Genomic DNA, 115,343 nt, shown 5'->3' on the forward strand with positions numbered 1-115,343 from the left:
CATCCTTTTTCTGAAAAGCCGGAAAATCAGAGCAAGCATCATAGTCGGCCTTGATCATCGCATAACGCTGGTCAATTGCCCCTGCAAATTCGGGATGGGAGAAAATATAGAGCCTATCCGCCTCTACACATTGTGCAGTCCATTCCGCCACATCGGCGGGATCGAGCCCGCTGTCGATAACGGCGGCCATGGTTTGGAATTGTGGATCACTTTCGTCTCTTCCGCCAGTTGGTTTGTCAAAGGCGCTGCGGTGAATATTGGTTTTGACCCATGCCGGACACAAGATGCTCACACCGATATTGCTGGGCGCGAGTTCTTGCTTCAATCCTTCCGAATAGCCGACAACGGCGAATTTCGTCGCGTTATAGGGTGCCATTCCGGGCGCTGCTCCATGACCGGCCATGGATGCCGTGTTGATAAAATAGCCGCCTTCCCCATGGCTTTGGATCAACGGCGTGAAGATTTCCACGCCAAGAGCAACGCCGATCAGGTTGATATCGACGATCCAGCGCCAATCCTTCATATCAATTTCGCCGGGCCTGCCGCCTATCGCGACACCGGCATTATTGACGACGATATGGACCTTGCCAAACCGGTCAATCGTTGCCTGAGCGGCCGCACGCATCTGTGCTTCATCCGCTACGTCGCAAAGGACAGTCCCAACCTCTGCGCCGGTTGCCGTCAGAGCGGCGGCGGCCTCGTCCAACTTGTCCTGATTGATATCCGCCAACATGATCTTGACGCCGCGTGCCGCCAGCGCACCCGCAATGGCAAATCCAATACCCGCCGCTCCGCCAGTAATAAAGCTGACCATGTCTTTGTTGATCTTCATAATTTTGTCCTTTTATAATCGGCGTTGGGGCTAGTGACCCTTGATAATGTCTCTGGCAAGCGTGCGTACCCGGTCTTCATCGGGAAATTGTTCGTTAATCCATGCGGCTTCGACGGCCTTCAAGCTCTCCGCGACAATCGGTCCAGGTTTGAGGCCCATAGCTATCAAATCACCGCCGGTCATTGGGAGTACCGGCTTTGACCAGTCTTTCAATATAGCAAGGCTGGCATCGAGATCATGATCTGCTGCAAACAGCAAGGCAATGTCCCGCGCAGCATCTGCACCATGATAGTAGGCGATAGCTGGGATATCCGAAACAGAGGGTTCCAATGCCGACAACCGGTCAGCCACCGCGCGGCGCAATTTCTTAGAGAATTTTAGGCTGGTGACGATCTGTGCCGTTATGTCCGTATCTTTCGGGAGCAGGCCGACCAGACGTCGTACCGGATCGGGCGGAATATCGTGGGCTTCCTCTCGCAAAATTAGCACGGCCAATTGGGAGCCTGCATCAGGATCAATCTCAGCGACAATATTTGCAAAAACATCTGCTTCGACCATTTCTTGAACGGCATAGACGGGGTCGGCCGCGCTGAGTAATTTCATCAACTCGTCCGCTACGCGTTCGCGTGATAATTTGGCTAGCTCCCGCGCAGCTTTCCGGCAGGCATCGAATGTCTCCTGATCGACATCATGTTGTCCGAACCGCGCGAGAAAGCGGAAATAGCGCATGATCCGTAAATGGTCTTCGGCGATCCTTTGTTCAGCAGACCCGATAAAGCGGATATGATGCTTTTCCAGATCGGCCAATCCGCCGAAATAGTCGTATATCTCCAGAGTGTCCGGATCAGCAAACAGCGCATTGATGGTAAAATCCCGGCGTGCCGCATCCTCTTTCCAGTCGTCACTAAATGCAACCGTTGCTCTTCGCCCGTCGGTCGAGACATCGCGGCGCAAGGTAGTGATTTCCACGGGGCCATCTTCGGTCACCGCCGTTACCGTGCCATGTTCAATACCGGTGGGAATGGCATTAATATTTGCGTCTTTGAGCCGTGTGATTACGGCATCAGGTTTTAATGTCGTTGCGAGATCAATATCCTTTGCGGGGATCGACAGTAATGTGTCCCTTACCGCACCGCCGACAAAGCGGGTCGCTCCTTGGTCACCATCAAGCACTGCAATCAAGTCTTTCAACGACTGCTGTTGATTCCAAGGGGCTTTCGGTAGCTTCATGATAACCAATCCAACCGCTTTGATAGATTGACCAAAATCCCTGCAGTAATTCCCCATATTCGACGATTTTGCCAGTTAATTTGGTAATATTGGCGGCGGTTGCCGCGCCATTCTCCGACATGGGTATTCTGATTTCGCGGGTTGAGGACAAAGTCTAGCGGGGCTTCGAACCAGTCGTCCACTTCTTCCGGACAGGGAACCAGCGGTAGGTCCGGTGGGATCACGCCGATAATGGGCTGGATATTATAGCCGCTGCCCGAATGATAGCGGTCAGTTGGTCCGATAATATCCACCGCCGTCGGATCTAGCTGCACTTCCTCTTCGGCTTCCCGCAGGGCTGCGTGGACGGCGTCTTTATCCTCTGGATCAATTTTGCCGCCGGGAAAGGCGACCTGCCCGGGGTGATTGCGCATATGATCGGGGCGCTGGACCAATATGACTCCCGGGTTGGGGCGATCGGTAATCGCGATCAATACGGCCGCACTCCGAAGGCTATTCAAGTCTTTGATAAAATCACGTTCATCGGACAGTGCATGGTCAAGGTCATTGGCATGGCCGCTGCGCAGCGCGTGCGAAAGCTTGGTTCTGAGGTTGAGAGGACTGGTCATGCTGGCCGATCAATTGGGAAAAAAGCACCATGGCTCCAAAGGCCAAAGGGATCGAGATCATCCTCCAGCACATATTCCGCCAGTTCATAATATACTGGCCGCGCCAATACCGCTTCCAGTCCGCCGCGCACCAACACATAAGGTTGAGGCGCTTTCGTGGTAGTTGGAAAGCGGATGGGATGTTCGGTATCGGCAACGACCAGATGGTCGGTGTTGAGCCGAAAGGCCATTTTGCGGTCTTTGCCCTGCCCTTCGCTTTCCATCTGAACGGCGATGAATGGCGCGTCTTCCACTGCGATGCTGAGTTTTTGATAGGGCGTGACTAGTGCAAAGCTGCCATCTGCTTCGCGCCGCAACAAAGTTGAAAAGGCGCGCACCATCGCCGGCCGGTTGATTGGGGAGCCCTGATGAAGCCAACTGCCATCGGCGTTGATCCGCATTTCGCTGTCGCCGGTTTCCTCTGGCCGCCACTCGTCCACTGGCGGTAATTTCTGGGCCTCAGCCAGTTCCGCAATTTCGGAAAGGGACAGCGAGGCCAGTTCAGGAGGTGGAGCATAGGGCATGGCTATGGCCTATTGCGGCAGGTCGCTTTTGTAAACGGGTTCAGTTAGTTGCAGGACGGATCCACGGCCCCAGTTTGCCTTTTTCAGGCAGCGCTGCTTCTTTAGGTGCGCGCACGAGCAGCCGCTCCGGATCCCATGGTCCGGGTAGACTCCATCCGCCCGTCCGCTCAGGCGAGAAGCCGAAGAAGCGGTCATAATAGGCCGGGTCACCGATCATGACGAGCGGCAGGCTTTCATCCTGTTGCAGTTCTTTGAGCAAACCGGTCATCAGCGCCTGACCAATGCCTTCTCCCTGACAATCGGGATAGACCGCCACCGGGCCGACCATGATCATCGGGTGCATTTTGCCCGCGTCATCGGTGAGCGCAACTGGCCAGCATTGTAGCGAACCAAGTAGCTCATTCTCCGCCATATTCACGGCCGCAACACTCAATCCTTCCAGCATGTCCATGCCATCGCGCACTTTGTAGGCCGTGCGCTGGCTACGCAGCTTGCCAAAAGCAGCATCGAGCAGATCCTCGACCAGTGCGGGATCGATTTCGGCAAGAGGAATGATGGTGGTCAATTTATTGTTCCCGATATTCGGTATATTCGTTGTTGCAGCGTGCGCATCTAACCGCATTATTCGGCAGTGTCGAGCAGCAGAATGCGGAGCGGAAAACAAGCCGGTGCCGGGATGATTGCAAGATCGTAAAGGGCGGTCTAAAAGACTGACTTTATACAGGAGTTTGCTGGGTGGATAATCAAGACAATGGGACCGATCCGGTTGCCGAGGGCAATGTAACAATCAAGGCCGGTCGGCTGGCTTCGCTGCGCAACGATCCGAAAGGCTGGACCGTCCTGGTTTTAGCCGCTGCTGCAGTCATTGTATTTTTTGGATCCGCCTTTGGTGCAGGCATAGGCCTTTGGGGCTGGCAGGCCGGCCTTTCGGCTTTGCCCTGGACCGGGCTGGTGGCTTTGATTGCTTTGATCATTGCCATAGTCGGGATCATATTGGACCGCCGTAAAGAGCGTAAGACACGTTGGCCGCTGCTCGGTATAGGAGCGATAGTTTCGCTTGGTTTTGTTGGCTATCTGGCAAGCTATGCGATGACCATTGCATCGCTTCCGGCCATTCATGATATCACCACCGATCTGGCTGATCCGCCGCAATTTTCGGCCCTATCCTTGCGGGCAGACAATTGGGACAATATCCCGGGTGCCGACGACAGTGCAATGCGCGGCATGAACCCGCGTCAACGGTGGGCCACCCTGCATCAGGATGCTTATTCGGATATTCGTTCCGTTCGTATCGACCAACCAGTTGCCGAAGTTATCGAGAAAGCGAAGCGATTGGCGGAAGATCGTGGATGGGAGGTCGCCAATGTCGACCCCGCATCCGGTCATTTGGAAGCCACAGCCACGATTTCCCTTTTCCGTTTTAAAGATGACGTGGTCATTCGTGCCCGCGCCGCAGAAAACGGCCAAGCTAGCATTATCGACATGCGGTCGGTGTCCCGGGTTGGTGTTCATGATCTTGGTGCCAACGCCAAGCGTGTGCGTCAGTTCCTGAGTGATTTGTCAGGAACAACAACAACCGCTTCTTGAACTGGTGCTATTTTGGCGGTGTGAGCTTCAGCAGCCTGCCGCCTTCGCCATCTTCCAGCACCCATAGGGCACCTTCTGGTCCCTGTTCGACTTCACGGATGCGCCGTTCCATAGCGTAGCGTTCCGCTTCTTGTGCGGTCTCGCCATCAAAGGACACGCGAATAATCGCTTCGCTAGCTAGACCGCCGATAAAGGCGCTGCCTTTCCATGCGGGGAAGAGGTCATCAGAGTAAATGATCATTCCAGATGGCGCGATGGTCGGGACCCAGGCCACTTTCGGGGCCGCGAATTCGGGGCGCGTATCGTGGTTCGGAATTTTCTTGCCATCATAATGATCGCCTTCGGAAACAATCGGATAGCCATAGTTGGCTTTCGGCTGAACGAGATTGAGCTCGTCTCCGTCTTTCGGACCCATTTCCTGGTTCCAAAGCCTGCTTTCGCTATCGAATGCCATACCAAGGATATTGCGGTGTCCGAGAGACCAGATTTCCGGCAGCACATTTTCCTGACCAACAAATGGGTTATCTTCCGGAACACTACCATCTGGATAGAGCCGAACGATCTTGCCAAGATTCCCGGTCATATCCTGTGACGGATCAAATTTCTGACGTTCGCCGGATCCGATGAACAGATATTTGCCATCGGGTGAGAATACGATGCGATGGGAATAGTGCCCACGGCCAGTCACTTTCGGGTTTTGGGTCCAGATCGTCGTAAGATTGGAAAGCGCTGGCGCTTCGGCTTCTACACCTGGTTCATTCGGGGCCAAAGACAGATCCGCATGTGCTACAACAGCGCCTCTTGTATCATCTTCCCCCGCTTCAACCCAACTCAGGTAGATGCGCCCGCTGGTCGCGAAATCGGGGGATAGTACGACATCACCAAATCCGCCTTGCCCGCCATAATCCACTTCCGGGATGTTAAATATCGGCGTTTTCTCGCCTCTTTGATCAACCAGGAACAATTTGCCCTTTTTCTCGGTAACCAGCATCCGGCCGTCGGGCAGGAAGGTCATGGCCCATGGTTCATCGAAACTGGTGACTTCAGTTTTTTCAAAAGGTTTGCGATCGACGGGTGAGATATCTGCAAGAGGCTGTGCCTCTTCTCCGCCAGCTTGTGTGGCCTGCGCGTCGTCGCCATTACTGCATGCGAGAAGGACGATTGATAATCCGGTAGCAAGAGTGAGATTTCTCATTTGTTTTCCTATGATCATTTTCCAGGGCGGTCCAATAAGTTACGGGGTGATAGAATAAGATGCTAATTGCCAATTTGTCCAAAAATATAACGGATTAATCAGATAATTCATAGAATATTCGGGCCTGAAAACTGATGTTCACGGGTTACTTACCATTTCTGGTTAAAGCGCAGCACTATGTTCGCGCGAAAATCAGATACCAGCGATCCGCGCCCGCCATCTGCGGTGTCCAGCGGTGTGGGTGTAGCGGGCCTGATGGGATTGCTGTCGTGGATCTTGATTGCGCGGCAATATGGGATGGACGGGCCTTATTCTGCTCTGGTTGCTTGCGCGGCTTGCGGCGTACCGATGGTGATTTGGTCGCTGCTCTATGACAAAGTGCATCTGCGCGCCTCTACGGGCATTGACTGGAAAAACCCTAAATCGCTCAAGCAGACATTTGATGTTAGCGTCGCCAAACTTGCCGGTCTTTGGGCAACATGGGCAATTATTGCTCTGATATATTGCGTTGGTCGTTGGTATTGGACCGGCCAGTATCAGTTTTCGATGGCAATGATGGAGACCGCCGCACCCTTCGTGCTGGGGCTATCCATCCCCTATGTAATGTGGATGGACCGCCGGTTTGTTGAGCCGCGTGACGGTGCTTGGCATTTCGGGCAATTTCTGATGGGCGCGCGCGGTGAATATGACCGTGAGCAAATTTATCATCATTTACGGGCATGGGCGGTGAAGGGGTTTTTCCTCGCCTTCATGATTTCAATCGTCCCAGGCGGTTTTGGTGACATTGTCCGCCTCGACATATCGCAAGTTATCAATAATCCTGTGGCCATCGCCCATTGGCTGATTATCGCGATGTTTGTCGTCGATGTACAGTTCGCTACCGTTGGTTATTTGCTGACCATGAAGCCGCTTGATGCCCATATCCGCACCGCTAATCCTTATTTGGCCGGCTGGGTCGCAGCGCTGATATGCTATCCACCTTTCATCCTGATGGATGGTCCGCTTAACTATCATGTCAATACGGCTGACTGGGCTTACTGGTTAGAGGGATATGATGTTATTTTGGCCATTTGGGGCGGAATATTGGTTATCCTGACGGCCATCTATGCCTGGGCTACGGTTGCCTTTGGTTTGCGATTCTCGAACCTTACGCATCGCGGAATATTGACCCATGGCCCCTATCGATTCACGAAACATCCCGCTTATGTTGCCAAGAACCTATATTGGTGGCTGGCAACCATGCCATTTCTGGTCACATCTGGCAGCTTCACCGACATGGTGCGCAATACAGTCATTATCGCAGCGGTTAGCAGTGTTTATTATTGGCGTGCGAAGACCGAGGAAAAGCACCTGCTGAACGATCCTGCTTATAAGGAATATGCAGAGTGGATGGACCGTAACGCCCCAATCCCGCGCGCGATCAATTGGGCCAAAGTGAAAGTCGGCTGGTGGCCGTCGCCGGATAAAGCAGAACCCGAAATTCAGCCTGCTGAATAGGGCACTCATTGGGGCTTCCAAAAGTCGCGAGGTGATCATAAACCGGTCCCATGACAGTAATAGGTACAGATGGAAAACGTCGCTGCTTCGGCGGACAAGCGGGCAAGGAATTTTACGGCGTCTATCATGATGAGGAATGGGGCATTCCAGAACATGATGATCAAAAACTGTTCGAAAACCTGATATTAGAAGGCGCACAGGCCGGACTGAGTTGGGAAACCGTGCTTCGGAAGCGGGACGGCTATCGCCGCGCCTTTCATGGTTTTGATATCGCGCGCGTAGCGGCCATGACCGACGACGAGCTGGAAGTTTTGCGGGAAGATGAAGGGATCATCCGCAACAAGCTGAAAATCTATTCCACGCGCAAAAACGCCCTGGTTTTTCTCGATATGCAGAAGGAATTTGGAACGTTTGATAGCTGGCTTTGGGCTCATGTAGACGGTACGCCCATTGTGAACCGGCCCAAGGATATGTCGGAAATGCTGGCGACGTCCCCCATCAGTGATGCGATCTCCAAAAACCTGAAAAAGCGGGGGATGAGTTTCGTTGGTAGCACGATCATCTATGCCTATATGCAAGCAATCGGCATGGTCGATGATCATGCGGCGGACTGCTGGCAAGCCTGAACGCTGTTATCGCACCGGAGCCGTCTGATCTGCACAGTTGGCAACGACTATCATTGCTGCGATAGGGCAGCAATGACACATCCCCAATCCACAAGAGCCGCCGCTTTATCCCGGCTGGCAGATTTTACCGCGAATATGGGCCACAATTACGCGCATAAGCGCAATTTTGATTATGGGCCGAACGCTGATACCGAACAGGATGGATGGCGCGACAATGTTTCACGGCTATCACCCTATATCCGGTCGAAGCTGCTCACCGAACAGGAATTGATCACTGCGGCGGTAAAAGCCCATGGTGCGCAAGGCGCAGATAAATTCATCGCGGAAGTGCTGTGGCGTGGATATTTTAAAGGCTGGCTGGAGCAACGCCCGGAAGTTTGGGCTGACTATGTCACAAACCGGGATGCCAAATTCAAAAAACTCAAAGCACAGGGCGGTTTGCGCAAAATCTATGAGCAAGCAACCGAGGGTCGGACTGGTATTGATGCCTTTGATCATTGGGCCAAGGAACTTGTCGAGACTGGCTATCTTCATAACCATGCCCGCATGTGGTTTGCCAGCATCTGGATGTTTACCCTCAAACTGCCTTGGGAATTGGGCGCAGACTTCTTCTTACAACACTTGATCGATGGTGATCCCGCATCCAACACGCTATCATGGCGCTGGGTTGGCGGATTGCATACCAAGGGTAAAACCTATCTCGCGACCAAAGAGAATATTACGCAATTCACGGATGGCCGGTTCACGCCGGTAGGTTTGGCCGCGGAAACGGTTCCGCTGGAAGAAGATAAGAATTACAAATTACGACCGCTCAAAATACCACCTGCACCGCCCGCAGCGGCGGCTTTCGCACTATTGGTTCATGAAGACGATTGTCATCCCGAGAGCCTTATATTGCCACAGAAGCCGTCCCTGATCATTGGTGTGAGCGGATCAGATGGAAAGAGCCCCAAAGGGGTCTCGGACAAGGTCCGCGCATTTTCAAACGGCGCAGTCACTGATGCTTTGGTCCGCGCTGCGGATCATTTTAGCTGTGATACAGTGACTTGGAACAAAGGCGAAAAACTAAGGGACGTCTTGGCCAAAGCCAAGCTGGAGCGGCTCTTGTCGCCGTGGCTACCGGTTGGTGCGTTGAAAGATGCAATTGGCAAAGAAATTAGCGGCAACAATGTCCGTTGGGTGATGCGCGAATATGATGCAGCGATCTGGCCACTGGCGACCAAGGGATTTTTCCCGGTCAAGAAAAAGGCGCCCGATGCGCTGCGTGCTATGGGGATGGAGCTGTAATGAAAGAACATTTTGAACGCCATAAACAGCCTTGGAACAGCGAAGAAATTCAGAAACTGCATGCTTTTGCCAAAAAGGGCATGACCCTGAAAGCAATATCCAAAGCGCTGACTCGCAGCGAGGAGTCGATTAAAAAACGGGCCAAGTCTGATAAACTCAAAATAGCGAAGAAGCGCTAGCGACTTTCCTGTAAAGCTATGTAAAATAGGGAAAATAGTAAAATATTTACGATTTCCCGCTACCCCGCGCAATGTGGGGACTAAATGACTATGAATAGTAAAGCTGAGGAGCTGGGGCGCTCCGATCAGGACTTGATATTGCGGGAGCAACTTGCCGAACATGGCAAGTCTGTTCGGGTGACGGTGTTCGCGAACCTCGTCAATGCGGCTATTTTGTCGATTTTGTTTTTTGATCAAGCGCCGCTTGCCATGCATGTCCTTTGGTATGCGATGTTTGCTTATCTTTCCATCAGCCGCCTGCATTTGGCCAAGCGCTCCAGAACTGCCGATTTACCTCGCTCCGAGATGCTGAAATTGAAAGCAGGGATCACATTTAACGCAGCTGGCTATGCTCAAATGTGGGGTGCGGGAGTGGCTTGCCTGCTTTCGGTTGCGACGTCGAACCAACTGATGCTTCTAGCAATTATTGGCGCTGGTAAAATGAGTACCGCAGTGGTCTCTTATCGTCATATCCCGGAAGCGTCGCGTGCATGGACCATTATCATGTATGTCGGTCTAACAACGGGATTGCTATATCTTGGCGGTATTGAGAGCTATGCCGCAATTGCGCTGCTGACGATGTTTGGATCGGTTCTATATATCAATGGAGCCAATATATTCGAGAATTTCGCCAATCAGCTAACCGCCGGGCAGGAAATTCAGCGATCAGCCGAAACGGTTAGATTGTTGCTGAACGATTTTGAAGAACAAGCATCGAACTGGCTGTTTTCAGTAGATGCCGATGGCTGTCTGATCGACGTATGCGAACGTTTTGCAGAGGCGGCCAATCGACCACGAGAAGCCATGAACGGGATGAACCTGATATCACTGATTGAAGATGAGGAACATCGTACGCAACTTGCTGATCATATTGCCAATGGCCGTTCGTTTCGGGATATGACCGTTTCCATTGATGTTGGAGGGGATCAGCAATGGTGGACAATCAGCGCCCGGGTTGCTGAAGAAGTATCTGGTGCTGGAAGCGTCGCATTCAGAGGCGTGATTGAGGATATTACTGCGCAGAAAAATGCGGAAGCTAAAGTAAGCTATATGGCTCATTTTGATGGCCTGACAGATCTGCCTAACCGGCGTCTGTTTACGGAAACGCTCAACCGTACGATCCACAGAGCGCAGCCAGATGATGACATTTCGTTGATCTTTTTCGACCTCGATCATTTCAAGGCAATTAACGACACATTGGGGCATCCCATTGGCGACAAGCTGCTGCAGATGATTTCACGCCGGCTCGAAAGTTTGGCGAAGCCAGGTGATTTACTGGCCCGTATTGGTGGCGATGAGTTCGCACTGCTATTGACAGGCGCGCGCGCCATATCTCAAGCCGATATTGCCGAAGCGATTGTGGATCAAATTGGCAAACCGTTTTTGGTCGATGATCATAACGTGGTTTCCAGTGTCAGCGTTGGCGTGGCCGCATGGACCTCCGATATGCAGGATGCAAATCAGCTCTTAAAATATGCTGATTTGGCGCTCTACTCAGCAAAAGGTGCAGGCCGGAACAGAGTTGCCTTTTTTGAAGAGGGTATGGATGTAGCGGCAGAGGCGCGGCGCAATTTGGAACTGGATTTGCGAGCATCGCTAGGCCGCGATGAAATGCGTTTGCACTATCAACCGCTTGTAGATCTTAAGACGCAACAGAAAATCGGTTATGAAGCACTACTGCGATGGGAACACCCGGAACGCGGCGTCGTCATGCCAGATGATTTTATCGCTGTGGCCGAAGAAACCGGCATGATTGTCCAACTGGGCGAATGGGTCATTCGCAAAGCACTTGATGATGCTGCGAGCTGGGATGAGAAATTGACTGTGGCAATCAACTTGTCACCAACCCAGATGCGTAGTGCAAGCCTGGTATCCACAATCGTCAGCGCCCTTGCTCATTCGGGTGTTGATCCAGGCCGTTTGGAGCTGGAGATCACCGAAAGCATATTGATGCAGGACAGTGAAGCGAATATCCGGACTCTGCATACGCTTCGCGATCTGGGAATCCGGATCTCGCTGGATGATTTTGGTACGGGCTACAGCTCGCTGAACTATCTGCGCAGTTTCCCGTTCGATAAGATCAAGATCGATCGTTGTTTTGTGAGTGAGATTGATACGCGTGAAGATTGCCGGGCGATTATTCGTTCAGTCATCAGTCTCGCACAAAATCTCGGCATGACGACGACTGCAGAAGGTGTCGAGCGCGAAGATCAGGTGGACGAATTGCGGATGGAAGGCTGCGACCAGGTACAGGGTTTTCTATATGGAAAAGCAGAAGCCTTGGAAGAATATACCGATTTGCGTTCCAATCAAGCGCAGATTCCCAAGGTTGAAACGATATACCTGCCCGCAGCGGAAGTTCCGATTGCAGCAGATCAGCAACGCAAAAAGGCCTAATGCTTTAGCCAAATATGTGATTGGCAAATCATAATCTTGACGCGGCGGCTGGTTCGCAGCATGGCCATATCATGCGATTTTTCTCCGACAATGCAGCCTCTGTCCATCCCAAGGTGATGGCCGCGTTGGCTGAGGCCAATCATCAAGACACTGCTTATGACGGCGATGTTCTGAGCGCACAATTGAGCGGCGCGTTTTCCGAACTGTTCGGAACGGATGTCGAGGCGATGTGGGTCGCAACCGGCACCGCCGCCAATTCCCTGGCCTTAGCGGCACTGTGCCAGCCGCATCAGGGTGTGATCTGTCATGAAGAAGCCCATATTGAGCAGGATGAAGCGGGGGCACCCGGCTTTTACACGGGCGGGGCGAAACTGATGCTTGCTGGCGGTGCGGGCGCAAAGCTTTCACCTGACACCATTGATACCATGTGCGCTGCGATCCGAGATGATGTGCATCAGGTGCAGGCCTCTGCTGTATCGATCACCAATGCGTCGGAATATGGGCTTGTCTATCGCCCGGAAGAGGTCGCTGCGGTCGCGGAAGTTTGCAAACGCCGCGGTCTTGGTTTGCACATGGATGGCGCACGCTTTGCCAATGCGGTGGCGACTTTGGACTGTCATCCGGCAGATGTGACATGGAAAGCAGGCGTCGATGTGTTGAGCTTCGGCTTTGTTAAAAATGGCGGCATGGGCGCAGAAGCGCTTGTTTTCTTCGACAAGGACCTCGCCCGCGAAACTCATTATCGCCGCAAGCGTGCCGGCCATTTGCAGTCCAAGGGCCGCTATCTCGCCGCGCAGATATTAGCGATGCTGGACGGTGACCTGTGGCTGGACAATGCCCATGCAGCTAATCAGGGCGCGCAGATTATCGCCGAGGCAGCCCGCGAACGGCTGATCTATCCGGTTGAGGCCAATGAGATTTTCATCAAATTGTCGGCCAGCGAAGCCGAAACCCTCCGCAATGCCGGTTTTGATTTTTATGATTGGGGCGAAGGGCAAGCGCGGCTCGTCACCAGCTGGAACCAGAGTGCGGAGGATATTCATCCGCTGGCAGAGGCTATCGGAGCCTTATGAACGCACAGCCAAGCGGTGAACCGAGCTTATTAACACCGCGCATATTACTCCCTTTTCTTTTGGTGTCGTTGATCTGGGGCTCGACCTGGCTGGTTATCAAGGACCAGATTTCCGACGTCCCGCCAAGCTGGTCGGTCAGCTATCGCTTCGTCATCGCATCAATGGCCATGTTCGTGCTGGTGGGCTTCAAACGATTGCCCTTCCGATTGGGCGCAAAAGGCCAGTTTTGGGCTGTCTTGATCGGCATTGCGCAATTCTCGTTTAACTTCAATTTTGTTTATAATGCAGAACTCTACATCACTTCCGGACTGGTCGCGGTGCTGTTTGCGTTGCTGATGGTGCCCAATGCCATATTAGGCCGGATCTTTCTGGGTCAGCGGATTAATGGCGCTTTCATAGCCGGATCCGCCATAGCAGCAGCCGGAATCGCGCTGCTCTTCTGGCATGAGTACAAGAGCTCACCAGCCACGCTTGCCGATGTTCTATTGGGAGTCGCCCTGACTGTCGGCGGTATTTTATCGGCGTCGGTAGCCAATGTGATGCAAGCGCTGCCCAAACTCAAAGACGATCCGATCCTGACCTTGTTGGCATGGGCAATGTTCTGGGGGGCGGCGATCAACATCTTGCTGTCATGGATCTCGGTCGGGCCACCGGTCATCGAAATGCGAGCGGCTTATATTGGTGGCATTGTCTATCTCGCGATTGTCGGTTCGGTGGTTACCTTCCCGCTCTATTTTTCGCTGTTGCGTGAAATTGGTGCAGGCAAGGCAGCCTATTCCAGCGTGCTGGTTCCCGTGGTTGCGATGATATTGTCGACCCTGTTTGAAGACTATGTCTGGACTGCGCTGCCAGCGGCTGGCGCGCTATTGGCAATGGCCGGGCTCTTGGTGGCATTGCGATCGCGCAAGCCAAAGACGGATTAATGCTATCAAAGTATGCGCTAAATCTCGAAAGCGGACGTTCAATTTCTCTCTGCAGCTCAAAAAAATGCCGCCTCGAAGAATTTACTTAGGCCTTGGGTCTATACCAGATCGGTGATGAGTAAGCGCGTTCCTGTTGTATCATGATCACGTCGTCGGGTAGCTCGATATTATGTATTAGTGCATCATAAACCGGCCATGTCGGTGTCGGGATTTCCAGAACGCGGGCGTAATAAAACGCGTTTTGCGCAGCATCGAAATCGGGGTCCTGCCACCAAGTGGTCAGTTCAGGTTCGCCGCTGCTATTGTCCCAAGTGCCATTGGTTAGATCGACATTATTCGACGCAGGTGTCACTTTTCCATCGCTGTCCATGGTTCGTGTTTCAGCGTTGCTCCAGCTGACATTATAAACTTTTTCGTGCGTCTCACCCTTTGTATCAATCCAGCCTTTGATTATCTGGATGCGATCAAGGCTTGCGTTGTCCGGATCCATCAACGCGCTAACAAGGAAGCTTGGTGCTTTGGTTTCTCCGCCGTTTTTATCAACCAGTTCGCCGCCCATCGGCACACCTTTTGCATAGCCGGTCTTCACGAGATCGCCAGTATCACCTTCAGCAAAATCAAAACCGCCGAAGAAACGCAATTGCATGCGTGGTCCTGTGGTTGCGTATACTTCGCGGCGCATCATAGCATCGAAAATGGCTTCGCGCGTGTTGCTGGTCGCCCAGACGGCAGCATAGCCGCTCGACAGGTAATGCCAGCCGATCCGGCCTTTGCGTCCACCTAGCAGCGATACGGTCGAGGCGCGCTTCGCGTTGTTGAATTCCAGTCCGCTATGTTTGCCGAAGAAATTATCTTCGTCGGCCGTGGCCAAGGATGTGTGGCTATCGGTTGACCCGATCATGCCCAGTTGAAAGGGATTGGTTCCAAATTTGACGGTCAGCTCGAGACCGCGTTTCAAGGCCTCGCGTATATAGGAGCCGCCATAGGTCTCCGGCGGCGTGTCCTTCGCGCAGATCAAGTTGCACCGATCCCAACCGGTATTGCCGAAGCTGGCAAATTCATCATTAGGGGACAAAAACGGATGCGCTTCGCTGTCGCCCTTGATCTGCGTGACTTCAACAATCGGCTCCCGCATTGCGCGCGTTTTGACATAGGTTTCATCGAGCGGGCTGCCGTCAAACTTGTTCATGGCGAACATGCGGCCATCGGAAATATTACTGTTATGCGGAATGGCCAGCACCTTGCCGCCGGTTTTCTGTTCATACGCATCCATATAGGCCCAGAGCATTTCGGGATCCCGTCTGCCAAATGCACTAAAAGGTAAAGTGTCGCCCATTTCTGCCGGAGCATCGCGGAACATCACCACGCGGTGCAAATTGTCGCCGCCCGGGCCCGGCGTAAATTCAAAACCCATGAATGCCGTAAATTTTCCCGGTTCATTATATTGCTCAACGATCTGGCCATGCTTGGCCCACAGACCAGTTGTTCGCCTTTTTGACGTTTCCGGGTCGAGCAGCCCGTCAGGCAAGGTTCCTTTGCCGGCACGATCGATAATTTCTGCGGTAGCACGAAGACCTGCATTTGAACCCGGATCCTCATCATTGAACATGTCATGCCATTTGAGGCGCAGTTCATCACCCAGCAATTCGGCACGTGGCGTATCGGCAATTTCCTTTGTTGCGCCCATTGCTCCGGCATGATCGGCGATCACCAGAAAATCGAGCGGTCGAGCCAGTTTTGCTTTTGCGCCTTTGGTCGCGACCACTTCTTCGCCGCGAGCAAATCGCAGCGCCGCTTCGGAGTTAAGTCGGTTCCCAAAACCAAAAGCATCACCGCTATTGTCGGTGTGGAGATGGGTGTCGCCCCAAAACACCTGTGTCGGATATTCTGAATCGGAGACGTTTTCACCAACGGTTCCGCTACTTTTTGCATCACTGCATCCAGTCACTGCCAATGCCATCGTGCAGGCAAAAGCCATCAGGTTCCTTTGCATTAACCGTCTCCTTGATTTCGTATCTGCACGCCTGATTTTGCATCAGCTTTGTTCTGCATTTGCCTTGCGCTTAGTTCGTCCAAGATGCGATCATGTTCCGCTCGTGTCAGATGGTATCTTGCATAAAACAGCAAAGAAAAAAGCGCGGCAAAGGCCATGATCGGTCCGGACATCACGCCCAATCGCCAGACAACATCACTGTCAACTTCACCCGGAACAGCCTCGAACGGCAAGATGATAAACAGGTCCAAACTAACCCCGGCAATGAAGTGGCCAGCGGAATTTGACGCCTTTGCAAAAAAGGCGCGCGCGGAAAAGATAAGGCCTTCCTGACGCAATCCGGTGAACAGCTCGTTCTGGTCCGAAATATCACCCAGCATTGACAGGATCGCGACCAGCCCGATTGCAAATCCAAGTGCAGCACACATCACACTCGCGACCAGCAATGGCATGAGCATTTCCGAACCATTGGCGGGCATTAGCCCCAACAATCTGAGATCAATTGGCAGTTGAACGAATAGAATGAGGGCAAATAGCCCGCCCATAACAACAAATCTTCGTTCAAATTTTTTCATCAATAGCGGTGACAAAATCGCACCCAATATAATTGCCGGAACCGATGCCAATCCAAACCATCTGATTTGCTCGGTCTGGAGCTCCCAAAAATATGTGTATACGAATACCTGCAAAGTCTCATTCATGCCGACTGAGATCATGAGGAGAAAATAGCCCACCATGATGTACGCATAGTTCGGGTTTTTCAGCGCTCCCAAGAGGTCTTTATAGAAACTTGTCAGAGAGAGGCGCTCTTGGCCGATTGGTGGTTTGCTAAGATGGGGAATGCGGTTTTTTGTTCCAATCGCGCTAAGAAAAATCGAGACGAGTATGATGCTGCACGCGGTCATCACAACGGGGCCATAAGACGAGGCGTCCAGATGTTTGGGGATCACTGTGCCATCAGCGAGCACAGATTCTCCAGCAAAGAAAAATCCCCAAGCGGTGAACGCGAATAATGCGCCGGAAGCATATCCGAATACCGAGTTAATACTGAACAATTTTGAACGGTCATTGGCGTCTTTGGTGAGCTCTCCACCGAGTGCAAAATGAGGTATGGTGTAGAGCGTTAGAAATAGCCTGGCCAATATGGTCCAGCTCATCAGCCAGACAAATAGCCACATTTGATCGGGATCACCGGCTAAACCCCCGGTAAACATTTCGGGGGGATTGAAAATGAAATATAATGAAATCGCCAGCGGTATCGGAGCGGCGAATAGGAACGGATGACGCCGTCCCCACCGTGAACGCCAACGATCCGAAATCATCCCGACCACAGGATCGGATATCGCATCACCCAATATCGCGAGCATGATCGCCGTGCCGATCAGGGAATTGGAAAGCCCGATAGCTTGATTATAGTAAATCGAGATAAACGTGTTGAACATGCCGAGGAAGACAATTTCCCCCATCGAGCCGACGCCAAAAGCGATTTTTGTCATTAAGGGCAGTTTTTGACGAATATCGTTCATTTTCAGCCCATTTTCTCCCAAAGTTATGTTATACAATATTTATAATAATGAAACCGCTAATATGATCGGGAACAAGCAATGAAATTATACCACCAGGACGGCGCACCGAACCCGCGCAGGGTTAAGATATTCGCCGCTGAAAAGGGCATTAGTCTCGAGCTTGTACCGATCATTATGTTGAAGCGTGAACATAAAACACCGGAATTTCTCGAGAAAAACCCAAGCGGGAAAATTCCTGTGCTCGAATTGGATGACGGACGCTGCATCCCGGAATCGGTCGCAATTTGTCGCTATCTGGAATCGGTCGAACCGGAGCCCAATCTGTTTGGCCGCGATGCCTATGAACTGGCCTATATTGAAGCACGCAATCGACAGATTGAATTTGAATATTGGCGGGAAATTGGAATCTCGTGGGTCAACGGTCCGATTGTGGCGCAACTGGGAATAGTGAAACAGGTTCCCGAAGCTAAAGAGTTAAGCGACAAGAATACCCACCATTACTACAAACGCCTCGATCAGGAATTTGCATCATCCGCTTATGTTGCTGGTGATCGCTTCACGGTGGCGGATATCACATTGCTGACGGGCTTGGATTTTGCGACAGCATTGGTGGGGTTGAAGCCTGATGAAAGCCTGAAAAACCTGTATCGCTGGCACAAGGAAGTTTCATCGCGCGCCAGTTGCCAAGCTTTCAGCGCTATGCCCAGCGCATCGTCTTAGTCGCCATCCATTCAGTCGGGTGAAACGAAACTCTTCATGCCGGAATGGATGAACTGAAGAGCGTCTGCAATCATCCTCTTGCGGTTGCCGCCGTGGAGCCGCCATTGTGCTGCGGCCGCTTGTGATACGCCGGAAGCAAATATTGTCATCTTCGCCGCCTGGCTGCGGCTGACCGGATAGAATTCCATCAAGCGGTCCACCAGCAATTCGCCAACACCTAACGTGTCTTTCATATTTGCAGGATGCAGCGAGGCTTCAATATCCGGCTGGCTGCGGAGTATTGAAACGATATTTCCGTTGGCGCCTTCATCAAAATTGGAGGTTACTGCGATCCTGACGACATCTTCATAGGTTTTGGCTTTTTCCAGTTTCAATTTGATATCGCCATAAAACCGTAGCAGTTCGCGTCCGAGCAATTCTTGCAACAGCGCCAGCCGCGTATCAAAATATTTGTAGATTAACGGATTACTGACATCTGCTTCCTTCGTCACTGCTTCCATGGTTAGCGACGAGAACCCGCGCGACAGGATGATGTCGCGCGCGCTATCGAGCAGTTGGTTGCGTCGCTCCTTGGGAGCAAGACGGAGGCGTTTTTCCTTAAGCATCATTCACGAATAAACGTCGCAGCGGGAGAAACAACCGGTAAGTGGGTTGGCTCCAAGCCTGCAATCTACAGCCCCATCAAATCCTCAAAATTTTTGCTGTAGAAATGATCCAGCTCGTCCTTGGTCGCATCAACCGCGTTGAGGCTGCGTTCAAAATCACCAAAGGGATCGCTGCCACCTTCGGGATGTGGATAATCGGTGTTAAACATCAATATCTCTTTACCCACACTGCGCATAACCCAACCGGCATCTTCAAAGTGGAGCGGCGTAACCCGCACCTGACGCGTCACATATTCAGAGGGCTTGATCGACAGATCGCGCAAGGCCACGTCGAATTTGCCGAGTTCCTTCACGCCGATATCAAGATTCTGCATCATCGCCGGCACCCAGTTTGATCCCAGCTCGATCAGCCCAATTTTCAGGTTGGGGAAACGCTCCAGCACCCCGTCATAGATCATACATGTCATCCACCGTTCGATGGAGTGGTGCAGTACATTAATATCTTTCGGTTTTGTGGTTTCCAGATTGAACGGATTGCCTTCGAGCACACGTTCGACTCCAGTGTTCATATATACTTCCGGCATTCGGACACCGCTGCCGATGTGCAATACGATAGGCACTCTGGCCTCCTCCATTACCGCCCAAATCGGGTCATAATCTCTGTGCGAAGGTGCCCGGCCGTCGACTGCATCAGAAAGAAGCCAGATAGCCCTGATGCCAAATTCAATCGCCTGCTTTGCGCTTGCAAGAGCTTTTTCCGGATTGTTGAGAGATATGAATCCAACCGGTAGCAAGCGATCATCACCGGAACAGAAATCCACCATGCCGCGGTTCAAAGCCTCGGACCCTTCATAGACCACACGTTCATCTTTCGAGCGGGCAAAACGTGAAAGCGCGGCAAGCGGAAAGACAATCTGCGACTGGATGCCCATGATGTCGAGCGCTTCGCTGCGCTCCTGTTTGTCAATCGCACCAAAGGCAGCCCACTGGTTCATCTTCGCCTTGTGACCGAAGATATTGGATTTCAATCCCTCGGTTAGTTCCGGATTGTTACCGGCAAGGCGTTGGTTCGCCATTTCGACAATAGGTTCAATCCCGGGAAGTGATTTGGAAATCAGTCCTTCGGCCAGATTTTCCTTCACATATTCGCTGGCATATTGATCGAGCCAATCAAAAGAATCGGTAATATGACTATCGGCATCATGAACGATACGGCCGGTACGGTGAGAAGCTTCTTGTTTTTCCTGAGTCATTGTCGTCGCCATTGCGCTATCCTCTCAAATAGTCTCTTTTGATATTGCTGATTACATTCCTTAATTATATATATTGTATAATAATAGTCAATCTTGCGAAGCACGGATGAAAACAGAAATTATGGCAACCACGGAAATTTCCCGATTTGATGACATTCACGGTTCAACCGAGTTGATGTCAGATGAAAGTGTAATTGCGCGCCTTTTCGATCATATCGACAATGGCACGACTGACAGGGGGCAATCGAGCTGGAAGGAGCCAACAGAAAACTATCGCTCAGAAAATCGGCTGGATACAGAATTGGCTCTGTTCCGCAGGCGTTGGATTGTCTTCTGCCCTTCCTCAGCATTGCCAAAAGCGGGTGATTATATCGCAAGAGATGCAGCTGGAATTCCGCTAATTATAGTCAGGGGAAATGATGGTGATGTGCGGGCTTTTCGCAACGCCTGCCGCCATCGCGGGGTTCAGGTTGCCAGTGGTCAGGGTTGCACCAGCATATTTGTCTGCCCTTATCATGGTTGGTCTTATGGCACTGACGGCGCGCTACGTAGCGCACCGCATAGCGATGGGTTTCCTGGACTCGAAAAAGAAACGCGGGGCCTGGTTTCGGTGGACTGTTTAGAAAAGGCGGGATTGATCTTCGTCAGACAAGGCACGGATCACGATGATAACAAAGACGCGCCTGATTTACCGGATGTGGTCCCAAAGAATTTTCGTGTGGTCAAAACGGAAACGTCGGAAATTCAGGCAAATTGGAAATTGCATCTCGAGAGCGCGCTGGAAGGTTATCATATTCGTTCTACCCATCAGACAACCTTCTTTCCGGTTCAATATGACAATTTGACCGTGGTTGAGGCGTTCGGTGAGAATAGTCGCATCGCCTTTCCTTATCAGGCAATTGAAGGATTGCGCGACAAACCAAAATCAAAATGGTCCGCGAACGGTCGAATAACTTTTGTTTATCACCTTTTCCCCAATATCATAATTTCAACCTTTCCTGATTGCATCCAAGTCGTCGTCATTGAACCTCTCGGGCTTGAATTGACACGTCAGCACATGTTTCTTTTGACAGATTGCGCAGAAGGCGGCGAAGCTTTGGATGCTGTTTTCAAGGGACAGGAGTTTGCTGCCAAAGGAGCTGTCGAAGATCGCGATATAGTAATGTCCGCACAACGCGGCTTGAAAAGCGGTGCAAACGAGTTTTTGGAATTCGGCTTGTTTGAAAGTGCGATTGGAAGGTTTCACAAAGCCCTGACGCGAGAATTAGAAATCATGGGCTCCTAGCGCCAGATAAAATTGTTGAAACTATTGGACCGCCATGGGCTGGTTGCAACGAATAGCAGCGGACTTCAAACGCAATAGACCTGACTTGAGTGTTTTTGCCAACATTCTTTCTGCTCCTATAGCGGACGCTAACGCCGACACATTATGTCTTATCTTTCGTGCCCGAGCCTAATCCAGATGTTCATTCACGATTGTGCGAACGTCTATTTGGGCTTTCAGGCGCGCCGCCAGCAAGGCTGTGCCGCTGATTTTTCGCTGAATGAAGAGCAGGTCGGTGGGCGGAATGTGCCAGGCTGCTTTGTCGGCCGCAACGTCCATGCCCTGTTCGCTTAAAGCATCGACAAAGCTGCGGTCGTTAAAGTCAAACAGGCCAGGGCGGTTGAGTTCACCGAGGATGATGTCGATCATGTTATCAATGCGCGGGCGGTGCTTGGTCACCGCTGTTTCGCTGACAAATCCAGCCGCCAGCGCCGCTTTGCGGACAGCAGTGCGATCGCCTTTAAATGCCGCCTTTAAGAGCCGTTTATAGGCCTTGGCTATATCGAGGCCTACAGGCCGGGTTGCGCCAAAGTCGAGTAATATCAGCTTCCCTGTATCTGGTTGATAGCGATAATTGGCAAAATTGGGATCGGATTGGATGATCCCGAATTCAAATATTTCGCGCAGCACCAGTTGAAACAGCAAATGCATGGCGGTGTTGCGAGTGTCTTGTGGGGCGTCAGCGAGCGTCTCAATGGCCTTGCCCTCGACAAAACTCATCGCCAACACGCGATCAGTTGTGAATTCTTCGTCGAGGACCGGGACGATATATTCTGGCGCATCGGCAAGCAGTTCCCCGAACCGCGTCAGATATTGGCCTTCGCGCACATAATCGGCTTCTTCGTGCAGTTGCTTCTTGGCTTCCTTTAGTAGCGGCCCGACATCAAGTTCGCGTGGCAAGAGATTGGATATTTTCAACAAGGCCGCGACATTGTCGACGTCAGCATCAATGCTTTCCTGTACGCCCGGATATTGCACTTTGATCGCAAGATCGCGGCCATCAGGGGACATGGCACGATGCACTTGCCCGATGGACGCTGCGGCAATCGGAGTGGCGCCAAAGCGGGCAAAGCGTTTCCGCCAATCCGGCCCCCATTGTTCTGCCAATACCTGCTGCAGCTGTTGCGGCGGCATACGGTGCGCATTCTGGCGCAGCCGTGCCATGATCTCGGCTAACTCGGGTGGCAGCATGTCACCGGCATCCATCGAGATCATCTGACCCAGCTTCATTGCCGCGCCGCGTAAGTGAGACAGCCGGTCTGCGACCCTTGAAACATTTCCGGGCGTCAGCATCATATCCCGCATGGCAGGCCGCTCGCCATTGGCCAACCGGCGTGCACCTTCGGCCATCATGCCTCCTGCAACGCCGCTAGCCAGTCGGCCAAATTGTCCGAACCGGGAGAGGCGTCCGCGCGGAACCGAGCGGCTTTTGGGATCGTCCTTATCCGTTGTCATTATTCACCATCCCCGGCTGCCCGCTATACCTTTGAAAGGGCCTGCTAGTTTGCTGGTGATCCAGCCGCCATAAAATTCGCCCGGTTGCGGGATAACGGTTTCTCCATCAACCGAGCAGCGATCAAATGGCGCAGCATAAAAAGCAACATGGTCGCGCAACATCGCAAAAGTTTCGCTGGGATTGGGATAGCTCCAGCCGACACGCGGCAATAAGACATCGCCGACAATCACATCCCAATAAACTGCCGCGCCTTTCCATTCACAAAAGGAACTGCCTTCGGCGCGGCGCAGCACGCCGGGCATAAGGTCATGTGGAGGCATATAATAGCTGGGCGGATGGCTGGTTTCGAGTGTGCGGATGCTGGACTGCGTGTTGGCGACGACAATTCCCCGATGTTCGATCATAATCCGGGAGGAGCTTGGCTCCGCAATGGCCGGGCGAGGATAGTCCCATACGCTTTCTTGGCCCTCTTGAACTGGGTCAGGCTTTGGTCTGATCATGACTTTATCCTTCCGCCGACAATTTTTTGCAAATGCGGCCGAACTTGCAGGAATAGCAAATATAGCCGTTCAAGCAGTTTCAATATCCATGATCGCCGCGCCGCCAGCCCTAGCGGGCGCAGTAGCGGAACCGCTCGCCACATCGCCGCGAATGCCGCAGCGCCGGAATGTAATGTCCCATTTTCCGAAGCGTGAAAGCGATCCATCATCAATTTTCGGTCCACCGGGCAGGGCGTTTCAAAGCGAGTCAGATCGACAAATTCAATCGCTTTCTTTCTATCCAGACGCTTCATGAGGGCCATTTCCCGTAGGCATAAAGGGCAACTGCCATCATACCAGACTGTAACATCAGTCATATTCACATACTCGTTCTTTGGGACATATTGCCCGATCAATTTTCCCGTTAGATGCCTGGTTTCGGGATTAACAAACCATCAGGCGCGGCATAGGCCGTCTTGTTTGGACAACGCCATACGGCCGAAAGACATAGTTATGAAAATTGCCATTATCGGCTCCGGACTATCCGGATTGGCTTGCGCCGACCAACTGCGGACCGCCGGGCATCAGCTATTCCTGTTTGACAAAGCGCGCGGCCCCGGCGGCCGGATGTCAACACGGCGCATCGAAAGCGCGGCAGGCGACATAAGCTTTGATCATGGTGCGCAATATTTCACCGCTCATGACCCGTCTTTCCAAATTGTTGTAGATGGATGGGGAAAACTGGGCGTGGCTAGCCGATGGCCTGTGCTGCAAAGCAGCCAGATGCCGCTATTCTGCCAGCCCAGCCATGCCCGCTTTATAGTCCGGATATAAAGGCTCCCAAGCCAAAAGCCGCTTTGCTTTGCTATTAGCCACGCGGCGATTTTCCTCGTAAAATCCCAAGGCAGATGCGGACAGATCAGCTTCTTCCAGCGATAGCAATGGTGGTGGCGTCACACCAATAAGCTGCGCCGCATGAGCGATAACCTCATGCTGCGGCGCGGGCAGGTCGTCGGCTATGTTGTAAACACCCGCCGGACCATCAAAAGAAGCAACAACACCGGCAATGATATCATCGACATGGATGCGGCTGAATACTTGGTCGGGTACATCAATGCGTTTCGCCTTGCCCTGCTGAACTCGGGTGATCGGGTTGCGGCCCGGCCCATAAATGCCAGGAAGACGCAGCACACGGACATCATCGCGCAATGCCTGCCAACCAAGGTCTGCATTGCTGCGGGCTTTGCGCCGCCCGGAACCAATGGGCGCGCTTTCGTCCACCCATGCGCCTTTGACATCACCATAGACCCCGGTGGACGAGAGATAACCGGTCCATTGCAAAGACGCGGTTTTGATCACGTCCCCATAGCGATCCAGCACCGGTTCGCTGCCATCGCGGGCTGGCGGGACGGACGACATAATATGGGTGGCTTCGTCAATGGCTGCCAACACGGCCGCCTCATCGTCAAATGCGATCGCTCCGTCTGCTGTTTCCCGGCGTGTACCGGTCACCTGCCAACCGTCAGCACGCAGTCGATCAGCCAAGCGTTTGGCTGTGTAACCCAAACCAAAGATCAGCATATGGGGCATAGGCTATTCTTTCTCCAAGTCATCGGGCTTCACGATGACCGGGTTCTCTGTATTTTTCGCCTTCCAGTCCATCGCCATTCGCACCCGTGTAGCGCCGGATGGGTGATCGAAAAACAACATTTCCTCAATCGGTCCCGGTTCAATCTTGCGATATTCGGAAAGCCGCATCGCAACTTTGGCAAAGCCGTCCGGTTCTTTAGCAGCGTTGAGGCCGAAGAGATCAGCATCGCTTTCATTCACCCGGATGAGCGTATTGAGCGCCGGTGTTGCCGCCAAGAAATAGACCGTCAACAATATGCCGAATAGCGGTAGAGCAGCCGGATCGGTCATATCTCTGATACCCCATTTTTCGCCATGGCGGTCGATTAATTTGGGCGCGATCCGTGCGATGAAAAACAAGCCAATGGCCATGATCAGAGCGATAATGAAAATCGAACGCCAAGTATGGCCCAGCACATAATGGCCGAGTTCATGCCCCATAACCGCAGCCACTTCTTCCGGATCGGTGCGTTCGAGAAGATTGTCATTCAGCGAAATGCGAATGGTGGGTCCAACGCCGGAAACATTGGCGGAGATCCGTTTATGCTGTTTGGATTGGTTGAAGACATAGATATGCTCAGTCGGAACATCATGCTCGGCAGCCATGGCCACAATACGGTCACGCAGCGGTCCGGGCTCCATCTCCGTATATTCGTTAAACAAGGGTGAAATGAACACAGGTCCGAGCAGCAGGCCGATGAACAGAAATATCGAGATTACGCCAGTTCCCCAAATCCACCATGTCTTTGGCGCGCGGCGGATGACGCCAAAAATGGCCATAATCAACAGAGGGAAAACCAACAAAGTGATGAATAGCCCCATGGCTTGCTCGCCAGTCCATTCGCCAAAGCTCTGGCTCATCAGATCATATTGTTTTTCGCGAAAAAAATCGGTGTAGATGACCCAGGGCAGGGTCAACAGGAAGCTGGCAAGCAGATAGGGTATCGAGGTCAGCCATGTGACTGCCCATGCGCGCTTTACTTTTCGTTCCGCCCATGCGCGAAAAGTGGATGACAAGCGGGACTTCAAGAGGAAGAAGTCCACCAGAAACGCGACAACAGCGCCCCAGAGGGTGAGCCAATAGCCGCCTTCAAAATAGCTATTGGATTTTTCCAGCTCTTCGCCTTGCAACGTGTTGATATAAGCGCGCGTGGCGGTTTCGACATCGAACGCTCCGGCAGCAGCTGTTGCCATTGCCGGAATAGCCAATGCGGCAATGAGTAGTAACAACTTGCCTATGGCGGGTTTGGAAAATGCCACGATCAGGCCTCCTTGAGAATTTTTTGCTCAACTGTATTATAAATCCAATACAGTCAAGTTTGATATTTTGATTGTCGTAAACTGCCGCCGGTCATAAAGCATAGCCATGCTAGATATCCAAAAAACCGATGCAGCCATGCCTGCGACCGAGCCCGCCATCATCCGCCGTGAAGATTATCGTCCGCCGGCCTGGTTCATACCGACCATTGCGCTCGATTTTCAGCTGGGTCTGGATCATACGGTGGTGTGTTCCACCCTTGATGTGCGTCGCTCGAAATCGGCGAAACATCAGGAGCCATTGTTGCTTGACGGGGACGGCTTGATTCCAACGTCGATCAAAGTGGATGGCGCGGCGTGGACGGATTGGCAGCTGATCGACGGCAACTTGCAATTGCCACTGACAGGCACGTCGCATGAAGTGGAAATTACGGTCGAGATTGATCCCTCTACCAATACGCAGTTGATGGGGCTTTATGCATCGCAAGGGATGTTATGCACCCAATGCGAAGCAGAGGGCTTCCGCCGGATTACCTTCTTCCCCGACCGGCCCGATATTTTGAGCCGCTATTCGGTGCGGATGGAGGGTGATAGAAAGACTTTCCCGATCCTGCTGTGCAACGGTGACAAGGTCCAGGAAGGCGAGGGTGAGAACGGCCGTCATTGGGCGCAATGGAATGACCCCTGGCCCAAGCCGAGCTATTTATTCGCGCTGGTCGCAGGTGATCTGGTCGCCAATTCGGATAGTTTTACCACGCGTTCGGGCAAACCAGTGGAACTGAATATCTGGGTCCGTGATGGTGATTTGCCGCGTACCGGCCATGCGATGCAGGCGCTGAAAGACTCGATGCGCTGGGATGAAGACGTCTATGGCCGCGAATATGATCTGGGGTTGTTCAACATTGTCGCCGTGAGTGATTTCAACATGGGAGCGATGGAGAACAAGGGGCTGAACATATTCAATTCCCGCTACATATTGGCGGATCCGGAAGTTGCGACCGATGCGGACTTTGACGGGATTGAAGGTGTGGTTGCCCATGAATATTTCCACAATTGGTCAGGCAACCGTGTCACCTGCCGTGACTGGTTCCAGCTTAGCCTGAAAGAAGGCTTCACTGTCTATCGCGATCAGAGTTTCTCCGCAGATATGGGCTCGACTGCGCTCAAACGAATTGAAGATGTCCGTATCTTGCGGGCCGCCCAATTTCCGGAAGATGGTGGACCGCTGGCCCATCCGATCCGCCCGGAAAGCTATCAAGAGATTTCCAACTTCTATACTGCCACCGTATATAACAAGGGCGCGGAAGTCATCCGGATGATGGCGACCTTGCTCGGTGCGGAGCAGTTTCGCAAAGGCACCGACCTCTATTTTGACCGCCATGATGGCGAAGCTGCGACCTGCGAGGATTTTGTCACCGCGATGGAAGATGGCGGAGATATCGACTTGAAGCAATTCCGCGGCTGGTACCGCACGCCCGGGACACCCCGTGTGTCCGCCGAACTGCACCATGATCCGCAAACTGGAGTGGCAACGCTCAACCTGAAACAGAGCCTGGCTGCGAGCGGCTTAGCGCCCAAGCCATCTGAGATGGTTGTCCCGCTGAAAATTGCGCTGCTGGATCCTGAAACTGGTCGGCATGAGGGTGAAAAGCTGATCACACTTGATCAAGCAGAGCAGAGTTTCACTTTCGAAGGCCAGAAAGAGTATCCGATCCTCTCGATCAATCGCGGATTTTCGGCGCCGATCCTTCTCGAAAGCAGCAGGACAGCCGAAGAATTGGCCTTTCTGTCATCCCATGATGATGATCCGTTTGCGCGGTTCGAGGCGATGCAGCAATTGATGACCAGTTATCTGGTTGCGCAGGTGGCCGGTACGCCAGCGGATCGCGATATCATCCTGCAAGCCATTGGCGCAGTCTTGGCGGATGAAAATATCGACCGGGCATTTCTGGCAGAACTCATACAGCTGCCTAGCGAAGCCTTTCTGGGCGATCAGATGGTCGAAGTTGATCCCCAGGCGATCCATGACGCGCGGGAGAAATTACGTGGCAAAATTGGTGTCCAGTTTGAGCGGAAATTCCGCAGGCTGTATAAGCAATGTGTGCCTGGTGAGTTTTCGCTTGATGCTGCGGCACGGGCAGACCGGAAGCTCCGCAATGTCACGCTGAGCTATATCGCGGCATCGCAGGTGGAGGATGCCGCGGAGCTGGCATTTGACCAATATCGGGACGCTGACAATATGACGGCTATGCAGGGTGCGCTTAGTGTCCTGTCTCATATGGATGCGGATGAGCGAAACTGGGCGTTTGAAGATTTCTTCAAGCGATTCAAAGACAATGCGCTGGTGCTGGATAAATGGTTTACGCTGCAAGCCCTGTCGCAGCGCAGCGATACTGTGAAGCGGATCGAGCGTCTTGCGAAGCATCCCGACTTCACCTTGTCCAACCCCAATCGCGTGCGGGCTCTATATGCCGGTTTCACCAGCAATCCGGTGCGGTTTCATGGCCCATCGGGCAAAGGCTATCAACTGATCGCCGATATGGTGATCGCGTTGGACGGGCAAAATCCGCAAACGGCGGCACGTTTCATTCCACCGTTAGGCCGCTGGCGCCGGTTCGAACGAGGCCGGTCCGAATTGATGCGGCTAGCACTCGAGAAAATTGCAGCCACGCCGGGCCTGTCGAAAGACGTGTCCGAGCAAGTGGGCAAGAGCCTTGCCTGATCAAAGCCCATCAGCGGTGGACATCACGACATCACCGCTTTTGGAGGGCGCGGCTCACGGCTTCCTTGGTCGGGCAGGCGGACTTTCGAAAGGCATTTACGCCGGATTGAATGTCGGCCTTGGTAGCGACGATGATCGCGGTGCCATAATCGAAAATCGCCAGCGGGCAAAAGCGGCAGTCTTGCCCGATAGCGAGTTGGTAACATTGCATCAGGTACATAGCGTCGATGTCGTGACAGTCACCGAACCCTTTGGACTGGATGTGCGCCCGCATGTCGATGCGATGGTAACGAACCGGCCCGGACTCCTGCTGGGTATATTGACGGCCGATTGTGTGCCGGTGCTATTCTATGATCCGGCGGCACAGATTATCGGCGCGGCCCATGCCGGGTGGAAAGGCGCTATTGGCGGGGTAACGGACAATAGCATATCGGCGATGGAAGAACTGGGTGCATCGCGGGATAACATATCCTGCGCTATCGGTCCTTGCATTGCGCAGGCGAGCTATGAAGTCGATTCTGGATTTCAGGAACGCTTCGTTGATGAAGACCCTGACAATTCGCAATATTTCACAACCGGCAAAGCTGATCATTTCCAGTTCGACATCGAAGCCTACGTTGCCGAGCGCTTAGCCAAGGCCGGTATTGCAAAAATCGACAAGCTTGGCCTCGACACCTATGCGCATGAGCATCGCTATTACAGCTACCGCCGTTCTTGCCATCGCGGCGAAGCGGGCTATGGTCGGCAGATATCGCTGATTGGACTGCGAGCTTAGCTTTATCCCTGCAGAGATAGGGGCTTGAGGGGAAACACATGAACGCGCAACGCGTCGGACTTTTTGCTGGCTTAGCGGTTTTTGTCACCATGCTGTTAGTGCCGGCCCCGGCGGCGATGAGCACCCCGGCATGGCATGTCGCAGCGCTCACGATTCTGATGGCGACATGGTGGATGACACAGGCAGTGCCGCTTACTGCGACCGCTTTGCTGCCGTTTCTAGCCCTGCCGGTAATGGACGTCATGGACGTGAAGGCAACGGCCAGCCAATATTATTCGCCGATCCTGTTCCTGATCCTCGGCGGAGCGTTTCTAGCGCTCGCGATTGAACGGGTCGGCCTGCACCGACGGCTGGCGCTGGCGATTGTCAGCATGGCGGGGAAAAGCGCATGGGGCATTTTAATCGCCTTCATGGTTGCCACGGCCTTGCTGAGCATGCTGATATCCAACACATCTTCGACCTTAATCATGATACCGATTGCGGTAGCGGTGCTGGTCGCGGGTGGGATAAAGGATGGCGAAACCGAAGGTTTTGCTGGCGCCCTGATCATGGGCGTGGCCTTTGCCGCTTCCATCGGCGGGCTGGGCACATTGGTGGGCAGCCCGACCAACGCTATTGCCGCTGGCCTGATCAACAAGACATTGGGTATGGATATCGATTTTCTGAGCTGGCTTATGTTCGGCTTACCCATTGTGATCATCGGCCTGCCAGTATGTGCCGCTATCCTGATCACGGTTCAGAAAGTGGGCAAGGATAGTTTTGACGGCGCCGGTGCCCGGGCCGCAATCGGATCAGCCGGTCCCTGGAGCCTGCCGGAAAAGCGGGTCGTGCCGGTGGTGGCTATCGTAGTTCTCGGCTGGCTGTTCCTACCGCAGATCAAGGCCGTGCTTCCAGCTGGTGCTGTGCATGACGGCAGCATCGCGATATTGGGCGGCTTGCTGTTATTCATTTTACCTGACGGTACCGGACGGAAATTGCTCAATTGGGATGAAGCGGATCGCGCGCCATGGGGCGTGATCATGATGTTCGGCGGTGGCTTGGCCTTAGCGGCTGGTATTATTGAGTCTGGTCTGGCCGACTGGTTGGGGCTGGCGCTTGCACCGCTTAAGAACGTGCCGGTGATTGTGATTGCCATAGCGTTGGTCGCACTGGTCATTCTGGTCACCGAATTTGCGTCCAATGTCGCGACGGCCAGCGGGATCATGCCTGTTGTCGCCAGCCTGATCCTCGCCACTGGCGTCGATCCGGTTTTGCTGGCAATGCCCGCAGCAATGGCGGCGAGCTGGGGCTTCATGCTGCCTTCCGGGACGGGGCCGAATGCGATTGCCTGGTCAACCAATCATATCGAATTGCCGAAAATGCTGAAATCAGGGCTGATGCTCGACTTGGCCGGGATACCGATCATCATCGGCTGTATCTGGATGGTTTCATTTGTAATCAGTTGAGTTTTGCGGCATGGCGCTTTCAAGATAATTTACGCTGGAGAGAGAATTTATGTCCGATCAAAATGACGATCCAATTGTTCCGGTAACGCCCCGCCGCATGCCAAAGGCACCGATTGAGAAAATTGGCGGACGCAAGCTGAAACCCGCCACTTTGATGATGGGCCATGGCTATGATCCTGTCCTATCCGAGGGCTCTCTCAAGCCGCCAATTTTTCTGACATCTACTTTTGCCTTTGAAAATGCCGCAGCTGGCAAGCGCCATTTTGAAGGCATTACCGGCAAGCGTCCCGGCGGTGCTGACGGTCTGGTCTATTCGCGCTTTAACGGCCCCAATCAGGAAATTCTCGAAGACCGTTTGAGCATCTGGGACGAAGCGGAAGATGCGCTGGTTTTTTCCAGCGGCATGTCGGCCATTGCGACGGTTTTGCTCGCCAATGTCAATCAGGGCGATGTCGTGGTGCATAGCGGGCCACTTTATGCTGCCACCGAAACGCTGATTAACAAGATTTTGGGTCGCTTTGGTGTGACGTTCCTTGATTTTCCGGCAGGTGCGAGTCCATCCGAGGTTGCTGCTTTGCTGGAGCAGGCCAAGACGCAGGCCGCAGAGAATGGCGGTAAGGTTGCTATTGTCTATCTTGAGAGCCCGGCCAACCCGACCAACGCGCTGGTGGACATTGAGGGTGTAGCCGATGCCCGCAATCAGGTTTTTGCTGATGAAGCTGTTCCGCCGATCGCGATCGACAACACGTTCCTTGGCCCGCTTTGGCAGCAACCGCTGAAACATGGCGCCGATATAGTGATTTACAGCCTGACCAAATATGTCGGCGGACATAGTGATCTGGTGGCTGGTGGAGTCCTGGGTTCCAAAGCCCATATGGACCCGATCCGCGCGATCCGGAACACAATCGGGACCATCTGTGATCCCAATACCGCCTGGATGCTGATGCGCAGTCTTGAAACGCTGGAGCTGCGCATGACCCGCGCCGGTGAAAATGCCGAGAAAGTCTGTGCTTTCCTGCGCGACCATCCGAAAGTGGAAGGGCTGGGCTATCTCGGCTTCATTTCCGATGCGTCCCAGCAGGATATCTATGACCGCCATTGCAGCGGCGCCGGCTCTACCTTCTCGGTATTTATCAAGGGCGGGGAGGCGGAGGCCTTCGCGTTTCTGGATGCACTGAAAATCGCAAAGCTAGCCGTCAGCCTCGGCGGAACCGAAACTCTGGCGAGCCTGCCAGCGGCCATGACCCATTTGTCCGTGCCCGATGATCGCCGCGCGGCGCTTGGCATTACGGATAATCTGGTACGGATTTCCATTGGCGTTGAAGATCCCGACGATCTGATTGCCGATTTTGAACAGGCATTGGAAACGGTTTAAGCGGATTGATGCGCGGAAATGGATAGGGTCACACAGGGTCACACCCCCCAAAGCGGCAACATATTCCTGCCGATCACCTGTCTGGTGAGCGATATTCAAAACTGAGACAGAGCCGCCATTTTGTGTACCATAGCGGCCCGATTGTAGGAAAGCGTTCTATCGCGAGAGGGGCGTTATGTTCCTCTCCCTAAAGGGGAGAGGAATCAATTCCAGTCGAGTATTTTCCAGCCACGCTGCTTGGCCAATGCACGCAGCTTTGGTGTGGGCGTTGTCGCAACCGCTTCATCGGCAAAGTCGAGCATGGGGGCATCGCTGATATGGTCGGAATAGGCCCGGATATGCACGCTTTCTCGCGCCAAACCCTGTTCGTCGAGAAAGCTTTTAATCCGGTCCAGCTTGGCCACATCATAGCAATTTTCGCCGATAATCTCCGGCAGTACTTGCCCCTGTTCGTCGATTTTCAAACGCGTAGCGATGATATCATCAAAACCCAGTCGCGTTGCTATCGCATTAACATAAAGCTCGTAGGATGCGGTCGCGAGCACGAGCTTGCGCCCCTCTGCCCGGTCGGCTTCGACCTGCACGATCGCTTTGGCATAGCTATTTGTCTGGATCACCTTGTCGGCATAGCGTTCGATATGCGGCTCCAGCTGCGCGACGCTTGGCTTGCTGCCGAGCAATAGCCGCTGATTATAGGTTTTCAGATCCTTGCGGCTGATCAGTTTCAGACCATAGCCGATAAACCCGAACGGCAGTAGCGGCAGGAAAACCAACCGCCATGGCGCGCGCGCGAAAACCATGTGGAACAGGAACGGCGTATAGGTTCCCCGCACCGTAATTGTCCGGTCCATGTCGTAAATTGCCAATTTTGTCATCGTGTTCCATTTCCAATATTGTTGCTCTGTTAGCAGCAGCTTCAAAAATGTACCAAATAAATGACTTATCATAATGGCTTGAGCTTTCAGTGATTTTCAGTCACCAATGGCGGTGATGACAGTGCCGAGCGATTTTGTCGAAGAGATGATGGAAGATGGAGTGATGGCACTTCGTTTTTCTGGCGATCTGTCTATCGCCACTGTCGACGACTTGCCGGAACGGTTGAGCAGCTATGAAGGCGATGCGCAGAAGATTGATTTATCCGGTGTTGGCTATGTCGATACGGTAGGCGCTTGGCTGATCTATCGGACAGCGCGCGACATTAGGGTCGAGATTGTAGGGGCTGAACCCGCTGTTGATCAGCTGATCCGGACCGTGGGCGGTGTCGACCCTCCTACGGATGTGCGTCCCGATCCGCCTAATCCGATATTGCGGATATTGAATGACGTCGGGGAATCGACCACGCTGGCTATCAAGACCTTTGCCGGATTGGTCGGGTTTTTTGGCGCAGTGGTCGCCGCAGCCCTTTCTTTGATGCGGCATCCCGGACGAATCCGATGGAATGCGGTGATTCAACGTTTTGACGTTGTTGGCGTTCGCGCGCTGGGTATTGTCGGTCTTATGAGCTTTCTGATCGGACTGGTGATCGCACAGCAAGGAGCCGTCCAGCTTCGACAATTTGGTGCGGAAGTGTTTACCGTCAATCTGGTTGGCCGACTAACTTTGCGGGAACTGGGCGTGCTGATGACCGCGATCATGGTCGCGGGCCGGTCGGGTTCTGCTTTTGCAGCGCAACTTGGTACAATGAAACTTACCGAGGAAATTGACGCGATGCGGACCATTGGTGTGTCGCCAATTGAAGCGCTGGTTCTGCCAAGAGTATTGGCCACTGTGATCATGCTGCCCTTGCTGGGATTCTACGCATCCATCGTTGCCATTATCGGCGGCGGTGTGTTGAGTTGGGTTGCACTTGATATCCCGCCTGCCACTTTTTTCACGCGGATTCGTGAGGTGGTGCCCATTACCGATGTCTATGTCGGGCTTGTCAAAGCACCGGTATTCGGTGCTATTATCGCCGTATCGGGCTGCTATCAGGGAATGCAGGTCAAAGGCAATGCCGAGCAAGTCGGTTTTCGCACTACCGCTGCTGTGGTCCAGGCCATCTTCATGGTCATCGTCCTTGATGCATTTTTCGCGGTCTTCTTCACCTGGATCGGATGGTCTTGATGGCAGAAGAGCAACCGATCATCTGTGTCCGGGGTCTGCACAATCAATTTGGCGATCAGGTGATTCACCACGAACTTGATCTTGATGTCCGTCGTGGCGAAATTCTGGGCGTTGTGGGCGGATCGGGTACCGGTAAATCCGTCCTGATGCGCTCAATCATCGGCCTTCAAACACCGCAGCACGGCGATATTGAGGTATTTGGCGATCATCTACTGGGTCGGCCAGAGGCGGAAACGGTTGATATCCGCAAACGCTGGGGCGTCCTGTTTCAGGGCGGTGCGCTGTTTTCGACCTTGACCGTGGCGGAGAATGTTATGGTGCCGATCCGTGAATTTTATCCCAAAATGGATCGCGATTTTCGCCGGGAAGTGGCGAAATATAAGGTTGGCTTATCCGGGTTGCCGCCGGAAGCGGGGCCGAAATATCCAGCCGAATTGTCCGGGGGCATGAAAAAACGCGCCGGTGTGGCACGCGCGTTGGCCTTAGATCCGGAACTTCTTTTCTTGGATGAACCAACAGCCGGCCTTGATCCGATCGGTGCAGCGGCTTTTGATAATCTGATCAAGGAGTTGCAGAAAACACTCGGCCTGACGGTCTTCTTGATCACCCACGATCTCGACACGTTGCATGCGATTTGTGATCGCGTTGCCGTTTTGGCGGACCAACAGGTTATCGCCGTCGGGACAATACCGGAGCTGCTGGCCCTCGATCACCCATGGATTCAGGAATATTTCAACGGTCCTCGCGGCCGTATGGCGGCTCCGAAAGAAACCGGTGGAGGCTGAAATGCAGAATGAATCTAGAGATTTGTTGCAGGCAAGGATGCTGCCGGTCATAAAGGTAAGATAATGGAAACACGGTCCAATCATATTCTTGTAGGTGTTATCACCTTGACCTTGCTGGCTTTAGTGGCTGCATTCCTAGTGTGGATTGTCCGCTTTGGCGATGGCGCGCAGAAGGAATATGATATCTTCTTTGCACAGTCTGTGGGTGGTCTTGCCAAGGGTACAGGGGTAACTTTTGCCGGTGTTCCGTCAGGGCAAGTTCTGGATGTAGAGCTGTGGGAAAAAGACCCTGATTTCGTTCGGGTGCGTATTGCAGTCAGCGAAGAAACCCCAATCCTGCAAGGCACAACGGCGACCATTCAAAGCATTAGTTTTACCGCGCCGCCCAATATTCAACTGGATGGTGCTGTCAAAGACGCCCCGCCGATTGAGGAGTTGGGGCCGGAAGGCGTGCCTGTGATTCCGACTAAGCCCGGCGCTTTGGGTGAATTGCTCAACAGCGCACCGCTGGTTGTCGAACGATTGGCGACATTGACCGACCGTTTGACCTTATTGCTGTCCGACAAGAACCAGGAATCGATCGAAGGTATTTTGAATAATACCGAACAGTTGACGGGTAGTCTCGCAAAGCAGGCCCCCAATCTGGAAGCGTTAATGACAGAATCTGCTGTTGCGATCCGCAATGCTGGGGAAACAGCCGAAAAACTCTCGGCCGTTGCGGATAATGCCAATCAGCTATTGAGCAATAATGGCGAGCCATTGGCGAAAAACCTTACCAAAACTTTGGCTGCCGCAGAGAAAAGCATGGCGGCGTTGAATGTCGTACTGGACGATGCGCGTCCCGGTGTTCAGCAATTTGGTAACAAGACACTGCCGGAAGTGGATCAATTGGTTCAGGATATGCAAGCGCTGACGAAGTCGCTGACGTCTGTGACAGAGCGATTGGATCAGGGCGGGGCCGGATCATTATTGTCGTCGCCGGCGCTGCCCGACTATGAACCAGGCAAATAGAGGGCACCAATGGGAAGACAGGGCTTTATGACCATATCGCATAAGATAAAATCCTTGGGGCTTTTGGCTGGCCTCGGCATTCTGAGTGGCTGTGTCAGTTTTGGCGGTGCAGAGCCTCCGCCATTTCTATTGTCACTGACCTCTGACTCGCAGGTCGATGCTGGCGCCGTGCGCGCCGGGCCGCAAGCGGGCGCTTTGGTGGTCCGTTTGCCTTCCACACCGCAAAAGCTCAACAACGTGCGCGTGCCGGTTCAGACAGGGGCGACAGGTATCGCCTATTTGAAAGAAGCAACATGGGTCGATAAGCCTGCCCGACTATTTCAGGGGCTGCTCACAGAAACGATCGCCGCCAAAAATAACCGTCTGGTGCTGACCCCGGTTCAAGCACAGGGCAGAGCCGATACGTATTTGTCTGGCGAATTGGTCAATTTTGGCCTCGATGGTCCCAGCTTGACCGTCACTGTCACCTATGATGCGGTAAAAATGCGCGAAGGCGAGCCGGTTGAGAAAAGACGCTTTGAGGCCAGCGAAACAGTGTTTGCAGCCGAAGCAGGACCTGTTGGTGAGGCGTTGAATAGCGCTGCGAATAAGGTCGTGGCAGAGGTTGCCGACTGGGTGGGTTGAGATAGCCGAGAATTGTGACGCCTAATTCTCGCCGTAAACAAATCCTTCAGGTTCCGGCCAGTCCATAGAAGTCGCTGCCATCACCCGAAATAGCCGTCCCATTTCATCGACATGTGTTAGCCGATGATGCGCGGCCCGAATTGACTCGGCCTGTTTAGGCACAGCTTCGGCCAGTTTTTTCGCCCGATGGTCAATCCCAAGCGCTTTCAACCATTGGCCCTGTTCTGCTGGACCATGGACCGACAAAAGGCGGGTCTTGGCGATATTGCTCAGGCTATGAAAATCAACATGGGCGGTGAGGTCTGAGGTTCCCGGGCTATCAAACGGGCTAATCGGCATATGGTCTTTGACAGCCTGAAGCGTGCTGCCGGTTCCCGGACGATCATAGCCATAGTCGATAATCAAAGCAGCACCACCTTGCTTGGCAATCCTGTGAGACAAGTCTCCCAAAATCTGAACGCTTGCTGGAGAGCTCTCCAATATTGTTCCGAGGGGTAAGCCAGCAGACGATTTGGAAACGGGGGTCTCAATTGCATGCATGCCCGGAACCGCAACAAATTTATTGCGATCCCGTGCAACCATATGGCGCCGCCATCCGTCTTCGGTCGAGACAAATTGCTCCACTGGCAAGGCATCAAAAAACTCATTGGCGACGACCATAAGCGGCGCGTCCGTTGGCAGGCTGTCAATGCTTTCATGCCATGCGGCACTATCGTGCAGTGCCGTCTGCTTGGCTTTTAATAATGGGCTGGTCTCGACAAAATGGATCTGCGGTTTGCAACCGAATTTCTCCATGGAGCGCAGCGCATCGGCTGCCAGCGTCCCGCGGCCGGGGCCGAGCTCGACATAATGAACATGGGCCGGACTGCCTTTACGGAGCCATAAGTCTGACAGCCATATGCCGACGAGCTCCCCGAACATCTGACTGACTTCCGGCGCGGTAACAAAATCGCCATCTTCACCAATCGGGTCTTTCGCCGCGTAATAGGCTGCGTTGGCGACACCCATATAATCGCTGAGACTGATCGGACCTTCACGGTCAATCTTTTCGGCGAGAATATGCGCGGCCGACTGGTTGTCAGGCAACGCTCTTGTCTCCAGCAGTCGGTTCAACACGGACGCGGCGGCCTTTCGATGTAAACACCAGATAGACACCAAGCAGCAGCATCGGAACAGTGAGCGTCTGTCCCATGGTCAGCCCCCAGCTAAGATTTTCGAGGCCTTTGTCCGGTTGACGGAAATACTCGACAGTGAACCGGCTGAGGCCGTAAACTAGCAAGCCAGTGCCGACCAGTTTGCCCGGATGATAGCGCGCATCGGTTTTCCAGAAGAGCAACGATGTTATGATGAAATAGAGTATCCCTTCCAGTCCGGCTTCATAAAGCTGGCTAGGATGCCGCGCGACTTCGCCGCCCATCGGGAAGATGATTGCCCAAGGCACATCGGTGGCCCGGCCCCAAAGCTCTCCATTGACGAAATTGGCAAGGCGGCCAAAGAGTAATCCGAACGGAATGACGCAGGCGATATAGTCACAGATGCGCAGGAAACTGAGTTTCTCTTTTCGTGAAATATACCAGATGGCCAGCACAACGCCCAAGACTCCGCCATGCAGCGACATGCCGCCGTTCCACACCTGCAATATCTCGATCGGGTTTTGCAGGATCTCCGGTTTATAGAAAAACACATAGCCAAGACGCCCGCCGAGAATGATTCCCAGCGTCGCGTAAAAGATCATGTCATCGGCATGACGACGGGCCAGTGGAGCGCCCGGTTCTTTGATTAGTTTCGTAAGATACCAATAGCCGATCAATATCCCGGCAAGATAGGCCAGTGAATACCATTTTAACTGGAAAAACCCAAGGTCAAGTGCGTTGGGAGACAGTCCCAATTCCTCAAATCGCGTAAATTGCGCCGCACTTGCAAGAATAATATCAATCAACTCTTTTCCCCGTTCGGTTTCATCGTCATATAGCAAGGGCATATAACGGGAAATTCTCCGATACCAAGAGGGAAACCCAAACTGACTTTGCGGGAGAAAATTAAAATGCCGTCGCCATTAGACACGATGATCAACGAAACGCTGGCTGCGATGACGCAACCGGGACAGCTTTTGGAGCTGGATAAGGTTCAGAAATATGGCGTGGACATGCCCATTTTCAAAAATGCCCCAAATAATGTTTCTGATTATTTTGCCTTTTTCTGCATGCAACATGCGGACAAGGAATTTCTCGTTGATGGCGATATCCGGCTGACTTTCAAGGATACTTATGCAGCTGCGCGCGTCTTGGCTGGCGGTCTCGTCGCTGGACATGGGGTTCAAAAAGGTGACCGGATCGGGATTGCGGCACGCAACTCGGCAAACTGGATCATCCTCGACATGGCGATCACGATGGCTGGTGGCGTGTCCACAAAACTCAATGGCTGGTGGCAAGGTGATGAGCTGGCTGATGGTATTGAGGATGTCAGTTGCTCGATTGTTTTTGCTGACAATCAGCGTGCTGCGCGTTTGACCGAATCGGGTCGCGACCATGGGGCCGAGATAGTGTTGTTTGAGCATGACGTGCCGCCGCTGGAAGGTTTGAAGGCCTGTTTGGCAAAAGGCGGAGATGCTGAAACCGCGCTGCCGCAAATGGGGCCAGAGGACAATGCGACGATATTGTTCACATCTGGTTCCACCGGGCGGTCAAAAGGTGCTTATGCGGAACATCGATCGGTTGTTCAGGGCGCGATGAGTTTTGTCGGTGCTTTTGCGGTTATGGCGCATCTCATGGAAAAGGCCGGAACATTGCCGGATATTCAGCCAACCGCATTGGTTGCTGTGCCGCTATTTCATGTTACCGCTTCCGTGCCCCTGATTCTCGTCAGCTTTGCAATTGGTCGTAAGCTGGTGATGATGAAAAAATGGGAAGCCGAAGAAGCGATGCGTCTCATCGAAAAAGAAAAAGTCACCTATTTTGTTGGCGTACCGCTGATGAGCATGGAAATTTATTCGCATCCCAAACTCGCCGATTATGATCTTAGCACCTGTGTTTCCATGGCCGCTGGCGGCGCGCCGCGTCCGGTCGATCATGTGAAGCGGATTAAGGAAGGCATGGGCAAAGGCTTTCCGCTCATCGGCTATGGTCTGACCGAAACCAACGGTGTCGGTTGTTCGAATACTAACGAAAATTATCTCGAGAAACCCGATAGCACCGGTCGCGCGACGCCACCGATTGTTGATGTCGGAATATTGGATGATGATGGCAATAAAGTAGCGCAAGGCGAACGCGGTGAAGTGTGTATCCGCAGCAGCGCCAATTTCACGGGCTATTGGAATAATGAACAGGCGACCAAGGAAGCCTTTACCAAGGATGGTTATTTCCGCAGTGGCGATATCGGATATCTCGATCCCGATGGTTATCTCTATATTGTCGATCGCAAGAAAGAGATTATCATTCGTGGCGGCGAGAATATCAGCTGTCAGGAAGTGGAAGCTGCGATATACAGTCACACTGCCATCGCAGAAGCCTGTATTTTCGGGGTGGATGATGAGCGGTTCGGTGAAGTTCCGGCACTGGTCTATCATGTTAAAGATGGAGAGAAACTAGCGCAGGATGAGCTTTTGGAATTTCTGAAAGACAAGCTCGCTCCGTTCAAAATGCCGGTACATATTTGGCAATATGAAGAGCCGCTGCCGAAGCTGGGTACGGCCAAAATTGCCAAAATCGTGCTGGCGAAAAAGCATCGGGAAATGCTGGCCGGCACCGGATGAATATAAGCGCCAATATACCCAAGCCGGCAGCTGATCCGGGAAAACGGATTGTCCGGCAGCGGGATATTGTTGATCGCCGCAAACTGGCCGAAGCGGTAGAGGCGCTGATTGCCGAACATGGGATAGGTCAAGCGCGGTCCAAGATATTGCCTTTGCTGCAAGAGGCGCTGGCGAATGGCCGGGCAGAGATTGGCCGGCGGCTGATTGAAAAGCCGTCTGCCGGGCATGAAGCGGCAGCGGCGCAGTCTTTTCTGATCGACCAGCTAGTGCGAGTTATCCACGATATTGCCGTGGGGCATCAATATCCAGTGAGCAACCCATCGTCTGGCGAGCGCATCGCCGTGATGGCAGTAGGTGGTTACGGGCGCGCAGAAATGGCTCCGCATAGCGATGTCGATATCGCCTTCCTGACGCCTTTCAAACAGACAAGCTGGACCGAACAAGCGATTGAAGCGATGCTTTATTGGCTGTGGGATCTGGGCTTGAAGGTGGGGCAAAGCAGTCGTTCTATCGACGAGATGGTCCGGATGGCCAATGAAGACCTCAGTATCCGCACCGCCTTGTTGGAAGGGCGTTATATTTGGGGTGACACCGGCGTTTACGAAGAATCCAAAGCGCGCTTTTATGCCGATGTTGTCTCCGGCACGGATCGCACTTTTGTCTCTGAAAAACTGGCAGAACGTGATGCGCGCCATGTCCGCATGGGTGATAGCCGCTATGTCGTCGAACCTAATGTCAAAGAAGGCAAGGGTGGTTTGCGCGATCTGCAGACGCTCTACTGGATCGGCAAATATATTCACCGGGTGGCATCCGCAGCCGAGTTGGTTGATGTTGGCCTGCTAACGACTGCTGAATTTAAGCGCTTTCGCAAGGCCGCGAATTTCCTGTGGGCTGTGCGTTGTCATATGCATGATATGACTGGTCGGGCGGAGGATCGTTTGACCTTTGACCTGCAACCGGAAGTTGCACGCCGGATGCGCTTTGCCGATCGGCCGGGCAAGTCAGCCGTAGAGCGCTTTATGCAATATTATTTCCTGAACGCCAAAGTTGTCGGTAACCTGACCGGCGTGTTCCTGGCGCATCTGGATGAAACGCATAACGCCGGCGTCCGGCGTTTCATTCCAAATATAACGCGGCGGCCCAAGAAGCTGAAAGGCTTTACACTGGACCGCGGCAGGCTCGCTTTGCCGGACGAAAGTTTCTTCGAAGAAGACCCGGTTCGGCTGATCGAGATTTTCCAGCTTGCGGACAAGCATGGATTGGAAATTCACCCGCTGGCGATGCGCGCCGCGCGGCGTGATGCTAAGCTTATCACCAACAAAATTCGCAAAGACCGCCGCGCGAACAAACTTTTTCTGGATGTGCTTTGCTCACCGCGTGATCCCGAACTAGTGCTGCGCTGGATGAATGAAGCCTCGATTTTTGGCCGTTTCATTCCCGATTTCGGCCGCGTCGTCGCGCAGATGCAATTTGACATGTATCATCATTATACGGTCGATGAGCATAGCATCCGCGCCATTGGATTGTTGGCACGGATCGGTAGCGGTGATCTGGTTGATGATCACCCCAATTCGACCGAAACGATCAAGAAGCTGAAAAACCGGCGGGTGCTATTTGTTGCGACGTTGTTGCACGACATTGCCAAGGGACGAGGCGGTGACCATAGTATCTTGGGCGCCGAAGTGGCGATGAAGCTATGCCCGCGGCTGGGGCTGGAACCCTATGAAACGGAATTGGTGGCCTGGCTGGTGCGGCAACATCTGTTGATGTCGGCCATGGCATTTAAGCGTGATCTATCGGATTTCAAAACCATCCAGGATTTTGTCAGCCAAGTGAAAAGCATAGAGCGTTTGCGCTTGCTCACCGTATTGACTGTCGTTGATATTCGCGCGGTAGGTCCCGGCGTCTGGAATAGCTGGAAGAGACAATTGCTGACCGATTTGTTTCAAGCGGCAGAGGAAATGCTGTTACTCGGTCACAAGCAGCGCGGCCGAAAAGAACGGATTACCGAGAAAAAGGCAACCCTGGCCGAGGCTTTGGATATTCCAAAACCGCAATTTACGAAACTCGCAAAACGCCTGACCGATCCTTATTGGATTGCAGAGCCGGATGATATTATCGCGCATAACGCCCGGCTGATGCTGCGGGCCGGTGAGGATAATTTGGCGATATCGGCAGATGCCTATCCGGAACGCGGTGCGACATTGGTCACCATTTACGCTGCGGATCATCCAGGACTCTTCTATCGGATTGCGGGCGGTATTCACGTCGCTGGCGGCAATATTATTGATGCTCGTATCCACACCACGCGAGATGGGATGGCGCTGGATAATTTTCTTGTTCAGGATCAGCATGGCCAGCCCTTTGCGGAAGATACGCAGCTTGAGCGTCTGAAGCAGGCGGTCGAAGATGCGCTCGCCAACCGCTCGAAACTGGCGACGAAGTTAGATGCCCGTCCGCTCGCCCATTCGCGGGCTGGCGCATTCAACATCGTGCCCAATGCGATGGTCGACAATGACGCGTCCAACCGCTTCACGGTTATCGAAGTGACTGCGCAAGACCGTCCGGCACTGCTCAATGAACTGGCCTATGCGCTATTCGAATCGAAAGTCACGGTGCACAGCGCCCATATTGCGACCTATGGCGAGCGTGCTGTGGATACCTTCTATATCACTGATTTGCTCGGCGGAAAGATTGAGAGCAAGGCGCGGTTAAATAGTTTGAAGAAGAAGCTGACCAAGGCTGCTACGCAAAAAGAACCGGAAAGCGAAAAAGCCTAAAGCTTGTCTTTCAGTGCTGCCAGAGCACCAAAAGGACCAGCCTCCTCTTCGCTTTTCAATCCGTTTTTTTCGGCAATGGCATCGGAGTCCGGTCCACGTGGATAGGGATCAAGCGCGAGATACAGGGTTTGCGCAACGGCCTCACCAAGATCGATCTGCGCTGCTTCATATTCTATCACGTCGCAATCTTCCGATGCGAGTTCCACTTCTTCCTCACTGGGAGGAATTTCGGTTTTCTCCACAAAGACAATGTTAAAATCTTCGGCAACAGCAACGGGAAAAGGCTGTCCGCTGATTGAACAGGCCTGATGCAAGTCGGATTGGATTGTGCCTTTGAAGGTGATCTCATGCTCCTTGGCCTCCAAGCGATAGTCTGCCACGATCGACGCGATCGTAGGCAGATCAAAGCGTTTGGCTAGCGCTTGCCTCTGAGCCTCAGTGGCAACAATCTTACCGGTCAAAGGCGCACCGCCAATATCGGATAGCTTAACGATCTGGGACATTTCCGGCGAGGGTAGTGGTTGTGATGCAGTCATGAGGATGCCTTTGCAATATTTCCGGCAATGACTTGATCGGTAGCTGTGCCAGTCAAATGATCATAAAAGCTCGTGAAATTTGTGGTTGTGAAATCTAGTGCTGCCGGTTCTGGGGCTTCTCCGCGATAGAGGTTGCGAGTCAGCGCGTCATCAATGCCTGCTTTGTTGGCGAAAGCATCGCGATAGGCACCGAGACGGCCGCCTAGCGCACCCATCATTTCGCCGACGCGTTTGCCGACGATCATATCACCAATCCCGATTTGCCGTAATTGCCCTTCCATATCTTTGACAAATAATTCGGTGAGCCAGGCGATTTCCTGTTTTGCATCTTCGGCTTGTTCCATTCGGATCAAGACCGCGCACAAAATGGCGGCAATCATGTCGAAACGGCCATCAAGCGTGTCCGGAACCGCGCCTTTCTCATACCAGTCGGGTCTGCGCCCCTCTGCAATCACGGCATTGTAAAGCGGCTGCATGACCAGATTGGGGTTTTTGCGCCCGAGTAGCTCATTCAAGAAAGACATTGTTGATTTGGACCCCGATTTCATTTTGGACGCCAACGGCTGACAGTCGCTTATGTTAAGACTACATACAGGGGATATTGATATTTGTACCGCGAGATGCAATGGGCCTTATGATAAGCAGGAAATAAACTGCTATAGTGATCGAAACTGCCTTGTTTTGCGCTGAAAGCCAAGAGGTAGTCGTTTTGGAGAATAGAGTTAATGCGTAGCCAATTGAAAATGCATGTGATGCTGACAGCGCTGGTCGCGGGCGGACTGGCCCTATCCGGTTGTTCGCAGGTTCGCGGCCATCAGGGCTATATTGTCGATCCGGTGCTCACCAATTCGATCCAAGCCGGTATTGATAACCGGCAGTCTGTCGAAGCGTCTTTGGGCCGTCCGACTTTCACCGGGCAGTTTGACGAAAACACATGGTATTATGTTTCGCGCGAAACCAAACAGCTTGCGTTTAACTCGCCGACTCCGAGAGACCAGATGGTCATGCGTGTTACTTTTGATCAAACCGGCAATGTAACGGCTGTTGATCGGACCGGTTTGGAGCTGGTTGCCAGCATCAGCCCCGAAGGCGACACCACCCCGACATTGGGCCGCGAACGCTCTTTCTTCCAAGAGCTATTCGGTAATATTGGCGCAGTCGGTGCACCGGGTGCGCAAGGTCGCAGTAACGACCCCACCCGACCTTAACGGCTACCCAAGCTGATTTGCTGCGAACGGCGTCGCTATTTTGCGATACCGCTTGCTGCCAATACCGCTAAAGTCACCAGCTCTGATGCTGTAGATGCCATCGTGGCTATCTGCACCGATTTATCGAGACCCACTAACATCGGTCCTATCACCGCATCGCCGCCCAGCTCGCGCAGCAGTTTGGCGGAGAGATTGGCCGATTGCAGGCCGGGCATCACCAGCACATTGGCAGAACCGGACAACCGGTTAAACGGGTAGTTCGCCATCAATTTCGGGTTTAGCGCAACATCAGGTGCCATTTCGCCTTCATATTCGAAACTTACGCGGCGGCTGTCCAGTACGGCGACAGCTTCCCGAATATTTTCAAGCCAACGGCCAGCCGGGTTACCAAATGTCGAATAGCTGAGGAAAGCGACGCGCGGCTCATGACCCATTTTCCGGGCTACGGCTGCGGTTTGTTCAGCAATGTCGGCCAGTTCTTCGGCAGAGGGCCGTTCATTGACCGTTGTGTCGGCCATGAAGACCGTATGGCTTTGTCCGACCATGACGTGAATGCCAAAGGCGGTCCGACCTTTCTCTACATCGATGACCTTGGCCACATCCTTGAACGTCTGCGAATAGGGCCGGGTGACGCCGGTTATCATGGCCTCACCCTGATCCATCGCCAGCAGGGCGGATCCAAAGATGTTCCGGTCCTGATTGACCATGCGTTTAATGTCGCGCTTCATATGGCCCTTACGGTGCAGCCGTTCGTAAAGCATGTTGACCATATCGGGAACGAGCGGACTGTTGCGCGAGTTATGGATTTCAAACCGGTCTGGATCACTAACACCCAATTCGCTGAGCTTGGCGCGTACACGATCATCGCGGCCAACCAATACAGGTGTTCCATAGCCGCCATCCTGAAACTGGATCGCCGCACGGAGGACAACATCTTCTTCGGCTTCCGCAAAAATGACGCGTTTGGGTGCCAAACGGGACGTTTCATACGCTTGCGTCAATACCGATGTTGTCGGGTTGAGCCGCGCTTTCAAACTCTGGCGATAGGCATCCAGATCCTCGATCGGTTTTTGCGCTACGCCGCTGTCCATCGCTGCCTTGGCAACAGCGGCAGACACAACATCCATCAAGCGCGGATCAAATGGGGCAGGAATAATATAGTCGACGCCGAAAGTTGGCGCTTGCCCGCCATAGGCCGCTGCGACTTCTTCGGGCACTTGTTCGCGGGCCAGTTCAGCAATGGCATTGGCTGCCGCGACTTTCATCTCGTCATTAATGCGGGTGGCGCGGACATCGAGTGCGCCACGGAAAATAAACGGGAAACCGAGGACATTATTGACCTGATTGGGATAATCGGAGCGTCCGGTTGCCACAATCGCGTCAGGGCGGGCGGCTTTCGCATCCGGCGGGGTGATTTCCGGATCTGGATTGGCCATCGCAAAGATAATCGGCTTGTCAGCCATATCTTTGACCATTTCCGGCTTCAAAGCGCCAGCAGCAGACAGACCCAGGAACACATCAGCGCCTTTCAGCGCTTCGGTGAGATCGCGCGCGTCCGTATCAATTGCATGCGCTGATTTCCATTGGTCGACATTGTCGCGGCCGCGATAGATGACGCCGCTGCGGTCACACATGGTGAGATTGTCATGAGGTACGCCCATCGCCTTGATCAGCGCTGCACAGGCAATGGCAGCCGCACCGGCTCCGTTGACCACGACCTTGATATCTTTGACTTCACGATTGGTGAGCAGGCAGGCGTTGATGATGCCGGCGGCGGCGATGATCGCGGTGCCATGCTGGTCATCATGGAATACCGGAATATTCATTCGGTCGCGCAAGGTTTGCTCAATGATGAAGCAGGCTGGTGCGCCAATATCTTCAAGGTTGATGCCGCCGAAGCTAGGTTCCATCAGTTCGACCGCGTTGATGAATGCGTCTGTATCTTCGGTATCCAGTTCCAGATCGATAGAATCCACATCGGCAAAGCGTTTGAATAGGACAGCCTTGCCCTCCATCACCGGTTTGGAGGCGAGCGCGCCAAGATTGCCAAGGCCCAAGATCGCCGTGCCGTTCGAGATCACCGCAACCAGATTGCCCTTGGCGGTGTAATCATAAGCTGTCGATGGGTCGTCCGCGATCGCACGGACCGGAACCGCGACGCCGGGAGAATAGGCCAGGCTCAAATCGCGCTGGGTGGCCATGGGCTTGGATGCCACAATCTCGATTTTGCCGGGGCGTCCGTGGGAGTGGAATAATAATGCTTCGCGCTCAGAAAATTCTACGTTGCTCTCGTTTTTGTCGGCCAAATTATCTCTCCGTGATTCAGATTTTGGCATCCCCTGCCAACGTGCTGCGCGTCCCAAAACGTGCCTACTCTGAATGATAGGCATTGGGCAAGGCCTGCTACAATGCTGATTTGGAATAATAGATTCCAAATATGGAATTGCGGCTCTTTTATGTGCCGCGATAGTCGGCTATCGCTGCCAGCATGGCCACCAAAGTTCAGTCCAAAAAAACGAAAAAGAAAGCGGATGCCCAGCCAAAGCTGACGCCGATGATGGAGCAATATTTTGCGCTGAAAGAAAAGGCGCAGGATTGTTTGCTTTTTTATCGAATGGGCGATTTTTTCGAGCTGTTCTTTGAGGATGCCAAGCTGGCATCGGCTGCGCTTGATATCGCTCTGACTTCGCGCGGGAAAAATGCCGGAGAGCAAATCCCTATGTGCGGGGTTCCGGCACATGCAGCGGAAAGCTATCTTGCGAAACTGATCCGTGCTGGGTTCAAAGTCGCGATTGCAGAGCAAACCGAAACACCTGCCGAAGCGAAGGCGCGCGGCGGATATAAGGCATTGGTGTCGCGGGATATCATCCGCTATGTCACCGCCGGGACCTTGACCGAAGATACGCTGCTCGATGCGCGATCGGACAATATGTTGGTCGCTGTTGCCGAGGTGCAGGGCCAGATTGGCATTGCGGCGAGCGATATCTCGACCGGAGATTTTGAATTGCTGCAAATTTCTGATGATGCGCTGACCGCCGAATTGTCGCGGATCGCGCCGTCGGAGATTATTTGCAGCCCGTCTCTGGCCGAGCGGCTGGACGAAGCCACTGAATGGCCGAAAGAGGATTTCGACAGCCAGAAGGCCGGGCGCAAGCTCAAGGCGCTTTTCGGGGTTTCGACGCTTGATGGCTTTGGTGATTTTTCCCGCAGCGAGCTGGCTGCGGCTGGCGGGCTGATCGCTTATATTGAGCACGCGGCTCAAGGGGACACGCCGTTTCTAAAACCGCCGGTGCAGCGCCATGCGGGCGAATATCTGCTGATCGACGGAGCGACGCGGGCCAGTCTTGAAATTGAACGGACGATGGCCGGTGAACGCACGGGTAGTCTGCTTGGCAATATTGATCGCACAGTGACACCCGGCGGCGCACGCTTGTTGGGCCGCGATCTTGCAGCACCGTTATTTGATGAAGCAAAGATCAACCTGCGTCTGGGCGTGGTCCAATGGTTCCATGATGCGCCGGCTATTCGTGACGCTGTTCGCGATGCTCTGAAAGCCATGCCGGATATCAGCCGTGCCTTGGGCAGGATTTCAGCAGGGCGCGGTAGTCCGCGTGATGTTGGCCAGATACGCGATGGCCTCAGCGGTGCCCGGCTTTTGCGGGAGCGATTGGCGCTCGACATGGCGCTGCCTGATATGATGAACGCCCTGCTTCCGGCATTGGATGGTCATGCTGCTATGGTCGATTTACTGGAACGGGCATTAGTAGAAACGCCGCCGACCGAGATGAGTAGCGGCGGTTATATCGCTGCGGGCTATGATCCAGCGCTAGATGAACTGCGCAGTGCTGGCTCTGATGGCCGCAAAGCGATTGCGACCTTGGAAGCGCGCTATCGCGAGGCGACCGGGATCAACACGCTCAAGATCAAACATAATGCTGTTCTGGGTTATTTTGTTGAAGTGCCAGCGCGCCATGGCGATAGTTTGATGGTGGAAGATTCCGGTTTTGCTCATCGTCAGACATTGGCGGGCGTGGTGCGATTCAACTCCACCGAACTGCATGAAGAGGCTGTCCGGGTCACCCAGGCCGGGGCTCATGCGCTGGCGGCTGAGGCGGCGCATTTTGAAGAGCTGGTCGACAAGATATTGGAGCGCAAGGATGCGATAGCGATTAGCGCCGATGCTCTGGCGCGGATTGATGTGGCGTCGGCGCTCGCGGAACGCGCGGTAGAAGGGCAGTGGTGCCGGCCGGAATTTTCCGACGGCAATGTGCTTGATATCAAAGGAGGCCGCCATCCTGTGGTCGAGGCGGCGCTGAGCGCGTCCGGCGATCCGTTTGTCGCCAATGATTGCGCTTTGTCGAATGATGAGCGACTCTGGCTGGTTTCTGGGCCGAATATGGGCGGTAAATCGACCTTCTTGCGGCAAAACGCACTAATTGTGATCTTGGCGCAAGCTGGCGGCTTTGTGCCTGCTGCTTCGGCCAAACTTAGCCTTGTGGACCGGCTGTTCAGCCGGGTGGGCGCGTCAGACAATCTCGCACAAGGCCGTTCTACCTTCATGGTCGAGATGGTCGAAACCGCGACGATCCTAAGCCAGGCGACTGATAAAAGTTTTGTCATTCTCGATGAAGTGGGCAGGGGCACATCTACTTATGATGGCCTTGCTCTGGCATGGGCGGTCGTCGAGGCTGTGCATGAAACCAATCAGTGCCGCTGTCTATTCGCCACCCATTATCATGAACTCACCCGGTTGGCGGATCGGCTAGATGCAATGTCGCTGCACCATGTCCGCGCGCGCGAATGGAAAGGCGATTTGGTATTGCTCCACGAGCTCGCCAAAGGTCCCGCTGATCGCAGCTATGGTCTGGCGGTGGCCAAGCTGGCCGGAATCCCCAAACCCGTGCTGAAGCGTGCTAAATCGGTGCTCGATAAGCTCGAAGCGGGAAAGGCCGAAACTGGCGGTCTCGCGGCCGGACTTGGCGATCTGCCTTTATTTGCTGCAAGTCTTGCCGAAGAGGATGAGAAAACCGATATGCTAAGAGAAGCATTGAAGGATTTGGATATTGATGCGTTGAGCCCGCGTGACGCGCTCGATAGGCTTTATGCGCTCAAGTCTGTGCTGGAACAGGAAGAATAGATGAACCGCTGGATTATCATTGTCATGACTGCGCTGCTGCTGGCTGGCGGTGCCTATGTTTATAGCTCTCGCAGTGCCAATGCCGAACCGCTGGAAGTGGGCGCGGCGGCCCCTGATTTTGAAACCACGGGTGCGTTGGCGGGTAAACCGTTCAAGGTCAGCTTGTCGGACAAGCTGAAAAACGGCCCGGTGGTGCTTTATTTCTTCCCCAAGGCCTTTACTGAAGGCTGTACTATCGAAGCCAATATGTTTGCTGAAGCAACAGCCGATTTCGAGGCTGCTGGAGCCACCGTCATCGGCATGTCCGGCGATAGCATGGAAGAGCTTACCAAATTCTCGGTCGAGGAATGCCGCGATAAATTTGCCGTGGCCCGCGCGGATGATGCGGTGATGGATGGCTATCAAGTGCGAATGGAGCCAACGCTCGCACTGACCAATCGGACTAGCTATGTTATTGACCAAGATAGCAAAATTGCTCTGGTGCACAGTGCGCAAGACCCAAGAGGGCATGTGAAAATGACACTGGAAAAGGTAAAGCAGCTGGAGCGTGCAAAAACCGCCGCTCCACCCGAAAATTGATAAACATGTTGCATTTGCCGTGAAGCTGGATTGAAAGACAGCATGACCGATCAACAAAATAATCACGCGCCTGATCCGGCGATGCTGGCCAAAGCCGAAACGCTTACCGAAGCCTTGCCCTATTTGCAGCGTTATGCGGGCAAGACATTTGTCATAAAATATGGCGGCCATGCGATGGGCGATCCAGCGCTGGCCCGCAATTTTGCCGAGGATGTGGTGTTGCTGAAAGCCGTCGGGATTAACCCCGTGGTGGTTCACGGTGGCGGTCCGCAAATTGGTGCGATGCTGGAGCGGGTTGGGGTTGAAAGCGAATTTGTCGATGGCCTAAGGGTTACGACCAAAGAGACCGCCGAGATTGCGGAAATGGTCCTGTCTGGTGCGATCAACAAGGAACTGGTGAGCTGGATTGAGCGGGCTGGTGGCAGCGCGATCGGTATTTCCGGCAAGGATGGCGGTTTTGTCAAAGCCTCTAAACTACGCCGTACAGCGCGCGATCCCGACAGCAATATCGAACGGATCATTGATCTGGGCTTTGTCGGCGAACCGAAACGGGTCGATCGCAGTGTGGTTGATACAATTTCTACCGCCGGCATGATCCCCGTCATTGCGCCAATCGGTGTTGGCTCCGATGGCCATACCTATAATATCAACGCAGACACGATGGCGGGGGCAGTGGCCGCTGCGCTGCGGGCGTCACGCTTGTTCTTGCTGACCGATGTCGCGGGCGTATTGGACAAGCAAGGCGAGTTGCTCACTGATCTCAATCCAACCGAAATCAAACGGCTCCAGGAAGACGGCACCATTTCGGGCGGGATGATTCCCAAGCTGGAAACCTGTGTCAGTGCGGTCCTGAAAGGCGTTGATGCGGCGGTTGTGCTGGATGGCCGTGTACCCCATGCGATGTTGCTGGAAATCTTCACCAGTAAGGGTGCCGGCACGCTGATCCGCGATGATTTTGAAACGGTTGATTAATTGCCGAACTGTATTATATTATTGATACACTAAATTTTGGCATAGATTGCTTGGCATTGCGCGCCACAATCGTTTAATGGCCATCACTATATAAAAAGGTTTCGGTCCATGTTTTTTGCTCTGTTTCAGATTATCAGCATTTTGTTGAATGTCGCGATTACCGTCATCATCGTTCAGGCGATCATGAGCTGGTTGCTTGCATTTAACGTCATCAATCTGCAAAATGACATTGCGCGGGCGATCTGGACGACACTGGATGCCTTGACGGCGCCGATTTACCGCCCAATACGGCGGATCATGCCGGACTTTGGTTCAATTGATCTGACGCCTATGGTGGTGATTATCGGTATCATCATTCTGCAAGATGCCATATTGCCACCACTCGGCGCGGCGCTCATACCTGTTTTATGACTAAGGATGTCGCGGCGATAATCGACGGCAAAGCCTTTGCCGCTGGTCTAAGGGAACGCATCAAGGCCGAGGTCCCGAAATTTCAGGAACAAACCGGCCGCGCGCCGGGTCTAGCCGTCGTGTTGGTCGGTGATGATCCAGCCAGCCAAGTCTATGTCGCATCCAAGCATAAGGCGACAATGGCAGCCGGCATGAAAAGCTTTGAACATCGCCTGCCAGCGGATACAAAGCAGGAAGATCTGATCGCGCTGGTTGAAAAACTGAACGCGGATGAGGCCGTTGATGGCATATTGGTGCAATTGCCCTTGCCCCCTCATTTTGATGAAAAAGCGGTCATTGAGGCGATTGACCCTGATAAAGATGTCGACGGCATTACCCCAGTCAATGCCGGCAGGCTAGCGCTCGGTACTGAGGCATTGGTTTCCTGCACACCGCTTGGTTGTCTCTTGATGCTTCGCGATGAGCTGGGCGACCTGACCGGGCTTGATGCCGTAGTTGTGGGCCGTTCGATCCTTTTCGGCAAACCGATGGCGCAGCTTCTTCTTCAGGAAAATTGCACCGTCACCATGGCGCATAGTCGGACGCGCGATTTGCCCGGCCTGTTGCGACGGGCTGATATCGTGATCGCGGCTGTAGGGGTTCCAATGCTCATTAAGGGTGATTGGTTAAAGCCTGGTGCCGTTGTGCTTGATGGCGGCATCAACCGGCTTGATATCGAGCCGGGCGAGGCTAAGGGACGTCTGGTCGGCGATGTTGCCTTTGAGGAAGCCTTGCCGCATGTTCGAGCGATCACGCCTGTACCAGGTGGGGTCGGTGCAACGACCATTGCTGTGCTATTGCGCAATACATTGGTCGCCGCATCCATGCGCGCAGGCCTTGCTAAGCCTGAAGGATTATAGTCTATGAAACGCTTGTTCGCGGCATTTGGAATAGCATTATTATTGGCAAGCTGTGCGAGCAATGGTCGCCCGAGTGATCGCCAACGGTTTGTCAAGGCCGCCGGTAAGCCGGTCGCGAACCCCAGCGATATTGTGAAAGCGGAATTGGCCTTCGCTCGGTTGGCGCGCGAAGAAGGGCAATGGACAGCCTTCCGCGAAACAGCAGCGCCCGATGCAATCATGTTCACGCCCGAAATTGTGAGTGCGCAAGTTTGGCTGAAAGGCAAAGCCGATCCGGCGCGGGCCACCGAATGGCAAGCTCATAAGATTTTCATGTCCTGCGATGGCAGCATGGGGGTCGCGACTGGCGCATGGCAAGGCGCAAGCGGCGGTACTGGTTATTTCACGACTATCTGGGAAAAGCAGGATGCCGAAAACCGCCGCCTGCGTGGCAGAGACGTGGAATGGAAATGGGTATTTGATCATGGCGTGCCATTGGACAAGCCCTTGGCCGAGCCGGATTTTGTAACCACGCGGGTCGCTACCTGCTCCAAGGACGCCTTGCCGGTGATACCCGTTGCTCCGAGTGGAGAGAAAAACAAGGACGGGTTTTCGACCGATCGTACAATGTATTGGAGCGCGGAAAGTTCCGCTGATCAATCCCGATCACTGGTTGTTCGCCTTTGGAATGGCGTCGAATGGGAAGATATTGTCTTTGATGATGTTGCTGCGCCTACCCAATGACTGAGCTGTTTGTTTCTGCCCTGATCACGTTTTTCGTGGCGATTGATCCGCCCGGTTGTGCCGCTATCTATGCCAGCATGACAACAGAGGCCAGCGCTGCACAGCGCCGGGCCATGGCGTTCCGCTCAATATTTGTTGCGACAATCATCTTGTTGATATTCGGCTTTTTTGGAGAAGCCTTGCTGCGCGCCATGGGAGTCAGTCTTGACAGTTTCCGGATAGCGGGCGGCATCATGCTGTTCATCATCGCGATTGAGATGGTATTTGAGAAACGTACCGAACGCCGGGAAGGCCGGGCTCAGGAAATCATAGATACCCCGGAAATCGAGGATGTATCGATTTTCCCAATGGCGATGCCGATGATCGCCGGGCCTGGTTCGATTGCGGCGCTGATGCTTTTCATTGGTCGCAGTGACGGCTGGAACGAGCAGTTGATTGTGCTTGCCGCCATGGGTGTGATCTTGCTGGTCATGCTGGTGTCGATGCTCGCTGCTGGCCCGCTGATGAAAATATTGGGTCAGAAAGTCGAAACGGTTATCACCCGTGTACTCGGCGTGATATTGGCGGCATTGGCGATCCAATTTGTGGTCGATGGCATAAAAGCCAGCTTCTTATAACTTACGCGCTTCCTCGATCAGCATGACGGGGACACCTTGTTTGATCGGATAAGCCACACCAGCCGCCTCGCTGATTAGCTCCTGCGCTGCTTCGTCATAGACCAATGGCGTTCGCGTCATTGGGCAGACTAATATGTCCAGTAACTCGGTATCGAACATGCCGACGGGCCGATCATTCATTGCCCGTCACTCACTGAAGCGTCACGCGGCCTTCATCGCCATCTTGCCGTCCGAAAAATTCCAGCAGCTGAATGATCAGTTCCGCGCGATTGGACAGTCCATCAACTTCAAGCAAGGCCTGTTTGGATGCCGCGTCAAAGGGAGCAATCTGCGCAATACCGTTGACGAAGGACATATCATCAAGCCGTCCAATGCTGTCCCAGTCCACCTGATAGCCTTGCAAATCAGCAAACTTACGTGACTCAATCTCCAAAGCCGCACGCTCCGCACTGGCGAGAACTTCGTCCAGTTCTGCATTTTCTTCAATTTCTGCCTGTACCTGACGAAAGGCGGTGGACGCATCCAGCTCTTCAACTATCCGGAATCGCGACACACCCTCCAGCACGATATTAAACCGGCCGTCATCCATTGCTTCTATATCGATAATCTTGCCGACACAGCCAATATCGAACAATTCGGGCACTTCGCCATCTGTCTTGGGTTGAATCATTCCGATCTGTCGGTCCCGCGCCATCGCGTCATTGATCAGCGCACGGTAACGCTCCTCGAAAATATGCAGCGGCAAATGCATACCCGGGAAGAGCAGCGCGCCAGCCAAGGGAAAGATCGAGATGCGTTTGGTTTCGGTCATATCTATCCGAACAATATCGCAGACAGTTTGCGCCGGGTAGCCGATACCCACTCGTCTTCAAGGCCAACGACTTCAAATAGCGAGAGCAGTTTTGCCCGTGCCGCGCCGTCATTCCATTCCTTATCCGCTTCGATAATCGATAGCAGATGTTCCGCCGCGCCATCATGATCACCCGAAGCAATCATCGCGCTGGCGAGATCAAAGCGTGCCTGATGATCTTTGGGATTGGCGGCAACAGCAGCACGCAAGGCCTCTGCTTCGCTATCATCCGGTTTGTCCTTCGCCAAAGCAAGCGCCGAACTGGCCCGCTCAATCGCCGGGTCACTAGCCATGGCTTCTGGCACACCAGCCAATGCGGCTTCGGCTTCAGGTAAGTGATCGGCAAGGACCAGTGCGCGGATCAAGCCGCCAACGGCTTCCGCATTGTCGGGTGCCATATCGGCGATCTGAGCAAATATGCCTGCGGCTCGTTCACCATCACCTTGACCCAGCACATCTTCACCCATGGCAAGCAGGGGTTCGATATCCTGCTTGGGTTCTTCACCACCTGCGCCAACAGGAAGCTTTTCCAGCAACTGGTCGAGAATCTGACCTAGCTGACTTTCGGTCCGTGCAGACGTCAGATCGGCCACCGGCTTGCCCTGAAATATGGCATAGACAGTCGGAATCGATTGCACCTGAAACTGTGATGCGATGAATTTATTCTCATCAACATTCACTTTGGCGAGCATCACGCCCTTGTCAGCATAACTGGCCGCCACCTTCTCAAGCACAGGGGTTAGCGCCTTGCAGGGCCCGCACCATTCTGCCCAAAAATCAAGAATCACCAGTTTGTTCATACTAGGGGCGACCACGGCCTGCTGAAACTCTTCAACTGCCTTTTGTTCGTCCACTGTCAGTCCTGCTGTCGCCAATTGTTGCTCCTGTACTCTATTCGCCTGATGCCATTCACCTTAGCCGTTTTTGGCGGGAATCGCTCAGTGTTTTCTTGTATATCCGGGCTTTATGTGGGGATGGACCCGGCAAAGCCAAGCATATTTTTACTTTTCCCGGCCATGGATTGAAAAATGGGGCTTGCCGGACCCCATAACCCATGCTAACCGCGCGCCTCAACTGCTGATGACGACGACGTATTACCCAAGGTCACAGCAGCGCCGAGCGGGCGTAGCTCAGGGGTAGAGCACAACCTTGCCAAGGTTGGGGTCGAGAGTTCGAATCTCTTCGCCCGCTCCAGTTTTTCATCGATAAATAGCGATTGAGGCTAGTTTGTCGCAGATGCAGTCTGCGCAAGCATTGCTTGTATCCTGTGCTTTAATGACACCGTTATAAATACGGAGAATCGAATTTTCTGACGATGGCATTGCAGGATAGCCGAAGACTAAACGTTCGGCATCCAGCGCATCAGTTCAGATGCTTCCAAAAACTGTTGATGATTCGCCGATGCCGATCGGAAAAATGATAGTCAAAGGCCGATTTTCGAGATCGCAACCCGTATTTTATATCCGAAATGGACATATTTTAGGCGCCTTGTCTGATCCTGTATATTGCAAAAAACTGGGAATATTTAACATCTATTACCAATAAGAAAATCGGTTCTGCTTGATAGTTTCGGCCATTGTCGTTTTATTCAATTTTACAGCTATTGACACGACAAATTATTGATGACAGCTTTGTAGATCGATAGGGGGCTCTGTGATATTTGAGGTACCAAGAGATTTTATTGATCGTTTATTGAAACAATTATTAAGCAGATTGGTTTTTCTGTCTAATCGCACTTCCTCACCTCGAATTTTGTTTCTGTCTATTCAGACATTTCCTGTTTCAAACACCGCTGGAGTGATCGCACCACGTAAAGCGACGATCTCATGATGAGATTAGTTGGGATTCTTGTCGCAACCTGTCTCACTTTGATCACCAAGCCCGCCCTGGCATGGGATGGTGCTGTTACGGCAAAAATCAAACAAATTGATCTTGTGCCTTTGAACGGAAATTATCCTTTCAGAGTGTACCTAGAGAATGTGTCCACAGTCTGTTCGGGTGGGCCTGATTGGGCCTATCTCAATCCAACAGATCCCAATTATCAGGCTGTCGTGTCTGCACTCATGCTCGCCTATTCGTCGCGGCAGACCGTTATAGTTTACAGCAACCTGGACCCTGCGTCCTCCGACGTGATGTTTTGATATCAGCATAACGCGCAAAATCACCAAACAGGATTTTATCATGCAGCATTTCAAGATCATGACATTGGCAATATCTCTCGGCGCAGTGATCTCGTTCGGTGCAAGCTCTGCATTGGCGCAAGGTACTACCACCTATGAATATGACGCACTGGGCCGGTTGATCGGAACCACCACGACTGGCGGTGCGAATGATGGTCTTGGAACCGTTTATGAATATGACGCAGCCGGAAACCGAAAGCGGGTTGAGGTCACCGGCAGTGACGGAACACCGGGCGGGCCAAGCCGTATCATCGTGCTGCCGATCAACGGCTTTCTCGTGATCCCGATCAAGAGGTCTTCATACTAGTCAATTTTGTTGAACGCAGGGGATATTGAAAGTGAAAAAATCTATTCTAGCCGCCGCCGTTATGGCACTTATGTTTCCCTCTCCAGCTTCGGCTGCGGCGCTTTGTGCTGGCTCGGTCGCACATGTTTATATCTATGCGAGTGGCAGCGTTCATATCATTGGAAGTTGGCGCAATACTCTGACGCAGATTTGCAATGTTAAAGAAGAATGGAAGGGCATTGACACTCAAACGTGTTTTGCTTGGTTCTCCGCCGTGAGTAGCGCCAACGTTGAGAACCAACAGATAGCCATATATTATGGTGGGCTCAATCAAGCTGACTGTGCGACGATACCGCATTATGGCAATGCGCCTGCACCGGTTTATATAAGATTGGCAGAGTAACGTGACGAGGAGATTGATCTTTCTCGCTTCCCAACCGTGTCCCCCTGTTTCTTCGGGAGCTATGAATATTGACGCTCGTTTGCCGACGTCTAGCGACATGTTGATATTCAAATGAGCGCGGCGAAGAAAGCCATGTCGACCGTCTTGGCAATGGCAGCTTTATCGGCATCTTCCAGCATTAGCGCGGCCGCTTGGTGCCAAGGCTATGTCAATCAAGTCCTTACCTATGATAATGGAGATATGGGCATCTGGACAACGTGGCGCTCTGGATGGACCACAATCTGCAATCTTAAGACAGAGCGGGACGGCATACCGCCAGAAATATGTTTCGCCTGGTTTTCGACCGCGACCACTTCGATTACGGAAAACAAGCAGCTCATTATCTATTATCGGACAATAGATCAGGCAGAATGCGCAACAATGCCGCTATCCGCCGCCGCACCCGCTCCTGCATATTTGAGGTTGATCAAATGAAGAAATGTATTCCATCGATATTAGCTGCTGCATCTTTGGCCATTCCTTCCGTCGCAAATGCTGCCGCTTTTTGCGACGGTGCGATTACGCAAACTATAACTTACGCAAACGGATCTGTCTTGATCCGCGGCGCGTGGCGCAACAGCTACACGCAAATCTGCAATGTGAAGACAGAATGGAAGGGGGTTACGCCTGACGTTTGCTATGTCTGGGTTTCTCATGCCAGCAACGCGGTGACAGAGAACAAACCAGTCATTGTTCACTACACCGGATTGGATCAGGCAGAGTGCGCGACAATGCCAAATTATGGCGGCTCTCCCGCGCCAGCCTATGTGATGCTCAAACAATGAAGAAAATTATCCAATTAGTAGTTGCAAGCAGCGCTTTGTTGATGTCCCCAAATGCCGGGGCAACGGCTTACTGCCAAGGTTACATTGCTAACACATTGACCGAGTCGGACGGCGATGTTTTGATAAGAAGTAGTTGGCGAGATGATTGGGCAGCAATCTGTAATCTGGACCAAACACGACAAGGAATTTCTCCGTCAACCTGCTTTGGCTGGTTCTCAAGTGTCAGCAGTTCAATCACCGAAAACAAGCAAGTCGTGATTAGATATTCAGGCTTAGATCAATCGGCATGCGCGAACATGCCGACTTATTCCAACGCCCCCGTGCCAGCCTATGTGATGTTGGTCAAATGAGTGTTTTCGGAAGAGCATTGATCGCCACAGCACTGCTGTCCCTATCCATTCCCGCAAATGCGGCTGGCGGTTGGACCAATGATGTTGTGCCAACGAACGTTGAAATTGTGCGTAACGAGGGTTTCATGATCTTTGGGGCATTCGGCAATCCCGGTCCCACGCCTTGCAGCTCTGCGGACGGGGTTTGGGTCGCCAAAACACACAGCGAATATACCGAAATATTATCTAGCGCGCTGGCCGCAGTTGCGGGCCAGCTGGAGCTCAGAATCTATGCACATAACTGCGCGACAGTGTCCTGGCATGGAACGGACTACAACCAGCTCACCAGCAGCGGAGCGATGTATATTTCAAGATGACGGACTGAGACAAACAATGAGGGGAATAGAAAATGAAAACATTTTGGAAGCTTTTCCTTGGAGCGTTGGCGCTCGGCACTTTGCCACAAGCCGCCTCGGCACAGACCGTTGGTTGTGCCGCCACCTATTGTCAATATCAGGGCAAAATCACGCGCGCTTACATTAATGAAGACAATTTGATGCTAATCTTTTTTGAACAGCCCTTTGATGTCGCGATCACCGCTACGGCGGGCATTACCGGGGTATCCAACGGACATGCCGGGTCTTACATCATCACCGATAATCAAAACTATTCTGAATTTCTATATTCAACCGCTCTGACAGCGCTAGCGGCGGAAAAGACGGTGATCATGCAGTTTTATGAAGCGCGTTCTGGTTACCTGAAAATCGATAAGATCTGGATTTATCAATAAGCGATGTCTTTCGACATCGTTGAATGCTGCCCGCAGCGATTAGGTCAAATGAATTAGGGGATAAGAGTGATGAACAGTGTTTTGAAACTTCTGATGGGAATGTTGGTGTTTGCCGCATGGCCTAGCATCGTGAAAGCACAGACCTCCTCCTGTGCGGTCTCGTATAACATTCCCTATTGCCAATATATCGGAAAACTCAAACACGTTTACATAAATGAAGGCCGTGTGATGCTCTTTTATCTTGAGCAACCCATGGATATCGCTCTTCCCGCTTCCGTTGGCTACACGGGCGTCAGCAACGGATCAGCTGTAACTTATAACGCGAACGTTGATCCGGTCTTTGCTGAATATTTTTATTCTACCGCGCTGACGGCATTAGCCGGCGACAAAACCATCTCCATACAAATGCGCCAGACCGTCGGTGGATATATGAAAGTCGATAGAATTTGGCTTCATAAATAGAGCGCCGGAACGATTGGAATATTCAGCCAAATAGGTGGGAAGACAGATGGATAACGCGAATCTTTGTCGGAACCTTGATTTTAGAGAATTAATAATTCGGGAAAATATCAGATGAATAAAATGCACCTGTTACTGACTTCGGCACTCGCCACTGCCTCGACGGTTTTTGTGGTCAGTCCTGCATTGGCTGAGGTTCCGCACGTGAAAGTTGCATCCGGTCCGCTGATTAGCCCAAGCGCCGCCCTTTCTCACTTTGGAAACCCGTCCAGCCCGGCAGCCGTTGATAACCGTAACCCAATGGTCAAAGAACTGGCGCGATCTTTGAATTATGACTTAGACAATATCTTTAAATTTGTTCGCGATCAGGTCGATATAACTCCCATCTTCGGCCTTCAAAAGGGTGCGCGCGGTGTCGCACTGGACAAATCGGGAACCCCATTTGACCAGGCTCATTTTTTGGTCGAACTTTTGCGCGAAGCCGATCTTGTATCTGCTAAAGGCTATGCTCCCCGTTATCATGTCGGCACAATTACTTTAAATGGCGCGCAGATTAGCAGCTGGCTGGGCATCAACAATGCTGACGCAGCCAGAAAAATATTCGCAGATGGCGGTATCCCCGCCACGGTTAGCGGATCCGGTTCATCTATAAACAGCGTTACTTTATTGCATATCTGGGTAGACGCAAATGTTGGCGGCACTCGCTATGTCTTTGATCCTAGTTTCAAAACCCATATCCAAAACCCGACATTGAACTTTAGTACCCTTATGGGAATGAATTCTGCGAGCCTGCTTAGTGCAGGAATTTCCGGATCTTCCTCAAACTCATCGTATGTTTCAGGCTTCCAAAGTACCGCTTTTGCCAACCATCTAAAGGGTCTTCGGACGAACCTAGAAAACTCGATGAAGGCCTCTCACGCCGGTGTGGAGGCAAAATATCTGACTGGTGGACGAGAAATTCAGCCGCATCCCATATCTGAAAATCGCCGCAGTTCACTGCCCTATGCATCTGCGCCCTCGCGAACATGGTCGGGCGAAATTCCTAACATGTTTCGAACGTCTTATACCGTTTCTCTAAACGGCGGTGCATATGGAACTTATTACGCCGATGAGACTTATGGTATAATACAAAAGTTCAACTATAGCTATGTTACCGGATCGAACAGCTTCGTGGCCTCAGGGGCATTTACTGGCAGTGGCCTGATCAGTGGAAAACCAGCACCCTGCGACGCATTACTGTCCAGTTCTGCCGCCAATGCGGCTACCCTATCGATAGCAATCAACCATCCTTATGCTGGGAGCTCTGGCTCCTACATGGATCGCGTTTTTAGCAAAAACCTGACTAACCAAAAATGCGGCTCTGGAAGTGCTTATGTCACCATGGATTGGGGCAGGGTCACGGGCGCGATTAATGGTAAATTTTCCCAGCTGATCGCTAATCGTAAATTTGACGAGCAGAAGTCAAAAGAGCTGATTATTTTCAATTCACTGAAAAATGTTGCCGCGAATTTCACCGGCTATCTGGATCTATCGGATCGCGTAATTGGTACGGAGACACAGGTACATAATATCGTTGGCGTGCATCATATCGATAGAGTTGCTTCGGCTCTGAAGGGCCAGACAGGCGGAGGATCTCAGCAGACCTATTTTAATCTGATGCAGATGCTTACCATGGATTTTGAAGCGGGCATAAGCATCAATCCCAATGACCGGATTTCCGCGACCGATAGAAACGCCGCTATTGTTAATGCTGCCACTGGTTTGTCGATGGTAGAAAGCTCGGTGCCACGTCAGGAAGTGGATGCGGTCCGGGAGGTTACGCCACTCACGCTTTTTACGAACCAAGACAGCATCGCATCGCAGCCAGGTACACACCCTTATTACATTGCAAATTCAGGTAACTGGGGAGCCATCCAAAACAGCATTCAGAATTATACAACGCAAGCCAAGGGGATCATGAGCCAATATGTTGGTCAAGGCTTTTCTCTGATCGTTCCGAAGCAAGGTAAGCTTGGCCAGGCGAAATTTTCGAAATTTCTTGGAGGACCAAATAGTGTTACCCGCAGTGTAGAACTGGTGGATCGCGAAACAGCTGGCTTTGCAGGGGTGGCAACTGGGTTTCCTGATTACTATCGTAGCGCTGTCATGGCCATAAAGCCCGGTCAGGGCGGCGGTTTGGTCATATTGGACCCCATTAGGAACCGCGCAATGAAGGGCGGCGCCAGTGTCGCTGTCGAGGACAGTCAAAACAAAGCCTTGAAGCAACCGGAGATACCGGAAGCAGGCGAAGGCGGTCGTATTTTCTCTACCCTTCAGATTGATGGCCAAACCGGAAAATTATCCTACACACCGCCAGCCGATTTGGTTGACGGCCCGGCTGACTCTCCGCAATCACTCGCTTTGCAATGGACCTATGATTCAAACGAGACATCTGAATATGGCATTGGCATAGGGTGGAAGCATAATTGGAATGACGGGGTCAGTCTGTCCGGCGACTCGGCTGCGCTGCTTGGTGAAGCGGATCTATTATCGGCTGCGCCGGCAATTGTGGCCATTCAATCGGTTTTCGAACTTTCAAAACTGGGTGCCTTGCCAGCGCATTATCTTGCTATCGCAAACACACAAAAATGGCTTGCCGACCAAAGCGTAAATAATGTTGTTACCATCGATTCCGGTGCTGCTGGCCAGTCCAAATTTGTGCGCTTGGCCAACGGTACTTATTTCCCCGCCTCAGCAAATGGCTCGACGTTGGTCCAAAACGGCGCTCCTCTCGACAGCATCGCAAATCGGCGGCTCTATCCAGAGGTTGATTTCCTCTATACCGCAGCTGACGGAACGAAACGCTATTATGAATATTCATCCCGAGATTCATTTACGGATGAGCATATGTTTAACGTCGCTACATCTATCGGCTGGTCCCGCAAAACCCTTGAGCTGAAGGATTTGACATATACAAATGGAATAACAGTAGAAGCGAGATATCTTTACAATCAGTTTGGTGATCATTTTGAACTGTTTGATGTATCCAACAATCTGGGCCGAAAAATCCGATCAACAGTCAGGATTAATGGCATAGGCTCAGGAGGTTCTCCCTATTGCTCTAGTCCCAATGGTCCAGTCGCTTATTATTCACCTACAGATGGTAAACTAGTCTACGCAACGTCCGACGATCGTACGGCAGAATATAATTTCTCGGCGCGGACCTGGACGCGTTTTCGATCAAACGATCCGGAGCCTGGATTTGAGCGATGCAATAATGGCTCCATACCGGGCAGCCTTGAACCGATATTCCTGCCGGCACGTTTGTCCCGTGTAAAATTGCCAGATGCCAACTCTTGGACATATGGCTCGGCAAGCTTTCAAGATTATACCGGCTCAGCAACACTATTGTCGAAAATCAAATCTCCAAAAGGCGATGAAGTCACAATCACCTACGGTAATGATCGTAATGTGAAGGCGATCACCAATGGCCTCAATGCGACCCATAACTATTACACCTCGGCCGCTTTGTCAGAAACGGTGGACCCTCTGGGCGCTGCCACGCGTTCGATATTCAATCCGATGGGGCAAACAGTTCAGGCTGTTGATCAACTAGGTCGTACCAAAAAGAGCTTTTATGATACGCGAGGCCGCCTGATCCGCGCAGAGATGCCGGAAGGGGATGCAATCGAATATGCCTATGATAATCGTTCCAATCAAATCAGCGAATGCCGCATATCCAAGGTCCGCGCTGGTCAAGCCTGCAACGTGGCCGCTGGCGATCTGAAAACGGCAACCAGCTACGTGGAAGGGCCAACCGCCAGCGTTTGTAGCAACTTAAAAACCTGCAACAAACCGGCTTTTGAAGTCGATGCTAATGGTAATCGCACCAACTACACTTGGGACAGTGTAACCGGCCTGCTGACACGCATAAGAGCAGGCTATAATGCTGGCGGAGGCTGTGTTCTCACTGGTGGATGTACTGATATAAGTTATGAATATGGCAGCTTCACCGGCACCGACGGCGTGACATTCCGGCTGCTCACCAAAAAGACCGAAAAAATCGATGCCTCAACAACGGTTACGACCGAATATGCCTATGATGCGGCCAATAAATATGTTTTGAAAACCGCAATTATCGATAGCGGATCAGGTGGCCTGAACCTGCGGACATGTGTCGCTTATGATGCGGCAGGCAATGTCGCTAGCCAAACCGATGCCAGAGCGAGTAATTGCGCGCCGACTACGCCCACACCGACCCCAACGCCTACACCTACTCCGACCCCGACCCCGACCCCAACCCCGACGCCCACACCCACTCCGACTCCTCCTCCCTGCGGCACGCCAACAACTGGGGATTGTCAGTAATGAAACAGCTATTCATCAAAACACGCTTGGCCGTTATAACGGCTGTTCTCTTCACCACGGGCACGGTCACGGCTTCTCCGGCACGAGCAGAGGCGGGCGCGGACTATACCACCTATTATAAATATGATGCGATGCGGCGTCTGGTGGGCTCGGTTGCGCCTGACCCCGATGGATCGGGTCCGCTCCCCAATCCTGCCACACGCTATGTCTATGACGTAGATGGTCAGTTGATCCGCACCGAAAACGGCACTGCAACAGGTGTTTCAGATACCGATCTGAACGCGATGACGGTGCTGCAGAAAACCGAAATCACCTACGATGCGGTCGGCAATAAAACCAAGCTGACGGTTTCCGGACGCGACAGCGGATCAGCCGCCTGGACGATCAGCGGCGTGACCCAATTTAGCTATGATGCCAATAACCGGCTCATTTGTTCGGCGGTTCGGATGAACCCAGCCATCTTCAGCACCATCTCGACCAATGCCTGTTCCATGGGCACACGGGGGACGGGTGCGAATGATCACGGCCCGGATCGTATCACCAAAACCATCTATGATGCAGCCGGTCAGGTGCTGCAGACGCGCAAGGCCGTCGGTACAACCAGCCCCAATCTGGAGCAGGCCTACACAACGTTCAGCTATACCGACAATGGCAAGCAGGAATTTGTTGTCGATGCCAACGGCAATAAAGCGCAATTAATCTATGACGGCTTTGACCGGTTACAGCGCTGGTCTTTTCCATCGAAAACCGCTCCGACAGGCTTCAATCCAGCCACACCTGCAACGGCCTTGGCTAGCGCTGGTGCGGTCAGCGGATCGGACTATGAAGCCTATGAATATGACGGTAATGGCAACCGCACCAAATTGCGCAAACGCGATGGCCGGGAAATTGCATATAGTTTTGATGCCCTGAACCGGGTCACGCTGAAAAATATTCCCAGCACAACATCGACCGATGTTTTTTATGGATATGATATGCGGGGTCTGCAGACCCATAGCCGTTTTGCTAGCGCGTCGGGCGCAGGTCTTACCACAGCCTATGACAAAGCAGGTCGCGTGCTCACTGCCACCAACAATATGGGCGGCACATCGCGCGCGCTTTCCTATCAATATGACAAAAACTCCAATCGAACCCGGATAACCCATCCGGATGGCAAATATTTCACGAGCGAATTTGATACACTCAATCGCCTGAAAACGGTCAAGGAGCAAGGCGCCACAGCGCTGAAAACCTATAGCTATGATGCCTTGGGCCGCCGTGCGGGCGAGGTGGACGGCACCGGCACCGTTGCGACCAGCAGCTATGATTATGATCCCGCCGGGCGTTTAACCCAGATCGCGCGCAATCTTTCAGGCAGCAGCAACGACATCACCTTCGACTTTGTTTATAATCCGGCCAGTCAGATCAAAAGCCGTTCGCACAATAATGATCTTTATATTTCAACGGCCCATTATAATATTGATCGCGGTTATGCCATAAATGGCCTCAATCAATATACCAGCACTAATACCGGGGCCAGCTTTGGCTATGATGCCAATGGCAATCTGACCAACGATGGTAATACCACTTTCACCTATGATGTTGAGAACCGCTTGGTTGGTGCATCCGGCTGGAAGACGGCGACGCTGACCTATGATCCCAATGGCCGACTATTTGAAACGGTTGGCAAAAATGCAAGCACCAACACCCGATTCCTTTATGACGGCGATGCTCTGGTGGCGGAATATACCGCTTCGGGAATAATGCTACATCGCTATGTCCACGGCGTGGGTGTGGATGAGCCGATTATCTGGTATAACGGCGCGGCGGTGAGCAGTGCGACCCGCCGCCATCTGCAAGCCAATTGGCAAGGCAGTATAATCGCGATCCAGAGCAGTTCCGGGGCGATGGTGCAGGCCAATGGCTATGACGCCTATGGCATTCCCAATGAAACCAATTTGGGGCGTTTCCAATATACCGGTCAAATTGAGATTCCGGAGATCGGGATTTATCATTATAAAGCGCGGGCCTATTCCCCGACGCTTGGGCGGTTTCTGCAGACGGACCCGATTGGGTATGAGGATCAGTATAATTTATATGCTTATGTTGGGAATGATCCTGTTGGGCGGATTGATCCAAGCGGAAAGTCATGGAAAAAGGTATTCGACCAGCTGGCCGTTGCTGGAGAACAAACTGCTGATGCGTTAGAACAGACGAAAGAGGCGGTAGTTGTAAGTGCTCAGGTTACAGGCGAGGTCCTAACAGATGTTGCGGACACGGTCGTACCTGATGCCGTTTGGCAAAGTGATCGGGCTGAACAAGGGAAAACTTTTCAGACATATACCAAGTATAATCCGGACACTGAAGAAACTTACACCGGCAGGACAAGCGGCACGGGTACGCCAGAGGAAAATGTTGCCAATCGAGACAAAAAACATCATAGAAAGGACTTTGGTCCTGCGGTACTGGATAGGTCCTCATCAAATCCAGATGCAATCCGAGGTCGAGAACAGCAAGTAATCGATGCAAACGGAGGGGCTCAATCACAGGGCGGAAATTCTGGAAATCGGATCAATGGTGTTGCAGAATCCAATCGTAACCGCGATAACTATATCAAAGCCTGCAATGAGGAGTTTTGCGATTAGACAAAAGACAAATATCAAGCGTCTGAACCCAGGTGATATAGTTGAAGTTCCTATTCTAAATGGCAAGTATTCCTATGCGCAAGTTGGACCTTCCCCGCTATTTGTTTTTTTTGATGGGGTTTTCGAACAACGCCCCAGTGCTGAAGCGATACTCCCGCTAAACATACTGTTTAAGCTATGGCTTCATAAAGATGCATTGCGAGGCGATCGTTGGAAAAAACTGAGCTCGGCAGATTTGTCCCCAGAAAATATGGTAGCACCACCTATGAGAAAACAGGATGTAGTCTCCGGACGGCTCTTCATTCACCATAGCGACTATGCCGACAGTAACTATGAAAAGCCCGCAACTCTCTCCGAGATAGAAAATTTGGAAACTGCGGCCGTTTGGGATATCCCCCAAGTTGAACAGCGAATAGAAGATCATTATCTTGGAAAGCCCAATAAGTGGGAAGAGGCACTCAAGATAAAACTCGAACGCGTTCCGATAGATCAGCTAAAATGAGTTGACTATGTCGCTATGATTGTTTGAGGATTCAGCCAGTTGTCTATTCAGTATATCGAATCAAAATGAATTACGGTGACAGAATTACGGTGACAGTTTACTTAAACCCCAAATAGCGCACGCCATGTTGGTTGTTGGCCGTTACTGACAAGTCCTTTCCATTTACCGCACGATAGTTGCTGATTATTCTTGGGGATTAAGTAAACTGTCACCGTAATTCTGCCGGAGCAGTGGGGGCAACTGTGGCGGCAAAAGAAGCGACAAAGCCGGTGAGTTGCAGAAATACGAAGGTGTGTAGATAGATTATGAAGGATATGCTTTCGGTATTATACTATGTTTTTAAGATATTTATATTTCTGATATTTTTATATCAGGTCTATTTTTTCAATGAAATATTGAAGGGGGATGTCAATCAATTACAACGAGGTTTGTTTTTTGTTATTTCAATATTTGGTTTCTATCTGATTTTAAAATTTATCGATAACTATATGGTGAAATGGTTTCAGCTTGAAATTGGTGATGAGGATGATGATTAGGGATTGATATAATGATATTTTTTGTAAAAATAGAAATATGATAGTTGTTATAATAATCCCATGTTGATGATCTGTCAGGAATTGCCAAGGTATCGCCACATACGATCGCTAACATCATGACTAATCTTCGTTCATGGTACACCTTTCCAGCGCATCTTCATCCCCGATGTTACGCATCAGGTGACCCAACGCAATACCCGCATGGCCCCTTCGCAACCGCTCAGCCCGCTGGGCCCCTCCGATCAAATGGCAACCAAATTGACACGACAATATTTGCCCGGCGAGCTGCTCCAAAGCTGGTCATCATGCGCCAGCACAATGATGGGCCGGCCTGCAAGATGGGCGCTCATCACGGCGGCAAGGTTGCGGTCAAATCCCGGATCCGTTGGCCGCAACCAATAGCCAGCATCGCAACCGGGAACGGCAGTGGTAATCGTAAAAACAACATCACCACCGCCATAATCCGAATAGGAATATAATGTCGCTATCGTCGCCTTTTCAGTGCTTGAACCGACGATAGCAGCTTGTGTTGGGGCGAGGGCAAATATCAAGAAAGTGCCGATGAAAATGATATATTTCATCATAAATTTATTCCCTTAGTTTGAGCGTAAGCTATTGATCTAATAGCAATATCTAAAAGACTAGCCAACCCGATGCACCCGGATATAGCCGCTGGCGCAATTCCCATTGCCATCGAAACCGATATTAATCGGTGTACCTGACCCAAAGGCTAGCATGGCTCTTGAATACATACGGTCCAACCGGTCTTCTGGTGTTGCCGGGTCAATCGCGAAATAGCTATGGTTGCAGGGATGGGCACTTAATTGAGACTGGTTTTCCAACTGGATGAGGATGACATTTCCGGTGTCATATACCAGAATATTGGCGATCTTGCCGGACTTGTTAGATGTGTAAACAGCATCTGCCTGATTAGATCCGCCCAGAACCATCGCGAAAAGTGCAACCAAGCCAACTCCATATTTCCATCGTTTCATTTTCATTCTCCTTCTTAGATATATCGTGTGTAATGATAGGCTGTGCGTCGTGTCTGGCTCGCTGAATTCCTCGACGAGCCGAAACTGGTAAGTTACATAAAACTTCCCAATGAGTGGATTGCGCTGGGTTGAGCTGCATCATTGACAAGCAGATCAATGGATTCTCCAGAAGCATAGCGCAGCAGGAAATAGGCATAGTGAGATTTGCCTGTCTCCGTCGTCAAATCGAACCAATAATTATAACAACAGCCAAGCCAGTTTGAATCGAACTGATCAAGATTGCGCAGGAAAACTTTATTATCTGAAACCAAGAATTTAATTTGTGATGCATCACTTATTTGTACGGCTGAATAGGCCATTGCCGGACTCGCCAGACAAAAAATGCCTAGCACTGCGCCGAGTTTCAGTATCAATTTCTTCATTTTCTTTCTCCTGTTCAGTTCAGCAAATTTTGTTCCTCGGTTAACCCCCACACCCCGCTCGATCTGACCAGTCCAGCACGCTATAAGATCGACCAATCAACCCGCTCGTCCGAATGACGGCGATCAACGGCGATGCCCCGTCGGCCTTTATCGAAACCCGCAAAGCCGTCCCCGGGCTCGCGCGGGCCTCGGTTGGCAGGCTTGGCTGCCCTAGCGCCTTGGCAAATTCCGGCCGCATCTGTCCCGCAACCGGCTGGCCAAGCCCTGAAAAGGTCGTGAAATAATTGCCGGGGCAGAAACCGCTGCCGATCGCCATCCCAGCTTGCTGCATCGCGGCTCCCACATCGGTAGGAGACTGAAACAACCGGCTGGCACTGCGTTCTCCGGCAACAATCGACAAAAAGGCCTGCCGCTGGGAACCGGATATGCCAAGTCCTCTCAGTGCCCGCTCCATCAAAGCGGGATCGGCTTGATTGACATCTATCTTTCCGCTTTCGCTGGTGACCTGCACCTGCATCGCAATGCCGTTAATGGTATAGCTCGTTTGGGCCGGCAGGCGCGCCAGTTCGCTGCGTGGACCGTTGAATAATATGTCCGCGACCACGGTTTCTACCGCGCTTTCCTGGGCATATTTGATTTGTGTCTGTTCTCTGTCGAACGATAATTCTTCCGACGCCCGCAGATTGTGAATCATGATTACAGCAACAATAGATGCGCCGAGCAGCATCCAAACGGCAGTGATCAATATATATCCCTGCTCGTCGGGGCCTATATGCAACTGCCGTTCGGGCTGCCTTATCTGTCTATGGTTTGGGAAGCCGCGCACCAACTTCTCCGGCTACCGCTTCGTCAACCAAAGATCGGGTAAGATCGAGGCCGTCGATGAGCGCATCGACGATATCCTTGGTCTCTTCTGGCGAACGAATGACCGTTGGCGTGATCAATATGATCAGTTCGGTACGGGCTCCTTTGTCAATCTTGCGCCCGAACAGGCCGCCGATGATTGGAATCTGGCTGAGGAGCGGAATGCCTGATTTCGTCCGTGTTTGGCGATTGCGGATCAAACCGCCCAAAGCGATCATTTGTCCTGAACGGGTGGCTACAGTGCTGGCCAGACGCCGTTGCTGTATGGTTGGAGAATTGATGCCTGATGTCGTGGTTTCCGCAACATCACTGACCTCTTGAGAGATATCCAAGATGATGGTGCCACTATCATTGACCCTTGGCGTGACCTGCAAAATTACCCCGGTGTCACGCAGTTCGATATTGTTAATCAAGGGCGCTCCGGGCGATCCCACGCCCTGCGATTGCTGTGTTACGATAGGAACTTGATCACCAACCTGCAGTGTTGCCGGTTCGTTATTCAGTGTGAGTATCTTGGGGGCGGAAATGACCCGAACATCGGTTTTCGATTGTAAGGTGTTTAATATGGCCGAAGCGGTAGAGCCGACAACCGATACCGAAAATCCAGGAAAAACAGGTGACGGTGTACCGCTCTCTGTACCTGTGCTGGTGATCGTGTTCGAACCATTGGAACCAGAACGCATTACCGAAAAATCGACACCAAAGCTTAGGTCATCCGTCAGCGTCACTTCCGCCAGTGTTGCCTCAATAAGGACTTGCGCAACAGGTTGATCAAGCTTTTCCAGCGCATCGCGGATAAATCCATATTCTTCGCCATTTGCGAAGATGAGCAGGCTATTATTCTGAGGATTTGGCACAATGCGTAAACCGCCTGCTGGGCCGGAAGAAACATTGGGCGAGGTTGCGCCAATGGAGGAGCTTTGGTTTTCTTGATCGCTACTTTGAGTGGCACCCGACCCTCCGACATCGATGGTGGAGCTAGTCGAACCAGCACTCAGCGTTCCGCCACCGCCACCGCTTCCAAGAACAAGCTGCAAAGAAGCCGCGATATCGGCGGCACGGCTATTTTGAACGGCATAGCTATAGAGTTTCCGTTTTCCGGAGCCGCCAGCATCAAGCCGCCTGATCCAAGGTTCGATACGCGTGAGGTCGGCGCTGCTTCCGGCAATACCCAAAACAGAGCGCAGGCGCGGCAACGGAACAAGTCTTATCCGCGAGCCGATAATGTCAAAGGGCGGTTCGAAAATCTTGTCGAGTTCGGCAACGATCGTATCAGCATCAACATTTTCGAGCCGATAGATTTCAAAATTCATCTCCGCCAATGTGTCCACATCGAAGCGCGCGACTAGCTTTTTGGCTGCATCACGTTCGTCGGCACTGCCGCTAACCAGAAGCTGATTGCGCCCATCATTGGAAGGCTCAACAATCTTACCGCCTAAAAACCCCTCGATGAGTTTGGCGATTTCATCGGCGCTGCCATATTGTAAGGTGACCACTTCCGTCGCAAAGCCGGGCTCTGATGGTGCAAAGCGTCTCGGTTGTTCGCCTGAACTATCAATAGGAAGGTTCCCTGCCGAAGCAATGCGCGACCTACCTATCGGGGCAACGCTTCTTGCTTTTGCGCGACTAATGATCCGATAACTATCGCCGCGTTTTATAATCACGGCATCCACGCTTGTCAGTGCCTCTTCCAAAAGCGGGATCAAAGAGGCTTCCGTGACGGGTTTGACCGTACGCAAAGTAATGTTGCCGGTGACGTCGGCATCAACCGAGTAATTTGCACCCAGCATCGAGCCCATGACTGCGTCAACCACGCGCTTTACGTCTGCTTCGACAAAGGCGAGGGAATAGCCATTGGCTTCGTCATATTGAATGCGCGTGCTTTTTGGTGTTTGCGCGACTGTTGGGCCGATCGCAACAACTGCGCAAAGTAAGGCAGCGCTCAGTCTTAAACTATATGCCCCGAAGATGATTTTTGATCGATCACCATCATATTTGAAAAAACTCAATTCGGCTCTCCATCTGATATTATATCTTCCGGTTGTTCCGGATTTTCTTGTGTGTCTGCTGCGGGAACTGGCGCGCCAGATGGCCCACCAATCGCTTTGTTGCCGTAATTGAGGCCTATGGTTCGCTCCTCATTTGCGTTGGCAAAGGTTGCCTCATTTTTACCGACGGTGACCAGCCGCCAGCCATCACTGGTTTGCCCGGTACGCAAGGTTTTGGTCTCACCGTCATTGGTTTTCACAATAGCAACCGCTTTGCCGCGCCGTTTGGAAACCAGACCGACGAGCGTCGGTACCGGGGTGACCGGTGCAGCGATTTGAGCTTCCGGCTCCTCAGCGGCCCTCTCATCGAGCAAGGCCAAAGGCGTGCGCTCTGAATTGAATATTGGTTTCGTCAGCAAGATATCGACGGCGGGGATTTCTTGGGTTTGTACCTTGGTGATCAACAGAGGTTGCGGCTCAGATATATTGTCCGGCTCTCCGGTAAGTAACCACCATGGCAATGCGATCATCAGCCCTGCCGTCAAGGCAAGCCAGATCCATTCCATTTTTATCTGTGCCATCATGATTTGATCCAGGCACCCACGACCTGCCCTGAAAATTGAACATTGGGATCGTCGGCGTTGCCCGCTTCAATCTGCCAGCTGCGAAATCGGATCATGGGCGCGCTGCGTTCGGCTTGATTGATGAAGCGTGCTACGGAAACTTCTTCACCGATCAGTGCCAGATCAAATGCTAGCAATTTATCTGTCTCTTCGCCCGGGCGGGCGGAGATATTGGCGACCTGCAGGCCATTTTGAGCGGCGAGGCCTGAGATATAGGCACCAAGCCCTGAAGTAGCCTCTTCCCGAGATTTTGAACCAAAGACAATGTCCGCCGATAAGGCTTCTGCCTTCTCCGGTGCAGGCCGTGCTTGCAATTTTTCGAGCCGTACACGTTGAAAACGGGCATCGTCCAATTCGGTCAGGCTGCTCTCCATTTGCGTGGCAACAGGTAACAGGACTATCGTCCAGACCAGCAGCAGCGCGAGAATGAATAAGCTAAGCGCCAATATCTTCCGGGTTAGCGGCGAAAATTGAGATATCATGGCCGTCATCGCGATGTCCTGTAGCGAATACGCGTCCGTGGACTTTCGCTCTCAAGCTCTTCTGTCATCTCGAACCGAGACAGGACCGGCGTCTGTTTAAGGGCCAATTCAGCTTCTTCTTGGTTCAGCATATCGGCCACAAATTCAAAGCTACCGTCTGGTTGCTGTGCCGCTGAAACCGTCCAATCTGATTCCGGAAGATTTTGCGCAAGGCCCTCCAGTCTGTTGCTGGCGCTTGGCATGTTGAGCAGGGGAGAGGCGGCGCGGCGGATCATTTCTTCGCGTGCAATCGTCTTTTCGGCAGCTAGGCGGGGGGCAAGTTCTTCTTCCAGCCTTTCAGCACGGTCAATTTCTATCGATTTCATCATTTTGGCGCCGCCGATGGTTAGTACCGGGATCATGGCCAACATCACCGCCATTGCCATGGCAAATTGCATCTTGCGCTCTTCCAGAGGTTTCCGCGCGATCTCCAGCGGCTTACGCAAGGTTATGGTCTTGTCGTCAAGCTGCACGCAAAAAGCAGGCGGCATGAGATCATGCTGCGCAAACAGGGTTTCAAGAGCATCTAGACGCGAAGATTTCGCCATGATGAGCGACAGTTCAATGTGTGTATCATTGCGGTTAAGCTCGACATAGTCCCAATCAATTAAATCGGGATCCAAGGGCACCAGGCTTGGCAATTGCAGCTCTAGAGCGGAGCGAAGCTGCGCTGAACTGGCGCGAGGGAGCTTGACTGGTAGGGCTAGAAAGTCAGATTCGCCCAAGAACAAACGGCCATTTCGGATCTCAGCAAATTCTGTGATTTGCTCCCAGCTTTCGACAGGCAGGGCTTCCAATGCATAAGCTTCCCGCATTTTTTGGCCTGCGCCATCATTCACGGTTTCGATTGTTGTCTCGTCTTTTGCCATGAACAGGTCAAACCTGTTTCGTTCGGTTGCCTCTCCTCTAAAATCTCTAGGAAGCATTTCGCGTAGTTCGTCGCTCCACCAGGTCCAAAAGTCATGGATAGCCTCAGCGGCTTTGATCCCCTTGCCCTTCATGTTCGGCAACGCTGAGAAATAAGGTCAAAGATGCATGCGCCGACAGCGTTAACACGCGGGCGAATGGATAGGGTTTGGGGCTCTGATCCAGATTGATCACGAATTGCGATTTCGATTTTCTTGAGAAATGCAGGGCTGCCATCTTCGTTGGCGTTGAAGTCATAACGCAATTCTATGTCTTTCATGTCGGACAAAAGGATGGCTTCGGGTAACTCTTGCCCCGGCAATAACAGCTTGAGATTTTCTCCTTTTGTGCCGCGCTCTACGACCAGCTGTGCCCCCACATATCCTTGTCTGCCGATCGAGAGCGGCGCCTGCATTTGGAATTCAAGCTTTCGGCGCGAGCGTGATAGCGGTCTGGATGATGCATGCGAAAACCGCGCATCCGTGAGAATATCATCCAGCAAGTTGGCGGTGGTTGATATTTGAAGGTCTTGATCCCATTGCTCGGTTGCTTTCAAATCATCGCTTAGTCCTGCGATGACCCAGCTAATCGATCCAAGTAGTAGCCCGCCCGCGACCAGTGCGACCAGAATTTCGACAAGAGTGAAGCCCCTTTCGTTCATTGCGTGACCAACGATTTGAGATAGCGTTTTTGCAACGTAACCAGCGCTGGCCTGTCTTCGCTTCCCGCCTTTATGGTGGCTTCGACAAGCACGAATGCTTCTCTTGGATCACGGGCAATTTCGGTCTCTTGCAATGTCCAGTTCACACTATCCTGAGTGCCATTAAGGCTGGATGCCGGCCCTGAAATGTCACGCAAATTGTCAATATGGGATTTTGCTATTGTTAATGCCTGGCTCTGCAACATCTGGTTTGTCTGCCGGGTCTTGGCGGTTACCGCGCCGTCCATGAGGATTGTGACAAGGAATGATGTTACGATTAACGCAACCAAGACCTCGATCAGTGTAAAGCCGGTTTCAGAATCGAACAGCCTCATTTAGCAATCCGTCCATCTATCCATCGGACCGTGAATAACTGTTTCTCTTCACGTATTATCTGGCCGCCATTGCTTGATCCATCAGCATAGAAGATCAGGCTGTTGGAATTGCTTCCAACAGTTGGGCGCAGATCAAGAGCATAGTCGGCAAGGACTACGTTTTGCATCGTGGCGGATATTATTGCCTGTTGGCGCGCTGAAGCTATAGCGCTTTCCAATTTTGCCAGATCGCCTCTTGCGGTTGCACCATTGCTGCTACCGCTGGCGCCAATGAATAGCACAGCGGCGAGGGACATGATTGCCAGCACAACCATAAGTTCGACCAAGGTAAACCCTCGCTCATTGTGCTCGATTTTCGTGGGCTGACGGGCCCTAAGGAATTGCGGCATGGTCAGCATTATCGCCAGTGCCTCCTTCCTTGTTGTCGGCGCCAAGGGTAATCAGCTCAAAGGGTTTTCCTTCGACCGGTGACCGGTAGATAAAGTCAAAGCCCCAAGGGTCTTTGAGTTGGCGTTCCTGACGGATGTAAGGACCGTTCCATGCTGGATCGGGGTCCGACATGTTCCAGAGGACTTCTATGCCCTGCTCCGTTGTTGGGAACGCTCCAGTATCTAGCTCATAATAGCGTAGGCTAGCCGATAGGGTGTCGAGTTGGATCTTCGCCGCTTTGGATTTTGCGCTGCCCAATAGATTTGTGATCTGCGGAATGGCAACAGCGGCGATCAGGCCAATAACCACAAGCACCACCAGCATTTCCATCAACGTGAAACCATTTTTCTGATGAACATCGCGACTATGCTTGGCCGATGACGGTTTCGCGTTTTTCCAATCAATCATCCTGCAAAATCTCCCAATGCAAATATGCCCAGCATGACGCCAGCGACCAGCATCGCAACCAATCCACCCAGCAATATGATCGCTATGGGATTGACCAGCGATACGATCCGTTCAATCCGGGCAGCCGCTGCTTCGCTCATAATTTCTGAAGCATGTCCGCAGGTTTCGCCAAGCTTACCGGTACGTTCGCCCACTTCGATCAACCGGCTAGCAGTGCGCGGGAAGACCGAGGTCGCTTCCAAGGCAAATGACAAGCGGCTGCCTTCACGGATTTGGGTTTCCACCTTCGTGAGCTCCATTTGCCAACGCCGGCTGGACAGAGTTTCGCGAGCGAGCGGCAACGCGCGAACCACAGTTAATCCGTTGCCGATTAGAGTGGCGAGCAAGCCGGTAAATTGACCCGCGAGATATTGATCGCGCAATTTCATGCCCGGCAAATAGGGCGTTGCCGACGAAAGCATTTTTTGTCCTGCTTCCGATCTAAGCAGCAACCAGATTGTGAGAAAAAAGAGCAACACGGCTGCCACAATCGTCAAGCCATAGCTGCGGACAAAACCGGACAGCGACAGGACAAAATTGGTTAGCCCAGGCAGCTTGTCTTCATTGCCGGCAAAAATCGGCTCGAATTGTGGAACCACGCTTGTGAGCACGATGATTAGGGCGGCCATGGTCGCGATCAGCACAGCAGCAGGGTAGGTGAGGGCAGTTGCCAGTTTGCGGCGCGTTTCCGTTGCTTTTGTCATGCGCTGTGCCACAGAGGTCAGGGCCGCCCCGAGTTTACCGCTTTTTTCAGAAGATCGGATAACTCCGATAACATAGGTCGGAAAAATTTTGGCAGTCTCAAGGCTTCCTGCCAGCCCCTTACCTTCTTTCACCTGAGACAAAATATCGGTGAGCAATTGCTTCTGACGAGTTTTCGGGGCTTGATCGCGCAGAAGATCGATTGACCGGTCAACCGGCAATCCGGAACGGACCAGCAAAGCCAATTGATTGAGCATCAGCGCCTGCTCACTAAGTCCAACACCCATAGACAGATGGACTGGTTGATTGAGGCGCTCGGAAAGGGTCATCGCGCCGCTGTTGATTTGTAACGGCGTAAGTCCGCTGCCCAACATCATCTGGACACAGGCTTGCTCACTCGCAGCCTCAACCTGCTGCCATTTCTTCTGGCCGGAAGCATCGACGGCAAGGCAGCGATATTCGGTCATGTGAAGCTAACCACGCGCTGGACTTCATCAAGGCTTGTTGCACCTTGGCTGACTAGGGCCAGCCCATGCCCAAGCAATGTCTCGGGTGGATTAAGCACATGATTTTCTGCATTGCCTTCTCGAATCTTGGCACGCAGGTTTTCGTCAACCTCGACAATCTCGATGAGCGGGCGACGACCTGCATATCCTGATTGATGGCAGCTGTTGCAGCCATTGGCTTGATGGAGGCTTTTTGGAATTTGCAAATCATGGGCCGTGAACAGGGCAATCTCTTCGGGACTAATGTCGACAGCGGTTTTGCAATCATCACAAAGGCTGCGCACAAGGCGCTGGGCAATGGTTGCGATGACCGTGGAGGCAACCAGAAATGGCTCCACGCCAATATCATTCAGCCTGGTATAGGCACCCAGGGCGCTGTTTGTATGCAACGTCGACAGCACCAGATGGCCGGTCAGCGCAGCACGGTGGGCAATTTCCGCTGTCTCGCCGTCGCGAATTTCACCGATCATGATAATATCCGGATCCTGCCGCAAAAAAGCACGCAGGCTGCTGGCGTAGCTCAGTCCGATTTCCGGATGCACCTGTACCTGATTGATCCCGTCCAGCATCACTTCAACCGGATCTTCGACGGTCAAAATTTTGACCTCCGGTCCGCGCAGCGAATTCATCGCGGAGTAGAGTGTCGTTGTTTTACCGCTACCGGTGGGTCCGGTCAGCAATATGATCCCATGAGGTTTATCCAAGGCCGTGGTGAGCTTTTGGAGAGCGATTTTAGGCAGGCCCAGACTATCCAGTTCCAGCGGTAGGCTGGCGCGGCCCAAAAGCCGCATTACAATACTTTCACCATTTGCGATCGGGGAGGTAGATACCCGAATATCCACCTCTTCACCGCGAACGGTCAGCTTGATGCGGCCATCCTGTGGCAGCCGGCTTTCCGAAATATCAAGCCCGGCCATAACTTTGATCCGCGACGCGATCGGATCTGCCAGACCTGTTGGATGGCGCTCTACTTCACTCAATCGGCCATCGATCCGGTAGCGCACCGATAAATGCCGGGCCATGGGCTCCAGATGCACGTCGGATGCTTTGCGCTTCACCGCGTTGGTCAAAATTTCGTGGACCTGACGGATTACCGGTGCCTCGCTAATCCCGTCGCGCAGACGTTCCAGCTCTTCATCAAGATCAGCGCCCAATTGAGAGGACATATCTTCATGATCGATCAGTCCGAAATATTGGCTCAACCTGTCTTCAATATCACCCAGCCGTGCAAGTTTGGGCTCGACAATATGGCCAGCGGCGAAGGATAAAGCTGCGATAGCGTCTGTGTCTTCCGCATCACCAATCAGCACATCAATTTTTCCACCATCGTCCATTAGCGGAACAATTTTATGCTTTTTGAGGAAAAGCGGATTTAACCCCTCAATGAGAGCGGGCTGGCGCTGCAGCAGATCGTCACTCGCGACCGCGCAGCCGCTGGTTTCGTGCATCGCACCAAGCAAAATATCATCACTTACCAAGCCCATTTGCGACAGAACCCAGGGCAGTCGCATCCCTGTCTCTTCTGCAATCTGAAAAGACCGCTCCAGTTCGGCTGGAGCAACAAGTTCTTGATGTATCAGATGGTCAATGAGACTCGGCAATTATATCCCCCTGCGAGCGTCGATATTTGCCTGTTTCAACTATTATTGCAATCATCTTCATGTAGAAAATGATAACTGACCTATATTGTATAATAATTGCTGCTTCCCAACCGAACGAAGCGGGTTTAATATAAATAGGAATCAGCTCGTAATGGGGGGATATGGCCTTTCAGACAATAGATCAGTGGCAGGTTGAACGCTCCTTTGGGTGGCGCTTCAATCCCACATGGCTTCCGGCATGGCCGGATGGTTGGCCCTATCGTGACCGTCTGCACAAGTTTTTCAGCGGCTCTTTTGCGATCCTCTTCCATGGCCTGTTTTTCTATTTTTTGATAACCGCTGCCTTTAACAAGGCCTTTGAAAAAGAGCCCGCTGTATCGGCCGGCGAAACGACCAGCATGACCATGTTGGAGCTGGGCGAGGTCTCTAAAGACGACCAAGCGATGGAGACGGAAACCGGTAGCGAGCCGGCACCATCGCAAGTGACGCAGTCAGTCCCATCAGATATCGAGGTGGCCACCCAAACTGAATTGCCGCCAGAATGGTCGCTTTCTCGCATCAAGGTGCCACGCCTCGTATCCAATATATCTGCACCCGAACCGCCGGCCGCACCAAATGCTGGCGCCGGGGCGGGGCAAGGGGCCGCATCCGGTGGTGAGAAGGGCGGCGTCGTCTATGATCCATTTGCTGGCGCTGCGCCCAATCGCAAACCGGAATTTGAAGACAAGCAGCTTGGGCCTGCAAAAGAGCCTTCATTGGCGGGGCGTGTCGCTGGTTTTTTCGGTTTTGGGGATGACGCCAATGGGGCACAAGAGGACGCTTTTGAGCAATGGGTTGCGGGGCTACGTGCACGTTTGCCGCGCGCCAAGGGCAGTGTTGAACTGTCCGTCACACTTGGTAACGATGGCAAAGTGAAGGCGGGAGAGGTGCTCGGCGGCAGCGCCTCGCCACAAGTAAAATTCTTTGTCCGTAACGCCGCTATTGGTCAAAATTTTGCGGGTCTAGAGACAAATGGTGCTGGCGGTGTGAAGCTGCCAGTTATCCAATTGAATTAAACCGGCGGCTTTCGAATTTATGTGGCCGAAATTATCAAGTCTGAATATTGTTGTTTTCCAATACCCACTTTAAAAAATTTTCGGAACGATACAATTCTCGCTTTACAATTGTAAAATATGAAAGCAGTATTTTAAAAAAGGGAAAGCGGGCATGAAAATATTCTATTCTTTATTGATAGTCTTTCTGATGAGTATCTCCGTTTCTGCCGATGCTAATACGGTGGGTGGCAAGGTCGTCCATGTCGGGTCGATAAATGAAGTAATTGTGTTTCGTATTGTCGGCGGAACGGATACCAATCGCCCTGCTTGTGCAACAACATTACGATATACCGCACACAAGGATAGTGTTCATGCGTCATTGATTTTGACCGCGTTTGCAACCGGTAAGGAATTGGGCACCGTCAGTGGCTTAAGTACTTGCTCGCTTTTGGGAAATGCTGAGGATCTTCGATTTATTGAAATATGCCCCGCTACTGGATGTTTGTAAATTTGTTGGCCCAAATCCTATGCGTGCGTCCGAAGCTGAGATTTCAATTGTGAGATTAAAAAGGGAGATTGCGGATGAAAAATATACTATTTCTGATGTCATTTTTGGGAGCCTTGTTCTTTGGCTCCAGCGCCGTTGATGCGGCAGGTGCTTTGCACCCTCCTCAAAAAATCACCACAGTAGCGTTCCACGAGGAAGGATTTTTCATGTATGCTGATGGTTGGGCCAATCCCAATGGCTGCGACCGTGATACTGCCATCGTTCTGTTAAAAACTGATCCCAATTATGACAAAGCCTTTGCATTGCTACTGACAGCCTATGCCTCTGGTAAGGAAGTCGCTGGATATTCAGATGGATGTGCGATGCATGATGGTCAGAGCTATAACACAATTAGGGGGTTTAAATATCTGGTGGTGCGCTAGCTGCGGCCTGCAGCTTTGATGTTTTTAACGGATGGAGAGTTTCGAATGCTGAAATTAAAGAAAACGTTGTGGCTGGCACTGCTGGGCGCGCTTGCATTCCCCATGCCAGCGAGTGCAGCGGGTTTGTGGGAGCCGGCAACCATTACGCGTATATCTGTTAACTCAGGCGGCACTGCCTTTCTTCGCCTTGACCCTATTTCGACAAATGTTGGCTATGTCAAAGCGGGATGCTCCACCAATGGACTTTGGCAGGTTGCCTTTGATGCGTCTACGCCAGCTGGGCAAGCTATGTTGTCGTTGGCGTTGTCGGCACATCTCTCCAAGAAGCCTGTCCGTGTTGTTGGTAGCGGCACGTGCCCAGCCAACGCGGGCGTAGAGGGCATATCTTTTTTCGATATATTACCGGCAGATTAGGCTTTGATGCTGGGCAATTTTCTAGAATTGGACTTGAAAGTGAGGGGAGTAGGCCGCGCCAGTCATATTAAACAAACCATCAATTATGGGGAAAGGGAATTGATATGAAGAAGGTGAAGGCATTTCAGTTAACAGCAGCGGTTATTATATCCACGCAATCGGTGTCGGCATTCGCGAATTCATCTTGTTACGGCACCGTCTCCGATGTGCATTTAAGGGCGGATGGAAGTGTTATGATTAATCCAATCTACTATCCAAGCTATACGCAGATTTGTAACGTTAAAGCAGATTGGAAAGACGTATCCAAAGATGTTTGCTGGGGGTGGTTTTCACAAGTAAATACAGCCGTTGTCGAAGCGCGACATATTCGTGTCTATTCTTTAACATCCCTAGCCTGCGATGCTTTGGGAACATATGGAAATGCGCCAGCACCCTATTATGTCATGCTGAATTGAGGTGCGCCGAATAACCTGTTCGCTTTTTCTTTTTAGCCAGTAACTATGATTCTAGTTTATATTTGGCAAAACATAAAAAGTGATTTTGACATTTACGGTCATATATAAATAAATAATCAATTCATTTGACTTAAAAACAATAATCATATCTATTTGATCAGAATAGGGTCTCATGTTCGGGGGCGATCATCAGAAAAATTTTGCAATCATCTGTTATAGCTTTGCTATTGATAAGTAGCGGCGCTCAAGCTGCGTCTGAATGGACAGGCAACCGAAAAATTACGTCCATCTATCCATATCCCACCGGTTTTATATTTGAAGTGGATGGGCCAAAAGTAAATGATCCGGGCTGTAATGGGAATAGATTGAATCTTCCAATTACTGCCGCCAACTATGATGCGATCGTCAGCTCGCTCATCACAGCTTTTTCTGCACAATATAATGTGAGTGCGAATTTCAATAACACCACCACTTCATCCTGTCAGGCCGTTATCAATCGTGTGCAGATTACGCCATGATCTTGCGCTCTAAGATCGGCATCTTGGGCAAATCTATGATGGTCACCTGCTTGCTGGCTTTCGCGTCTCCCGTTTCGGCGGCGGAACAATGGGCCGGTTCTCGTCAGATTGACACACTCTATCCCAATACCTTGGGCCTGATATTCTATGTCGAAGGTTCGGACTTGAGGCCTGCGGGCTATAGCGGCCCGTGTCCAGGGAACCGGATGTTCATAGACAAGACCCATCCCAATTATGAGGTTATGGCGAGCGTTCTCATTCTCGCTTTCGGGTCCTCTTTCCCCGTCAACTTAAACTTTGAAAACACCACACTCTCATCCTGCGACATCATCGTCACGCGTGCGACTGTCGCAAAGCAATAAACGCATTCAAAATCATACAGGGGGCCTTCCCGTGAATCATATCATCAAGCCGATTTTCCTATCACTCAGCTCCATGGCGTTGGTCGCGCCGAGTCCAGCGCTGGCGCAAGGGACCACCACCTATGAATATGATGCGCTCGGCCGGTTGATTGAAACGACCACGACCGGCGGTGCGAATGACGGCCTTGGGACCGTTTATGAATATGATGCCGCCGGGAACCGAAAGCGCGTCGAAGTGACCGGGAGCGACGGAACGCCGGGCGGACCCAGCCGTATCATCGTGTTGCCGATTAACGGGTTTCTGGTGATTCCCATTCGGCCAGTGAACTAGGGATTTGGATATATTTGAGGGGGTTTGAAATGAAGAAGTTGATTACTGGCGCAGTTGCTCTTGCTACTCTTGCCACACCATCCATTGCTAACGCAGCCGCTTCTTATTGCGTGGGCAACGTAACAAACGTTTTCGTTTACGGAACAGGTGACGTGGTAATATACGGATCGTGGCGTAACGGTTGGACCGCAATCTGTAACGTGAATGAAGAGCGATTAGGTATCAAACCTCAGACCTGCTTTACCTGGTTCTCTGTTATGAGCAGCGCCATTACGGAAAATAAGCAGGTGGGTGTTTATTATGCCGATTTGGGCGCGGCAGATTGTGCCACCATACCCACATATGGGAGTGCTCCAGCGCCATATTATGTGCGACTTATCAAATGAGAGTCATCGCAAAAGCTTTGCTCGCTTCAGCACTCATGACCTTCGCACTACCCGCAAACGCAGCGGGCGGCTCAACGGCTTATGCCGTGCCGACAAAAATCGAAATCGTCCGTGGTCAGGGTTTCATTATCTTCGGAGAATATGGCAACCCGGGATCAACCCCCTGTACCAGGGATGACGCCATTTGGGTGCCCATATCCCATCCCCAATATTCTGAGCTTCTTTCGACGGCGCTATCGGCCTTTGCCGGTCAGTTTAAGCTGCAAGCCTATGTCCATAGTTGTACTTCGATCGGCTGGCATAGCGGGACTTATAACGAGTTAACCAACAATGGGGCTTTGTACATTTCAAGATGACAGAATTGCGATCAACGGGAGGTAGCAAGCTATGAAAACAATTTCCAGATTCCTTCTTGTAATCGTGGCGCTCGGCATGATGCCGCAAAGCGCAATGGCGCAGACTTTTACTTGTGCCGTGTCACAAGGCGTTCCTTATTGTCAGTATACAGGTAAAGTAAAACACACTTACATGAATCGCGATAATTTGGTCTTGATATATTTTGAAGAATATATCGATTTGTCAGTAGTTTCGGCAGCGGGTTATTCAGGAGTATTTGGGGCCTATGCAGGAGCCTTTCTGCATACAGAAAATCCCGCTTTTGCTGAAACATTATACTCCACGATGCTTACCGCCTTGGCGGCAGATAAAACAGTAACAATCCAAATGCGCGGTGCCGAAGGCGGATTACTGAAAATTGATCGGTTCTGGATTGAAAAATGATAAAAATACCGGAAGATTTATGAAAAGCAGAACTTTAGTATCATCGACGGTCGCAGTGCTAAGCTGCGTTGCTCTTGCCGCCCAGACGCATGCGGCAGCAGTTGACTGCGCCGGCACAATAAGCGGTGTATATACAACGAAAGCCGGAGGAGTCGTTGTCCTCAGCTCATGGCGCGGCGCATGGACCCAAATTTGCAATCTCAATAGCGAATGGAAAACCGTGCCGGCCCAGACCTGTTGGGGATGGTTTGCGCAGGTTAACACCGCCGTGGCACAATCCAAGCCTGTCCGATTTCACTTCCCAGACGGCACCAGTGCGGCCTGCAACCAATTGCTTACATTTCACAACTCAAACCCTCCCGAATATGTGTTGCTGGCAGAGTGATGGGTGAGATGTGCGGGATAGGATTAGGACTTTTTAATAGGGAATTCACTGTGGTTTCAAATGAGAAAAGAGAGATAATGGCCAAATCATTTCTAAAAATGGTGTTGGTTGCCTTTGGCACTATGGCTCTTGCCACGCCTGGGATGGCTCAAAACGCTCTGGAGATACCACCGGAACATTCGACCATTGATGAAAATGGCGTCGACCTTTCGTCGGGTGAATTGGTGATTGAAACTTCTGAGATCAGCATCGGTTCCGGTGCAGCACAAATCTCGCATAGTTCGCAATATGGGAAAAAATTTCCAAGTTCCAATCGGGTAACGCTTCTCTTCGAAGATACGATCAAGCAAGTTATCAGAGGATCAAGCCGCACGAATTTTACGTCCTCCGGTACAGATGAATGGACATCCACAAAGGGCGATGGCGAGAAACTCGTCAAGATCGGTTTTTGGAACTATATTCTTTATGGTTCAGACGGAATAGAATATCATTTTACCGCAAGATCGTCAGAAGCATGTGCTAGTTACCAAGGCGACTGTTATTATGATGCGCTGCTTGCCACAAAAATAATTGCGCCCGACAAAAGCGAACTGAAATTCAACTATCGTACGGAAACATTTTGCATACAAGATGAGTTGGGTGCATGCTTTATCATTGGATATGATAACCGGCTGCAATCGGTGAGTAATAGCCAAGGTTTCATGCTCAAATATGAATATGCCAATAACAATGTGCCGGGCGTCAATCAGAATCTAGATATAAGCCCAATCAAGGTCACGGCAGTGAACTTGGCAGATACTTATTGTGATCCGGATGCAGACACTTGCACAATCCCTTCGACTATGCCGAACGTTCAATATAGCACGCAATATCCATCCGGAGGTAGTGTCAAAAACGTTACCGACAAAAATGGCGGGGTCACCAAATATACCTACAATAACACTGGCCGTCTGGCAGCTATTCGCCCTCCTGGCGCTGCGGTGGATAGAGCTTCATACAGCTATACTACAAACCGTGTTTCAACCGCGACCATCGCAGGAACCACGTCGACTTATAACTATTCTGAAAATGTACCGGCAGATGAATTTACGGCCGTAAAGACTAAAGCCGGTAACAGCGAAACATATGTTTCTGGGCGCAGTTCCAAACAGCTGAAACGCTATATAAATTCTCTGGGAAAAACCACCATCTACACTCGTGATAGTTCAGGTCGTTTGTCCCGGATCACATATCCGGAAGGCAACTATAGGGAGCTTATTTATGACAGTCGTGGTAATATTGAGGAAACCCGGATTGTAGCAAAACCGGGATCGGGGCTCGCCAACATTGTCACTCAGGCCGAATATCCCGCCACCTGCCCCAATACAAAAACTTGCAACAAGCCGACCCATACAATTGATGCACGAGGCAAGCAGACGGACTACACCTACGACCCAACCCACGGTGGTGTACTGACCGTAACCGCGCCAGCCGCTCCAAATGGCGTGCGGCCGCAAACTCGCTTCACCTATGCCCAAAAGAGCGCCTATTATAAAAATGCCAGCGGCACCATCGTCGCAGGCCCGGCAAAGTGGGTATTGACCGAAACCGCGCTGTGCCAAACATCTTCTAGCTGTACAAATGCTGCCGACGAAGTGCGAACAACCGTTGATTACGGCGCAACCGGCGTGGCCAATAATCTACTGCCTGTTTCGACCACCACTGGCGATAACAGCAGCACGTCGACAACCACAACAGCCTATAACAATAATGGGGATGTGATATCTGTCGATGGCCCTTTGCCCGGCACGTCTGACAAGAGCTACTTTTTTTATGATGTGCTAAGACGGCAACGCGGCGCAATTGGCCCTGATCCAGATGGCAACGGTGTTATGAAACGCAGAGCGCAACGCTCCAGTTTCAATGCGGAAAGTCAAGTGACCCTATCCGAGGTTGGGACGGCAACCGGAATAAATGAATCCAACCTCAATAGCATGAGCATATTGCAAAAAGTGGAGCTGCAATATGACAGCAATGGCCGCCGGATCAAAGAGACGCTGAAAAGCGCGGCAGGCGCGGCGAAGGCATTGACCCAATATAGCTATGATAGCAAAGGACGATTGGAATGTACCGCACAGCGGATGGATCCTAACTTACCATCTCCGGCCTGTTCTCTCTCGACGCCAGGCAGCGCTGGTCCCGACCGGATTACGCGACAACATTATAATGGGGCGGATCAGGTGCTACGCCAAACCGATGGCTATTTGACCACTGATGCGCGCGATAGCTGGATTGCAACTTATACCGACAATGGCCAGATCCAAACCCTGACCGATGCCAATCAAAATCGCACGACCAATATTTATGACGGTCATGATCGTCTTTATGAAACCCGCTATCCGCATAAGTCAGTAAAGAATACCAGCAACGCGTCTGATTTCGAACGATTTGGCTATGATGACAACAGCAATGTGATCAGCCGGCAACGCCGCGATGGGACGCTGGCCGCGTTCACATACGACAACCTCAATCGCATGACACTGAAAAACCTACCCGGAACAGCAAATGATGTTCATTATAGCTATGATCTTCTGGGCCGCCAAAAGACCGCTAAGTTGGTTTCCAGTTCGGGCGCCGGCCTGACCAATGTCTATGATGGACTGGGCCGGTTGACTGATGTCACGGATACCACGGGCGGTGGATCGCGCACCATCCAATATGAATATGATGCTGCTAGCCGCAGGACCAAGATGACATGGCCAGACAATGGTTTGTTCGTCACTTACAGCTACAAACTAGATGGCTCGCTTGACCAGATTAAGGAAAATGGCAGCACCGCTATCGCCACCTATGCCTATGACGTCTTCGGTCGTCGCACCGGCCTGACTTATGGCAATGGTACCACTGTCAGTTACGGTTATGATGATATCTCCCGCTTGGCGTCATTGACGAATAACCTGTCTGGTTCCGCTCATGATCTGACCAGCAGTTTTGCGCATAACTCGGCTGGCCAGATTACACAGCATACGCAAAGCAACGATGCTTATGCTTGGGAAGGCCACTATAATATTGACCGTCCCTATACGGTCAATGGCCTCAATCAATATACGCTTTCAGGCACGCTGACGCCGACCTATGACGCGCGCGGCAATCTGATTAGCGAAGGCGATCACAATTACAGCTATGACATCGAAAACCGGATGATCACAGCGCCCGATGGCGTTACATTAAGCTATGATCCCTATGGCCGGTTGCACAAGACGACGGGCAGCGCCACCACGCGGCTGGGCTATGACGGCGTGGACCTGATCGCAGAATATGATGCTGGTGGCACTTTGCTGCGCCGCTATGTCCATGGTCCGGGCAGCGATGATCCGATCCTGTGGTATGAAGGCACAGGCACCAGCGACAAGCGCTATATGCACAAGGATGAACGCGGGTCTGTCATCGCTTTGTCCAACGCCAGCGGCGGCCTCCATGCGATGAACTCCTACTCGCCTTACGGTATTCCCGGCTGGACGAATGAAGGACGCTTTCAATATACCGGCCAGACTTGGCTTAAGGATGTTGAGATGTACCACTATAAAGCCCGGGTTTATTCACCAGGCATGGGGCGGTTTATGCAGACCGATCCGATTGGCTATGGCGATGGGATGAATATCTATGCTTATGTCCGGAATGATCCGGTGAACAAGGTGGATCCAAGTGGGTTGTTTGAAATTGTAGTGAACGGTGGTAGGCCTGTTCCTTATTGTCAAAGGAATCCAGCTGCTTGCCAAGCGGATACCAACGATGTTCTAAACAGGTTGGGAGGCGGCAGTTATCCGCTTTCTATCTCCAATTCGGCGCAAAATGCTATATTGGAGGCATTGGCCGGAGCCGGGCACGACTATACAGTAGAGGAAACCAAATTGTGTCATGGGAAGAACTGCGATAAAAAGAAAATTGATTCTCCTATATGCAATCTGCCTGGTCGAAATGGTACAGAACCCATTGTAAATGGTGGTACCTACTATGTCGGTTCATTTCGCCCAGTGATGGGTGGGCCTGGAGGTCCTGCAGGCTCCTTTGGTGTTCCGAATGGCCTAGTTACTGCTACCAAATCCGATAATGGATTGGTGTTCACCAATACCACTCAGCTACTTCATCCATTGAGCGGAACTGTAACCCGAACGTACAGGCAAACTTCGGGTGGCAGCATTTTCGTAACCACGCGAGGCACAGGAAATGCATTTTTTAGGGAGGCAGACCTAGCTAATGACTACCTAGGACCAGCAATTTTTAAAGCTGTCAATGCCGCATGTGCGAAACACCTTCAAGGCAGCTAACGATTTGAGATTAAGAGAAGCAGTATGAAATTGAAATTATTAATATCGCTTATTGTTGTAGTGCTTTTGTTTGTTTATGCTCCAAAAATTGGCTGCATGTTCCCGATTTATTACACCCAATCGTATGTTATAAAATTGCGTGTCGATGATAATAAAATTAGCGAGTTTAAGAAGGATTTGGAAAAATTCGCTTCTCAAGAAAACTCAGACTTTGTAACTAAACAATACCCCAGCCAGACAGTCGGCGACAGTTTCGTTGTCAATCATATGGGCTTTTGCAATTTTCAAGAATATATCTTTACAATCAATAGCTTTGATAAAAATAGATATGATATATTTTTATCTCATAACATGCTGTTCTCAGATGCAGATTTGCAATCGAAAGCCCGTTCTTTTGTGAACAATCTCAAAGAAAAATACGAGGTTATTGAACATGGGAAGCCTTAGATTCTCAAAGAATTTCAACACCCGATAAGGGATTACGGTGAGGATTACGGTGACAGTTTACTTAGGGATTACGGTGACAGTTTGGATTACGGTGACAGTTTACTTAATCCCCAAATAGCGCACGCCATGTTGGTTGTTGGCCGTTACTGACAAGTCCTTTCCATTTACCGCACGATAGTTGCTGATTAGTCTTAAGTGATGGCTCGGCTTCCCCGCATTGTGCTCCCTGGCATTCCGCATCACGTGACGCAGCGCGGTAACCGGCGGGAACAGACATTTTTTGAAGACGGCGACTATGATCTATATCTAGATCTTCTCGCTGAAGCGGCAAAGCGAGCGCATTGCGAAATCTGGTCCTATTGTTTGATGCCGAACCACGTTCATATCATCATATTACCGTCGGATGAGGACGGTCTAAGGCGGACATTTGGTGATCTGCATCGCCGCTATACTGGTTACATCAACGCGCGGTTGCGGACCACCGGGCATTTATGGCAGGGTCGCTATGGTTCGGTTGCCATGGATGAAACGCATCTCCTGGCCGCTATTCGCTATGTTGCTTTGAATCCGGTACGGGCGAGGTTGGTCAGCCGAGCGGCAGATTGGCAGTGGTCGAGTACTAAGGCGCTAGAACGGGCGGAGGATGATACGGTCATCTCTGTCGGTCCGGTGCTTGAGCGGACTGGCGATTTTACCGCCTTTCTCGATGAAGAATTTGATGAAGCTTTCGCCTATGCCGCCTTGCGCAAGGCAGAGACAATCGGGCGGCCAATCGGTTCTGCGGCATGGATCACCGATCTAGAAAAGCAAACGGGAAGAAAGCTGGCGCCTGCAAAGCCCGGGCGCAAACCTATAGCCTGAGTAGGAATAGGGGATTAAGTAAACTGTCACCGTAATTTCGTAATTTAATTTCACCGTAATTTAGGGGATTAAGTAAACTGTCACCGTAATTTGTAATTTTCCGTAATTTTCACCGTAATTTGTAATTTCGTAATTTGCGTAATTTGCGTAATTTAGTCACCGTAATTTAGATTGTTACAGAAGCATGATCTGACCCGTTCCCCGTCAGCGATCGATGGACAGATAGATGCTATCTGGCATGACACCGTAATCCCGGATTGGGGATTGTTGTAACTGTCACCGTAATTGTAACTGTCACCGTAATTGCCGTAATTGCGTAATTGAACTGTCCGCAACATCCCGAAAGCGGACACTAGCTTTCGCACTATTGAATGACCGAGATTGGAGTGGAGAGCAGACATAAGCGCTTATGAAGGCTAACGGCAAAACTAGCCCGTTAGCCGACGTTTTGCCTAAAGATCACCTCGCCACTAAACTATGCTCAGCTAGCGCCCATCAAAGTTAAACCGCATCTGCGTCCCATTCCTTGGGAGTCTTACATCGGACATTCTGACCCGTTCCTTGGCTGGCCCCTTGCACGCCGCCAGAACCGTTGTGTTGGTGCGGTAATGCTGATTTTTAAAATAGAAGCGTTTGTTTTTATTTACGCAAAATGCCGCCATGGCATCTTCACCCTCCCATGTTTTTTTAATCGCTCCGCCGAATATCCCTACTGTCTCACCATAAATATAAGTCGCGGCAGACTGGCCTTCTGGAAGGCCGGCCAGTTTCCAGCGTTTGGACATATCAACAGTGATGCAGCTGTTGGGGTTCATATTCCACCAGCCTTCCGTCCTGACGTTGTCGGAACTAAGAGCAAAGCTAATAGCGAAAAAGACGCGTTCATCTATATTGTTGCATACGCGCATGGTGTATTTTGCGGGTTCTTTGGGCAGGTCGCCAAATGCGACCCTGATTTTGGAAAGCGTGGTCGTTTCCTTGTCACCGTCATCATAGTTGATTTTGACATTATCGCCGTCGCGCGATGCGATAACTCCAGGATACCAGACCCCCTTGCCCAGCCAGTTTCCAGAGATGCGCGTTCCGGCCCGAATATAGTCACCCGAAATAACTGAAGCGTCAACATCATAACGGTCACCTTTGGCAAAGCGGACTTTATAGCTGGAACCGCCTTTGACGCTTTCGATCGTGGCAGGGTGCCAATAGCCTACACGGCCGATCTTTACCAAAACCTGATCGTCTTTTTTCCAACTGCGCACATCAACTCTATCATCTCTTTGCTTGGGATAGGCGGCATCCACACAGGATTTATTTGAACTTTTGCCATTGATATGAAAGCCGGCAACGCCGGTGATTATTACTCTGTTTTCGCGGCATATAAGTTTGTCGAACAATGCAGGCCGAAAAACTGAGACAGCGACAGACGGTTCAAAATCTTGCTGGTCCAAAGGCACAACGCGGGAACTGCCCTTTCCAATAATCCAGCATCTCAGCCCTTCAAAACTTAACTTTCTCGCACTGAAGCAGACTTTCACGGTCTCGTTGGTCTTGTTGTTGACCCAAAACTCTTTTGTGTTCGCGCTGGCTGGCGCGATCCAAAGGCTGGCGGCAAAAGCCGCAATCAGTAATTTCGCAATCGCTTGAATACGCATCATCATTCTCCCCCCTCAGTTCCAAAACCGGAACAATGGATGCGACCCCCTTGTTCGATGGCGGCACTATCTTACATAATTTTACCTTTTACTGAACCCGGCGTTGCGCGTTGTTCATAATAATAGCTGTTTATATGAACAACGCATCTGGATGATTAGCTGAAACCGCGTCAACGGCAATTTAGCTAACGTCCGCTTTTGCGCCCAAAGCGGACATAGACGTAAGCCTACATCTACTATTGAAGCTCACGCAAGCTGCGGACTTGTCGCCGTTTGACTGCCTCCACTGCCTTCCCACTCATCGACCGTCAGCATTATGGCATGACGGTGCGGCATGACGGTGACAGTCGCAACAATCCCCAAATAATCAAATTATTAGGTTGAGGATCCTCTCGATTGAAATAAATCTCTCAGCGAATTCTTAGATTTCCCGCTTTCCTACAAAACACCATATAGGTTATATAATGTGCTACCCATAACCAATGTGAGAATGTGTGATGACCGATATTTCTTCCCCTGAACAACCCGCCACCGAAACACTTGGCGCACCCACCCCGCGCTGGACACCCGAGAAGCAGGGCAAGTTTCTTGAAGCCCTGGCGCGCTGTGGGTCGGTCAAGGCGGCGGCGGCCTTTGTCGGCATGAGCCGGGAGAGTGCGCATCGGCTGCGCCGCCGCACGCAGGACTGCGGCGAGGGCAGGGCCTTTGCGCGGGCTTGGGACGCGGCGCTGATCCATGCGCGGGATCTTTATGCCGAGGAGGTGCTGGATAAGGGGCTGAACGGCTGGGCCGAGACGGTTTGGTATCATGGCGAGGAAGTGGGGGAGCGGCAGCGTTTTTCGGTGCCCTTGCTGCTGGCGGCGCTGGGCCGGCTGGATAAGAAGGCGGATGAATATGATCTGGCGGGCAATCCGGCGCGGGCTGCGGCAGCGGATTTTGATGCGATGGTGGAAAAGATTAGTCAGGGCAGCGATTGCACCGAGATGCTGGCAGAGCAGGATCGGGCAGGGCAGCCGCAAGTCGAGCCTCCCTCCTTTGACGGGATCGAGAATGACGCGCTAATGAGGCGGCTACGGGAATCGCAGGAGCGCGGGCAGATTGCTGCCACCGCGCCAGAAGATATCGATATATCCGACCTTGATCCCGACGATGCGGCGAGCTGGGACGACATGCAATGGGAACGCGCGATGCGCAGCGGCATGAGCGATGATCCGGATTTCTGGACTCGGGTCCGGGCCAGCGAAGCAGCGGCTGGCATTTGTCATGATGATGATTTTGCCAATAATGTCGGTGGTGATAGCGGTGGCGCTATCCCCAGTGGCAGCATGGCGGGCAGTGTATGTGCAGGGGGACCACAGGCTGTTCCGCTTTAGGGGGTGTGACCCGGTGTGACCCAAAGCGCAATCTGGTGCGGACCATGTATCTGCTCCGCTTATATAACCGCGGTAACCGCGTATCGATTAGTCGGACTGCGTCCTCGGCCGAGCCTGCCGGTATGTGCCAAGCAACCGGACGCTGTTACAATGGAATCGCAGTTCTTCCAGCGCCCGGTCAACCGCTGGATCGCCCGGTGCGCCTTCGATATCGGCATAGAATTTCGAGGCTGAGAAGCTGCTCCCCTCCTGATAGCTTTCCAGCTTGGTCATGTTGACGCCATTGGTCGCAAAACCGCCCATCGCCTTGTATAGCGCGGCAGGGATATTCTTCACTTCAAAGATGAAGGTGGTCATCGCCCTGAAATCGTCGGCACCGTTAGTGTCCGGCACCGTGGCCTCGGGGGCGAGAAGGACGAAGCGGGTCATGTTATGATCTTCATCCTCGATAGCTTCGGCAATCGGTTTGAGGCCGTAAATCTGGGCAGCCAGCGGCGGCGCGATAGCCGCAGCGCTCTCATCGTCATGCTGGGCCACAAAGGCGGCTGCAGCGGCGGTATCCGCATAAGCGACCGGAATAATGTCATGGGTGCGCAAATAGTGGCGGCACTGTCCTAAAGCTTGGGGATGGCTCATCGCTGTCTTGATCTGGGCATCACTTGATTTCGCCATCAAACAGTGGCGGATTCGCATGAAATGCTCGGCAACAATATGCAGGCCCGATTCGGGTAGCAGGAAGTGAATATCGGCGACCCGGCCATGCAGGCTGTTTTCGATCGGGATAATCGCTGAGCCAGCAGTCCCGTTTTTAACCGCGTCCAGGGCATCTTCGAACGAAAAACAAGGTAAGGTCAAGCAATCAGGGGCATATTCCATAGCCGCGAGATGTGAATTTGCACCAGGAGCACCCTGAAAGGCAATTGCCTGAGCCGGAGTTTCTGATGCGATTTCAGTCATTTTCCGGACCATGCCAAGCGCGTTTTGCGGAAAGCTATTCATGATATTGTCAGTTCCTGTTCTATGCGCCCGATCATTATCGCCGCGATTGCCGCACAAATCGCATCTGCGCAAGACCTGATCGCATGTAGCGCAACTGGCGCAACAATATTAGCAATCACGTCCGCAATTGAGGTCTTGCTTTGAACCGGCGGTCTTATTAGAGAATGCGCAAAGTTTTTGGCAGGCCGCTCCTGCGCATCAATCAGGGATTTGAGACAAGATGGACAATAACAACACCATTGCTGGCTGGGTATTGGCAGGCGGAATCGCGGCCCTTGGATTTTCGATCCTCAGCGGAAAATATTTCCATGCTGACAAGAACGAACGCCCCGAAACCATGGGTTTTGTTATTGAAGGTGTTGAATCATCTGATGGCGGTAAGGAAGAAGTTCCGATGAGCATGATGCTTGCCAAGGCTGACCTTGCAGCCGGCGAAGCGGTGTTCAAAAAATGCATCGCCTGTCACACGATTAATGATGGCGGTGCTAATGGTATTGGCCCCAACTTATATGATACGCTGGGTAAATCCCACGGTCATGTCGCCGGCTTTGCGTATAGCGATGCCCTTTCATCAGTCGAAGGCAATTGGAATTTCGACAATATGAACGCCTGGCTGATATCGCCGCGTAAATATGCTCCAGGTACGAAGATGACCTTTGCGGGTCTCGGAAAACCCGAAGATCGCGCCAACGTCATCGCCTATATGAATACGCAAGGATCAAACCTGCCTTACCCGGAACCACCAGCAGTTGAAGAAGCAGCGGTTGAGGGTGAAGAGGCTGTGGCGGAAGCTGATGCTGCAGCTACCGAAGTTGCAGAAGAAACCGTGGCTGCTGACGAAGCGGCTGCCACCGAATAAAGCGTTTAGCGACTAGCTACATTCAAGACCGTAGAAATCCTGGATGATGTTCCAGGCTTCATCCGCTGTTTCGACAAACTGAAACAGGTCGAGATCTTTGGCGCTGATCGTGCCTTCTTCGGCCAAGGCGTCAAAATTTATCACCCGATGCCAGAAATCCTTGCCGAACAGGATGATCGGAAGCGGTTCCATCTTGCCAGTCTGAACCAACGTCAGCAGCTCGAAAAACTCGTCAAACGTACCGAAGCCGCCCGGAAAGACTGCAACAGCCCTGGCGCGTAGCAGGAAGTGCATCTTGCGCAGTGCGAAATAGTGGAACTGAAAGCTTAGTGACGGTGTGACATATTCATTGGGCGCCTGTTCATGCGGCAGAACAATGTTGAGACCGATGGATTCCTTGCCAGCGTCCGTTGCACCGCGATTGGCCGCTTCCATGATGGATGGACCGCCGCCTGAACAAACGACAAAGTCTCGTTTGCCGTTTTCTTCAATGCCGCAATTGCTGGCCAGCTGGCCCAGCTTTCGGGCTTCGTCATAATATTTGGACTTCTCTTTCAACCGTTGGGCCGTTTTCAAAGAGGCTTCATCACTAGCCGCTTCAATCAACGCATCAGCTTTACTTGGCTCGGGGATACGGGCTGAGCCATACATGACCAGCGTGGAACCAATGCTTGCTTCATCGAGCAGCATCTCGGGCTTCAGCAGTTCTAGTTGGAACCGGACCGGGCGCAACTCTTCGCGGAGCAGGAAATCATTGTCCTGAAAGGCGAGTGTATAAGCGGGATCTTCTGTTTGGGGGGTGCTTAAGGCCTGTTTCTTGGCGAAATCTGCTTCCTGTTTTGCACGGTAGAAGCGGCGATCGTGTAAATCTTTATTTGTCATAGCGCTGCTCTAGAGCATAGCAATGTGACTTGCCAATGAACTTAATGGTTTATCCAAAATATATCATTCAACGACAATAGCCGTTTCCGCCCATATCAAAATGAAAATGATCATGATGAGCGGCATTGAAGTCCGGGCTCAGCACTGTCCCAAAGCGGCGACAGGCGCTTTTGTGGATAGCTCTCAGAAAGGCTTTTTCCTGCCGTCCATTGCGCCAGTTTTTGGTCAGGGTGATGCGCCGTCCATCGGCCAACACAAAACCGGATACATCAATTGCATTGGCACGCCCATGTTCGGACAAACGATTAGATCCGGCCACGCGGCGGCAGCTATAGCTACCCATGGTCTCAATTCTGACCAGTTCGCTACCCAGATATTGGCGTGCAGCACGCCTGACTGCATATTCGGTCCAGGCAGCAAATTTGTTGGCTAACTCGCACCTCACCGGGCCAAGGTTTGAAAGTTCAACACGACGACCGACATCCAGCATTGTGATGGCATCTATCTGACTGCACCCGCCTGAGAAATTCTGATTGGGCAGCGGGGAGAAGTTGACGCCAGCTTTTCGCAATTCGCCGAAACATTGGCGGGCGCTGGGACTGGCATCAACCTTCCCGCCGCCACTGGATGGTCGTTTGCTATCGGGTATCCCGCAAGCACTAAGCGCTAGCGACAGGATCCCCAGGATCAAAAAATTGCGTGCAGATGGTGCTTTTTCAGATGGTGTTTTCATATAAACCGCTTGACTAAGCATTCCTAAATCTCTGCTGAAGATCAGGGCTTATAACCGTTTTTACGTCAGATGGGACGATGTTTGCGACAAGCTGATACAAATAAATTCTGGACCTATCGAGTCGGACTATTCAAATGAAAGTGATGAGAGCGCTTTTGCGGATATTGAACAGTTTGCCGATTTTCTGGTTGTTGCTCAGCCTACCTGCTTTGGTGCTGATGCGCGGTTATTGGACTGGCGACATTATTGCAATGGATATGCTGCATCCCACTGGCGAATTTTCCGCACGGTTCATGATTGTAGCGATGATCATATCGCCGCTGATTACGATTTTTGGTAATCGCGGCTGGACCGGTTGGTTGCTACAGCGGAGGCGGTCCTTCGGCCTAGCGGCGTTCGGCTATGCCATGTTGCATTTGGTTTTCTATATTGTCGATATGGAGGAACTGGAGCCCATATTGGCAGAATTTTGGGCACCGGGCATCTGGACGGGCTGGGCGGCGATGCTGCTTTTTGTTCCACTTGCAGTTACCAGCAATGATGCATCGATGCGTTGGTTAAAGCGCCGTTGGAAGTTTTTACAACGCTTGGTTTACGGTGCCGCATTGCTGACTTTGGCGCATTGGCTCCTGATTCATGATGGCATGACCGGCGCGCTGGTGCATTTTATTCCTCTGTTCATCTTACAGTTATTGCGAATGATTATCATCTATGGCAGAAGGAAAAAGAACGTCGCAAAAGCTGATTCGCCTCAGCCTCAGTGACAAGTAATATGACAACCGAGCGATTGAAGTCCAATCGCGTCCTGATTTTTAGTTGGAGTTTTGAAAATGAAATACCCTGCAATTACCGCTACGCTTGCAGCCGCTACAATGGCTCTTGGTTTCTCGGCCCCGGCACACGCCACGGGTAAAATGAAATGCGAAGCTGGGCCACAATCTGGCTGGGTTAGCCGCGATGATCTGGAAGCCGATCTTGTAAAAAAAGGCTGGAAAGTCAAAAAGTCCAAGGTCGATGGCGGCTGCTATGAAGTCTATGGCACAACCCCTGAAGGTGACCGGGTTGAAGCCTATTTCCATCCCGTTTCGATGGAGAAATTGTTGGTCCTTCGCCGGGGCAAAGAGCTTTTTCGCAAGAAGTAAACCGCTTAGCACAATTTGCTGAGACGATAATATTTGCTGCTTGACTTGCTGCGCTGCAACATACATTGCGGCGACGGGCCACGCGGTCCCAACGCCGCGCGAGCTCTCTGTAAGGAGAAGCGTACATGACTGATACTACCGTTCCGCAACCCGAGTTGCGTCCAAATTGCCCGAATTTTTCTTCGGGCCCTACCGCCAAATTTCCTGGTTGGTCTCTCGATAAATTGAACACCGTGGCCATGGGCCGCTCCCATCGTTCTGCTACCGGCAAGGCGCGGCTGAAATATGCTATCGATCTCAGCCGTGAGTTGCTCGGCATTCCTGATGATTATTTGATCGGCATTGTTCCCGCCTCTGATACCGGCGCGGTTGAACTGGCAATGTGGAATATGCTCGGCGCCCGTCCGGTGACAGTTGCGGCTTGGGAAAGTTTCGGCAACGTATGGATCCAGGATGCAGTGAAGCAGCTTAAACCAGCTGACCTGACAGTCCTCGAAGCCGACTATGGTGACATTCCCGACCTGACCCAAATCGATAAAGGTGATGACATTGTCTTTACCTGGAACGGCACAACGTCGGGTGCTAAAATTCCAAATACCGACTGGATTGCTGATGACCGGGATGGCGTGACCATCAACGATGCCACCAGCGCCGTGTTCGCGCAACCAATGGACTGGGCAAAGCTCGATGCCACCACCTATAGCTGGCAAAAAGTTATGGGATCGGAAGCCGGCCACGGCATGCTGATCCTCAGCCCGCGCGCTGTCGAACGGATTGAAAGTTATAGCCCGAGCTGGCCGCTGCCGAAAATCTTCCGTGTGAAGAAGGGCGATAAATTGAACCGCGCGATCTTTGAAGGCGCGACCATCAATACACCGTCCTTGCTGGCAACCGAGGATTATATCGCTTCACTCGAATGGGCGAAATCCATTGGCGGCCTGCAGGAACTGCACGCCCGCGCCGACCGCAATGCCAAGATTGTCCATGACTGGATCGAAGCCACACCATGGCTCCGCAATATGGTCAGCGATCCGGCGAAATGGACCAACACGGGCGTCTGTATGATGTTCCAGGGCGATTGGTATGATGGCCTGAGCGACGATGATAAAGCCGCTGTGCCCAAGAAAATCGCTGGCATGCTCGAGAAGATGGACATTGGCTATGATTTCAATGGCTATCGCGATGCACCGCCTTCCTTGCGCATCTGGTGCGGTTCGACCGTTGAGGAAGAAGATATTCGTCGCCTGCTGCCTTGGATTGAATGGGCCTACGCTCAGGTCAAAGCCGAGATTTAATTTTAGTGCTCCTGCTCAGGCAGGGGGCCATCTCCGGTATAACAGCTAGTAGACCACCGGAGGATGGACTCCCGCCGCAAAATAGTGGTGCGGAGAACTCATGTTTCTAAGGAATCATCAAAATGCCTAAAGTACTTATTTCCGATAAAATGGACCCTAAAGCCGCCGAAATTTTCCGTGAACGTGGTGTGGAAGTCGACGAAATCACAGGACAGACACCCGAAGAACTGCTGAAAATCATTGGTGACTATGATGGCCTTGCCATCCGGTCATCGACCAAAGTGACGCCTGAAATATTGGAAGCCGCCACCAACCTGAAAGTGGTTGGCCGTGCCGGTATTGGTGTCGATAATGTTGATATTCCGGCCGCCTCTGCCAAAGGCGTGGTGGTAATGAACACACCCTTTGGTAACAGCATTACGACGGCGGAACATGCCATTGCGATGATGTTCGCGCTGGCCCGTCAGCTTCCTTCTGCCGATGCCTCAACCCAGGCTGGAAAATGGGAGAAATCGAAATTCATGGGCGTTGAGCTTACCAGCAAGACGCTCGGTTTGATTGGTGCAGGTAACATCGGCTCGATTGTTGCCGAGCGGGCCATTGGTTTGCGCATGAAGGTAGTCGCTTATGATCCGTTCCTGACCGCTGAACGTGCCGTTGAAATCGGCATCGAAAAAGTGACGCTCGACGAGCTTCTGGAACGCGCTGACTTTATTACGATGCACACGCCGCTGACGGACCAGACCCGTAATATCTTGTCAGCCGAAGCGATTGCCAAGACCAAGCCTGGCGTGCGGATCATCAATTGTGCACGCGGCGGCTTGATTGACGAAGCGGCTTTGAAAGAGGCGTTGGAGTCGGGTCATGTCGCTGGTGCTGCATTGGATGTGTATGCGCAAGAACCGGCCAAGGAAAACGATCTTTTTGGAACGCCAAACCTGATCTGTACCCCGCATCTCGGTGCATCCACGAGTGAAGCGCAGGTCAATGTCGCTATCCAGGTCGCGGAACAGATGGCCGACTATCTGGTCAACGGCGGCGTTGAAAATGCACTGAACATGCCTAGCCTTTCGGCGGAGCAGGCACCGAAGCTGAAACCTTATATGGTGCTTGCAAATCAGCTGGGGTCATTAATTGGGCAGCTATCAAGCAGTTCACTGAAAGGTATTTCGGTAGAAGTCGAAGGGGCTGCGGCCGAGCTCGACCCCAAACCCATTACTGCCGCTGTTCTCGCTGGATTGATGGCAGCCTATAGCGACTCTGTGAATATGGTGAACGCGCCCTATTTGGCGAAAGAACGCGGCCTTGACGTTCGTGAAGTGCGGCATGATCGCGAGGGCGATTATCACACATTGGTCCGCGTATCGGTCACCACAGATGAAGGCGAGAAATCAGTGGCTGGTACGCTGTTTGGTTCTTCTGGGCCTCGTTTGGTTGAGATGTTCGGCATCAAGGTTGAGGCGGATCTCGAGGGCGACATGCTCTATGTCGTCAATCAGGATCAGCCCGGCTTTATCGGCAGTGTCGGTTCCACCTTGGGTGAAGCTGGTGTCAATATCGGTACCTTCCATCTGGGCCGTCGTGCAGATGCACCAGGCGGGGAAGCGGTATTGCTGCTTTCCATCGATTCGCCAGTGGAAGAACCCGTACTCTGGGCTGTTTGCCAGCTTGAGGGGGTTAAAACGGTCAAAGCGCTGCGCTTCTAAACAGAAGAGCAAAAAACCGGTGGCCTGAGCGCGCGCTTAGGCTATGGAGACGAAAGTCTATGCAAAAGCTGTCTAACTTGCTGCCCGAAGGCTTTCACGATTCCCTCCCTCCATATGCTGAGGCCGGGTCGCGACTCGAACGCGACGTTCTCGATACGCTGGCCAGTCATGGTTATGCGCGGGTATCGCCGCCATTGGTGGAATATGAGGACGTACTGACCGGCCGGATGACCGGATCGGCGAAAAGCGACTTGATGCGCTTTGTCGATCCGATTTCGCAGCGGACATTGGCGCTGCGGCCCGATGTGACCATGCAAATTGGCCGGATTGCAGCGACCAGTCTTTCGGGGGCAGCGCGTCCCGTGCGTCTCAGCTATTCCGGACAGGTTCTGAAATTGCGCTCTGGTCAATTGCATCCGGAACGCAGCCGCTTGCAAATCGGTGCGGAACTGATCGGAACCGATAGCGTGGCCGCTGCCAGCGAGATTGTAACGGTTGCGATCGAAGCATTGGGCAGGGCTGGCCTAACCGGGATCACCGTTGATTTCACGATGCCTGATCTGGTCGATATCCTGTCTGCAGGTCCGCTGCCGCTCAGTGCTGCACAGGCAGCCGAAGTGCGCAGCGAACTGGATATGAAAGATGCAGGTGGTCTCACAGAGCTGGGTGCTGTTGGTTATCTTCCGTTGATCGAAGCCACCGGGCCGTTTGATGATGCGATGGCCAAGATGCGGGCCTTTGACTGTGATGATCTGCTGACAACACGGCTGGATGGTATTGCCGCCATTGCTGCGAATATTAAAGACAAAGCAGAACTGACCCTCGATCCAACCGAGCGCCACGGTTTTGAATATCAGAACTGGTTTGGTTTCACGCTCTTTGCCGATGGTTTTGTCGGTGCGATGGGTCGCGGCGGTAGTTATGAGATTCCAACCGCTGATGGTGAAATGGAAAATGCCGTAGGCTTCTCGCTCTATCCCAGTCCGCTCATCGATGCCGGTTTTAGTGCAAAGGCCAAGGATATTTTATTCCTGCCGCTGGGGCATGATAGTGAAATTGCCGCATCTTTGCGGGCGGAGGGATGGCGCACGGTTGCGGCGCTTTCGGACAGTGATGATGCAGCCACTTTGGGTTGCACCCACCATCTTGACGGCAAGCAGCCGGTCGCAATTTAACAGGAAGAATATTCAAATATGGCCAATGTGACAGTTATTGGTGCCCAATGGGGCGACGAAGGCAAAGGCAAGATTGTCGATTGGCTATCGGAACGCGCTGATGTCGTTGTCCGGTTTCAAGGTGGCCATAATGCCGGTCATACATTGGTGGTTGATGGTGAAGTTTACAAGCTTTCGCTGCTGCCCTCCGGCATTGTCCGCGGGGCCTTGTCGATTATTGGTAACGGCGTAGTGCTCGACCCTTGGCATTTGCGAGACGAGATCGAAAAACTCAGCAAGCAGGGTGTGGCCATCAACGCCGACAATTTTGGTATTGCGGAAAATTGCCCTTTGATCCTGCCCATTCACCGTGATCTTGATGCGCTGCGCGAAGATGCGAGCGGCAAGGGTAAAATTGGTACCACACGGCGCGGCATTGGTCCGGCTTATGAAGACAAAGTCGGTCGCCGTTCGATCCGTGTTTGTGATTTGGCCTATCTTGATGATCTAGGACCACAGCTGGACAGGCTTTGTGCGCATCACGATGCGCTGCGCGCTGGTTTTGGCGAGAAGCCGGTGGATAGGGAGCGTTTGCTGACCGACCTGCGCGAGATTGCCGCCTCTGTGCTGCAATATGCGCAGCCCGTCTGGAAGCGCCTAAACGAAGCGCGCAAGCGGGGCGATCGTATTTTGTTCGAAGGTGCGCAGGGCGTGCTGCTCGACGTTGATCACGGGACCTATCCGTTTGTGACCAGTTCCAATACGATTTCCGGCACGGCGGCTGGTGGTTCGGGTGTAGGCCCATCTGGCACGGGCTATGTGCTGGGGATTGTGAAAGCCTACACGACGCGTGTGGGTTCGGGACCATTCCCAACCGAGCTGGCTGATGACATCGGACAACGTCTCGGTGAACGCGGCCATGAATTTGGTACCAATACCGGGCGGCAACGGCGCTGTGGTTGGTTCGACGCTGTGCTGGTCCGGCAGGCCCTGGCGGTATCCGGCGTTAGCGGCATTGCGCTGACCAAGCTGGATGTACTCGATGGCTTTGAAGAACTGAAAATCTGTGTTGGCTATGACCTAAATGGCGTAACCTATGACTATCTGCCGCCGCATCATCAGGATCAGGAAGCGGTAACGCCGATATATGAAAGCATGGCGGGCTGGAGTGAATCCACAGCTGGCGCGCGCAGCTGGGCCGATTTGCCAGCGCAAGCGATCAAATATATCAAACGGGTGGAGGAGCTGATCCAATGTCCGGTGGCCTTGGTATCAACATCTCCCGAGCGTGAGGATACGATTTTGGTGACGGACCCCTTTGCAGACTAGGTTTCTCCTACTTTTGACGCTGGCGGCGGTCGGGGGCTGCGGCGCTGGCGGACAAACCGCTGATACCGGGCAGCAGGCAGAGGATAGTGCGGCCCTGCTTCCGGTCATTCTAGCGGGCACCAAAGCGGACAGCATCTTGGTCGACAAAAGCGACCGGACGCTGATCCTCTATAAGGCGGACGAGGAAATTGCTCGCTATACCAATATCCGCTTCGGAAATACGCCACAGGGCCATAAACGCTTTGAAGGTGACGAACGCACACCGGAAGGACGCTATACGATAAATGGCCGAAACCCCGGCAGCAGCTATCATCTCAGCTTGCGAATATCCTATCCCAATGCGGCTGATCGCAGTTATGCCGAAGCGAAGGGCAAATCACCGGGCGGCGATATCTTCATCCACGGTCAACCCAATGGCCGCGATGGCGCACCAATTGCATCCGACTGGACCGACGGTTGTATCGCTTTGAGCAATGCTGAGATTCAGCAGATATGGAACGTGGTACCCGATGGGGCTGTGATCACTATTCAGCCTTAAACATCGTCCGCCGATATCATTTCCTCGACATCAATCTCACCCGTCATCACCGCCACCGTCGTCGCTATAGCAGCATCACCAGAGACGTTGGTTGTCGTACGCATCATGTCCATGATCCGGTCAACACCGGCGACAAAGGCGATGGTTTCCAGCGGTACTCCGACGCTGCCGAAGACGAGTGCCATCATAATCAAGCCAGCGCCGGGAATGCCCGCTGCACCAATGGCGCCAAGGGTTGAAGTGATCGCGATCAAGACATAGTGGCCGAAGTTCAAATCTACGCCGAAAATCTGCGCCCCGAACAACGTTGCGAGCCCCAGATACATCGCGGTGCCGTTCATGTTGATAGTCGCGCCTAACGAGACAACAAAACTGGCCACCGAGTTGCTAACACCCAGATTGCGCTCAACGCAGCGCAGGGTCACTGGCAGAGTTGCGTTGGATGAGGCAGTGGAATAGCTCACCGCAATCGCGTCGATAATGCCGCGGAAGAAATCAATTACCGGCAGTTTGGCGATAAATTTGATCATCGCGGAATACATCACACCGATTATCAATAGGCAGCCAAGATAATTGAGCCCGACCAGCTTCGCCAGCGAGACAAGTGCATCAGGCCCTAGCGTGCCAGCAACCCATGCCATCAGTGCAAAAACGCCAAAGGGCGTCAGCTCCATGACGATCATCGTCACCTTTTGCATGACGATGGCACCGCTATCGAAAATCTTCGCGAGCGGTTTGCCGTCTTCTTTCGCCATCAAAATGCCAATACCAATCAGCAGCGCAAATACGATCAAGGGCAGAACACGCACGTCGGCCATGACTTGCACCGGGCTGTCTGGGACAATCGAGAGGATCATATCAACGGCGCTGGTTTCATTCGGTGCAGGTGTCTCGCCCTTCTGGAGCGCGCTGGTGTCTACGCCTTTTCCAGGTTGGAAAAACGTGCCCAATGCTAGCCCAAGCCATGCTGCAATTTGACCGGTTATGATGAATAAGATCATTGCCCGTCCGCCAACACTGCCGAGTTTTCGGAGGTCACCAAGGGCTGCAACGCCAGCAACCAGCGAGAAGAAAATCAACGGAACGACCAGCATCCGGATCGCTTTGATGAAGAAATCACCGATCCATTTGATCATTTCCGCATCCGGCCCCCAAGCTAGACCGGTAATAATCCCTAAAATCAACGCCGCGATAACCCGCTGCCAAAGCGGTATTTTGAACCAGAATGACAGCATGTCACCACCCCTATTTATATTTTGTCTCAGCCTATCGTCGCAACCCAGTTACGGCAAGCGATTAGCGGCAAGTCGTCACATCGTAAAACTGATCGCAAGACAGGTGGCCAATCCAACACCGAAGGTCAGCGGAATGCCGGCCTTGAAGAAATCGGTGAACCGGTAGTTGCCCGCCGCGTAAACCAATGTGTTGGTTTGATAGCCGATTGGTGTTGCGAAACTGGCTGAGGCGGCAAACATGACGGCGATGACCAAGGGCCTTGGATCGACGCCGAGATCTTGACCCAGCGCGATAACAATGGGCGTTATGATGATCGCCACGGCGTTATTGGTGACAATCTCTGTCATGAACACGGAGAGCACATAGATCGCAAACACTAACGCCCATGGCGGCAGATCGCGAAGCCAAGGCGTGAGCTGATTGACGATCAAATCCACGCTTCCTGCTTGTTGCAGGCCAAGACCGACCGCCAACATCCCGAAAATGAGCACCAGCACATTGCCGTCAATTGACCCCCAAGCTTCCTCCGCATCAATACAGCGTGCGAGCAAGATGGCGCCGACCGCCAATATGGCTGCAACGGCAAGCGGGATGATATTAAGCGCGGCGAGGGCGACCACGGCGACCAGAGCGCCAATCGCAATGGGCGCACGGTCCCGGCGAAAGGCGCGTATCTTGGTCTGGCCGACACCAAAGAGATTGGGATTTTCATACATCCGCTGAATATCTTTGCTCGACCCGGTGACGAGCAAGCGGTCTGCGGCATGGATACGGGCATTGGTGAGGTCAGATCGTGGCAGGTTGCGATAGCGGGTCATGCCCAATATGCGGACATTTAACTGCCCGAGAAACGGAATGTCGAACAGACGATTACCGATACTGGGATGGCCAGGAGCAACCGTTGCTTCCACCAGTTCCTCACCCAATGGTCCGACATCACCAGACCGCACAATGCCGATTTTGAAGTCTTCCGAAGACCGCAGGGATATGAGTTCGGCGAGATCGAGCCGGACGACAATGCGATCACCAGCGCGCAGCTCGTGATGTTCCAGATCATGGCGGATATAGCTGCTCAGCCGTTTAACCGCAGAAACATTTACGCTGGTCCGGCGGATAATCGGAACCTCTGAAAGCATTTTGCCAATGGCGGAAGATCGGTTGCGTACCGTGAGCTCGGTTAGAAAATCACTTTCGTCGCTGCTTGAAAACTCCCCGCTCGCTTGCCCCTTGGGGAGCAACCAGCTGCTGAACAACACCATCATGATGGTGCCAGCTACGGCAGCAATCAGGCCATAGGGTGTAATTTCAAAAATCCCGAACCCATCCATTCCGGTATCACGAGCGACCGCATCGACGATCAGGTTGGTAGACGTACCGATCAATGTAGTGGTGCCGCCCAAAATACAGATGAAGCTTAAGGGGATGAGTAGTTTTTTGGAGGAGATGCCAGTTGCACGGGACAGGCGGATGATGATCGGGATCAGCACGAGCACAACCGGCGTATTGTTCATGAATGCGGAAGCGACAAAGGCACCCAGGAACATTTCGACGACCGCCAGTTTGGGTCGTTTTTTTGCCCGTTCGATGATGAACCCGGCAATCGCATCAATTGTACCGGTTCTTAACAGTGCTCCAGAGAGAATGAACATCGCTGCTATGGTGATGGGCGCTGTGTTGGAAAAGACAGAAAACAAACCGTCGGAATCGATTATACCCAGAAAGAGAAAGGTGCAGGCGCCCAGTACGGCAACGACGGCTGCGGGAAACCGCTCCATGATGAAGCCAGCGAACAGGAAGCCCAATATGACAAGACCGATAATCGCCTTATGCGCCTGAATATAGTCATCAATGACATGAAGGACGAGGTCGATCATTTAAGGACGCTTACCCGCATTGTGCTCTGTGCAGCATTTTCTGATCGGCGAGCACCAAGGCCATCATGGCTTCCACGACGGGGACGCCGCGTATGCCGACGCAGGGGTCATGACGGCCCTTGGTGGTGATCTCGGTCGCTTCGCCATCGCGCGTGATGGTATCAACGGGTGTCAGGATTGAGCTGGTCGGTTTGAAAGCCACGCGGCAGAAAACAGGTTGTCCTGTGGATATGCCGCCTGCCGTTCCGCCGGCATGGTTGGATTCGAAACGTGGTCCTTCATTGCCTGGTCGCATGGCATCGGCATTGTCTTCGCCGCGCAGGCGAGCCGCTCCAAAGCCGTCGCCAATTTCAACGCCTTTCGTGGCATTGATTGTCATCATGGCCGACGCAATTTCACTGTCGAGTTTGGCATAAACGGGCGCACCCCATCCAGCCGGAACACCAGTCGCTTCACAGGCGATGATCGCGCCAAGGCTGCTCCCGTCCTTACGCGCGCCATCAACCAAGGTTTCCCAGCGTTTGGCCGCGGCTGCATCCGGACAGAAAAACGGGTTATTGCCAATTTCATCGGCATTAAAATTCGCCATATCAATTGCATCACCGCCAATTTCAGCAACCCATGCGCGGACCGATACTTCTGGAATGGCCAAGCGCGCTACCGCGCCTGCTGCGACACGTGCCGCTGTTTCGCGGGCGCTGGATCGGCCGCCGCCGCGATAATCGCGAAAGCCGTATTTGGCATCATAGGCATAGTCGGCATGGCCGGGGCGATAGGCTTTGGCGACTTCACTATAATCCTTGGACCGCTGATCTACATTTTCGATCATCAACGAAATAGGTGTGCCCGTAGTCTTGCCGTCGAACACGCCCGACAGGATTTTTACCTGATCGGGTTCCTGCCGTTGCGTGGTATATTTCGACTGGCCAGGACGGCGGGCATCCAGAAAGGGTTGAATATCCGCCTCACTTAGCTCCAAACCAGGAGGGCAACCGTCGACCACCGCGCCAAGCGCAGGTCCGTGACTTTCCCCCCAAGTGGAAAAGCGAAATACGCGGCCAAAACTGTTAAAACTCATATACCCTCATTTATTGGCCCACTTTTTTGTTTTTACAGGCGACCAAAGGCGGGCGCATATTCTGCTCGCCCTGACTGCGGCTTTTGGACCGTCTCGTCAAGCCAGAGCGCTTGAAAATACGGTCCAGCAAAGGGCGATGCAAATGGCTTTGCGTCCTCAACCGAAAAGCCAAAGCGGGAATAGTAACGCGGGTTGCCCAGCAATATGATCAACTGCCAATTCTGTGCCCGTGCCCATTTGATGGCGGCTTCGACAAGCTGCGATCCTATGCCCTCAAGCTGACGGTTCGGTGCGACAGCAACCGGCCCCAGACCTAACGCCTTAATCGGTTGGTCTTCGGCTACGGCATCCATCGGGCTTAGCGCGATATGACCGATTATTGCTCCATTCTCCTCAACCACATGGGAAAAGACGAGATCGCCATCGCTACGCAACATATCGACGAGCCGCGCTTCGGCATCAGTCTTAAAGGCCGCCGCGTTTACAGCAAAGATCGGTTTTTCGTCACCTGATTTCTCCGCTCTGAAAAGCATCAATCCAGCGCGATATCAGGCGCATCTTCCTGCTTCATTCCGATCGTGTGATAGCCAGCATCAACATGATGCGTTTCACCCGTGACGCCGGATGATAGATCAGAGAGGAAATAAAGCGCAGATGATCCGACATCGTCAATGGTAACATTACGGCGCATCGGGGCGTTAAGTTCATTCCATTTCAGGATGTAGCGGAAATCTCCGATACCGGAAGCCGCCAAGGTCTTGATAGGCCCGGCAGAAATGGCATTCACTCGGATCCCGTCGGGGCCAACGTCATTGGCAAGATATTTGACCGATGTTTCCAGCGCAGCTTTTGCGACACCCATGACGTTATAATGCGGAATGACCTTTTCCGCGCCATAGTAGGATAGAGTGAGCATCGATCCGCCGGGATTCATCATCGCGGCGGCGCGTTTGGCAACGGCAGTAAAGCTGTAGACGCTGATATTCATCGTCATGAGGAAATCATCGAGTGTCACATCAAAATATTTGCCGCGCAAGGCTTCCTTGTTGGTGAACCCGATAGCGTGAACGACAAAGTCAATCGTGGGCCATTTCTCGGCCAGTTCGGCAAATGTTTTATCCAGCTGGTCCATGTCAGATACGTCGCAATCCAACAGGAAATCACAGCCCAGTTCTTCGGCCAGCGGTTTGACGCGCTTGGCCATCACTTCGCCCTGATAGCTGATCGCCAGTTCGGCGCCTGCTTCGGCCAGTTTTTTTGCAATGCCCCAGGCCAGCGACTTGTTATTCGCCAGGCCCATGATCAGGCCGCGTTTGCCTTTCATCAGTTCATTCATTGCCAGTCCTTTTCGCATGTAAAATTTGGTTCTCAATAGCGCCCATGCCGCTGATATTCCAGAAAATCATCATTTGCCGCTCATAAGTCCGGTTCTTCATGCTGCGGCCGGTCAGCAAGGGCCGCATTGAGCTCGGATCCAATCACCATGCCAAGACCGATCAGATAGAAGAAAATCAGCGTGATCATCACCCCGGCAAGACTGCCATAAGTGAGCTGGTAATTAGCGGCATATTTCAGAAAGAACGGTAGCAAACCGGTTATCAGCAACCACCAGCCGCTAATGAACACCGCGCCTGGCCACTTCGGATAGGCGCGCGGCCGATACTGGCGGGGGGTGAGCAAGCGGAAGAGCAGATAGAGCGTGATGAAAAGGATGAGGAAGGGCAAGACATTGGAGAGCGAGAACCAGGTGGTGCTTTCTTCCAGATTCGGGAAATAGCCCACAAGAAATTCGCTAATCCCTGCGACAACAAACTGCGCACTGAGTGCCAGCATCGCGAAAAATACCGACAGGATGATGAGGCCGATGGAGGTCAGGCGATATTCCCAGAAGGCGCGCTGGGCCGTTACGCCATAAGCCCGGTGGAGGATTTCGCGGATGGTTTCGATCAGGCTGGCGGTGGTCCATAGGCCAACGGCGGCACTGAACCAGAGCAAGGGGCCGGTCCGTGCGCCCATCGCATCCTGGATTGGATCGTGCAGCGCGCCTGCAACCGAGGGTGGAACCGTGCGCAAAAACGCTTCGACAAAATCGATGCCGATGGCGGTTTGACCGATGCTGCCAGCAATCGCGGCGGCAACGATGAAGAAGGAAAATACCGCCAACAGCGCGAGATAGGCAAAATTTCCGGCAAAGGTGAAGCCATCTGTATAGACGCCGACGGCTGTTCGCTCGACGACCGAAATAATCTGGCGGGGCAAATGGCCTTCTGCCAGTGCTTTGGCCGCTCGTTCGCTTTTCCGCCCCGGCCGCGACGGTTCTTCGTGCCGCGCTTCGGGGGAAAGAGGCGATGAGTCAGACATGAAGCCGTTTAGCCAAAATTATACACCCATATCAGCGCGCGGGTTTTCACCATTGTCCCAGTCTTTCACAAATTCCGCCAGCTTTGCATCATCCTTTGGCAATGCGATCATCAATGTCACCAGCTGATCGCCGCGCCCGCTGGTTTTCTTGTGAAAGCCCTTATTCTTGAGGCGCAGGGTATTACCGGAATCGGAGTCAGCGGGAATTGAAAGCATCACGGGGCCATCAACGGTCGGCACCTTGACCTTGGCACCTTCAACCGCTTCTTTCAGGCTGATCGGTAGTTCCAGTTTCACATTGTCACCGTCGCGCTCGTAAAAGGGGTGGCTGTTTATGTGGATGGTCACAATCGCATCACCATTGCCGCCCGGGCCCTGCCGGCCCTTGCCACCAAGCCGCATTTGCGTGCCTTCCTCGACGCCCTTGGGCAGGCTGAGGTCAATGGTCTTGCCATCTTCCAGAGTGATCCGCTGTTTTTCGAGCGTCGCCGCAGCGATAAACTCAACTTTCAGCCGATAGGAAACATTGGCGCCTTTGGGCGGAGGGGCGCTTTGCTGGCGAGAACCAAAGGGGCTTGAACTGCGCCCGCCGCCGCCAAAGAGCCCGTCAAATATGTCACCAAAATCGGAGCCGCCGCTGCCAAAGTCAAATTGCTGACCGCCGGCACCGCGCGAATATCCGCCGCCTTGTCCGCCGCCAAAACCATATCCCGCAGGATTGCCGTCTGCGTCAATTTCGCCGCGATCAAACTGCGCGCGTTTATCTTTGTCGAGGAGCAGATCATAAGCCTTGGTGACATCGGAGAACCGCTCCGTCGCCTTGGGGTTATCTTTATTGCGATCGGGGTGCAGTTCTTTGGCAAGCTTGCGATAGGCGCTTTTAATTTCCTTTTCGCTGGCGCCTTTGGCTACGCCCAATGCTTGATACGGATCTGCCATTATACGCCCTTTTTCAATTCCTTATCTCTCTTCAAGATTGGAACTATAACTCTTTAATTCAACTCAGTGTCTTATTGAGGTACTACGGCATCTGCAACTCTATTATGACGCGTGAAGCGCAGCAACAAATAGAGCACTAGCCCCAATGGCCCCAACATCAATACGAAAAACAATATGGGAACCTGAATCCAGCGCGCAAATCCGTATTGATCCGCATTGCGGGCGACCCACATACCGACAAACAGATCAAAGGCAAGATAATGGATCCAGCCAATGGTGGCCCCGCCATCGCTGGACAGTAACGCCTGAACCCCTGCCAGAGTGGTAAAGTCGGGGCTACCGCCGCTGCCGCCGCCGATCATACCGGTCATGAGCGGTATGATAATCACGGCATAGGTGAGCGATAGCAGGCCGACCCCACCATAAAAAATGCCCTTCATCACAATCTCGCGCCGGGGTGCAAAGGCCAATATCAGCCACATCAACAAAGCCCAGTTATTGGTGATTGTGAATATAAGTTCCCAGTTCATGATGTGTTTCCCCTCATCCTTTGAATAGGGGGTTAGCATGAAAAAGGCTGTGGGGCTATTTGCAGCGCTGTTGCGTGGAAAGAAGTCTTAGTCAAAACTTTCCGTTACAATGGGTTACGACCTTGGTGCTTGACAGAAGAGCGGGTTGATAGGGTATAGAACAAAACATGAACATAAGTGATTCTCTACGCCCAGTAAGTTTGAGAGGAGCAGCTGCCTTGCCGCTGTCCTCTGCGTCTCGCTTGGGTAAAAATATCAAGAAAGAGGACACTATTCTGCTGGGTGCCCAGCGTTTTGATCATGCGTTACGGCAAGGACTGCCCAGAGCCGCGCTGCATGAAGTGCAAGCCGCTTTCAAAGCGGATATGCCCTGTGCATCGGCATTTTGTTCGCTTGTGGCAGAACGCTGCAGACTATCGGGGCAAATGGCAAGTAGCCCGATATTATGGGTTGATGAGAAACAGTCCCAGCGGTGTAAAAACCTGCTCTATCCCCCGGGTCTGGTTGAGCTGGGCATTGACCCTAACCAGATAATATACGCGCAGGCAGGGAATATAATTGCTGCGCTCAAGACTGCGGCAGATGCCGTGCGTTCCCATGCCGTTGCGGCAGTCATACTCGCGCTTTCGGGGAAAAATCCGCGCGGCCTGGATCTGACGGCAACCCGCCGTTTGTCTCTTTTTGCACGAGAAAGCGGTGTGACCGTTTTCTTGTTGCGCGATACGCTCTCTTCGCTCCCAACGGCTGCCTATAGCCGCTGGCAAATATCATCTGCGCCATCGCGGCCTTTGGAAGCAAATGCACCCGGTCATCCTGTTTTTGATGTGAAATTGCTGCGCCACAGGCGCGGGATAGAGGGGCTTTCAAGCCGATTGGAATGGAATCGTGACAGTAGAATATTTGAGGAACAGGCGCCGGATATTAGCGCTGTTCCTGCCGTTTCTGTCTTCGGAACGGATTATCAGGAACAGCGCCGGCGCGCTTGATACCGCTAGCGGACGGCCTTTTGCTCTCGTGGAGAAAAGACGTGGTGCGCTTGTCTTGGCAGCGCTTGACCGGCAAGCACAAGAGCAGGGGCTGCATATCGCTATGCCCCTGGCAGATGCGCGTGCACGGGTGCCTGAATTGCTCATATTTGATCATGATGGAGATGCCGATACGCATTTACTCGCAAGGCTTGCCGAGGCTTGTGAGCGCTATACGCCGATGGTCGCGGTGCATCTGCCGCAATCATTGGTCCTTGATATATCGGGTTGCGCGCATCTGTTTGGCGATGAACAAATATTGGTGCGGGATGTGGAAGATCGCTTTGACGGTGCGAGGCTATCTTTGCAGTGGGCTTTGGCCGGAACAGTTGATGCAGCGCTGGCGCTTGCCCGCTTTGGCCTGAAAGAGGGAGCCGAGGCGCAGTTACCCGTAGCGGCGCTGGATATGAATGACAGAACGCACAGATCGCTGGAACGCGCCGGGCTTTATCATATCGGAGATTTGACAGACCGCCCGCGCGCACCGCTGGCGGCACGCTTTGGGTCAGAACTGGTGTTGAAACTGGAGCGTTTGCTGGGGCAGGAGGATCGCCCTGTTAATCCAAAGCGTAAAACATCTGCTATCATTACCGAACGGCGTTTCGCCGAACCAATGGGGCATATCGATAGCGCCTTACTATGCCTGCATGAACTGTTTATCGAGGCTGCGCAGCTGCTGGAAGAAAGAAAGCAGGGCGCGCGTAACATACGGATGCAACTATTTCGCTGTGATGGTCATGTTGCCAACCTGGCGATCGAAACGGGTGCGCCGACCCGTGATGACAAGCTGTTTCGGCGCTTGCTGAATGAACGGATCGATAAGCTGAACGACCCGCTTGATCCAGGCTTTGGTTACGATCTGGTACGCTTGTCGATTGCCCGTGCGGAATCCCTGAACGCGGTACAAACCGATATCCATGGTGCGCGCGATGCGGCATCAGATGAAGCGGCTTTGCTCAGCCAACTGAGCATTCGCCTGGGGCGGCAGGATGTGCAGCGCTTTGAGCCGGCCAATAGCTATATTCCCGAACATGGCCTGCGTGCCCGCGCGGCGCTGGATTACACACAATCCTTCATCTGGGATCAGCCGGAATTAGCAGCGCCGCCTACTCGTCCGCTATTCCTGTTTGACCCGCCGCAGCATATCAAGGTGATGGCCGAAGTGCCGGATGGTCCGCCGCGCCGCTTCATATGGAAACGGATCACCCATGATGTGACACGCGCGGAAGGGCCAGAGCGGATTGCGTCGACATGGTGGCGCAAGCGGCAAGGGCATTTGCCGGGCAAGGCAGGGCTGACCCGTGATTATTACCGCGTTGAAGATAGCGAAGGGCGGCGATACTGGCTGTTCCGTTACGGGCTATATGGAACCGAGAAGGCCCAGCCCGACTGGTATATTCACGGCAGCTTTGCATGACAGCCTTTGCCGAACTGGTCGCTACGACACATTACAGCTTTTTGCGAGGTGCCTCTGCGCCAGCGGATATGGTGTTGCACGCCATAAAGCTGGGCATGAATGGGCTTGGCA

Annotated in this window: 116 protein-coding genes and 1 tRNA gene (2 of these 117 running past the window's edge); 67 read left to right on the top strand and 50 right to left on the bottom strand. The window is 52.5% G+C overall.

The annotated features are described in order from the left end of the window. The 5 genes in view from ABJM21_RS00945 to ABJM21_RS00965 are tightly spaced (at most 40 nt apart) and all read right to left on the bottom strand, a layout consistent with a single transcriptional unit that may run on beyond the window. Positions 1-832 carry the 5' portion of an SDR family NAD(P)-dependent oxidoreductase gene (locus ABJM21_RS00945; RefSeq protein ID WP_348302440.1) on the bottom strand. 8 nt of this gene lie to the left of the window's left edge, so only the first 832 of its 840 coding nucleotides appear in the window; the start codon lies at positions 830-832; its stop codon lies beyond the left edge, outside the window. Positions 833-862: 30 nt separating this feature from the next. Next, positions 863-2,062, bottom strand: coding sequence for a CCA tRNA nucleotidyltransferase (locus tag ABJM21_RS00950; protein WP_348302439.1), 1,200 nt, complete (start codon positions 2,060-2,062; stop codon positions 863-865). Continuing rightward, the gene (locus ABJM21_RS00955; RefSeq protein ID WP_348302438.1) at positions 2,059-2,670 is read right to left on the bottom strand and encodes a CoA pyrophosphatase; all 612 of its coding nucleotides are present in this window, start codon (positions 2,668-2,670) and stop codon (positions 2,059-2,061) included. The genes ABJM21_RS00950 and ABJM21_RS00955 overlap by 4 nt, the downstream gene beginning before the upstream one ends. Continuing rightward, entirely contained in the window at positions 2,667-3,233 is a 567-nt protein-coding gene (locus tag ABJM21_RS00960) for a DUF1285 domain-containing protein (protein WP_348302437.1), read from the bottom strand. Before ABJM21_RS00960 ends, ABJM21_RS00955 begins: the two co-directional genes overlap by 4 nt. Positions 3,234-3,273: 40 nt before the next feature. Beyond that, positions 3,274-3,798 (bottom strand): N-acetyltransferase, encoded by a 525-nt coding sequence (locus ABJM21_RS00965; RefSeq protein ID WP_348302436.1) that lies wholly within the window; start codon positions 3,796-3,798, stop codon positions 3,274-3,276. 170 nt (positions 3,799-3,968) lie between these two features. Between ABJM21_RS00965 and ABJM21_RS00970 the strand changes: the two genes are divergently transcribed. Beyond that, positions 3,969-4,820, top strand: coding sequence for a DUF1499 domain-containing protein (locus ABJM21_RS00970; RefSeq protein ID WP_348302435.1), 852 nt, complete (start codon positions 3,969-3,971; stop codon positions 4,818-4,820). Between the two features lie 7 nt (positions 4,821-4,827). Here ABJM21_RS00970 and ABJM21_RS00975 read toward each other — a convergent pair whose 3' ends face one another. Then, positions 4,828-6,015 (bottom strand): PQQ-dependent sugar dehydrogenase, encoded by a 1,188-nt coding sequence (locus ABJM21_RS00975; protein ID WP_348302434.1) that lies wholly within the window; start codon positions 6,013-6,015, stop codon positions 4,828-4,830. Positions 6,016-6,192: 177 nt separating this feature from the next. On the opposite strand from ABJM21_RS00975, the gene ABJM21_RS00980 reads away from it, so the two are divergent. The 7 genes from ABJM21_RS00980 to ABJM21_RS01010 all read left to right on the top strand — a co-directional run bounded on the left by ABJM21_RS00980 (position 6,193) and on the right by ABJM21_RS01010 (position 14,036). Then, positions 6,193-7,512: an isoprenylcysteine carboxylmethyltransferase family protein gene (locus ABJM21_RS00980; RefSeq protein ID WP_348302433.1), complete on the top strand. Its 1,320-nt coding sequence runs from the start codon at positions 6,193-6,195 to the stop codon at positions 7,510-7,512. A gap of 50 nt (positions 7,513-7,562) precedes the next feature. Next, positions 7,563-8,138 carry a DNA-3-methyladenine glycosylase I gene (locus tag ABJM21_RS00985; RefSeq protein ID WP_348302432.1) on the top strand — a complete coding sequence of 192 codons (576 nt, stop codon included), beginning with the start codon at positions 7,563-7,565 and terminating at the stop codon, positions 8,136-8,138. 72 nt (positions 8,139-8,210) lie between these two features. Further along, positions 8,211-9,425 (top strand): FAD-binding domain-containing protein, encoded by a 1,215-nt coding sequence (locus ABJM21_RS00990; RefSeq protein ID WP_348302431.1) that lies wholly within the window; start codon positions 8,211-8,213, stop codon positions 9,423-9,425. Further along, entirely contained in the window at positions 9,425-9,604 is a 180-nt protein-coding gene (locus ABJM21_RS00995; RefSeq protein WP_164115781.1) for a hypothetical protein, read from the top strand. The genes ABJM21_RS00990 and ABJM21_RS00995 overlap by 1 nt, the downstream gene beginning before the upstream one ends. Positions 9,605-9,694: 90 nt before the next feature. Next, the gene (locus ABJM21_RS01000; protein WP_348302430.1) at positions 9,695-12,040 is read left to right on the top strand and encodes an EAL domain-containing protein; all 2,346 of its coding nucleotides are present in this window, start codon (positions 9,695-9,697) and stop codon (positions 12,038-12,040) included. 71 nt (positions 12,041-12,111) lie between these two features. Next, on the top strand, positions 12,112-13,113 hold the full coding sequence (locus tag ABJM21_RS01005) for a beta-eliminating lyase-related protein (RefSeq protein ID WP_348302474.1): 1,002 nt from the start codon (positions 12,112-12,114) through the stop codon (positions 13,111-13,113). Continuing rightward, complete coding sequence (locus tag ABJM21_RS01010; protein WP_348302429.1) at positions 13,110-14,036, top strand: DMT family transporter; 927 nt, start codon at positions 13,110-13,112, stop codon at positions 14,034-14,036. The genes ABJM21_RS01005 and ABJM21_RS01010 overlap by 4 nt, the downstream gene beginning before the upstream one ends. Positions 14,037-14,121: 85 nt before the next feature. Here ABJM21_RS01010 and ABJM21_RS01015 read toward each other — a convergent pair whose 3' ends face one another. Continuing rightward, a complete protein-coding gene (locus ABJM21_RS01015; protein ID WP_348302428.1) occupies positions 14,122-16,029 on the bottom strand; it encodes a DUF3604 domain-containing protein in 1,908 nt (635 codons plus the stop codon). Beyond that, on the bottom strand, positions 16,029-17,555 hold the full coding sequence (locus ABJM21_RS01020) for an MFS transporter (protein ID WP_348302427.1): 1,527 nt from the start codon (positions 17,553-17,555) through the stop codon (positions 16,029-16,031). Before ABJM21_RS01020 ends, ABJM21_RS01015 begins: the two co-directional genes overlap by 1 nt. Positions 17,556-17,633: 78 nt before the next feature. Here ABJM21_RS01020 and ABJM21_RS01025 point away from each other — a divergent pair, with 78 nt between their 5' ends. After that, a complete protein-coding gene (locus ABJM21_RS01025; RefSeq protein WP_348302426.1) occupies positions 17,634-18,275 on the top strand; it encodes a glutathione S-transferase family protein in 642 nt (213 codons plus the stop codon). 11 nt (positions 18,276-18,286) lie between these two features. Here the strand turns inward: ABJM21_RS01025 and ABJM21_RS01030 are convergent, their stop codons facing one another. After that, on the bottom strand, positions 18,287-18,883 hold the full coding sequence (locus ABJM21_RS01030) for a TetR/AcrR family transcriptional regulator (protein ID WP_348302425.1): 597 nt from the start codon (positions 18,881-18,883) through the stop codon (positions 18,287-18,289). Between the two features lie 62 nt (positions 18,884-18,945). Then, positions 18,946-20,145, bottom strand: a complete 1,200-nt coding sequence (locus ABJM21_RS01035; protein WP_348302424.1) for an amidohydrolase family protein — start codon at positions 20,143-20,145, stop codon at positions 18,946-18,948. Positions 20,146-20,239: 94 nt separating this feature from the next. On the opposite strand from ABJM21_RS01035, the gene ABJM21_RS01040 reads away from it, so the two are divergent. Then, the gene (locus ABJM21_RS01040; RefSeq protein WP_348302423.1) at positions 20,240-21,418 is read left to right on the top strand and encodes an SRPBCC family protein; all 1,179 of its coding nucleotides are present in this window, start codon (positions 20,240-20,242) and stop codon (positions 21,416-21,418) included. A 168-nt stretch (positions 21,419-21,586) separates the two neighbouring features. Here the strand turns inward: ABJM21_RS01040 and ABJM21_RS01045 are convergent, their stop codons facing one another. From ABJM21_RS01045 to ABJM21_RS01055, 3 genes are read right to left on the bottom strand one after another with little or no spacing between them, the layout of a single operon-like run. After that, on the bottom strand, positions 21,587-22,912 hold the full coding sequence (locus tag ABJM21_RS01045) for an AarF/ABC1/UbiB kinase family protein (RefSeq protein WP_348302422.1): 1,326 nt from the start codon (positions 22,910-22,912) through the stop codon (positions 21,587-21,589). Positions 22,913-22,915: 3 nt separating this feature from the next. Continuing rightward, the gene (locus ABJM21_RS01050; protein ID WP_348302473.1) at positions 22,916-23,410 is read right to left on the bottom strand and encodes a DUF427 domain-containing protein; all 495 of its coding nucleotides are present in this window, start codon (positions 23,408-23,410) and stop codon (positions 22,916-22,918) included. Then, a complete protein-coding gene (locus ABJM21_RS01055; RefSeq protein ID WP_348302421.1) occupies positions 23,410-23,769 on the bottom strand; it encodes a DUF393 domain-containing protein in 360 nt (119 codons plus the stop codon). The genes ABJM21_RS01050 and ABJM21_RS01055 overlap by 1 nt, the downstream gene beginning before the upstream one ends. Positions 23,770-23,905: 136 nt before the next feature. Between ABJM21_RS01055 and ABJM21_RS01060 the strand changes: the two genes are divergently transcribed. After that, on the top strand, positions 23,906-24,226 hold the full coding sequence (locus ABJM21_RS01060) for an NAD(P)-binding protein (RefSeq protein WP_348302420.1): 321 nt from the start codon (positions 23,906-23,908) through the stop codon (positions 24,224-24,226). Here ABJM21_RS01060 and ABJM21_RS01065 read toward each other — a convergent pair. Next, positions 24,182-24,982 (bottom strand): SDR family oxidoreductase, encoded by an 801-nt coding sequence (locus tag ABJM21_RS01065; RefSeq protein ID WP_348302419.1) that lies wholly within the window; start codon positions 24,980-24,982, stop codon positions 24,182-24,184. The genes ABJM21_RS01060 and ABJM21_RS01065 overlap by 45 nt on opposite strands. Before the next feature lie 3 nt (positions 24,983-24,985). Continuing rightward, a complete protein-coding gene (locus ABJM21_RS01070) occupies positions 24,986-26,281 on the bottom strand; it encodes a M48 family metallopeptidase (RefSeq protein ID WP_348302418.1) in 1,296 nt (431 codons plus the stop codon). A gap of 106 nt (positions 26,282-26,387) precedes the next feature. Here ABJM21_RS01070 and pepN point away from each other — a divergent pair, with 106 nt between their 5' ends. The 4 genes from pepN (at position 26,388) to ABJM21_RS01090 (ending at position 32,595) form a co-directional block, all read left to right on the top strand. Continuing rightward, positions 26,388-29,000, top strand: a complete 2,613-nt coding sequence (gene pepN, locus ABJM21_RS01075; protein WP_348302417.1) for an aminopeptidase N — start codon at positions 26,388-26,390, stop codon at positions 28,998-29,000. 40 nt (positions 29,001-29,040) lie between these two features. Further along, entirely contained in the window at positions 29,041-29,775 is a 735-nt protein-coding gene (pgeF, locus tag ABJM21_RS01080; protein WP_348302472.1) for a peptidoglycan editing factor PgeF, read from the top strand. A gap of 38 nt (positions 29,776-29,813) precedes the next feature. After that, complete coding sequence (locus ABJM21_RS01085) at positions 29,814-31,220, top strand: DASS family sodium-coupled anion symporter (protein WP_348302416.1); 1,407 nt, start codon at positions 29,814-29,816, stop codon at positions 31,218-31,220. 97 nt (positions 31,221-31,317) lie between these two features. Further along, positions 31,318-32,595, top strand: coding sequence for a cystathionine gamma-synthase family protein (locus tag ABJM21_RS01090; protein WP_348302471.1), 1,278 nt, complete (start codon positions 31,318-31,320; stop codon positions 32,593-32,595). A 203-nt stretch (positions 32,596-32,798) separates the two neighbouring features. On the opposite strand, the gene ABJM21_RS01095 is transcribed toward ABJM21_RS01090, so the two are convergent. After that, the gene (locus ABJM21_RS01095) at positions 32,799-33,470 is read right to left on the bottom strand and encodes an HAD-IB family hydrolase (protein ID WP_348302415.1); all 672 of its coding nucleotides are present in this window, start codon (positions 33,468-33,470) and stop codon (positions 32,799-32,801) included. A 115-nt stretch (positions 33,471-33,585) separates the two neighbouring features. Between ABJM21_RS01095 and ABJM21_RS01100 the strand changes: the two genes are divergently transcribed. From ABJM21_RS01100 to ABJM21_RS01115, 4 genes are all read left to right on the top strand, one after another. Further along, on the top strand, positions 33,586-34,698 hold the full coding sequence (locus ABJM21_RS01100) for an MlaE family lipid ABC transporter permease subunit (protein ID WP_348302470.1): 1,113 nt from the start codon (positions 33,586-33,588) through the stop codon (positions 34,696-34,698). Next, positions 34,698-35,483: an ABC transporter ATP-binding protein gene (locus ABJM21_RS01105; protein WP_348302414.1), complete on the top strand. Its 786-nt coding sequence runs from the start codon at positions 34,698-34,700 to the stop codon at positions 35,481-35,483. The genes ABJM21_RS01100 and ABJM21_RS01105 overlap by 1 nt, the downstream gene beginning before the upstream one ends. Positions 35,484-35,546: 63 nt before the next feature. Continuing rightward, a complete protein-coding gene (locus tag ABJM21_RS01110) occupies positions 35,547-36,494 on the top strand; it encodes an MlaD family protein (protein ID WP_348302413.1) in 948 nt (315 codons plus the stop codon). A gap of 27 nt (positions 36,495-36,521) precedes the next feature. Next, positions 36,522-37,118, top strand: a complete 597-nt coding sequence (locus tag ABJM21_RS01115; RefSeq protein WP_348302412.1) for an ABC-type transport auxiliary lipoprotein family protein — start codon at positions 36,522-36,524, stop codon at positions 37,116-37,118. 21 nt (positions 37,119-37,139) lie between these two features. On the opposite strand, the gene ABJM21_RS01120 is transcribed toward ABJM21_RS01115, so the two are convergent. Continuing rightward, positions 37,140-38,204, bottom strand: coding sequence for an SAM-dependent methyltransferase (locus tag ABJM21_RS01120; RefSeq protein ID WP_348302411.1), 1,065 nt, complete (start codon positions 38,202-38,204; stop codon positions 37,140-37,142). After that, entirely contained in the window at positions 38,197-39,099 is a 903-nt protein-coding gene (gene lgt, locus ABJM21_RS01125; RefSeq protein ID WP_348302410.1) for a prolipoprotein diacylglyceryl transferase, read from the bottom strand. The genes ABJM21_RS01120 and lgt overlap by 8 nt, the downstream gene beginning before the upstream one ends. 63 nt (positions 39,100-39,162) lie before the next feature. On the opposite strand from lgt, the gene ABJM21_RS01130 reads away from it, so the two are divergent. Together ABJM21_RS01130 and ABJM21_RS01135 are read left to right on the top strand one after the other, a co-directional pair. Continuing rightward, the gene (locus ABJM21_RS01130) at positions 39,163-40,869 is read left to right on the top strand and encodes a class I adenylate-forming enzyme family protein (RefSeq protein ID WP_348302409.1); all 1,707 of its coding nucleotides are present in this window, start codon (positions 39,163-39,165) and stop codon (positions 40,867-40,869) included. Further along, the gene (locus ABJM21_RS01135) at positions 40,866-43,649 is read left to right on the top strand and encodes a [protein-PII] uridylyltransferase (RefSeq protein ID WP_348302408.1); all 2,784 of its coding nucleotides are present in this window, start codon (positions 40,866-40,868) and stop codon (positions 43,647-43,649) included. Before ABJM21_RS01130 ends, ABJM21_RS01135 begins: the two co-directional genes overlap by 4 nt. Here ABJM21_RS01135 and ABJM21_RS01140 read toward each other — a convergent pair. Together ABJM21_RS01140 and ABJM21_RS01145 are read right to left on the bottom strand one after the other, a co-directional pair. Next, positions 43,646-44,185 carry a DUF177 domain-containing protein gene (locus ABJM21_RS01140; protein WP_348302407.1) on the bottom strand — a complete coding sequence of 180 codons (540 nt, stop codon included), beginning with the start codon at positions 44,183-44,185 and terminating at the stop codon, positions 43,646-43,648. The two genes, ABJM21_RS01135 and ABJM21_RS01140, sit on opposite strands and share 4 nt — an antisense overlap. After that, on the bottom strand, positions 44,182-44,709 hold the full coding sequence (locus tag ABJM21_RS01145) for a ubiquinol-cytochrome C chaperone family protein (RefSeq protein WP_348302406.1): 528 nt from the start codon (positions 44,707-44,709) through the stop codon (positions 44,182-44,184). Before ABJM21_RS01145 ends, ABJM21_RS01140 begins: the two co-directional genes overlap by 4 nt. 201 nt (positions 44,710-44,910) lie before the next feature. Between ABJM21_RS01145 and bamE the strand changes: the two genes are divergently transcribed. Continuing rightward, complete coding sequence (gene bamE, locus ABJM21_RS01150; protein ID WP_348302405.1) at positions 44,911-45,393, top strand: outer membrane protein assembly factor BamE; 483 nt, start codon at positions 44,911-44,913, stop codon at positions 45,391-45,393. Positions 45,394-45,428: 35 nt separating this feature from the next. Here bamE and ABJM21_RS01155 read toward each other — a convergent pair whose 3' ends face one another. After that, on the bottom strand, positions 45,429-47,699 hold the full coding sequence (locus tag ABJM21_RS01155) for an NADP-dependent malic enzyme (RefSeq protein ID WP_348302404.1): 2,271 nt from the start codon (positions 47,697-47,699) through the stop codon (positions 45,429-45,431). 182 nt (positions 47,700-47,881) lie between these two features. Here ABJM21_RS01155 and mutS point away from each other — a divergent pair, with 182 nt between their 5' ends. The 7 genes from mutS (at position 47,882) to ABJM21_RS01190 (ending at position 54,731) form a co-directional block, all read left to right on the top strand. Then, positions 47,882-50,530 (top strand): DNA mismatch repair protein MutS, encoded by a 2,649-nt coding sequence (mutS, locus tag ABJM21_RS01160; protein ID WP_348302403.1) that lies wholly within the window; start codon positions 47,882-47,884, stop codon positions 50,528-50,530. 24 nt (positions 50,531-50,554) lie between these two features. Next, complete coding sequence (locus ABJM21_RS01165; protein ID WP_348302469.1) at positions 50,555-51,109, top strand: peroxiredoxin; 555 nt, start codon at positions 50,555-50,557, stop codon at positions 51,107-51,109. Positions 51,110-51,151: 42 nt separating this feature from the next. Then, complete coding sequence (gene argB / locus ABJM21_RS01170; protein WP_348302402.1) at positions 51,152-52,081, top strand: acetylglutamate kinase; 930 nt, start codon at positions 51,152-51,154, stop codon at positions 52,079-52,081. 108 nt (positions 52,082-52,189) lie between these two features. Beyond that, the gene (locus tag ABJM21_RS01175) at positions 52,190-52,492 is read left to right on the top strand and encodes a YggT family protein (RefSeq protein ID WP_229954399.1); all 303 of its coding nucleotides are present in this window, start codon (positions 52,190-52,192) and stop codon (positions 52,490-52,492) included. Beyond that, positions 52,489-53,391, top strand: a complete 903-nt coding sequence (gene folD, locus ABJM21_RS01180) for a bifunctional methylenetetrahydrofolate dehydrogenase/methenyltetrahydrofolate cyclohydrolase FolD (protein ID WP_348302401.1) — start codon at positions 52,489-52,491, stop codon at positions 53,389-53,391. The genes ABJM21_RS01175 and folD overlap by 4 nt, the downstream gene beginning before the upstream one ends. A 3-nt stretch (positions 53,392-53,394) precedes the next feature. Next, a complete protein-coding gene (locus ABJM21_RS01185) occupies positions 53,395-54,114 on the top strand; it encodes a hypothetical protein (RefSeq protein WP_348302400.1) in 720 nt (239 codons plus the stop codon). Further along, positions 54,111-54,731, top strand: a complete 621-nt coding sequence (locus tag ABJM21_RS01190) for a MarC family protein (RefSeq protein WP_348302399.1) — start codon at positions 54,111-54,113, stop codon at positions 54,729-54,731. The genes ABJM21_RS01185 and ABJM21_RS01190 overlap by 4 nt, the downstream gene beginning before the upstream one ends. Here ABJM21_RS01190 and ABJM21_RS01195 read toward each other — a convergent pair. Genes ABJM21_RS01195 through ABJM21_RS01205 form a run of 3 tightly spaced genes read right to left on the bottom strand, consistent with a single transcriptional unit; the run spans position 54,726 to position 56,456 of the window. After that, positions 54,726-54,911: a Trm112 family protein gene (locus ABJM21_RS01195; RefSeq protein ID WP_348302398.1), complete on the bottom strand. Its 186-nt coding sequence runs from the start codon at positions 54,909-54,911 to the stop codon at positions 54,726-54,728. The two genes, ABJM21_RS01190 and ABJM21_RS01195, sit on opposite strands and share 6 nt — an antisense overlap. A gap of 10 nt (positions 54,912-54,921) precedes the next feature. Beyond that, on the bottom strand, positions 54,922-55,542 hold the full coding sequence (locus ABJM21_RS01200; protein ID WP_348302397.1) for an LON peptidase substrate-binding domain-containing protein: 621 nt from the start codon (positions 55,540-55,542) through the stop codon (positions 54,922-54,924). A 2-nt stretch (positions 55,543-55,544) separates the two neighbouring features. Beyond that, on the bottom strand, positions 55,545-56,456 hold the full coding sequence (locus ABJM21_RS01205) for a tetratricopeptide repeat protein (protein ID WP_348371170.1): 912 nt from the start codon (positions 56,454-56,456) through the stop codon (positions 55,545-55,547). 244 nt (positions 56,457-56,700) lie between these two features. Between ABJM21_RS01205 and ABJM21_RS01210 the strand changes: the two genes are divergently transcribed. The 12 genes from ABJM21_RS01210 (at position 56,701) to ABJM21_RS01265 (ending at position 68,325) form a co-directional block, all read left to right on the top strand. Further along, a tRNA-Gly gene (locus tag ABJM21_RS01210) sits at positions 56,701-56,775 on the top strand. 632 nt (positions 56,776-57,407) lie between these two features. Further along, positions 57,408-57,722, top strand: coding sequence for a hypothetical protein (locus ABJM21_RS01215; RefSeq protein ID WP_348303342.1), 315 nt, complete (start codon positions 57,408-57,410; stop codon positions 57,720-57,722). A 40-nt stretch (positions 57,723-57,762) separates the two neighbouring features. Beyond that, a complete protein-coding gene (locus ABJM21_RS01220; RefSeq protein WP_348303340.1) occupies positions 57,763-58,068 on the top strand; it encodes an RHS repeat domain-containing protein in 306 nt (101 codons plus the stop codon). Positions 58,069-58,099: 31 nt separating this feature from the next. Beyond that, positions 58,100-58,450 carry a hypothetical protein gene (locus ABJM21_RS01225; protein WP_348303338.1) on the top strand — a complete coding sequence of 117 codons (351 nt, stop codon included), beginning with the start codon at positions 58,100-58,102 and terminating at the stop codon, positions 58,448-58,450. A gap of 111 nt (positions 58,451-58,561) precedes the next feature. Next, positions 58,562-58,924, top strand: coding sequence for a hypothetical protein (locus ABJM21_RS01230; RefSeq protein WP_348303336.1), 363 nt, complete (start codon positions 58,562-58,564; stop codon positions 58,922-58,924). Beyond that, the gene (locus ABJM21_RS01235) at positions 58,921-59,274 is read left to right on the top strand and encodes a hypothetical protein (protein ID WP_348303334.1); all 354 of its coding nucleotides are present in this window, start codon (positions 58,921-58,923) and stop codon (positions 59,272-59,274) included. Before ABJM21_RS01230 ends, ABJM21_RS01235 begins: the two co-directional genes overlap by 4 nt. Positions 59,275-59,560: 286 nt before the next feature. Beyond that, a complete protein-coding gene (locus tag ABJM21_RS01240; protein ID WP_348303332.1) occupies positions 59,561-59,980 on the top strand; it encodes a hypothetical protein in 420 nt (139 codons plus the stop codon). 32 nt (positions 59,981-60,012) lie between these two features. After that, on the top strand, positions 60,013-60,393 hold the full coding sequence (locus ABJM21_RS01245; protein WP_348303330.1) for a hypothetical protein: 381 nt from the start codon (positions 60,013-60,015) through the stop codon (positions 60,391-60,393). Positions 60,394-60,462: 69 nt separating this feature from the next. Next, a complete protein-coding gene (locus ABJM21_RS01250; protein WP_348303328.1) occupies positions 60,463-60,855 on the top strand; it encodes a hypothetical protein in 393 nt (130 codons plus the stop codon). Positions 60,856-60,966: 111 nt separating this feature from the next. Beyond that, complete coding sequence (locus ABJM21_RS01255; protein WP_348303327.1) at positions 60,967-65,199, top strand: hypothetical protein; 4,233 nt, start codon at positions 60,967-60,969, stop codon at positions 65,197-65,199. Continuing rightward, entirely contained in the window at positions 65,199-67,823 is a 2,625-nt protein-coding gene (locus ABJM21_RS01260; RefSeq protein WP_348303325.1) for an RHS repeat-associated core domain-containing protein, read from the top strand. The genes ABJM21_RS01255 and ABJM21_RS01260 overlap by 1 nt, the downstream gene beginning before the upstream one ends. Next, a complete protein-coding gene (locus ABJM21_RS01265) occupies positions 67,804-68,325 on the top strand; it encodes an Imm26 family immunity protein (protein ID WP_348303323.1) in 522 nt (173 codons plus the stop codon). Before ABJM21_RS01260 ends, ABJM21_RS01265 begins: the two co-directional genes overlap by 20 nt. A 778-nt stretch (positions 68,326-69,103) precedes the next feature. On the opposite strand, the gene ABJM21_RS01270 is transcribed toward ABJM21_RS01265, so the two are convergent. From ABJM21_RS01270 to ABJM21_RS01335, 14 genes are all read right to left on the bottom strand, one after another. After that, entirely contained in the window at positions 69,104-69,445 is a 342-nt protein-coding gene (locus tag ABJM21_RS01270) for a hypothetical protein (RefSeq protein WP_348303321.1), read from the bottom strand. A 57-nt stretch (positions 69,446-69,502) separates the two neighbouring features. After that, on the bottom strand, positions 69,503-69,856 hold the full coding sequence (locus ABJM21_RS01275; protein WP_348303319.1) for a hypothetical protein: 354 nt from the start codon (positions 69,854-69,856) through the stop codon (positions 69,503-69,505). Between the two features lie 92 nt (positions 69,857-69,948). After that, positions 69,949-70,278, bottom strand: a complete 330-nt coding sequence (locus tag ABJM21_RS01280) for a hypothetical protein (protein WP_348303317.1) — start codon at positions 70,276-70,278, stop codon at positions 69,949-69,951. A gap of 40 nt (positions 70,279-70,318) precedes the next feature. Continuing rightward, positions 70,319-71,023, bottom strand: a complete 705-nt coding sequence (locus tag ABJM21_RS01285) for a hypothetical protein (RefSeq protein WP_348303316.1) — start codon at positions 71,021-71,023, stop codon at positions 70,319-70,321. 58 nt (positions 71,024-71,081) lie between these two features. After that, on the bottom strand, positions 71,082-73,151 hold the full coding sequence (gene gspD, locus ABJM21_RS01290) for a type II secretion system secretin GspD (protein ID WP_348303314.1): 2,070 nt from the start codon (positions 73,149-73,151) through the stop codon (positions 71,082-71,084). Further along, positions 73,148-73,714 (bottom strand): hypothetical protein, encoded by a 567-nt coding sequence (locus ABJM21_RS01295; RefSeq protein ID WP_348303313.1) that lies wholly within the window; start codon positions 73,712-73,714, stop codon positions 73,148-73,150. Before ABJM21_RS01295 ends, gspD begins: the two co-directional genes overlap by 4 nt. After that, positions 73,711-74,244, bottom strand: coding sequence for a hypothetical protein (locus ABJM21_RS01300; protein WP_348303311.1), 534 nt, complete (start codon positions 74,242-74,244; stop codon positions 73,711-73,713). Before ABJM21_RS01300 ends, ABJM21_RS01295 begins: the two co-directional genes overlap by 4 nt. Beyond that, a complete protein-coding gene (locus ABJM21_RS01305; protein ID WP_348303309.1) occupies positions 74,241-75,275 on the bottom strand; it encodes a hypothetical protein in 1,035 nt (344 codons plus the stop codon). Before ABJM21_RS01305 ends, ABJM21_RS01300 begins: the two co-directional genes overlap by 4 nt. Next, positions 75,272-75,841, bottom strand: a complete 570-nt coding sequence (locus ABJM21_RS01310; protein WP_348303308.1) for a prepilin-type N-terminal cleavage/methylation domain-containing protein — start codon at positions 75,839-75,841, stop codon at positions 75,272-75,274. The genes ABJM21_RS01305 and ABJM21_RS01310 overlap by 4 nt, the downstream gene beginning before the upstream one ends. Next, positions 75,838-76,215: a type II secretion system protein gene (locus ABJM21_RS01315; RefSeq protein WP_348303306.1), complete on the bottom strand. Its 378-nt coding sequence runs from the start codon at positions 76,213-76,215 to the stop codon at positions 75,838-75,840. Before ABJM21_RS01315 ends, ABJM21_RS01310 begins: the two co-directional genes overlap by 4 nt. Continuing rightward, positions 76,212-76,613: a type II secretion system protein gene (locus ABJM21_RS01320; protein ID WP_348371181.1), complete on the bottom strand. Its 402-nt coding sequence runs from the start codon at positions 76,611-76,613 to the stop codon at positions 76,212-76,214. The genes ABJM21_RS01315 and ABJM21_RS01320 overlap by 4 nt, the downstream gene beginning before the upstream one ends. Then, on the bottom strand, positions 76,588-77,052 hold the full coding sequence (gene gspG / locus ABJM21_RS01325; protein ID WP_348303304.1) for a type II secretion system major pseudopilin GspG: 465 nt from the start codon (positions 77,050-77,052) through the stop codon (positions 76,588-76,590). The genes ABJM21_RS01320 and gspG overlap by 26 nt, the downstream gene beginning before the upstream one ends. Further along, a complete protein-coding gene (locus ABJM21_RS01330) occupies positions 77,049-78,260 on the bottom strand; it encodes a type II secretion system F family protein (RefSeq protein WP_348303302.1) in 1,212 nt (403 codons plus the stop codon). Before ABJM21_RS01330 ends, gspG begins: the two co-directional genes overlap by 4 nt. Further along, positions 78,257-79,900, bottom strand: coding sequence for a GspE/PulE family protein (locus ABJM21_RS01335; protein ID WP_348303300.1), 1,644 nt, complete (start codon positions 79,898-79,900; stop codon positions 78,257-78,259). Before ABJM21_RS01335 ends, ABJM21_RS01330 begins: the two co-directional genes overlap by 4 nt. Positions 79,901-80,061: 161 nt before the next feature. On the opposite strand from ABJM21_RS01335, the gene ABJM21_RS01340 reads away from it, so the two are divergent. The 14 genes from ABJM21_RS01340 to ABJM21_RS01405 all read left to right on the top strand — a co-directional run bounded on the left by ABJM21_RS01340 (position 80,062) and on the right by ABJM21_RS01405 (position 91,110). Continuing rightward, a complete protein-coding gene (locus ABJM21_RS01340) occupies positions 80,062-80,955 on the top strand; it encodes a hypothetical protein (RefSeq protein WP_348303298.1) in 894 nt (297 codons plus the stop codon). A gap of 151 nt (positions 80,956-81,106) precedes the next feature. Then, a complete protein-coding gene (locus ABJM21_RS01345; protein ID WP_348303296.1) occupies positions 81,107-81,442 on the top strand; it encodes a hypothetical protein in 336 nt (111 codons plus the stop codon). Between the two features lie 74 nt (positions 81,443-81,516). Next, on the top strand, positions 81,517-81,864 hold the full coding sequence (locus ABJM21_RS01350; protein WP_348303294.1) for a hypothetical protein: 348 nt from the start codon (positions 81,517-81,519) through the stop codon (positions 81,862-81,864). Positions 81,865-81,909: 45 nt separating this feature from the next. Beyond that, positions 81,910-82,278: a hypothetical protein gene (locus ABJM21_RS01355; protein WP_348303292.1), complete on the top strand. Its 369-nt coding sequence runs from the start codon at positions 81,910-81,912 to the stop codon at positions 82,276-82,278. A 104-nt stretch (positions 82,279-82,382) separates the two neighbouring features. Next, the gene (locus tag ABJM21_RS01360; RefSeq protein WP_348303290.1) at positions 82,383-82,733 is read left to right on the top strand and encodes a hypothetical protein; all 351 of its coding nucleotides are present in this window, start codon (positions 82,383-82,385) and stop codon (positions 82,731-82,733) included. Positions 82,734-82,933: 200 nt separating this feature from the next. Next, on the top strand, positions 82,934-83,251 hold the full coding sequence (locus tag ABJM21_RS01365; RefSeq protein WP_348303288.1) for a hypothetical protein: 318 nt from the start codon (positions 82,934-82,936) through the stop codon (positions 83,249-83,251). Continuing rightward, positions 83,248-83,613 carry a hypothetical protein gene (locus ABJM21_RS01370; protein WP_348303286.1) on the top strand — a complete coding sequence of 122 codons (366 nt, stop codon included), beginning with the start codon at positions 83,248-83,250 and terminating at the stop codon, positions 83,611-83,613. Before ABJM21_RS01365 ends, ABJM21_RS01370 begins: the two co-directional genes overlap by 4 nt. 31 nt (positions 83,614-83,644) lie before the next feature. Next, the gene (locus ABJM21_RS01375; protein ID WP_348303284.1) at positions 83,645-83,944 is read left to right on the top strand and encodes an RHS repeat domain-containing protein; all 300 of its coding nucleotides are present in this window, start codon (positions 83,645-83,647) and stop codon (positions 83,942-83,944) included. A gap of 29 nt (positions 83,945-83,973) precedes the next feature. After that, positions 83,974-84,330, top strand: a complete 357-nt coding sequence (locus tag ABJM21_RS01380; RefSeq protein ID WP_348303282.1) for a hypothetical protein — start codon at positions 83,974-83,976, stop codon at positions 84,328-84,330. Continuing rightward, a complete protein-coding gene (locus ABJM21_RS01385) occupies positions 84,327-84,686 on the top strand; it encodes a hypothetical protein (RefSeq protein WP_348303280.1) in 360 nt (119 codons plus the stop codon). Before ABJM21_RS01380 ends, ABJM21_RS01385 begins: the two co-directional genes overlap by 4 nt. Before the next feature lie 31 nt (positions 84,687-84,717). Further along, positions 84,718-85,110, top strand: a complete 393-nt coding sequence (locus tag ABJM21_RS01390) for a hypothetical protein (RefSeq protein WP_348303278.1) — start codon at positions 84,718-84,720, stop codon at positions 85,108-85,110. A gap of 462 nt (positions 85,111-85,572) precedes the next feature. Next, positions 85,573-89,802: an RHS repeat-associated core domain-containing protein gene (locus ABJM21_RS01395; RefSeq protein ID WP_348303277.1), complete on the top strand. Its 4,230-nt coding sequence runs from the start codon at positions 85,573-85,575 to the stop codon at positions 89,800-89,802. 24 nt (positions 89,803-89,826) lie between these two features. Beyond that, positions 89,827-90,249 carry a hypothetical protein gene (locus ABJM21_RS01400; RefSeq protein WP_348303275.1) on the top strand — a complete coding sequence of 141 codons (423 nt, stop codon included), beginning with the start codon at positions 89,827-89,829 and terminating at the stop codon, positions 90,247-90,249. A gap of 198 nt (positions 90,250-90,447) precedes the next feature. Then, on the top strand, positions 90,448-91,110 hold the full coding sequence (locus ABJM21_RS01405; RefSeq protein WP_348303273.1) for a transposase: 663 nt from the start codon (positions 90,448-90,450) through the stop codon (positions 91,108-91,110). Positions 91,111-91,595: 485 nt separating this feature from the next. Here the strand turns inward: ABJM21_RS01405 and ABJM21_RS01410 are convergent, their stop codons facing one another. Then, the gene (locus tag ABJM21_RS01410) at positions 91,596-92,768 is read right to left on the bottom strand and encodes an agenet domain-containing protein (protein WP_348303271.1); all 1,173 of its coding nucleotides are present in this window, start codon (positions 92,766-92,768) and stop codon (positions 91,596-91,598) included. Positions 92,769-93,259: 491 nt separating this feature from the next. On the opposite strand from ABJM21_RS01410, the gene ABJM21_RS01415 reads away from it, so the two are divergent. Further along, entirely contained in the window at positions 93,260-94,135 is an 876-nt protein-coding gene (locus ABJM21_RS01415) for a hypothetical protein (RefSeq protein ID WP_348303269.1), read from the top strand. Positions 94,136-94,222: 87 nt separating this feature from the next. Here the strand turns inward: ABJM21_RS01415 and ABJM21_RS01420 are convergent, their stop codons facing one another. After that, complete coding sequence (locus tag ABJM21_RS01420) at positions 94,223-95,134, bottom strand: prephenate dehydratase (RefSeq protein ID WP_348303267.1); 912 nt, start codon at positions 95,132-95,134, stop codon at positions 94,223-94,225. A gap of 220 nt (positions 95,135-95,354) precedes the next feature. Between ABJM21_RS01420 and ABJM21_RS01425 the strand changes: the two genes are divergently transcribed. Further along, positions 95,355-95,993 (top strand): cytochrome c family protein, encoded by a 639-nt coding sequence (locus tag ABJM21_RS01425; RefSeq protein ID WP_348303265.1) that lies wholly within the window; start codon positions 95,355-95,357, stop codon positions 95,991-95,993. Positions 95,994-96,005: 12 nt separating this feature from the next. Here the strand turns inward: ABJM21_RS01425 and ABJM21_RS01430 are convergent, their stop codons facing one another. After that, positions 96,006-96,875, bottom strand: a complete 870-nt coding sequence (locus tag ABJM21_RS01430) for a TIGR00730 family Rossman fold protein (RefSeq protein ID WP_348303263.1) — start codon at positions 96,873-96,875, stop codon at positions 96,006-96,008. Between the two features lie 67 nt (positions 96,876-96,942). Continuing rightward, complete coding sequence (locus ABJM21_RS01435; RefSeq protein WP_348303261.1) at positions 96,943-97,608, bottom strand: extensin family protein; 666 nt, start codon at positions 97,606-97,608, stop codon at positions 96,943-96,945. A 134-nt stretch (positions 97,609-97,742) separates the two neighbouring features. On the opposite strand from ABJM21_RS01435, the gene ABJM21_RS01440 reads away from it, so the two are divergent. The 7 genes from ABJM21_RS01440 (at position 97,743) to ABJM21_RS01470 (ending at position 104,772) form a co-directional block, all read left to right on the top strand. Next, a complete protein-coding gene (locus tag ABJM21_RS01440) occupies positions 97,743-98,372 on the top strand; it encodes a ferric reductase-like transmembrane domain-containing protein (RefSeq protein WP_348303259.1) in 630 nt (209 codons plus the stop codon). 66 nt (positions 98,373-98,438) lie between these two features. Further along, a complete protein-coding gene (locus ABJM21_RS01445; protein WP_348303257.1) occupies positions 98,439-98,750 on the top strand; it encodes a PepSY domain-containing protein in 312 nt (103 codons plus the stop codon). Between the two features lie 125 nt (positions 98,751-98,875). Then, the gene (locus ABJM21_RS01450; RefSeq protein ID WP_348303255.1) at positions 98,876-100,045 is read left to right on the top strand and encodes a phosphoserine transaminase; all 1,170 of its coding nucleotides are present in this window, start codon (positions 98,876-98,878) and stop codon (positions 100,043-100,045) included. 122 nt (positions 100,046-100,167) lie between these two features. Further along, positions 100,168-101,751: a phosphoglycerate dehydrogenase gene (gene serA / locus ABJM21_RS01455; RefSeq protein WP_348303253.1), complete on the top strand. Its 1,584-nt coding sequence runs from the start codon at positions 100,168-100,170 to the stop codon at positions 101,749-101,751. A 59-nt stretch (positions 101,752-101,810) separates the two neighbouring features. Beyond that, the gene (locus ABJM21_RS01460; RefSeq protein WP_348303251.1) at positions 101,811-102,926 is read left to right on the top strand and encodes an ATP phosphoribosyltransferase regulatory subunit; all 1,116 of its coding nucleotides are present in this window, start codon (positions 101,811-101,813) and stop codon (positions 102,924-102,926) included. 18 nt (positions 102,927-102,944) lie between these two features. Further along, the gene (locus tag ABJM21_RS01465; RefSeq protein WP_348303249.1) at positions 102,945-104,234 is read left to right on the top strand and encodes an adenylosuccinate synthase; all 1,290 of its coding nucleotides are present in this window, start codon (positions 102,945-102,947) and stop codon (positions 104,232-104,234) included. Then, positions 104,224-104,772 carry a L,D-transpeptidase family protein gene (locus ABJM21_RS01470; RefSeq protein ID WP_348303247.1) on the top strand — a complete coding sequence of 183 codons (549 nt, stop codon included), beginning with the start codon at positions 104,224-104,226 and terminating at the stop codon, positions 104,770-104,772. Before ABJM21_RS01465 ends, ABJM21_RS01470 begins: the two co-directional genes overlap by 11 nt. On the opposite strand, the gene ABJM21_RS01475 is transcribed toward ABJM21_RS01470, so the two are convergent. From ABJM21_RS01475 to ABJM21_RS01510, 8 genes are all read right to left on the bottom strand, one after another. Then, positions 104,769-106,007 (bottom strand): dicarboxylate/amino acid:cation symporter, encoded by a 1,239-nt coding sequence (locus tag ABJM21_RS01475; RefSeq protein ID WP_348303245.1) that lies wholly within the window; start codon positions 106,005-106,007, stop codon positions 104,769-104,771. The genes ABJM21_RS01470 and ABJM21_RS01475 overlap by 4 nt on opposite strands. 75 nt (positions 106,008-106,082) lie before the next feature. After that, positions 106,083-107,882: an SLC13 family permease gene (locus tag ABJM21_RS01480; protein WP_348303243.1), complete on the bottom strand. Its 1,800-nt coding sequence runs from the start codon at positions 107,880-107,882 to the stop codon at positions 106,083-106,085. A gap of 10 nt (positions 107,883-107,892) precedes the next feature. Beyond that, positions 107,893-108,960 carry a chorismate synthase gene (aroC, locus tag ABJM21_RS01485; RefSeq protein WP_348303241.1) on the bottom strand — a complete coding sequence of 356 codons (1,068 nt, stop codon included), beginning with the start codon at positions 108,958-108,960 and terminating at the stop codon, positions 107,893-107,895. Positions 108,961-108,992: 32 nt separating this feature from the next. Continuing rightward, a complete protein-coding gene (locus ABJM21_RS01490) occupies positions 108,993-109,493 on the bottom strand; it encodes an N-acetyltransferase (RefSeq protein WP_348303239.1) in 501 nt (166 codons plus the stop codon). Next, positions 109,493-110,296, bottom strand: a complete 804-nt coding sequence (fabI, locus tag ABJM21_RS01495) for an enoyl-ACP reductase FabI (RefSeq protein ID WP_348303237.1) — start codon at positions 110,294-110,296, stop codon at positions 109,493-109,495. Before fabI ends, ABJM21_RS01490 begins: the two co-directional genes overlap by 1 nt. A gap of 80 nt (positions 110,297-110,376) precedes the next feature. Beyond that, the gene (locus ABJM21_RS01500; RefSeq protein ID WP_348303236.1) at positions 110,377-111,321 is read right to left on the bottom strand and encodes a YihY/virulence factor BrkB family protein; all 945 of its coding nucleotides are present in this window, start codon (positions 111,319-111,321) and stop codon (positions 110,377-110,379) included. Between the two features lie 18 nt (positions 111,322-111,339). Further along, positions 111,340-112,260 carry a DnaJ C-terminal domain-containing protein gene (locus tag ABJM21_RS01505; protein WP_348303234.1) on the bottom strand — a complete coding sequence of 307 codons (921 nt, stop codon included), beginning with the start codon at positions 112,258-112,260 and terminating at the stop codon, positions 111,340-111,342. A 71-nt stretch (positions 112,261-112,331) separates the two neighbouring features. Further along, a complete protein-coding gene (locus tag ABJM21_RS01510; RefSeq protein WP_348303232.1) occupies positions 112,332-112,790 on the bottom strand; it encodes an ABA4-like family protein in 459 nt (152 codons plus the stop codon). A 167-nt stretch (positions 112,791-112,957) separates the two neighbouring features. On the opposite strand from ABJM21_RS01510, the gene ABJM21_RS01515 reads away from it, so the two are divergent. The 3 genes in view from ABJM21_RS01515 to ABJM21_RS01525 are tightly spaced (each overlapping or abutting the next) and all read left to right on the top strand, a layout consistent with a single transcriptional unit that may run on beyond the window. Next, a complete protein-coding gene (locus ABJM21_RS01515) occupies positions 112,958-113,776 on the top strand; it encodes a hypothetical protein (protein ID WP_348303230.1) in 819 nt (272 codons plus the stop codon). Further along, positions 113,676-115,232, top strand: a complete 1,557-nt coding sequence (locus tag ABJM21_RS01520) for a DNA polymerase Y family protein (protein WP_348303228.1) — start codon at positions 113,676-113,678, stop codon at positions 115,230-115,232. Before ABJM21_RS01515 ends, ABJM21_RS01520 begins: the two co-directional genes overlap by 101 nt. Next, positions 115,229-115,343, top strand: partial view of an error-prone DNA polymerase gene (locus ABJM21_RS01525; RefSeq protein ID WP_348303226.1) — the beginning only. Its footprint extends 3,110 nt past the window's final position; the window shows 115 of its 3,225 coding nt (coding positions 1-115); it begins with the start codon at positions 115,229-115,231; its stop codon lies beyond the right edge, outside the window. The genes ABJM21_RS01520 and ABJM21_RS01525 overlap by 4 nt, the downstream gene beginning before the upstream one ends.

Source organism: Parasphingorhabdus sp., assembly GCF_039977335.1.
Lineage (GTDB): Bacteria > Pseudomonadota > Alphaproteobacteria > Sphingomonadales > Sphingomonadaceae > Parasphingorhabdus.

Bases quoted from the DNA above. Each gene is read 5' to 3' on its own strand.
- ABJM21_RS00950 (WP_348302439.1), bottom strand. From the start codon at position 2,062: ATGAAGCTACCGAAAGCCCCTTGGAATCAACAGCAGTCGTTGAAAGAC.
- ABJM21_RS00955 (WP_348302438.1), bottom strand. From the start codon at position 2,670: ATGACCAGTCCTCTCAACCTCAGAACCAAGCTTTCGCACGCGCTGCGC.
- ABJM21_RS00960 (WP_348302437.1), bottom strand. From the start codon at position 3,233: ATGCCCTATGCTCCACCTCCTGAACTGGCCTCGCTGTCCCTTTCCGAA.
- ABJM21_RS00975 (WP_348302434.1), bottom strand. From the start codon at position 6,015: ATGAGAAATCTCACTCTTGCTACCGGATTATCAATCGTCCTTCTCGCA.
- ABJM21_RS00980 (WP_348302433.1), top strand. From the start codon at position 6,193: ATGTTCGCGCGAAAATCAGATACCAGCGATCCGCGCCCGCCATCTGCG.
- ABJM21_RS00985 (WP_348302432.1), top strand. From the start codon at position 7,563: ATGACAGTAATAGGTACAGATGGAAAACGTCGCTGCTTCGGCGGACAA.
- ABJM21_RS00990 (WP_348302431.1), top strand. From the start codon at position 8,211: ATGACACATCCCCAATCCACAAGAGCCGCCGCTTTATCCCGGCTGGCA.
- ABJM21_RS00995 (WP_164115781.1), top strand. From the start codon at position 9,425: ATGAAAGAACATTTTGAACGCCATAAACAGCCTTGGAACAGCGAAGAA.
- ABJM21_RS01000 (WP_348302430.1), top strand. From the start codon at position 9,695: ATGAATAGTAAAGCTGAGGAGCTGGGGCGCTCCGATCAGGACTTGATA.
- ABJM21_RS01005 (WP_348302474.1), top strand. From the start codon at position 12,112: ATGCGATTTTTCTCCGACAATGCAGCCTCTGTCCATCCCAAGGTGATG.
- ABJM21_RS01010 (WP_348302429.1), top strand. From the start codon at position 13,110: ATGAACGCACAGCCAAGCGGTGAACCGAGCTTATTAACACCGCGCATA.
- ABJM21_RS01015 (WP_348302428.1), bottom strand. From the start codon at position 16,029: ATGCAAAGGAACCTGATGGCTTTTGCCTGCACGATGGCATTGGCAGTG.
- ABJM21_RS01020 (WP_348302427.1), bottom strand. From the start codon at position 17,555: ATGAACGATATTCGTCAAAAACTGCCCTTAATGACAAAAATCGCTTTT.
- ABJM21_RS01025 (WP_348302426.1), top strand. From the start codon at position 17,634: ATGAAATTATACCACCAGGACGGCGCACCGAACCCGCGCAGGGTTAAG.
- ABJM21_RS01030 (WP_348302425.1), bottom strand. From the start codon at position 18,883: ATGATGCTTAAGGAAAAACGCCTCCGTCTTGCTCCCAAGGAGCGACGC.
- ABJM21_RS01035 (WP_348302424.1), bottom strand. From the start codon at position 20,145: ATGGCGACGACAATGACTCAGGAAAAACAAGAAGCTTCTCACCGTACC.
- ABJM21_RS01040 (WP_348302423.1), top strand. From the start codon at position 20,240: ATGAAAACAGAAATTATGGCAACCACGGAAATTTCCCGATTTGATGAC.
- ABJM21_RS01045 (WP_348302422.1), bottom strand. From the start codon at position 22,912: ATGACAACGGATAAGGACGATCCCAAAAGCCGCTCGGTTCCGCGCGGA.
- ABJM21_RS01055 (WP_348302421.1), bottom strand. From the start codon at position 23,769: ATGACTGATGTTACAGTCTGGTATGATGGCAGTTGCCCTTTATGCCTA.
- ABJM21_RS01060 (WP_348302420.1), top strand. From the start codon at position 23,906: ATGAAAATTGCCATTATCGGCTCCGGACTATCCGGATTGGCTTGCGCC.
- ABJM21_RS01065 (WP_348302419.1), bottom strand. From the start codon at position 24,982: ATGCCCCATATGCTGATCTTTGGTTTGGGTTACACAGCCAAACGCTTG.
- pepN (WP_348302417.1), top strand. From the start codon at position 26,388: ATGCTAGATATCCAAAAAACCGATGCAGCCATGCCTGCGACCGAGCCC.
- ABJM21_RS01085 (WP_348302416.1), top strand. From the start codon at position 29,814: ATGAACGCGCAACGCGTCGGACTTTTTGCTGGCTTAGCGGTTTTTGTC.
- ABJM21_RS01090 (WP_348302471.1), top strand. From the start codon at position 31,318: ATGCCAAAGGCACCGATTGAGAAAATTGGCGGACGCAAGCTGAAACCC.
- ABJM21_RS01095 (WP_348302415.1), bottom strand. From the start codon at position 33,470: ATGACAAAATTGGCAATTTACGACATGGACCGGACAATTACGGTGCGG.
- ABJM21_RS01100 (WP_348302470.1), top strand. From the start codon at position 33,586: ATGACAGTGCCGAGCGATTTTGTCGAAGAGATGATGGAAGATGGAGTG.
- ABJM21_RS01105 (WP_348302414.1), top strand. From the start codon at position 34,698: ATGGCAGAAGAGCAACCGATCATCTGTGTCCGGGGTCTGCACAATCAA.
- ABJM21_RS01110 (WP_348302413.1), top strand. From the start codon at position 35,547: ATGGAAACACGGTCCAATCATATTCTTGTAGGTGTTATCACCTTGACC.
- ABJM21_RS01115 (WP_348302412.1), top strand. From the start codon at position 36,522: ATGACCATATCGCATAAGATAAAATCCTTGGGGCTTTTGGCTGGCCTC.
- lgt (WP_348302410.1), bottom strand. From the start codon at position 39,099: ATGCCCTTGCTATATGACGATGAAACCGAACGGGGAAAAGAGTTGATT.
- ABJM21_RS01130 (WP_348302409.1), top strand. From the start codon at position 39,163: ATGCCGTCGCCATTAGACACGATGATCAACGAAACGCTGGCTGCGATG.
- ABJM21_RS01135 (WP_348302408.1), top strand. From the start codon at position 40,866: ATGAATATAAGCGCCAATATACCCAAGCCGGCAGCTGATCCGGGAAAA.
- ABJM21_RS01140 (WP_348302407.1), bottom strand. From the start codon at position 44,185: ATGACTGCATCACAACCACTACCCTCGCCGGAAATGTCCCAGATCGTT.
- ABJM21_RS01145 (WP_348302406.1), bottom strand. From the start codon at position 44,709: ATGTCTTTCTTGAATGAGCTACTCGGGCGCAAAAACCCCAATCTGGTC.
- bamE (WP_348302405.1), top strand. From the start codon at position 44,911: ATGCGTAGCCAATTGAAAATGCATGTGATGCTGACAGCGCTGGTCGCG.
- mutS (WP_348302403.1), top strand. From the start codon at position 47,882: ATGGCCACCAAAGTTCAGTCCAAAAAAACGAAAAAGAAAGCGGATGCC.
- ABJM21_RS01165 (WP_348302469.1), top strand. From the start codon at position 50,555: ATGACTGCGCTGCTGCTGGCTGGCGGTGCCTATGTTTATAGCTCTCGC.
- argB (WP_348302402.1), top strand. From the start codon at position 51,152: ATGACCGATCAACAAAATAATCACGCGCCTGATCCGGCGATGCTGGCC.
- ABJM21_RS01175 (WP_229954399.1), top strand. From the start codon at position 52,190: ATGTTTTTTGCTCTGTTTCAGATTATCAGCATTTTGTTGAATGTCGCG.
- folD (WP_348302401.1), top strand. From the start codon at position 52,489: ATGACTAAGGATGTCGCGGCGATAATCGACGGCAAAGCCTTTGCCGCT.
- ABJM21_RS01185 (WP_348302400.1), top strand. From the start codon at position 53,395: ATGAAACGCTTGTTCGCGGCATTTGGAATAGCATTATTATTGGCAAGC.
- ABJM21_RS01190 (WP_348302399.1), top strand. From the start codon at position 54,111: ATGACTGAGCTGTTTGTTTCTGCCCTGATCACGTTTTTCGTGGCGATT.
- ABJM21_RS01195 (WP_348302398.1), bottom strand. From the start codon at position 54,911: ATGAATGATCGGCCCGTCGGCATGTTCGATACCGAGTTACTGGACATA.
- ABJM21_RS01200 (WP_348302397.1), bottom strand. From the start codon at position 55,542: ATGACCGAAACCAAACGCATCTCGATCTTTCCCTTGGCTGGCGCGCTG.
- ABJM21_RS01215 (WP_348303342.1), top strand. From the start codon at position 57,408: ATGATGAGATTAGTTGGGATTCTTGTCGCAACCTGTCTCACTTTGATC.
- ABJM21_RS01220 (WP_348303340.1), top strand. From the start codon at position 57,763: ATGCAGCATTTCAAGATCATGACATTGGCAATATCTCTCGGCGCAGTG.
- ABJM21_RS01230 (WP_348303336.1), top strand. From the start codon at position 58,562: ATGAGCGCGGCGAAGAAAGCCATGTCGACCGTCTTGGCAATGGCAGCT.
- ABJM21_RS01235 (WP_348303334.1), top strand. From the start codon at position 58,921: ATGAAGAAATGTATTCCATCGATATTAGCTGCTGCATCTTTGGCCATT.
- ABJM21_RS01240 (WP_348303332.1), top strand. From the start codon at position 59,561: ATGCGCGAACATGCCGACTTATTCCAACGCCCCCGTGCCAGCCTATGT.
- ABJM21_RS01245 (WP_348303330.1), top strand. From the start codon at position 60,013: ATGAAAACATTTTGGAAGCTTTTCCTTGGAGCGTTGGCGCTCGGCACT.
- ABJM21_RS01250 (WP_348303328.1), top strand. From the start codon at position 60,463: ATGAACAGTGTTTTGAAACTTCTGATGGGAATGTTGGTGTTTGCCGCA.
- ABJM21_RS01255 (WP_348303327.1), top strand. From the start codon at position 60,967: ATGAATAAAATGCACCTGTTACTGACTTCGGCACTCGCCACTGCCTCG.
- ABJM21_RS01260 (WP_348303325.1), top strand. From the start codon at position 65,199: ATGAAACAGCTATTCATCAAAACACGCTTGGCCGTTATAACGGCTGTT.
- ABJM21_RS01265 (WP_348303323.1), top strand. From the start codon at position 67,804: ATGAGGAGTTTTGCGATTAGACAAAAGACAAATATCAAGCGTCTGAAC.
- ABJM21_RS01270 (WP_348303321.1), bottom strand. From the start codon at position 69,445: ATGATGAAATATATCATTTTCATCGGCACTTTCTTGATATTTGCCCTC.
- ABJM21_RS01275 (WP_348303319.1), bottom strand. From the start codon at position 69,856: ATGAAACGATGGAAATATGGAGTTGGCTTGGTTGCACTTTTCGCGATG.
- ABJM21_RS01280 (WP_348303317.1), bottom strand. From the start codon at position 70,278: ATGAAGAAATTGATACTGAAACTCGGCGCAGTGCTAGGCATTTTTTGT.
- ABJM21_RS01295 (WP_348303313.1), bottom strand. From the start codon at position 73,714: ATGATGGCACAGATAAAAATGGAATGGATCTGGCTTGCCTTGACGGCA.
- ABJM21_RS01300 (WP_348303311.1), bottom strand. From the start codon at position 74,244: ATGACGGCCATGATATCTCAATTTTCGCCGCTAACCCGGAAGATATTG.
- ABJM21_RS01305 (WP_348303309.1), bottom strand. From the start codon at position 75,275: ATGAAGGGCAAGGGGATCAAAGCCGCTGAGGCTATCCATGACTTTTGG.
- ABJM21_RS01310 (WP_348303308.1), bottom strand. From the start codon at position 75,841: ATGAACGAAAGGGGCTTCACTCTTGTCGAAATTCTGGTCGCACTGGTC.
- ABJM21_RS01315 (WP_348303306.1), bottom strand. From the start codon at position 76,215: ATGAGGCTGTTCGATTCTGAAACCGGCTTTACACTGATCGAGGTCTTG.
- ABJM21_RS01320 (WP_348371181.1), bottom strand. From the start codon at position 76,613: ATGCTGACCATGCCGCAATTCCTTAGGGCCCGTCAGCCCACGAAAATC.
- gspG (WP_348303304.1), bottom strand. From the start codon at position 77,052: ATGATTGATTGGAAAAACGCGAAACCGTCATCGGCCAAGCATAGTCGC.
- ABJM21_RS01330 (WP_348303302.1), bottom strand. From the start codon at position 78,260: ATGACCGAATATCGCTGCCTTGCCGTCGATGCTTCCGGCCAGAAGAAA.
- ABJM21_RS01340 (WP_348303298.1), top strand. From the start codon at position 80,062: ATGGCCTTTCAGACAATAGATCAGTGGCAGGTTGAACGCTCCTTTGGG.
- ABJM21_RS01345 (WP_348303296.1), top strand. From the start codon at position 81,107: ATGAAAATATTCTATTCTTTATTGATAGTCTTTCTGATGAGTATCTCC.
- ABJM21_RS01350 (WP_348303294.1), top strand. From the start codon at position 81,517: ATGAAAAATATACTATTTCTGATGTCATTTTTGGGAGCCTTGTTCTTT.
- ABJM21_RS01355 (WP_348303292.1), top strand. From the start codon at position 81,910: ATGCTGAAATTAAAGAAAACGTTGTGGCTGGCACTGCTGGGCGCGCTT.
- ABJM21_RS01360 (WP_348303290.1), top strand. From the start codon at position 82,383: ATGAAGAAGGTGAAGGCATTTCAGTTAACAGCAGCGGTTATTATATCC.
- ABJM21_RS01370 (WP_348303286.1), top strand. From the start codon at position 83,248: ATGATCTTGCGCTCTAAGATCGGCATCTTGGGCAAATCTATGATGGTC.
- ABJM21_RS01380 (WP_348303282.1), top strand. From the start codon at position 83,974: ATGAAGAAGTTGATTACTGGCGCAGTTGCTCTTGCTACTCTTGCCACA.
- ABJM21_RS01385 (WP_348303280.1), top strand. From the start codon at position 84,327: ATGAGAGTCATCGCAAAAGCTTTGCTCGCTTCAGCACTCATGACCTTC.
- ABJM21_RS01390 (WP_348303278.1), top strand. From the start codon at position 84,718: ATGAAAACAATTTCCAGATTCCTTCTTGTAATCGTGGCGCTCGGCATG.
- ABJM21_RS01395 (WP_348303277.1), top strand. From the start codon at position 85,573: ATGGCCAAATCATTTCTAAAAATGGTGTTGGTTGCCTTTGGCACTATG.
- ABJM21_RS01400 (WP_348303275.1), top strand. From the start codon at position 89,827: ATGAAATTGAAATTATTAATATCGCTTATTGTTGTAGTGCTTTTGTTT.
- ABJM21_RS01405 (WP_348303273.1), top strand. From the start codon at position 90,448: ATGGCTCGGCTTCCCCGCATTGTGCTCCCTGGCATTCCGCATCACGTG.
- ABJM21_RS01410 (WP_348303271.1), bottom strand. From the start codon at position 92,768: ATGATGATGCGTATTCAAGCGATTGCGAAATTACTGATTGCGGCTTTT.
- ABJM21_RS01415 (WP_348303269.1), top strand. From the start codon at position 93,260: ATGACCGATATTTCTTCCCCTGAACAACCCGCCACCGAAACACTTGGC.
- ABJM21_RS01420 (WP_348303267.1), bottom strand. From the start codon at position 95,134: ATGAATAGCTTTCCGCAAAACGCGCTTGGCATGGTCCGGAAAATGACT.
- ABJM21_RS01425 (WP_348303265.1), top strand. From the start codon at position 95,355: ATGGACAATAACAACACCATTGCTGGCTGGGTATTGGCAGGCGGAATC.
- ABJM21_RS01430 (WP_348303263.1), bottom strand. From the start codon at position 96,875: ATGACAAATAAAGATTTACACGATCGCCGCTTCTACCGTGCAAAACAG.
- ABJM21_RS01435 (WP_348303261.1), bottom strand. From the start codon at position 97,608: ATGAAAACACCATCTGAAAAAGCACCATCTGCACGCAATTTTTTGATC.
- ABJM21_RS01440 (WP_348303259.1), top strand. From the start codon at position 97,743: ATGAAAGTGATGAGAGCGCTTTTGCGGATATTGAACAGTTTGCCGATT.
- ABJM21_RS01445 (WP_348303257.1), top strand. From the start codon at position 98,439: ATGAAATACCCTGCAATTACCGCTACGCTTGCAGCCGCTACAATGGCT.
- ABJM21_RS01450 (WP_348303255.1), top strand. From the start codon at position 98,876: ATGACTGATACTACCGTTCCGCAACCCGAGTTGCGTCCAAATTGCCCG.
- serA (WP_348303253.1), top strand. From the start codon at position 100,168: ATGCCTAAAGTACTTATTTCCGATAAAATGGACCCTAAAGCCGCCGAA.
- ABJM21_RS01460 (WP_348303251.1), top strand. From the start codon at position 101,811: ATGCAAAAGCTGTCTAACTTGCTGCCCGAAGGCTTTCACGATTCCCTC.
- ABJM21_RS01465 (WP_348303249.1), top strand. From the start codon at position 102,945: ATGGCCAATGTGACAGTTATTGGTGCCCAATGGGGCGACGAAGGCAAA.
- ABJM21_RS01475 (WP_348303245.1), bottom strand. From the start codon at position 106,007: ATGCTGTCATTCTGGTTCAAAATACCGCTTTGGCAGCGGGTTATCGCG.
- ABJM21_RS01480 (WP_348303243.1), bottom strand. From the start codon at position 107,882: ATGATCGACCTCGTCCTTCATGTCATTGATGACTATATTCAGGCGCAT.
- aroC (WP_348303241.1), bottom strand. From the start codon at position 108,960: ATGAGTTTTAACAGTTTTGGCCGCGTATTTCGCTTTTCCACTTGGGGG.
- ABJM21_RS01490 (WP_348303239.1), bottom strand. From the start codon at position 109,493: ATGCTTTTCAGAGCGGAGAAATCAGGTGACGAAAAACCGATCTTTGCT.
- fabI (WP_348303237.1), bottom strand. From the start codon at position 110,296: ATGAATGAACTGATGAAAGGCAAACGCGGCCTGATCATGGGCCTGGCG.
- ABJM21_RS01500 (WP_348303236.1), bottom strand. From the start codon at position 111,321: ATGTCTGACTCATCGCCTCTTTCCCCCGAAGCGCGGCACGAAGAACCG.
- ABJM21_RS01505 (WP_348303234.1), bottom strand. From the start codon at position 112,260: ATGGCAGATCCGTATCAAGCATTGGGCGTAGCCAAAGGCGCCAGCGAA.
- ABJM21_RS01510 (WP_348303232.1), bottom strand. From the start codon at position 112,790: ATGAACTGGGAACTTATATTCACAATCACCAATAACTGGGCTTTGTTG.
- ABJM21_RS01515 (WP_348303230.1), top strand. From the start codon at position 112,958: ATGAACATAAGTGATTCTCTACGCCCAGTAAGTTTGAGAGGAGCAGCT.